We start from the raw sequence: 115,343 nt of genomic DNA, 5'->3' as shown, positions 1-115,343 counted from the left end.
TAATCTAACGAGAATGGTCGTTTTCCCCGCACTGCGACCATACCTACTAATCTATCCTCATCTAAACAAATTAAATATGTATTTTCATCATGAAAGCGATCTATACGAACACGCTCTTTCGTTTCTTCATGTTGCGGAATTTCTTCTACAAATGTTTTATAATTCAATTTATGTATACGTTCAAATTCCCGATCTTGATCAGCAACTTTATAAATTAACCCCATGGCTTATCTCCTTTATGTATTTAATAAAAATTATAAGTGGAGATTTACTCCACTTATTAAAATTTCGTTTCAGTCTCGATTTACATATAAAATAAGCACAATGATAAAAGCACTTAAAATAGTCGTAATAATAGAATAAGAATACAAAATCATGCAAACTGGTAAACAAGCAATTGTAATTAACCCTGGCTTAGTAAACCCTTTAAAAATTAAATAAAATATAATGAAAACAGCAACAAGAGTAAGCGCTATCAAATAATCAAATGCGATTAATCCTCCAATAAATGTTGATATGCCTTTTCCGCCCTTGCCTTTAAATACAATTGGATAAATATGTCCCAGTAAAACAGCTAGTAAAGCTAACATTACAAATGTAGAATGTCCAAAAAGGTATTTTGCAATAGAAACTACGATTGCCCCTTTAATTGCATCACCTAAAAATGTAGCGATGAAATATCCTTTTCCATATACACGCCCCATATTTCTTGCGCCGGGATTCCCACTTCCTTCATCTCGGATATCAACGTTATATCTCCATTTCGTTACTATATAAGCGGTCAATATGTTCCCAAATAAATAAGAAGCGACCAAATACAAAAACTGCATACTATTAATCATATAATCATTCACTTTCTACATGGAAGTACTTATACAATATTCATGAACTATGTATATTGTACTTTTTTATCCACTTCCCTTTATACATTTTAACATCATATATTTACAAATCATACAAAAATTCTCATACGCTATTTTTAAAAATATATATCCCTCATTAAATAATATGTTCCTTTCACTGCCATTTCTGCTTGTGATACGAATGTAATTTCTTTCATACTTTCTTCACAGCATTTCTTAAATACAGCAAATATTTCAGGAACTAAACGCAATATACTGCCACTTACTGCAATTGGCGTTGAGTGCTTAAAGTTCAACTTGTTATAAACATTTACTGTAATCCTTGCCAATTCTTTTCCAGCTTGCAAGATAATTTCACGTGCATCATCATTCCCATTTCTCGCTTCCTGAATAACTAATGGCGCGATTGCTGCAACTTTATCTTTTGAAGAACTATAAACTAGTCTTTTTATATGAGACGACGTCAAAAGTTGAAACTCATCTTGAATCCTTAAGCTTAATGGACAAAGTGCAACTCCTTGATCAAATTGATTGGCCATTCTTTTTAAACCTTGTAATGCAATCCAATATCCGCTTCCTTCATCTCCTAAAATATGTCCCCATCCACCACTATACTCGTACACTTCTCCTTTCTTTCCAAGACAAATTGCACCTGTGCCGCCAATTGTTAAAATTCCATCTTTTCCTTTTAAAACAGCTGCATGTGCAATCATCGCATCATTAAAAACTTCAATTGGTGTTCCATACTTCTTCTTTAGACGTAATGTTAATTCATTCGTATTTACTCCACTTACACCCGCTAATCCTAAACAAATACAAACGCAATGCCCATTTAATACACCTTTCTGGCATTGATCAATCACCTCCATAATATGCACAAGAACTTCTTCAAAATCTATTAATATATTTCCAAAACCACTTGTAGCTCTTACAAGTTCATTTCCGTCTTTATCAAATGCAATTGCTTCTGTCTTTGTTCCCCCGCCGTCTACTCCAATCATATATTTCATCTATTCGCCTCATTCATTTCAAATTGGAGGGAATGTTATATTCCCAAAAACTACAGATTCCTTTGCACCTGTTGCGCTCGGCACATTACTCGGATTACGATGATATGTTTCATTTGCTAAAATGGCAAAGGCGATTGCTTCCTTCGCTTCTGAAGAATAGCCTATATCTTCTTGAAGGAATAATGCACATTTTTCTTCTTTCAATCCATGCCGTATCATTTCTACAAGTGTATCATTATAACTTCCGCCACCACCTAGAATTACCTCATCGATTTCATAATACGGCAGAATAAACTCCTTATAATGATAAACAATTGAACTTGCTGTAAACCTTGTGACAGTCGTCAATATATTTTCTTTACTATGCTTTTCAAACCGCTTTAATAACTCACTGACAAATTCTTCTCCAAACTGTTCTCTACCAGTTGATTTCGGTGGATTCATTTTCAGAAATGGATGATTCATACAATATGTCAAAACCTCTTCTACAATTACCCCTGCAACATACATAACATGCATGACCTCCTATTTACTAAAAAACAATCATGTAAGTAACCAACGTACAACCAATCGAAAACAATATAAATCTAAAAAACAACTGAGCTTTCGATGCAAACGATCCATCAATGAAAGAAACAACTACCGTAAGCAAAACGCTTGCCGCAATACTTGTAACGAGCCAAATACTATGCATTTGTGATAAATTTAGCATGCCTAATAAAGGGACAAAAAGTAAATTTGCACAAATCACTCCAAATAGTAATAAAAACACACCTTTATAACTAAATTTTATATTCATTCTATTTCCCCCTTTCTAGTTTTAATGTGAAAGAAGTGATAGACAAAAAGTCTATCACTCAAAATAACAGCATGCAGATTAAGGATTAACCGACTCTCCGTCACCATTCTTTTCGATTTCAAGCATATTTTTGTCGTACATTTTAAAGAATGGTAAATAAATAAGAAACGATATTGCTATATTTATAAAAACTAATACAATCGCACGCCAATCTCCACCTGTTGCTAAATATGCACCAATTGGAGCAGGTAATGTCCATGGCGGCATAATATGCGTTGGTGTTACAAATCCCATTGCGGTTGCAGCATACGCTATAGTAGCTGTTACTAACGGGGTAATGACGAAAGGAATAATTAAAATTGGATTTAATACAATCGGCAAACCGAATATAACCGGTTCATTTATATTAAAAATCCCCGGAACAATACACGTTCTCGATAATGCTTTCGAATATTTTGATCGACCAAATACAATCATAGCTAACACAAGCCCTAACGTTGCGCCCGAACCACCAATCCAAATAAACCATTGATAAAACGGTTCTGGTGCAATAAACGGAAAATGACTCGCTCCACTTGCTACAGCTTCACCGTTCTTTCCTAAATACACATCCCAAAGTGGCCTTGCCACAGTACCTACAACTGATACTCCGTGTATCCCGAAAGACCAGAAAAACGTAATTAAAAATACAGGTATAATAACGCCAAAGTAACTATCACCAGCTTTTACTAACGGTGCGGCTAGTTTATCTACAACGTAATGTAAATCAACTTTAAAAACGACTGTAATAAGACTCATCATAATAATAACGAATGCTGCAGGTATAAGTGCTTCAAATGAACGTGATACTGACGGTGGTACTTGTTCTGGCATTTTTATCGTTACGTTATTCTTCTTACAAAACCTTAAAATCTCAACTGATAAAATAGAGACGATCATCGTCACAAATAATCCATGACCTCCAAGATTTGTCATCGGAAGCATGAATCCTTTTTTATCAATTAACTCAGGCGTTAATGTTAAAAGTAGTGAACATACCGCAAGCTGTGCTCCTGATAAAGCATCTAATTTATAACTTTTCGCTAAATTATATCCTATTCCAAATGCTATATATAAGGACATAATAAACATAGTTAAACGATATGGTATCAATATACTTGTTTGATTCTTTAATGCCCAAACCGATATGAAACTATCTTTCGGCAGTGGTGGAAATGCTACTATTAAAAAAAAGCTTCCTACTATAATAAATGGTAACGCCGAAATAACTCCATCACGGATTGCTTGTAGATGCCTCTGCTCAGAAAGCCTTGCCATCGGGCCAGATAAGTTTTTATCAAGAAACGTGACAAACTTATTCATAACGCTTCCTCCTAACTAATTAATTCATTTACAGTTTTTAATAAAGTCGGGCCTCCAAGTGGCGTGTATGCTTGCGGTGGAATGATGCCACACGGAATAGATTCCTCCTCTGCAAATTTTTTTACAGAGTCAAATCGGTGTCTTATTTGAGGTGCCACCATTACGACATCCCAGCCATTCTTTACTTCTTCCTCTACCTCATTCGTTCCAATTGCATGCACTTCCATGTTCACACCATTTTTCTCCGCTTCTTTTTTTAAAGCGTTTACAACAATTGCACTGGACATTCCTCCAGAACAGACGAACAAAACTTTCATTTATTAATCCTCCTATACTTATAATTTATTACCCTTCAAATGAAAGGAAGTTTCACTTTACTAACAAGCATATGAAGTAGTAAATGAATTTAGTTATAATGAAAGTAAATTTCATTAAAAATATTTTTCCTATTAAATTAATGTTTCAATATGCAATTTTCTCTATTGCAAAGTCAACCTCGCCTCCTATATTATTTTAAATAATCATATGATAGGGAGGCGTATAAATGATCGTTAAACGTTTATTAATGATATGTTGTATCGTCATCTTGTTCATCCCTTTCTCTTTCATTCCCCCTCACTCTACTTATGCTGAAGTAAATACTGCATACAAAAAACATGAATTACGTGCTGTATGGATTGCATCTGTTCTGAATATTGATTGGCCCTCAAAAACTGGCTTACCCATTGAAAAACAGAAACAAGAATTTATAAGATTATTAGACGATGTAAAAAGCACTGGTATGAATGCAGTTGTTGTACAAATTAAACCAACCGCTGATGCTTTCTATCCTTCAAATTACGGTCCTTGGTCTGAATACATTACAGGAACACAAGGAAAAGATCCTGGTTATGACCCGCTTGCATTTATGATTGAAGAAACTCATAAAAGAAATATAGAATTCCACGCTTGGATTAACCCATACCGAATAACGATGAATCACACCGATATAAATCGATTATCAAATAATCACCCTGCAAGGCAACATCCCAATTGGGTTGTCCCTTATGGCGGAAAGTTATATTACAATCCCGGTATTCCAGAAGTGAAAAAATTTATAACAGAAGGTGCTTTAGAAATCGTGCAAAATTACGATATTGATGCGCTGCATATGGATGATTATTTTTATCCATATAAAGTAGCCGGTGAAGAATTTCCAGATCAGAAAACGTACGAAACATATAATAACGGTAGATTTACAAATATAGAAGATTGGCGACGTAACAATGTAAATGAACTTGTAAAAGATTTAAATACTGCTATAAAACAAGAAAAATCATATGTAAAGTTTGGCATTAGTCCGTTCGGCGTATGGAGAAATATAGCTGACGATCCGACTGGCTCTAACACAACCGCAGGCCAAAGAAACTATGATGACCTTTATGCTGACACACGTGAGTGGATACAAAAAGGATATATTGACTACATTACACCGCAAATATATTGGAATATAGGTTTCACCCCAGCTGCATATGACATATTAGTAGATTGGTGGGTTAAAGAAACAAATAACAAACCGATTCACCTATACATCGGTCAAGCGGCCTATAAAATTAATAATAACTCCGTCCCTGCTTGGTCTGATCCAGAAGAATATCCAAGACAAATTGCATTAAACCGGCTATATCCTGAAATAAAAGGTAGTATGCATTTTAGCTTAAAAGATATTAATAACAATCCACTTGGAGCTAAAGATAGACTCTCAAAAGACATATATAAATATCCTGCATTAATTCCGCCTATGCCTTGGCTTGATCATGATCCACCAAAACAACCGACTTTAAAAGGTGCCATTCCAAGAGATGAAGGTATTGCAATCGGTATCATTGACAATAGAGATAATGATTCTACTTATTACGCTATTTACCGCGCGAATGGGAAAAATGAAGTGGATATACAAAATCCGAAAAATTTACTTACTACTGTAAGAAAAACAAAACTTGGAGAAATTTATGTAGATAAAACCGTTATTTCTGGAGAAACGTATACGTATGTCGTAACTGCAGTTGATCGATTGCATAATGAAAGTGTGGCTTCTAGTCATACTACCGTTAATGCAAAATAAAATCTCATAACAAAAAGCGCCCTAAAGCTGTGATACTTAGCTTTTAAGGCGCTTTTTGTTATTTATTCTTAAACTTCTCAGTCGCTGCTCTCATCTTCACATTTAAATCGTGATCAATTGAGTCGCGAATATCTCGCTCTACTACTTCCATTTCTTTTTGGAAATTTTCCAAGTAGATTTTCAGTTCTTCTTCTTTCTCTGGTCTTTGTGAAGGTGGTAATTGTACTACCAACGATAACATGGCCGTTAAATCTTTCATTAAGAACGTTTCAAGTTTATGTTGTTGTTCAAACATGCGTTGCTCTTGATAGTACGGAAGTGCATTCAATACTGAAATTGTAATATCATCAACCGTTCTTTGTAATGAAGGATTTATTGAGCGTTTATACGCTTGAATTGTATTTAATGCGTCTGGATAACGGTCATAAAAATACAATTTGTAAAATGATAAGTCTGTCGGTTTTACAGTTTGCTGTGTCTCTTGTCTTAAGAAATCTTTCACTTTCATCGCAGCTACATCAATATCTTCATTCGTAAGCTTTTTCGTAGTTTTTGCCATTACATGCACTTTTTTCTGCTTTTCTTTCGGTAACATCGAGAAGACTTGTTCTCTCGTACGTTGACCTGATGCACAAAATAGAGTATTTAATGTATTTTGTTCTTTCTTTCCTTCAGTGCGAATCCAGCGATAAAACAGTGGATGTTGTGTAAATTCTTGTAGAAACGGTATTGATTTGTTTGATAACTTGTCTAAAGAATCTTGCGCTCTTTTATATGGCTTCGTCCATGAAAAATACAGCTTCCGTCCGAAATATACGACTAAAACAACGACAGTAAATGCTATTAAAAGCAATGTACCGAGTAGTAATAATACTGTTTGAATGAAACTCATTTGTTCACCTCCTCTAATAATCCGTTATTTCCTTGGACGCTGAATGAGTTTCTGCTTCATCTCATCATTAAATGTGTCTAGTTCAATAACGAACTTCTTACTTGACTCGATAATACGTTCTGACGATTTTTCAGATGCTTCAATTGCAGCGAACACATTTTGGAATGATTCACGTAATTTATCCATGCTAATAGCAGGGTTTTCAAGCAATTTTGTCGTTTCTTCTGTATTTTGTTTTAACGCTTGAGAATTACTTAATACCATCGATTCAATTGCTTCATTTGTCGCATTCACTGCATCGATTGTTTTCCGTTGATTTGTTAACGCTAACTGAATAGCAGCTGAAACCGTTACAACGTTTTGCGTCATCGTAATTGCATTACGAATTGCCTCTGTTAACTTTTCATTATTTTTCTTAATAATGTCTACAGATGCGATAGATTGTAATAAAACACTTTTCGCTTGCTGCATATTACGTGTACGTACAAGTATCTTTTCTAACGCATCGTTAATTAATGGAATATCTCTTTGACGCTCTGGGTTTTGTTTCTCAGCTTCAAGCATGCCAGCAAGCTTTTTCCCTAAGTATACTTGTTTATCAAGCGCATGAATTTTATCGTGCGATTGTTCTTTAAGCATTTCAAGACCCACTGTATCCTCTTGTAAGTTATCACGGCCAATTAGAAGGGATCTAATGATTTCCTCGATTTGTTTATCTATAGATTGGTATTTATGCACGTATGTTTCAAGTGGATTTTTCTTGAATACTTTAAACATTATTTTCTTCATACCACTTGCTTTAAGTGAATTGGGATCAAGCTCTGATACCACTTTTCGTAATTCTAACAATGTATTTGGAATTTCTTCATTTTTCCCATTCATCATCGCTGTTACAGGACGTTTTAATGCTGACAACGTTTGTCCTGCTGCTTGTTGCTCTTTATCTCCTAAATCTCCTAGCTGAGACAATACTTTTGATAAATCTGTATTTTGCTCGCTATTTAACTTTTGTACATAAAGATCAGCTTCTTTATTCAGTTCCTCTAATTCTGCATCTTTTATAACTGTATCAACTACTACTTCTACATTATTATCTTTCATGATCGATACAGGTTCTTTTTTCTCGAGTTCAGTCAACAAAATCGCTCCTTTATTTATATGTGCGAATTTATATGCACTATATTTCATCTATTATATCGTATTTCATATACATTCTGATTGCTTGAAATCGATTTTTTTAGAAATGCCTGTTTATGCAGTCATTCCCTGTTTCTTACTATAAGTATACCTGTAAACAACATAATTTTCCTCAGACTTAAGACCTAGAGAACGACATGCTGAAGGCGGATTCTTCGTATGTTACGTATATAAATTATGTTCTTCTATCCTTCTGTACTCAATCTTTTGACATACACCCTTTTTCAATGTGATAATTATATTGCGCCCACTCCTATTTCTTCTTGCGCGCTACGAATGCTCCATTTTGAAATGCCAATAACACCGTTTCAAACATTTCATCTTCTTCTATCATTTTTTTAAACTCGGCTAATTCATTTGCATGAGAGGTTGCGTTATCAACAACAAGAAAACCCTTTGGTTGTAAAATGCGTTTTATATGCTCAAGCCACCACATGTATTGCGTACGCTCTGAATCTAGGAAAATAAAATCAAATGAATGATCTAATTGCGCATCTAAAAATGCCCCTGCTTCTTGATTATGAACATCAATCCTTTGTAAAAGGTTTGCCTTTTCAAAATTGACAAGTGCCTCTCCAACTCGTTCTGAAGAAAGCTCTACAGTTGTTACATTTCCATTTGTTTCTTCTACCGCATTAGCTAACCACAATGTAGAATAACCATTAGAAGTTCCGATTTCTAAAATGTTTTTTGCGCTACACCCTTTTACTAAAATTGATAAAAATTGCCCCATCTCACGAGTAATATTCCGTAATTTTTCTTCCCTTGTTTTTTTATTTCGATCATGCTCTTCTCCATATTGTTCAAGTTGAAATAATAATAAATCTAACGTATCCATTTTTTCCATCGCCTTTCCAAAGCAATATGATGAAAAAGCTCTTGCTGCCCGTCTACTTTCATTATATGCGAAACAAAAACCTTTTTCCTGTTATATGACAAAGATTTGAATTTTTTTATAGCATATTGTTTCGTTTTTTGGTAAAGTTAATTTCTACGTGCAATTATTCCATTCATATTATTTCATATTAAAATTGCAGTTATTAAATTATATAAACCCCATTTAAATGAATCGGTATTTCAAATTCAATTAAGCGCCCTTTTCGGACGCATTTTCTTTGTTTATATATTTCCAGAAGAAAGGATGCTTACAAATGAACGTGATTAGCTTAGATGCTGCTAGAAAACGAAAGCAGCATAAAAAATTAATGATTACTATACCGATTATTACACGTATTTATGAAGAAGACGGGGAAATTAAATTTGAGGTAGCTGGCGAAAAAGATGTACCTCTTGAAATGTTAGAAAAATAATAAAAAACGCATTTCTGAAGAAATGCGCTTTTTTATATTTTTACATTTAAATGCATAAGTTTTTCAGGGTTAACCATCATATAAATATTTGAAATTTTCTCATCCTCAAATACAAACGAAAGAACATAAGTTACTTTATTATTTATTGTAACTATAACTCCTGGTATACCATTGACCATTTTGAAATCAACAGTGTACTCTTCTGTCAATCGTTGTGCAATCCCAAAGAACAAACGTATAATTCGATCCGCAGAATAAATCGGGTTAATCGCAGTCGTAACTTTACCACCACCATCAGCTTTGAGTATAGCATCTGTTTTTAATACTTCTAACATACCTTCCGCATCCCCACACTGTAATGATGATACAAACTTTTCAACATAAGAAGCCATTTTCTCCGTGCTTAATTTTGATTGCTTCGGTTTCTCCAACATGCTTTTTCGAGCACGTTGAAAGATCTTCCTGCAGTTTACACTACTCTTATCAACAATTGAAGCTATTTCTTCGTATTCATAACTGAAAACTTCTCTTAATATGAAAACAATCCTTTCTACCTCAGATAATTGTTGTAAAAGTAATAAATATGCGGTGGAAAGGGATTCTTTCATTATAAATGACTTTGATGGCTCATCACTCTCTTCTACAATTGGCTCTGGCAACCACATCCCTACATACACGTTACGTTTATGCGCTGCCGATCGTAATTTATCAATTGAACGATTTGTCGCCATCTTACATAAATATGCTTTCATATTTTCTATAGATTGAGGATCTTCTATATTATTTAGCAAGATAAATACATCCTGAACGATATCCTCAGCATCCATAACACTCCCAAGGATTCTGTATGCTAACGAAAATAATAATGGTTGATACGCTTCATATAACTGCTCCGTTTCCATGATGAACTGCCTCACTTTCATATTGCTTTAAAATGTATAACGCTGCACGCTTCCCGCTTGCTACCGCAGCATCAGCTAATACTTCATCATGCCCTACCCAATCTCCTGCAACATAAACACCTGGCATTTCAGGTATATTAGGGCCCGCTTTTTCAACACGGTCAATATGAGGAAAATCATGTACTACTGTTATTTTCGGTAAATATTGCTGTGCAACAACTTCTCTTTTCCAATTTGGATGTAACAACTCCATCGTACTTTCCAACTGTTCTTTATCATCACGAATATGATTCATCTCGAGTACAGGATTATAGTACTTAATTAGACTCACTACAATTGATCCATCTTCACTTAATTTAGCTGCTCTCGATTGATTTGTGAAAAATATAGGTTGATCTAATCCTAATACAAATTGATGTGTAGGATTGGGTAATTGTCTCAAGCCAATATCTAATGCAGCAACAGTAACCGGTACAGATTGTTCACTCCATCTATGCAAACTTGTTCCTTCTGCACCTTTTATTATTTTACAAGCTTCTTTCGGCGGAGTCGTCACGATGACTGTGCCTACTTCAAAAACCTCATCATCAACACAATGTATTCTTTGTTTACCTTCGGAATGCTCAATTTCCACAACATGCTTTTTAGCCAAAAACTGCACCCCGATATCATTCGCTATAGCTCTTAATTTTGTTATTATCGTCTCCCAACCACCATCTACATAAAGCACTCCCTCTTTTATAGAAAGCTGTATTTGCTTTAGTACAGATGATGCTAATTGTATTGTAGGAGCAAACGTATATGTTGTTGTTCGGCATAGCGCATAAAATATATTGCGAACCATTGGATCTTTTATTTCATTTTCTGCCCATGTAGTTAGACTCATTTTCGGAACTTCTCCTACATCTAAATTTCCTAAACGAATCATAAGACGTGAGAATTGTACTTTTGCAGACCAAGAAAGTAGTGGTGTTGATAAAATTGAGTAAAAATCTGTTGGGATAGTGAATATATCCCCTTTCCATATTCCATGTGCTTTTGTAGATGGTATTCCACCTGGAAGAGTCATACCAAGCTCATTAAAAGTTATAAACGCTGCCCCGCCTCTATATAAAGCATGTGCACCAAGATTCATGCAGATTTCATTTTTATTTGTAGTCATCCCTCGGCCACCGAATTGACTGGACTTTTCTAATACAATCACTTTCCTTCCAGCTTTCGCTAAATATATAGATGCTGTTAATCCAGCAAGCCCACCGCCAACAATTGCTATATCAAATGTATTCATAATAAAATCCCTCCTTAATCGTTCTACATACAAGACGAACGATTAAGGAGGGATGTGACATAAAAATAAATTTTTATTATCCTACTTTATTTCATTACTTTTTAATTCGATCATATTGCATACGAAATAACTCAATTGCAAATGGAATATCCTCTTCACTCTTTAAATAATAACTAATCCATCCTGATTCAGGTAATACGTGATGTGGTTTTACCAAGCCTTGCTTCACTAATTCATCTCGCTTTAACTTTGGAAATGGTAAATCAGCTAATTTATCACCATGAAGATGGCCAAGTTCTTTCTTGCCATAATTTATTTCAATACCACCAAATCGATGCGGTTTTTCAGAAACACCCGCCCAGCTGAGTACTTCATTTCTAATCATTTCACTAAATGACATGAACATTCACTCCTTATAAATGATTGATGTAATTTTAAATTAACATTTTCATTACTTTTTTCCATCAATCCAAAGTATGAATGGGAATACGAATATAGTTTGGTCTTAACACCTTATTCTTTATGGAATAAGTGAATTTATTAAGCTACCGACAACAGCACAAAACAAAGACTAGACACATATCCTAATTTTGTAACCTAACTTACCTATAGAAAGGCGGGTAATACAATTGACTGCCAACATCGACTATACCTCCCCCTCAACCAATTTTACTTATGATGTAAATAAAAGTAATTTTTTTCGGAAAGATGCCCAAAATTATATAAATGTACTTGGTATTAAACAATTAAATACTTTAGAAAATACTTCTTTATTAGATATTTATTTAAGTACAGGAAATGTTGTAGAACCACATATTCATCAAAATGCAGCTGAACTTGTTTATTGTATTTCAGGGTCTGCTGTTGTTTCTTTACTTAATCCATTTACGAATCAAATATTAAACTTACCGATAAAACCCGGGCAAGTTGCCAACATTCCACAAGCGTGGTGGCATTATGAAATTGCTACAGCAAATAATACTCATTTATTAGCTATTTTCAATGCTCCAGCGCCAGAAGTTATTTTCGGTTCTGACATTTTAAGATTAACTCCTGCTCATATGATGGCACATACTTACTGCCTCAATGAACAACAATGGAAACAAGCGGTTTCCCCTATTCAATCAACTACTGTAATTGGTCCTCCGTCAAACTGCAATCAAAACCGTGAAATGAAAAATTATCCAACCCAGCCCCTCGCTCAACAACATAATCCGCATCACCAAGATTCTTATTACTTCCCTCTTTACTGGGGCTATTAATTTGTAAATTTTCAAAAGAATCATCATTTATCTCCTAGGAAAATACCAAGGAGATTTTTTTATTGTATCTTCTCTTCCTATTAAAAATAGTAACAATTGATAGTGGACATACATATAATATTTATATATTAAATTGGAGGTGATAGTACTATGAGTAATTATAACTATCGAAAAAACTACTCTTATAATAAAAATAGTAGTTCTTCAGCATCCTCTCAATCTTCCAATTCCCAATCGCAAAGAGACTTAGCGGAGCAAGGCTATGTAAAGAAAAAAGGATGTAACTGTAATAAAAATAAATAGTTTATCTTATGGATGAATTCTTTTTTAAAAGAATTCATCTTTTTTTACTGATCGGAAATTTTTAAAGTTACATAACTTATTACTTAAATGAGAAAGGGTAAATTATACTTTTTTATACGAACTTAACAAAGAGTAATTGTTCAATTAATTTATTACTTATTTTCCTAAAAAATATAGTCCTTCCTAAATTTATTAGGAAGGACTATATACAAACCCCTGTTTAATTTCCTACTAAACATTGTAACAAATTAAACGATATTAATACCTGCACTTACAAATCCAGCAACTGCAGCTATTGGACTTGCTGCTGTTAATGAAACATATAACAGTATTTTATCCCCAGCTGCTACTGGAATAGCTTCAGGTATGATTCCTGATGCTGTAGAACCAATCGCTATTGCGGCAAATGCTGGCGTTAATAATAGAGGTGCACCTTGTACTGTAAACGTATTGCTTGCTGCAGGTGCAGTTAATATTTGTATTTGCACTTGAACAGGTGATAATGGAGATAATGCAGCTGTTGCACTAAAGAAACCTGCTAATGACGTAATAGTTCCTGCGCGTGGTGCTACAAATGCATAATCACCTACACCTAATGCTAATGTGATACTTGTTCCACCCGTTAACGCTATACCAGGCTGACTAAATCCAAATCCGAGAAGAGTTCCTGTATTAGCTACTAACGCATTAACTAATGCTGCTGGTGTTGTACCTGAAGCAAACGGAATAATAGCTCCGCCACCAGTTGCACCTGTTGCTCCTGTTAAGCCTGTTGCACCAGTTAAACCTGTTGCCCCCGTTGGACCTGTTGCTCCTGTTGGACCTGTTGCTCCTGTTGGGCCTGTTGCTCCTGTTAAACCTGTTGCTCCTGTTAAACCTGTTGCTCCTGTTGGGCCTGTTGCTCCTGCTCCTGTTGCTCCTGTTGCTCCTGTTGGACCTGTTGCTCCTGTTGCTCCTGTTGCTCCTGTTGCTCCTGCTCCTGTTGGACCTGTTGCTCCTGTTGCTCCTGTCGCTCCTGTTGCTCCTGTTGCTCCTGTTAAACCTGTTGCTCCGCCTCCTGGACCTGTTGGACCTGTTGGGCCTGTTGGGCCTCCTCCTGGAGTAGCACCAATTAATTGAGTTAATAAATTTAATAAAAGTTGTAAACTTGCAGGGTCAATAATTAAAGAGAAAAAGAATGGTGCAAGAGCACTGTAGAATTGTTGTAATAAAGAAAGTAATTGACTTAGATTTGGGTTAGGAGATTGTAGTAAATTAATAATACTTTGAATTAATTGTTTTAAGAAATTCCCTTCTGGAGAAGGTGCTAATTCATTTAGTAAGTTCAATAGTTGAGTAAACAAATTGAGTAAAGCTAATCTGTTTGCATCACTTGGATTTGCAAAAAACGCTGCAATAGCCGAAATTAAAGAGTTTAGTAAAGTAATTAATCTACCTAATTGCTCACTAGTAATCGGAACTGTTTGTGGATTGTTACAACACTCTGGAGTGAAAACAATCGGATTATTGCAGTGGTTATGACCGAAACAATTATTACTTGTCATTTATGTCCTCCTTACTTGTTTTATATTTGAGTTTTTCCTATTATAAGGATCATAAAGTTGTAAAAGAGTATGTGTTATATATTGACTTAAAATAGGAAACATGAAATATAATTAAACTTGCAAACGCTATTTAATTATGTTCATGACTCACATATTAATTATATGTTTTTAATAATTGACTGCTTAGATTAAATACCTAAACTTAAGAGTTTATTTTATTTTTCCACGTTTATCTCTTAGGTTCAAAGACACATTTTAATTTGAATACAAAAACCGAATTTACGATTAACATATATTCCGCAAGTAACAACATCATTTTTTCATATAAATAAAGAACATTTCCTTACTAAAATTGGGCTCACCTTATAAAGGTGAAGCCGTTTCTATTATAAAAAACTCTCATACAATATAGTGGACAAGTTATTTTATACTTCGTTCTAATAAAATATTGTAAGGAGTGAAAATTAATTGCCTATCATTCAACCATTTATGGCATCTAGAAGATTTACATCCACACTAGGAGCCGGCACAGGTACAGGTGCAGCTTTTGCAATTGCTGCCACAGCTTGTTTAAACGATGCGGGTACTACTGCAACCGCTTTTCCGACTTTCACGTATTACAACTTATATGTGAACGGTATTCTTCAACCAAGCGTGAACTCCAGTGTTACTACTGGTCCTACTGGTGCTATTACAATTCCTGGTGGGGATGCATTAGACGGCGGAATTCCAATTACAATTGAATTTATCGTCACTTAATGTTAACGAATGTAATTCAGAACAAAAAAGACAGATTCCTTTTCATTAAGAATCTGTCTTTTTTAATTAATAATAATAAATTGTAAAATAATTGAAGCACCTTGCGATGGTGGTTGGTTATCCAATAAAGTTAGTTTACCAGTACTAACTTCATAGAATGGTTGTGGTTGCAAAATTCCATTGATAAACAAATTTATATACGAAACCTCAGTAGGTGATAGTATATTCGTTGTACCATATTGAGCTATGCCATCTGCATCTGTATATATAAGTTTCTCTCCATCTGAAAAAGTGTAAAATAACAAATTAGTTGTTGTTATAGGGCCAATCCCCCCAGTAGGACCTGTTGCTCCTGTTACACCCGTTGCTCCTGTTGCTCCCGTTACTCCCGTTGGTCCTGTTGCTCCCGTTGCTCCCGTTTCTCCCGTTACTCCCGTTGGTCCTGTTGCTCCTGTTTCTCCTGTTGCTCCCGTTTCTCCCGTTGCTCCCGTTTCTCCCGTTTCTCCCGTTATTCCTGTTATTCCTGTTGCTCCTGTTGGACCTGTTGCTCCTGTTACTCCCGTTGCTCCCGTTTCTCCTGTTGCTCCTGTTGCTCCTGTTGCTCCCGTTTCTCCTGTTGCTCCTGTTGCTCCTGTTGCTCCCGTTTCTCCTGTTGCTCCTGTTGGACCTGTTGCTCCTGTTGATCCTGTTGGGCCTGTTGATCCTGTTGATCCTGTTGGGCCTGTTGATCCTGTTGGGCCTGTTACTCCTGTTGCTCCTGTTGCTCCTGTTGCTCCTGTTGCTCCTGTTGCTCCTGTTGCTCCTGTTGCTCCTGTTGGAATATATATTGGTGGAAGAGCTGAAAATGTAGGTCCAATATTCTCAGGTTCTATCTTACCTTTATTTATTGATAATTTATCATTCCGCTTCAATTTAATTCCTCATTCCACATATTTTTAATTAACTTACATAAGTATGAGTCTATTATTAAGAAATGCTTTCATAACTATTCTTTTTTCCTTCCAAATGATTCATACATATATTAAACATTTTACCGTTGCTATAACTCCTATTAATATAATAAAATGATAGTTCCATTCCAAAAACACGAAACTTATTGCATTCTAATTTAAAAATGAGGTAATTTATACTCAAGATAAAAATGAAAAAAGAATAGAAAAACTAGTATCAACGACTCTTGAAATTATTCTTCCATACAGACTTACTGAACCTACCAGAAATACTGGGTCAATAGTTACAACAAACTCTATGTTCGCTAATAATACATTAGGTGATCCCATCACTGTGATATTAGGCGGAACTAATATTCCTCTTTCTAATAACCAAAGCCTCGGTAATTTTACAATTAACGCCTCAAACGATATATTTACAATTCCTGTAACCAGAAGATAGCATTTAACCTATCAAGTTAATACGACAACTGCTCTACTCGCTGGAACAAAACTACTATTAAACGCTTCTACTCCACTTCCTGGTTCTATTTTTTCTCCCGCTATATCAACTTCAAATTATAACAATAATTTAATTGCCGATACTACAATTTCACTTCAATTATTCGACGTATTATACATCGTTAATTTGGTTGGAGGTGGTTCAACAGGTGCCTCTCTAACAATTATACGAATCGATTTAAAAATGATTCATTCTTTTTCTAATAAACATTATTAAATACTAAGTCTGTCATGATAAGAACCTCCCAATTATTTCATAAAAGTGGTGGCGCATTAAAGAACAAATTGCACTATATTCATAGTAGAAACTATCTATACTAAATTTTCCGTATATATATTATCAATTTACACTGACTTCCACCGATGTTACATTAAATATGAAGACAGTTTCTTTTTTACGAACCATCTCAATACGTATTTGAGAAACGTACTCCAATCCTATACGCGAGAGCAATACTATGTTGACACTCAGATGAGTGTCTTTTTTTGTGAGTAATAAAAAATAAAAACCATCTCTTAAAGATGGTTTTATCTTTTGTTACTATAAATGTAAACTTATGCAGTTGGATAATAAATTGTCATGCTTAATCGAGTCAAAGATTCCCCTAAATTATAATAAGAGTGTGATCTATCGGCCTTAAAACGAATTGAATCTCCACTATTTAATTTATATTGACAGTTATTCAATTTTACTGTCAATTCACCTTCAAATACCGTTATAAATTCTTCTGCGCCTTCTTTATGCCCTTCTGAACTTAATTTCCCTTCTGTTTCTATTTCCACTGTATACATTTCAAAATGTCTATCATCTTGAAATGGAAAAGAAGGATACACTTTATATTTTCCATTGTCTTCAGACAATACTTGAATATCTTTTCTTAAAATCACTTTCGTATCAGGCTGAGGATTATTGATTAAAGAAGTAAAAGAAACTTTCAAGCCATTTGCAATTTTCCATATTGTTGTTAGTGTCGGACTTGATTCCCCTCTTTCAATTTGTCCAATCATTGTTTTACTTACACCTGTTAATTGAGAGACCTTTTCTAAACTTAATTTTTCTTTTTCACGTATTGATTTTAAATTTTTTGCCAGAATAAGTTGAATTTCTTCCATAAAAAACACTCCTACACCGCATACAATATAACGACCGTTATGTATAATAAAAAGCACACGTTATATTGTTCTTTTTGATCATTATAACATACAAAAATTGGGAGGTTTTGAAATGCCTATATTTTCTTTTTTGTTATTTGTATTTATAAGTAGCTTCACACCTGGTCCCAACAATTTCTTAGCTATGACATACGCAAATCAACATGGATTAAAGAGAAGCATAAACTTTTGCTTTGGAGTAGCATTCGGTTTTTTCATCCTCACTTCTTTATGCAGTTTCTTTAATATTGTTTTAATTAATATTATCCCTATAATTGAATTTCCTTTAAAAATTTTAGGTGTCGCGTATATGCTATATTTAGCCTTTAAAATAATTACTAGTAAAGGCGGTGCAGATCACAATGAAAAAAATAATAAAAACTTATTTACAGTGGGTATTTTCATTCAATTTGTTAATCCAAAAGGAATATTATTCGGGCTCACAGTAGTCTCTACTTTTATACTCCCCTACTACAATTCATATTCAAGTTTTCTGCTTTTCTCATTATTTCTAGGTATAGTCGGTTTACTAAGTACATTTAGTTGGAGTTTATTTGGTTCAATATTCCAAAAAATATTAGTAAAACATAACCAATTATTCAACATCATTATGGCTGTTTTATTAGTTTTCAGTGCCGTTTCAATCGTTATACACTAATTCGATGCTCATTTTAGATTTTGTACTTTTTAATACCACTCTTTATCAATCAGACTACTTTATATACTAATCCATCCACATACCCTATGTGGTTTAAAACTTTTAAGAGGAAACCTTCTAACAATAGGTTTCCTTCCATATCATATTAAATAAGAAGCAGGTTAAATACGGAGGTGATTTTGATTAAGACTACTTTAATTTCTCATTTTTACAATGAAGAATATTTACTTCCATGGTGGTTAATGCACCATACAAAGCTATTTGATCATGGCATTCTTATTAATCGTGGATCCACTGATCGTTCAGTTGAAATCTGTAAAACATTCGCTCCTAATTGGGAAATACGAAACTCAAAATCACTCGAATTTGATGCTTATTTAGTTGATCAAGAAGTTATGGAAATTGAAAGAGAAATTACAGGATGGAAAATGGTATTGAATACGACAGAATTCCTGTGCTGTTATAATAAAGAACAATTTTTCAAATTACTTAGCACTATGGGTGGCAATATGTTTTCAATAAGAATGATTATGATGATTGATGAACCAAGTTATGGCTACACTAATCCAAGATATAGCTCTCCGCTTGTTAAACAACGTTATCACGGCATAATAACTCAACCTAATCCAAACCAACTATATCTTAACGGTAGATTAATTCACAATAATTCGCACGGGAACTATAGAGTCGGGAGACATGGTTCGCATTATCCTTATAGCATTTACATGGAACCTGCTTTTATTTTTAAATTTTTTTATAGTCCATGGAACGATGCAATGAAAAAACGAAAATTACAAATTGGGCCGACTCTTTCTCAACATAGTGTACAGCGTGGACTAGGTTCACATCACTTAACAACAATTGAAAAATTAGAAACAAAATACAAATTCTATGCAACTTTAACTACGGACCTCCGGTTATTCCCAGAATACCAAATTATATTTCCTGACCTTTATCCTTAATGTCATGAATATTTAGTTTCCACATCCATCCGTTTTTTATTAACATATCAACTCCAACTAAATATTTTTCTCTAGTAGAAATCTGAGCTAGGACTCTTGCTGCGCGCAGATTCCTCTTATTTAATGTCGTATCACCAGCCTATAATCTTTCATACCATTTCATTGAGTACCTGATGTTGGATTAGAAATAAAAAATGGCAATTCATTTGGAAAATTTTCAATTTCAGATTATATACCTTCTAAAACAAAGTATTAAAACAATAGAACCTAAACTAATGTCTTAAGTTATGGCTTTATTTTTTTCTTATTATTCACTTTAAAATCTTTTTATAATAATATTGAAAAATACAGTATAATATAAATTACTGTTCTTTGGGAGGGTTATAATGTCTGATAAGTATAAAATTTTCATTCTTATTGTTACCGCATCTTTTTCTTTCTTTTCCTTAATAAAAGATTTCCGCAACACTTCAAAAAGTTTCTTTTGGGGTAGTTTTGTAATTCTTACAAGCTTCATAATACTTTTAACACTCGCTTTAGATTTAACTCAAATACTCCTATATTCAGCGCAAATTGCGCTTGAAATTATTACAATACCACATAAACTCTTTCTACCATCTGTCACTGAAGCCGCTATTATTTACTAAAAAAGTATTTTAATTTTCTTATGCATGCCAAAATATATTTTGGTAAATTTGACACACATTTATATCAAACAAGCATATTTTATTGTATGGTGACTATCTAATAATACAAATTTTTAATTTTCATAAGATCTTTTTATTTTTAATTAAAAATTTACAACATTCTAAAACAGTATGCACATAATATCCTCCATTCCCTTTTTCAACATGACACTTGTCTCAGAGCGCCTTTAAAAGCGCTCTTTATCTTTAATAAAGGTTTTATTAAAATTTAGGTTAAAAATTAATACCCTATAGTCATAATAGCTATTTACTGTTTCCAAAATAAGTTGCATTAATAATATAGAAATGAAATACCTATAAAAATTATTACTTTACTATTTCTTTAAACATGCTAGTGAGGTGATTTCGATAGATTATCAAAACAAAGATATGTTCATTAACTTTTCACTTTTAGATATTAACCGTATTATTCTCCCACATTCTCCTACTGGGGCTACCGGCTCTACTGGAGCTACTGGAGCTACCGGACCTACTGGAGCTACCGGTTCCACTGGACCTACTGGACCTACCGGTTCCACCGGACCTACTGGCTCTACTGGTTCCACTGGGACTACCGGGGCTACTGGAGCTACCGGGGCTACCGGGGCTACCGGGGCTACCGGTTCCACTGGGACTACTGGCTCTACCGGGGCTACTGGAGCTACTGGAGCTACCGGGGCTACCGGTTCCACTGGGACTACCGGGGCTACTGGGGCTACTGGAGCTACTGGTTCCACTGGGACCACTGGAGCTACCGGACCTACTGGAGCTACCGGTTCCATTGGACTTACTGGCTCTACTGGTTCCACTGGGACTACTGGAGCTACCGGTTCCACTGGACCTACTGGACCTACTGGATCTACCGGATCTACTGGCTCTACTGGAGCTACCGGTTCCACCGGACCTACTGGCTCTACTGGAGCTACCGGTTCCACCGGACCTACTGGCTCTACTGGTTCCACTGGGACTACCGGGGCTACCGGTTCCACTGGACCTACTGGGACTACCGGGGCTACTGGCTCTACCGGACCTACTGGACCTACCGGTTCCACTGGGACTACTGGGACTACCGGGGCTACTGGAGCTACCGGGGCTACTGGCTCTACTGGTTCCACTGGACCTACTGGAGCTACCGGTTCCACTGGACTTACTGGCTCCACTGGGACTACCGGGACTACTGGGACTACCGGGGCTACCGGTTCCACTGGACCTACTGGGACTACCGGTTCCACTGGACCTACCGGGGCTACTGGCTCTACCGGACCTGCTGGACCTACCGGGGCTACTGGCTCTACTGGTTCCACTGGACCTACTGGGACTACCGGTTCCACTGGAGCTACCGGGGCTACTGGCTCTACCGGACCTGCTGGACCTACCGGGGCTACTGGCTCTACTGGAGCTACTGGACCTACTGGTTCCACTGGGACTACCGGGGCTACTGGAGCTACTGGTTCCACTGGACTTACTGGCTCCACTGGGACTACCGGGGCTACTGGGGCTACCGGGGCTACCGGTTCCACTGGACTTACTGGCTCTACTGGTTCCACTGGGACTACCGGGGCTACTGGAGCTACCGGTTCCACTGGACCTACCGGGGCTACCGGTTCCACTGGACCTACCGGGGCTACTGGAGCTACTGGTTCCACTGGACTTACTGGCTCCACTGGGACTACCGGGGCTACTGGGGCTACTGGTTCCACTGGAGCTACCGGGGCTACCGGTTCCACTGGACCTACTGGACCTACCGGTTCCACTGGACCTACTGGAGCTACTGGGCCTACCGGGGCTACTGGAGCTACTGGACCTACTGGACCTACCGGGGCTACTGGCTCTACCGGACCTACTGGACCTACCGGGGCTACTGGCTCTACTGGTTCCACTGGACCTACTGGATCTACCGGTTCCACTGGACTTACTGGCTCCACTGGGACTACCGGGACTACTGGGACTACCGGGGCTACCGGTTCCACTGGACCTACTGGGACTACCGGTTCCACTGGAGCTACCGGGGCTACTGGAGCTACCGGACCTACTGGACCTACCGGTTCCACTGGAGCTACCGGGGCTACTGGAGCTACCGGACCTACTGGACCTACCGGGGCTACTGGAGCTACCGGGGCTACCGGTTCCACTGGACCTACTGGGACTACCGGGGCTACCGGTTCCACTGGACTTACTGGCTCTACTGGGGCTACTGGCTCTACTGGGACTACCGGGGCTACTGGAGCTACCGGGGCTACTGGAGCTACCGGGGCTACTGGAGCTACCGGGGCTACCGGGGCTACCGGGGCTACTGGAGCTACCGGGGCTACCGGGGCTACCGGGGCTACCGGGGCTACCGGGGCTACCGGGGCTACCGGGGCTACCGGGGCTACCGGGGCTACCGGTTCCACTGGACCTACTGGCTTCACTGGCTCCACTGGGCCTACCGGGGCGGCTAGTGTAGGATTAACAAACTATCTATATGTTTTTGATACTACTAACCAATCAATTGCAGTAGGAAGTAGTGTTACTTTTAACACAAATGGACCTATAACAGGAACTGCCCTTAGCCACATCACAGGTACTGGAAATATTATAATTAATACACTAGGAACATATGTAGCAGAGTTTCAATTACAAGCTTCTCGCGAAAACCAATTCTCCCTCGAACTAAATGGTACACCAATTCCAGGTGGGCGTTTTGGTACGGGGTCACCACATTCAATAAATCAAGGTACTGCTGCTTTTACCGTAACAGTTGTTCCTTCAACATTGACTTTAATAAATAACACCTCTTCAGCAGGTACTATCACTCTCTCAAATAGTGATGGTGGCTCTTTAACAAATGTATCTGCAAGTATAAGTATTTTTCAGGTCGGATAATTAATTTGGTTAGAAAAGTAATTCATAAAGTTTACAAATAAAAAAATGAGGCTTCTCTTTTCTAGAGAAACCTCATTTTTTTTATTAAATTTTAAACTGACTCGTATACAGATCAAAATAAAACCCTCTATCTTCCATAAGAGACTCATGATTCCCTCTTTCTAAAATTCTTCCATCCTTTATAACAAGGATTTGATCTGCTTTTTCAATTGTTTTAAGTCGGTGAGCGATTACAAAACTTGTGCGACCTCTCATTAAATTATTTAGTCCTGCTTGTATTTGTAATTCTGTTCTTGTGTCAATATTAGATGTCGCTTCATCGAGAATTAATATATCTGCATCTGCTAAAATTGCTCGTGCAATCGCAAGAAGTTGTTTTTGTCCTTGACTTAAATTCGATCCTTCTGAAGCAATTTCTGTTTCATATTGATTTGGCAAATGCTTAATAAAAGAATGTGCAGATGCTGCCTTAGCTGCAGTGATAACTTCTTCATCAGTAGCATCTAAGCGTCCATAACGGATATTATCCATAATCGAACCAGCAAATAAATACGTATCCTGTAAAACTACTCCTATTTTACTTCGTAAAGAATTAATATCATAATCTTTTATATCTTTTCCATCAATATGAATTTGTCCTTGCTGTATATCGTAAAAGCGAGTTAACAAATTAATGATTGTTGTTTTCCCTGATCCAGTCGGGCCAACTAAAGCAATTGTCTCTCCTGGCTGCGCTTTAAGACTCACTTCTTTTAAAATCGTTTTATTCTCTGCATAGCCAAATGAAACATTCTCAAGTGCAACATGCCCTTGTAAATTTTGTACAACAAATGCGTCTTTTTTATTTTGAATTTCTGGTACCTCATCCATAATCTCAAAAACACGTTCTCCACCAGCAACTGCCGCTTGAATTGTATTCATTAAAGTCGCAAATTGACTTAACGGTCTTGAGAATTGACGAGAATAATTAATAAAAGCCGCAATAACACCCACTGTTGTCATTCCGTTTAAGACCATAACTGATCCAGTCCCAATGACAAGCCCCATACCTAAGTTATTAATAAAGTTCATACTTGGAAAAATAAAAGCTGAAAATGTATCAGCCTTCGTAGCTGAAACTCTTAGCTGTTCATTAATTTTATTGAAATTTTGTACAGTTTCTTTTTCTTTTCCATACAACGTCGTAACATCCGCACCTGTAATTGCTTCCTCAATAAATCCATTTAATTCACCTAAATCTTTTTGACGCTTCGCAAAGTTTTTACCACTATATGCAACTAGTTTTTTTGTAACGTAAAACATAATAGGTACTGTAATTAAAGTTACAATTGCTAAAATCCAATTTAAGGCGAACATCGCAATCGTTACACCTATAAAAGTTAGCGCTGATGAAATAATTTGTACAACACTTTGTGTCAAAGCTTGGTTCAAATTATCTATATCATTTGTCACACGGCTCATTAAATCACCTTGAGAACGCACATCAAAGAACCGTAAAGAAAGCGTTTGGATTTTCTCAAAAATATCTTGTCGTATTTTTTGAATTGTTTTTAATGCAACGTTAATCATGACAAATGTTTGTAACCATGTTAAAAGTACAGTTACACCGTAAATCGCGATAAGTAACATACACATTCTTGCTGTACCACTTAAATCTTTCGGTACAATATATTGATCTATAATGACTCCCATAAAATAGGGACCTAATAATCCAAGTAAAGTAGTAACAACGACTAGAAATATAACAAACATTAGAGCAGCTTTTTGATAGCCCATATAGTTCCATATCCGCATTACAGTTCCTTGGGCATTTTTAGCTTTTCCCATCTTCGGTGTGTTTCGTCCACCTTTATTAGCAAATTGCCCTTGAAAATTACGCATGTTCTTCCCCACCTTCTTTATGCAAATTACCACCTTGGGAAAGATAAATTTCCTGATAAACCTCACTTCGTTCTAACAATTGTTCATGTGTACCATTGCCAACTAATTCACCATTATCTAATACAAGTATTTTATCCGCATCCATTATGGAAGAAATTTTGGACGCGATTAATAATGTCGTTGTGCCTTTATATTTTGTTTTTAAAGCTGTTTGAATAGTAGCCTCTGATTTTGCATCAACTGCTGATGTAGAATCATCTAATATGAGAATCGGTGGTTTTCTCACAAGTGCCCTTGCAATTGATACACGTTGTTTTTGTCCACCTGATAGATTTGTCGCACCTTGTGTTAAATTATATCGATAAGATTCTTCCAGCTTATTGATAAACTCAGTCGCACAAGCTGATGCAGCTGCTACTTCCAGCTCATCATGTGTTGCATTTTCTTTACCATAACGTAAATTCTCTTCTATACTACCTGAGAACAACAAAGCCTTCTGAGGTACAAACCCTATTGAAGCACGGAGTTTTTGCAAATCATATGTTTTAACATCTATTCCATCTATACATATTTCACCTTGATCCACATCATATAGACGTGGTAACAGTTTCGCTAAGGTAGATTTACCACTTCCAGTTGATCCAATAATCCCTACTTTTTCACCTTTTTGTATGCTAAACGAAATATCTTTTAAAACGTATTCATTATTTTTCGTATAGCTATAACTAACATTTTTAAATTCGATATTCCCCTCGATTTTCTCAGGTTCGATTGCATTAGCTGCGCTTATAATATCAACCTCGGTATTTAACACTTGCTGTACACGATCCGCAGATGGAAAAGCTCGCGCAATTTGAATAAATACCATGCTAATCGACATAAGTGACATTAAAATGATATTCAAGTAATTAATAAATGCCAAAATCGCTCCTACTTGAAGCGTTCCATTGAATACTTTTTCTCCACCAATCCATAATGTTGCGACAATCCCGCCACTTACAACTAGCATAATGATTGGCATCATTAAAGAAATAAGTTGCACAGCTCGAATATTTATCTTCGTTAAATTTGTATTTACACTTCCGAATTGAGCGATTTCATATTTTTGTCTTACATACGCTTTTATAACACGTACACCAGATAAATTTTCTTGTAACTTTGTATTCACTTTGTCCAATGCCTCTTGCACCTTTTTAAATGTACCACTTGCTTTACTTGCAATTAAAATAATCGCAAGTAATAAAATCGGAACAACTACAAGTAATATTGGAAATAACCCTCGCGCTGTTACAAAAACAATAATTATACTTCCCATAAATAACAGTGGACCACGAACGAGAACACGTAATGTCATCGTCATTGCCGATTGAATGGAAGTGATATCATTCGTCACGATCGTTAATAATTTACCTGTTCCAAATGAATCACGATTATTACTAGAAAATGTTTCTATTTTCGCAAACACATCTTTTCGTATGTCTGTAGCGAAATTAACAGCTGCTTTTGTAGAATACATCATACACCCAAGCCCTCCAACTAAACCGAGTGCTGCTGCTCCTATCATAAGAAGCCCCATTTTTATTACATAATTTAAATCCCGATTTGCAATCCCAACATCAATGATATGTTGCATAATAGTCGGTTGAATTAAGTCCATCGCAACCTCAAGTACCATAAATAGCGGTCCAATAATAGCGAAGAACATGTATGGTTTTAAATACTGTAATAACTTACGAAATGATTTCATACATAATCTCCTTTTCCCATGAAATTACCACTGAATAATTCATATCCCTCCTTATTTAATTGATATTTTTTGTAATTTCTTCATTACTTTTATTATATTATGCAAATTAATATTTAACATTATTAAATGATAAGTATTAATGACTTTCTGGTCAATAAATGTGCTTTATATTATGTAAATACAAAAACCGCATTCTTAATGAAAAGAATACGGTTTTTTCATCTATATTTCTTCAATTGTAAAATTTAAAAACTCAGTCTCAAATCCCTTATTTTTAGAAGGACTACACGTGTAAAAACCTATTTTAATAGGCTCATTCCCTATATCCTCCATTAAATGAGCGATTCTTATTTGTTCCCATTGATGGCTCTTTTTCACATATATTGTATAATCACCGCGTTTTCGAATAATTCGAAAACGAAGTTGTTGCTTAGCTGCTTCAGTTGGATAATCTTGCGTTGACCAGTCAGAATATCCATTATTCGTTACGACAGCTCCTAAATGAGAAGGGCCATCTGGAATATACTCTAATGAAGTTTTCAACCAACACTTTTCCGAAATCATAACAAAAAGACCTGCTTGATCGTATTTTGAATTTGGATTCATACACAATTGTACTTCAGCTTGAAAGTCTGTCATCATTTCATTATAAAATACATGACCATTCATGACTTCAAAACCATAATGTGTTTTAAGCCAAAAATCTGTTTCTGCTTTCGAACGGACAATAAACGCCTGCTTGTCATTAATTTTATAATATTCAGGGACATTCATTATAGTGAGCTGCTCAACATGTTTAGGTATATATGATATATTCATAGTTCCTCCATAATAAAACCTTTATACAAATATTTAAAACTCCGCTAATACTGGGAATTTATAACCTTTAAAATCTAACTCTTTATCACTTCGAACCATTAAATACTTGCTAGACTGTAATTCTGTAAACTGTACATCCTCAACCCCTAATTGATCCGGTGAAAAATAAAATTCGATTTCCGTAAACCTTTCATTGATTTCTCCACATAATTCATCTAAAACCGGAAGTACTGGCGCAAATACTCCAAATAATTTCAACTTTTCATTGTCTACTTCATAAACGATTAAAGCATCTAGTTTCTCTGAATAATACAATTTCTCATTCCATTCCGAATCATACATATTCAAATAAAATGAAGGATGGAAGTTTAAAGTTGAAAAACTATTTGAAAGTCTTTGGCTACTATCAATCGTTTCATGTATTAACTGTCTATTCTCTATATTATAGAAATCTAACTTTTTAAGTAGTGAATGGTTATTATTAATATTTTTATCATATGGTATAGTCATCAAATATTCCTGCACAACTTTAAATCCAAATGCTGTATATAGTTCAGGTTTTTCCGTAAACAATAATGCACATTCACATTTCTTATCAATTTCTTCTATCATTTTACTCATTAATTGTGTCATTAGCCCTTGTCTACGGAAATTAGGGTGTGTCATTACTGATTGAATACCCGCCGCATTTATTTTTTCACCATTAATTAATAATGGGAGTGAAAATGCCGCAACATTTGCAATCACTTTATCTTCTTGTAAAAATGATAAAGCTTTATATGTATCATCCCAATATCCTTTATCCGAAAAATCATTCAATGTTTGAGTTGTAATTCCAAACACTTCTTCAAATAAAGGAAATAACTGCTCTCTTTTCGGTTCTTCTATTAGAAGACTTGCCAATTTTTCAACATTCCCCATGTTGTACCTCCAAATGTTAAATTCCATTAAATTAGATATACTTATATGACCTACTCTTAAAAATAGAGGTCTTACCAATCAATATACTATCATAAAACATAAAAAAAAAGTCTAATTAATTTTATGTTTCGACTATTTGAAAATAAGTCGAATAAAAAAATATTAAGATTTTCGGATATTAATTAGTTTATTTTATAAAAATAGCGCTTTCTAATTAGCTTTTACTAATAGAAATACACTATTTATAATAAAATATTTTTATTCTTTTATCCCTTCAAGTCTTTCCTTCGTATTAATTTCTTCTCCACTTATACGCTTTTCAAAAGACTTTCTCCAACTATTTGAAAGTGCATTTACTTCTAATATCCTTTTTACCCCTTCAATATTTTGTTTTTCCTTATGCATAATACGGTTAGCGAATGCTACTGAAACACCTTTTGGATCAGACTGTAGTCTTTTTAAGGTGTCGACTGATGATACCCATCCTTCTTTTAATACACGAAAATAAAATCCTGTATATCCTGTTTCTTGAAAATATAGTGGTAACTTTGGAATATTATATTTTTTTGCTAATTTAAAACAAGGTTGCCTTGGTTGTGTTACCTGTACGATTGCCTGTCCTAGCTCAAATGTATCACCAATACAAACATCCTCTTCGCTCATACCACTAACTGTTATATTTTCTCCGAAAGCCCCATATACAAGATCTTGATTCAATTCTTTTTCCCAGTATGGATAGTGATCACCAGTATAAACACAAACTGCTTTATCTACTCCTCCATGATGAATTAAGTCAGCTTGTCCATCCCCATTAAATTTTACAAAGGATAAATATACCGGTTCCTTTACTTGTTTCTTATTTATGCCTGTATGAACTACCTTTCCACCGTATGTAACCTCTTTTGGTAATCCTATATTTAAAGATAATAATTGATATTCATTAGCCATTCTATTTCCTCCTTTAAAGGTGTTACATGTATTTTCTCTCAATTAATTTTTACAACCCTCTCTGCTATATAAAGATGATTATAAAACCTTTAAAATCATTGTTCAATTCAATTATTTATATAATAATGATAGGTATAACCTATTATTATACTTGAGGTGATTCCAATCGAATTACGACAACTTGAATACTTTTTAGCTGTTTCAAAAGAATTACATTTCACAAAAGCAGCTGAGAAATTAAATATTTCACAGCCTTCTCTAAGTCAACAAATACGTGCATTAGAGCATGAAGTAGGAATGCCACTTTTCGATCGAATTGGTAAAAAAATATCTTTAACTGAAGCAGGGAAGATTTTATTATCACATAGTAAAACCATTTTTCATGAAGTCGAACAAGCTCGTTCAGCTATTCAAGACCTAAACGGATTACAGCAAGGTTCCTTAACAATAGGGGCTTTGTTAACCGTCCTAAATTATTTACTACCACTAACTATTTTAAATTTCAATAATTTATATCCCAATATAGAGCTTTCTGTATTAGGGCTTCGCACAGGAGATATTCGTGAAAAATTATTACGAAACGAACTAGATATTGGAATTACATTTCTCCCGGTGCAAGATAAAGAGATTATCTCTATCCCTCTATACAAAAGCGATCTTACATTAGTCGTGCCAACTGGTCATCGATTAGCTGAACGTAATCATGTATCTATTGCTGAATTACAGAACTACCCTTTAATTCTTTTACCTAAAAATTTCTTTTTAACCGAACTAATTACATCTCATTGTCAAAAATTCAACTTTAAACCAAGACCAATTTTAGAAATTAGCACGATGGAATCTTTAATCCAAATGGTTTCCAAAGGAATGGGAATTACAGTGTTACCCAAACCATATATAGACTTTTTACAAAATAAAAACATTCAAGCTATTAAAATAGAAAACCCTACTCCAACAATTGAAATAGGGCTAATTTATAGAAAAGATAAATATATGTGTGCTGCAACTCGAGAATTTATTGAGCAACTAAAAAGTACAGTACGTTCTTTCCAAAACTAAACAAAAGAGATTATCCTATGAAACCGTTTCACAACGATCTAGTAGAATAATCTCTTTTCAAAACAAAGTAAACATTATATTAAACTCTTATAGATTTTAATGTACCTTTTTAGATATTGGAATATATTTAGTAAAATATGCACCAACTAGCAATAATACAATTGAAAATAACCAAGTAAAAGCACCGCCAAAGTGAAACCAATATGCAAACATATTTAAAATTGCGAGTGAAAAGAAGCAAATAGAAGTTAACGCACTTTTCAATCCTTTTATCCCAGATTTTTTTCTCTTTTGATAAGCAATATACATCGCAATAACAAGAAAAAAGATAAGAACAAATGGTAACATAACTTTTAGCATTGGTAATCCCTCCAGTGTAAATGCACTCTCTTCATTATCATCTTATCTCATTTATCTTTTAGGCATCAATTCATTCTTATCTTCCCTCCAAAAGTCAGTATAAGTTTTATTTTTAAAGTTCACGTTCACCTCAGAAAACGGCATACTTCCTCCAACTTTCAATGAGTACCAGTCGTTTAAAAGTGGTGATCCGAAACAAATCTTCATTGTACGATCATGTAAATCGAATAATACAGAATGTAAAGTTCCAAACCATTCTTCATAGTTATGTACAGTCAGTCCATCAGGATATTCTTCTTCTACTAACTTTTTTAAAGACTCTATGCTCACTTGTTCATATCCATTTAAATGCTCATGTAAAACATGATATCTCTTTGTAGATTGTTCTAATTTCCTATTATTTAATTTCTGAATTGATGAACTAACTGCATGGTTTGTTGATACAATAAAAGCTTGGTTGTCACCATCAATCGTTGTTGTGGATTTATGACCGTCAAATATTTCAATATGTGCTGCGTTTAAAGGATCAGCTACTATTAAATTAATATTACTAGCAATTGGTATTTCTTCTATTAGTGATTTAGCTTCCTGCACATTTTTACATTTCTCCAGCAACAATCGAATTACCGCAAAACACTGTAAACCATTTACCATTGGCTTTCTTAAACCTGCAATGTTTCCTACTGGTTGACCACATGCTGAAAATGTAACAGATAATCCATGTTCGTTAACCCCTTCTGTTCGACCAAAATATTGAGTAGAAAAGCCACTATGTGCATACGCACCTTCAACATACGTCGAGCAAAAACGCATATCATCTATTACTGGTGACAAATCATAATTTCTTAATACATAAGTGTGAGTTGAATCTGTCTTTTTAGGTAATACTGCACAATGACTACAACCTGCTTTCAATAGTGTTTGATAGTAATACATCATATTTTTTGAAGGAATTTTTAACACTTCACAAAAACCTTCAATTTCTTCATTAATTCCAGAACAATATTGATTTAATATATTTCTAGATTCTGTCCAATGGTTATGCGATATTAAGTTTTCTTGCTCTATAAATTGCGGAATAAGATAAGAATGTTGTTTCACAAATTCACCTTGTTGCTTACCAATTTCATAATGACTTCCTTTGAGCGATGAAAAATACCCCTTTACTTGATACATCAAATTCCCCCTCTTATTAAACATATCCATATCGTACCAAATGAATCCCATTCATTCTTGATGTTTTTTACTACCTTAACTCTATGCCACTTTAAAACCTCCACTAATAATTATTTACTAAATAATTATTTTTTTGTTAATATCGCTATAGAAGCTTTACTTCAAAATAAAATAGTTTAATATCAAATGAGCAAAATACTATATTGAACTTACTCGTAAGCAATCATCTAATTTTTGAGATTAAGAAACTTATTTATCAAAGCAAAAGGAGGATTTATGTATGAGCAATTGCAAACCAATTGATGAATTAACTATTGAAGACCTAAAACAAAACCCCATTTGGGAATGGACAATAGATGAAGAGGAAAACGAAGAACATGACGAAACATGGGTAAAACCAGCAGCAACTACTAATTTTACAGAGGAGCTAAACGGTTCAATCGTACTAGGCGAACTATTCTTACATAATGGTGAAAAATTCCCTATGATGTGTGAAATTGACATTGAAAATAACGAGACAGTAATTCGTTCTGTTGTTTATTATAACGAAGCAGAAAATGAGTATATTGCTATAGAAGATATTGTGAAAACGGTCGAAATGCCGTTATCGATTATTATTAACCTAACAATTCATGCAGAATCCAAAACCTTACGCTTCACTGCACATAAAGTAGATATTTATAAAAATTCAATAACGACTAATTTAAATTAAAGTTGGGCGAAATAAAGAAAACAATTATTAAATAAAGTGAAGCTTTAATCAGTGGGGGTCTTACTGCCCAGCAAATAGCGGGATAAAAACCGGAAAATGATTATCGATTCCCCGGTTTTTCAAACTAGATTAAAGTATTCCCTTTTCTACTAAAGTCTCTGCGATTTGAACTGAATTCCAAGCCGCACCTTTTAATAGGTTATCAGAAACAATCCAGAGGTGGAATCCGTTTGGCATATCAGGATCTTTACGTATTCTTCCGACAAATGTATCTATTTTCCCTTCTGCATATAATGGCATTGGATACAGCTGTTTACTAGGGTTATCCTGCAAAATAACACCTGGTGCATCCATTAATACTTCCTTAATTTCCGTAACGGTTGCTTCTTTTTCCAGTTCTATATAAACTGATTCTGAATGCCCTGATACAACTGGAACACGTACACAAGTAGCTGCCATTTTCAGGTTTTCATCTTCTAATATTTTCTTCGTTTCTTGAATCATTTTTACTTCTTCAAAAGTAAAATCATTGTCTGTAAATATATCTACTTGAGGCAGTACATTAAACGCTATTGGGTAATGTTTTTTATCTTTTTTCGCCGGTAATATATTACTTTTCACTTCTTCACCAGCAAGCATAGACTTAGCCTGCTCTTGTAATTCATGAATCGCATGAATGCCAGAACCCGATACGGCTTGATATGTTGAAACGATAATTCTTTCTAAACCGAATGATTTTCGAATCGGCTGAAGTGCTGTTACCATCTGTAATGCTGAACAATTTGGAACTGCAATGATACCTTTATGCTGCTTTAAAGTATGCGCATTCACTTCCGGAACAACGAGCGGTACACCTTGTGCCATTCGGTACTCACTTGTGTTATCAATTACAATCGCACCACTAGAAACTGCATGAGTTACAAATTGTCTAGATACTTCTCCCCCAGCGCTAAAAAAGGCAATATCTACACCTTCAAAGCTAGTTGTTTTTGCCTCTTTTATAATTATCTCTCGTCCTTTGAATCTTACTTTCTTACCAGCGGATCGTTTTGACGAAAGCAATGTGACTTCAACTATATTAAACTTCATTTCATTCTCTAACAGTTCAATAATTTTTTGCCCTACCGCACCTGTAGCCCCAACAACAGCTACATGATAGCCCTTTTTTTTCATCTTTTCTCCTCCAATATCACCTGTATGAATATTTCTACAATTTCATTTTATACAGAATTTAATCATTTGGAAAATTAAAATGCATGATATAATCATTCACAAATCATGATAATAAAAGAGGGATTGCTTATGGAAATGAGACATGTTAAAACATTTTGCGCCATTGTGAAGTATGGTAATTTTTCTAAGGCTGCGCATGCGCTAGGTTATGCGCAATCTACTGTTACAGCACATATGAAAGCTTTAGAGAACGATTTACATATTCCTCTTTTCGATCGGTTAGGGAAAAAAGTGCTACTTACAAAAGCAGGTCATCAATTTCATCCTTATGCATTAGAATTACTTTCAATATATGAAAAAGCGCAAGAAATCCCCCAAAATACAGATTATTTAGAAGGTACATTAAGTATTACATCTAATGAATCATTAGCGGTATACCGATTACCACAATTATTACGTACTTACAAACAGAAAAATCCGAAAGTAAATATCGTACTTGAAACAAACACAAATGAACAAGCATTACAAAAATTACGTGAAGGAGAAACAGACGTTATCTTCATAATTGGAGAAAGTATAGAACATAATGATTTTATTACGCGTACTTTTAGTAATGAAATATTTGGATGGATTTTACCAGATCATTCCGCTGCACATACAAATCCATTCCAGTTATTACAGGACACCCAGTTCATTTTTACAGAACAAAGCTGCGGCTATAGGCCAATGGTAGATCGTTTTTTATGTCAAAGTGGAAATATTCCAGCTAAAACATTTGAAACTTCCAATGTTGAAGTCATTAAACAATCCGTTATGTGTGAGTTAGGCATTTCAATTCTTCCTTATATCGTTGTACAAGAAAGTTGCCAAAAAGGACAACTATGTTTTCAACCTATCGAAACTCCAACAGTTATTCAAAGTTATGTAATCTATCATAAATCTAGATGGATTTCCCCGGTATTACAATCGTTCCTTTCCTTACTTGAACGAGACTAAAATATTAAGACGTACATAGAAAAAGAGTAATTGCCTAATAAGCAATTACTCTCTTTCATTAATTAGTATACTATTTATTAGTCTGTCCCCCACCTGCAATTAATTTACTACCTGAATATGTACCTTTGTTCATAAACACTTGATTAATTAATTCTTTTTGCTCAGCTTCCGACATTACTCCTTTTCCTTCTCCTAAATTCCCACTTTGTAATTTCCAAATCTTATTATGATCCCCATCAACCTTTTCATATTTTCCTTGTTTCCATCGTTCTAAAATTTCTACATATGTACTTCCCTGTACAAGATCATTACTCTTTACAATATCAATTAAGCTTTCAATCCGCTCTTGTGTAATAAAAATATAGCCCCACTTTTGATCAGCTTTCGCTTTTTGATGTGCCATTTCATGTAATGCTGTCTGTATATTCTCATCTGTCCATTTAAAATTTTTATTAAAACCACTATTCGGCAATGAATAATTTCCATTTTCTAAAAGCTTTGCATCTTCTGCTTTTACGTTACTATCAGCTAATACTTCTACTGCTGGAGCAGCTGGTGATGCCTTTTTCGCAGCTGGTTTACTATTATTTAAATAATGCAGCATACCATATGTTAAACCTACTCCAATTACCGCCATACCAGCTATAACACCTATTATTTTCAAAAATGTTTTCATCTCGCTTGTTTCCTCCCAAATATCTCCGTTCTGACTATCTAATTATTTCTTATATAAAAACTGTTACTTCATTCAAAATATCGCATCCCATCCCCTATCATATTATTTATATATACTTCCTCATATTGTATTTCTTTTTCTTTAAAATTGAAAGATTATTCTGTTAAATAATGAAAATATTCTACAAATTTTTCCTTTATATTTATAAAGAAACAAAAAACAACGAGGGCGTTCTACAACACTCGTTGTTTTTACTTTATGCACGATTTTCTTTTAACCACTTCGTAATAGCATCTAACTTCGAAACATCAAAACGTCTTTCTTCACACACGTTCAAATTTTGTGAGTTTCTCACTATTTCTAATTCATTATTTCTTACACTTTTTGCCTCAATTAATTTACAATACCCATCTGTAACAGTATTTAAATTTTCATAATAACGCTGAAACGATTTTGATATATGTAAATGTTTTTCAAAGTTTCTTCTTCTTTTCGTCTCATCAGATACTTTCCGCTTTCTAAGTTCTTCATCGTTCGTATATAAATAAAAATATTGATCCGGAAAGCCAATTTCCCTATTTATCATCTTTTCTTTATAAAAATTTTCTATTAAAGATAATGGCTGATTAAATATATCAAAATGAAAACACCAATTATAACTAAGTGGCTGATAAATATCGCCATCGAGTATTACTAATTCATATTGCTTTGACTTCTGAACAGCTATATTCCAGCGCTCAACTTGTTTTTCAAAATACCATGTTCTATGTTCATTTTTTGGCCTTTCAAATAAAGAATTCACTTCAGGTATTATATAAGCACCATAATTCTTTTCTAATTCACGGCACGTGGTACTTTTACCAACAGCGCTTGCTCCCTCAAATGCTATTATCCCCATAGTTTCTCCCTCTTTCATTAACTAAAATTTCGTTGTTTCGCTTTTCTTCCCCATAACTTTCTCCATAAAACAATTGAAGCGACAGTGAGCATGATTGTTGTAATGATACTACCTTCAATTCCGAACGCGCCTCCATGCAATGTTTCTGGTCCATTTGTTATAGACTTAAAAATTGGAGTAGAATATACAGTTGTGCCACTAACTGCAAAACCATATACATTATATTGAGCCCAGTTCCAAATTGAGTGCCATGCACATATTCCCCACAGACCGTCTTCTTTCAATACATATAAAGCTGCGAAAACACCCACTAATATTATATTCGATATAGATAATATTGTAATTCCTGGATTAAGTAGATGAAGAAATCCAAATAAAAATGAAGTTACAATTATTCCAACCCATATACGACTTCTAACAGAAAGAACCGGGAATAACCAACCTCGTACAATAATTTCTTCCGTTGCCCCTTGTATTAAAAATGCAACTAGAGATCCTGCTATTCCTACTATCACTGTTGAGGTAATATGTTGTACTTGCAATTTCACACTCCCCATTAATAATAGTAGAATAACTGGCGTTGAAATAAATAAAAACCCTATTAACGCACCTTTTAAATACTTTCTCATCCATTTCTCTTTCCAAAAGCCAATGGATGAAAAAGGTCTTTTTTCTACAAAACGAACCCATATAAATAAAATAAATATAGCTCCGCCAAACGTTAACACCATTCTAACATTGTCATAAATACCTTTCATGAATATCGTTTCAGCTTTCGGTAAAAATAACATAAATAACATAAAAAGTTCGCCTAAAGTCAAAAATATAATGGCTAATATTACAGCAAAGACTGGATGGACCTTTTTTCTCCCTGCTTTTGCTGCTTCAATTATTATAAATGAATTATTTTTCACTTTCTTTTCTCCTTTTATAATATTTAACTACCAACAGTAACCAACCATATTTTACCACGAAAAATATATTATTAATATTTACTCTAAGTTTTTCTTACATGATTTTGCATAAATCCCAATTAGGAATAATATATAAATAAAAGAGGTGCCTTTGTGCCTTTACTATTATCACCCAGATTACTCAGTGGTATTACCAGCACTTGCTATTTCCCACCATTTGTTGTAAGATAGTAATTAAGGTCAATTTAACACTATATTTTCTTTGCATATTATCAAGTATCAATCAGGGACAGTTTGTACTCCTTATGGGTTTTTGATAATATGTGAAATTTTATTTTCATTCAAATAAGGCCGATCATATTGTAATTTTTCTACTTTTAGGAGGCATTACCATGACATTAACAGGTAAAGTAAAATGGTTTAACAGCGAAAAAGGTTTCGGTTTCATCGAAGTTGCAGACGGTAACGATGTATTCGTTCACTTCTCAGCTATCACTGGCGACGGCTTCAAGTCTCTTGACGAAGGTCAAGAAGTTAGCTTTGAAGTTGAAGAAGGTAACCGCGGACCTCAAGCTAAAAACGTTGTAAAGCTATAATTCAAACAATAAAAAGGTTGTTACCAGCAAGGTTAACAACCTTTTTAATATATAACTAAAATTTTTTACATAAAAGGAGTGGTTACATGTATCGCAATCGAAAGAACGATGTAGCAGAAGTACCACCAGAACAAACCCCTGTTTGGGAATGTGAATCAGAGGATTGTTTAGGATGGATGAGAAAGAACTTTTCATTTGAAGAAGAGCCTAAATGCCCTTTATGTAAAAGTAGCATGAAAAGCGGAGAACGTTTATTACCTAAATTAGGTTAATTTATAATAAAAAAAACCTCTTTTAATTAAGAGGTTTTTTTTATTATAAATTTATGTCCTCAACATCAGTTCGCACTATAGAATACAACAATGCATCGTGTTGCTTATTTCCTTGATGAATATATCCGCGCAATAGCCCTTCCTTTTGGAAGCCAATTTTAGATAACATTCTACAAGAAGTAACATTTTCAGGATATGTAATAGCTCCAATTCTAAACAAACCTAAATCTTTAAATCCATAATTAATAATTTCTCCAGCTGCTTCTGAAGCATAACCATTTCCCCAATAGCGAGGATGCAGATCATATCCAATCTCAGATCGTTTACTCCATAATTGTAAATTGTTTAGTCCAATTGTTCCTATTAAAACGTTCGTTTCTTTTAACACAATTCCCCATCGTATTGCCTTTTTCTCAAAGTAATTTTTTGAAAAAGATTCGATCATACGTGAAGCTTGTCCAAACTCCGTAAAAGAATTCATACCGTAGTAACACGTCACTTCATCCAATGAAAAGATTTCATATATTTTTTGACAATAAGATTGTTCTATTTCAACTAAACGTAAGCGTTCTGTTTCTAGTATAGGAAATGCCATAGGATCACTCCTTTCTCTCTACTCATTCATTATATCAGAAAAAATATGTATAATTAGTAAAGTCCTTATTGTTCCATAAATCAAACATTTCTAATGGCACATTCTCTCTTAATTCTATATACACGAATTAGATACCTTCTGATTGCACCTCAAACATGACGCTATAATTTCCATAAATCGAATTTTAAATTATCAAGAACTGTAAAGAAATTGTTTCTTCATTTTCTCCTTCTAAACAACAAACCTACCCCTTACATTTATGGTAAAATATAGTTAATATATTATTTTATTGTGGAGGTGAAGATTTCCTATGTATATATTCATCGGCTTATCCCTCTTACTCATATTACTTATTTTTTTATTCGCAAAAAAATTCACACCAAACTCATTCATGATGACTAGCTTTAAAGGTAATAGCTTTAGGACATTTTCAATCGGTATTTTAATCGCTGCCATACTCTCACTTTCATATGGAACTTATCATGCGGTAACATATCAACCTAGTTATTTAGATATTAAATTAAAAAATCAAAACTATACTGTTTTCGGTAATATAGGCGAATTCGGTTATTTCTCCGAAGAATTATTAAAAAAAGATACAGAAGTACAACTATATTTCGTCTCTTGGAAAACAATACAGTTAAAAAATCCGGTAATACTTATAGAATATCCTTCAGGAAAACAAGAAACATGGAAGCCAAATATCGTATCAATACCGGTAAATAAATTACAAGAAAAACATGATATAAAAGATATTTATCAACTATCACCGTATTCATTTAAAGAGTCTGGAGAAATAACATTAACATTAAAAGAAAACAATATAAAAAACAATACAATTTCCATTCAAATAAAATAAATAAAAACTGTTCCTCCATTTTGCTGAAGGAACAGCTTTTATTTATTCTACAGTATTATTTATTTAATGTAGCCATTATTTCATTGGCTATATTTTTTCCATTTCCAATACACGCACCAATTCCGACACCATAATATGAGGCACCAGCTAAATATACATTTGGATAAAGATTCGTCATTTTTTCTTGCAATGCTTGAACCGCTTGATTATGTTCTAAATGATATTTCGGCATTAAATCTTTCCAATTTGTAACTTCGACTACTTCTGGTTCACCTTTAATTCCGAGACTCTTTTCAATATCATATAAAGCTACTCGTACTAATTCTTCTTCACTATAATTTTTGATTGTTTCATATACCGGATTGGTGCTCTTATAAAACATTCTTACTAATAATTTTTGTTTACCCGATGTATGTTTCCACTTTCGACTTGTCCATGTACAAGCATCACAATGTAAATCACTGTTTTCCGTTACAATAAACCCTGTGCCGTCAGCTGGTAGTTGTTCATCTAGTATGTCAAATCCTAAGTAAATACTTATAAGAGATGAGTTTTTAAATGTATTAAACTGCTCATTTAACTCATTAGACTGTAATAAAGTTTGTGCTATATCATGCGGAGCTGCTAAAACAACATAATCAGCTTGTATTGTTTCATGATTTACAAAAGAAATCTCATATCGATCTTCTTGTTTACTTACAGCCGTCGTTATAGCACCTTTTTTTACGACAGTTTCAGTGAGCACTTCTTCTAAGCGATTAATTATCGTAGATAGTCCACCTTTAAATGATACGAATTTTTTATTTCCTGCTGATTGAAATTGTTTTTTATTCTCTTCAAAACCTTTAATAATACTTCCATACTTATTTTTATAATCCAGTAAATACGGTAATGTAGATGCCATTGTAAGCTCATTCAATTTACCAGAATATACGCCTGAAAGTACAGGAGCAATTTGTCTTTCCACTAACTCTTTCCCTAAGAAACTTTCTAAAAATAGAGCAAGTGATGTATCTTTCGTAAACTCTTTATTTTTCGTTATGAAATCTTTTAAAGCTACGATTTTCCCTTTCGTTGAGACTAGCGTACTGCTAAACAAAGACTGGGCGCTCATCGGTATCCCAAATATAGTATCAGAAGGAATCGGATGTAACATGTTTTCAGAATATATGTAAGAAATACCCGTTTCATTATATACCATTTCATCTTCTAAATTTAAATCTTTTACAAGTGGCATAACATATTCATTACGAGCAACGATTGAATCCGCTCCTGACTCCATAATGAAATCCTTTTCTTCCACACTATGGATTTTACCACCTAAATACTCTGCTTTCTCAATAAGAATTAAATTTAAATCGATATTATAATCCTTTTTTAATTTTTCTAAATAAAACATAGTAGAAAGTCCCGTTATACCTCCACCGATAACAACAACTGTTTTCATATGTGCTGCGCTCCTAACCGATACAATTAATAATTCCTTTTTATTATAACCAAAAGTCCTTATATTCGACTAGCAAGTTGCGCATTCTGTAAAAAATTAGACAATATATTTGAATATATTTTCAAATTACCTAATAAAAAAGAACTATAACATATACAAACCACGTCATAGTTCTCTTTATTTTAAAAACATAAAGTAATTGATTAATTTGTCTAGTTCTTGACTCAATGCCAATACTTTTTCATGTTGAATTCCATAATCCGATACTAAATATAAAAGTTCTTCTTTTTTTATTTCAATTACTTTTTCCAATTTCGCTAGTTCCATGTCGTTTTACATCTCTCCAAAAATAAAATGTATGTATTTCAGTATAGCCTACTTACATAATTAGTAAAAGTAAAATACGCATGTAAAATCTTACATATTTGAAAAAATAATATACTACTAACAAAAAAAGAAACTAGATTAAGCTTCCTTTTACAGATTATTGACGTTCATTAAGAATGAATAACATACCGGAATTTTTCTAATGTTATATCTTTATAATTTGGAGCTCTCTTTATATGATTAAAATAACTAGCAATTGCAGCTGCTCCAAAATGCGCATGCCAAATATCATTTGTTTCTTTTTTACATTGAGAAATAATTGAAAGGCCGCCTTTTAAAATACTTTTGTTTTCCATTTTCTTTCTCCTCTAGTTAAAATCACTATATTTTCATCCTAAAGATGGTGTCAGTACAAATAAAATGTGATTCGATTCATCACTTTTATTCAAAAATCGATGCTTCACATTTGGTGGAATACGTACAACATCGCCTTCTTCTAAAAAATATTCTTTTCCCTCCAATTCTACATACACTTCCCCTTTCATAATAACAGCAATCTCTTCCTTATCTTCATGGGAATAATGACTTTCTGTTGTGTTTGCTTGTTTATTTAAATCCATCATTAACATTTCAATACGTGCTTTCATAAAATCAGGTGTTAATACATCATATACAATGTGATCATTGTTTTCCCGATATACTTTTTTTCGATCTTTTTTCTTAGAAATGAGCGAATCTGTATCGATATCATTAATAAAAAGTGTAAACAGCGGTACATTTAATGCTTTTGCAATTAACTCCAAAACATTTAAAGAAGGATTAGCATGTCCTCTTTCAATTTGGCTAATTAGTGACGTACTAATCCCTGCATAATCAGCGAATTCACGAATTGTCATATTATTTTTCTTACGATAACTTAATACTGTTTGTCCAAGCCTATCATGTATCATAGTAAAACTTCCTTTCGTCCATCATAATGCATATTTCATTGTCTTTGTGCTGACATACTAAACAAAGGCAAATAATCCTTTCCTATTATCTCCGGGACTTATATACTTACTTTTGTACATTATATCGCATTAAGTTTATTATAATAAACATTCTATCGGAGGGACAAACTTTGAAATCACCTATTCTTTCATATTTCATCTTATTTTTTGGTGTATTCGCCTTATCAACTTCAGCAATTTTTGTAAAATTGGCAGATGCTCCTGCGACAATCATTGCTTTTTACCGATTATTCTTTGCCACACTGATCCTGTTACCGTTATTACTATTTAATAAAAATAGTCGAAATGAGCTAAAAACTTTAACGAAAAAACAATGGACATTCGGATTCACATCTGGGCTATTTTTAGCTGCACATTATGTACTATGGTTTGAATCATTACAATATACTTCTGTAGCAAGCTCTACAGTTATCGTAACGTTACAACCTTTGTTCTCAATGATTGGTGGTTATTTTTTATTTAAGGAGAGATTTACGAAAGGAGCGGTTATTGGTTGCCTCATCGCTATTTCAGGTAGTATCATCATTGGCTGGCAAGATTTCAAAATTAGTGGAGAAGCTTTATATGGAGATATTTTAGCATTTATCGCTGCCGGTATCATTACTGCTTATTTTTTCATTAGCCAACACGTTCGTAAAGATTTGTCACTTATACCATATTCGGTAATTAGTTATGGAAGTAGTGCTGGCTTTCTTAGCATATTTGCTTTCATGCAACAAGAATCTTTCATCCATTACTCTACACAAACTTGGTTGTGCTTTATTGGATTAGCTTTCATTGCTACAATTTTAGGACAAACCATTTTTAATTGGTTATTAAAATGGATGAGTGCTACTGTAATTTCAATGAGTATTTTAGGTGAAACAATTGGCACTTGTATGCTAGCGTACTTTATATTACATGAGACTATTTCTTTACAACAAGGACTAGGAATTACCGTTATTTTTATTGGTTTAGTATTATTTTTATTACAGCCAAATTCTAATGAAAAAGCATGACAGTATACTGTCATGCTTTTAACTATTCATTATGTACAATTAAACCATTCGGTCTAAAACGACTCATCATAATTTCATTAATAAATTTTCCGTGAGCTTTCAAATTCCCTATCTTTACTCCCTCTTCTACAAATCCAAATTTTTCATATAAAGCTTTTGCTTTTGGATTCGTTTCTAACACACCTAGTTCTACTCTCTCTAACATTAACCAATTATCAGCCAGATCAAGCATCTTCATAAGAAGTGCTTTCCCAATTCCTTTATTATGATATTCACTGTCTACCCCAATGAATAAATCGCCTGAATGAGATCTTCGGCCCGGACTTTGTGTTAAACCTACAAATCCAACAACTTCTCCATCATATTCTGCAACAAATTCAAATTGATTTGGTGCTAAATTTCGAATTCTATTTTCCATAGCTTCTACACGCATGCTAGGTAAGAAAACCATATACGGTAAAACGTCATCCTGTATACATATACGATGAATTGCTCTAGCATCTTGTATTTCTACTGCTCTAACGTTGATCCCCATCTTTCTCTCCTCCATATAAATAACAATATATTTGTTTGTGTGTAATTCTAGAAACGTGTATGAATGACCTTCTCACTCGTATTTCTTTATGTCATTTTTACATAATTATTTCGATATAATACTTAATTTCCAAAAAGATTAACAACTATATGGATTTGGTTAACTTTTCGCCTCGTTATATAAATTAAGCAAATTTTCAATTGGAATACCATTTAGTTTCATGCCGACTATATTACAATTTTCTATTTCAATATTTTTCAGATTACTATTACTTATAGTGCTGCCTTCCAAATCACATTTATCGAATACAATAGGTTCCTTCTCATCTCCGAGACTTGTATTTTTAAATTGCACTCCACCTAAAGTCACCAAATTAAATTTACTGCCAGAAAGATTTAAATCTGCATATGATGACCATCTAAAATTTATATTTCTAAACTTTGATTGACTTACATTACAATTACTCATATTCATATTTATTATATTGCTACCAACAAATGAACTGTTTTTTAAATTCACTTGATAATACCCTGTATTCGCTAAATTACAGTTTTCGTATTGACTATTTTTCATATCTTTATTTGTAACTACACTCTCTTTGTTTGAGCTTGTTTTTATTCTTTTCACGTAACAATACTCATCTTCCGATTCAAAAATCATTTGGTAGCCCATCTTTTTATAAAAGTGATGATTATTAATTTGTCTACTAGATGTTTCGAGATCCCAAATCTTTATGTTTGGATATTCCTTTTCTATTAATTTCATAACATGTGATCCAATTCCTTTTCCTTGATAAACAGGATCTACAAAAATACGATCAATTCGACCGTACGACTTACCAGAAATCGTAACTATTATCCCTCCAATTATTTCTTTATCCATTACAACTTTGAAAGAATCCAATTCTTCAATGGAATATTCCATCATTTCAACTGAAGAGTACCCTGGCGGTTGAATGTTATAATCAATGACATCATCTTGGCCGTATAGCCATTGTTTTGCTTCTGCATCAAATGTTCTTTTCATTATTTCTGTTAATTTCTCAGCATCTAAAATTGTAGCTTTTTCTATAGATATTCTCGTCATTTTCGTTTTCCCCTTCATTATTACAAACCAACCATTTTGTGAATGCCATAATTATCAATTCACTTTTATTTTTAATACTTTTCCCATTATTACATATGGAACATCATTTTTACTTGGATGAAATGGCTCTAAAACATTTACCCAATCTAATCTTTCATATAACGAACGTGCTTTTTCATTGTTTATTTGTGTTGTTAAAACACTCGTTCTATTTGAAAGCCCTTCTAGTAATTCATTATGTAATTTCGTTCCAAGACCTTTATTTTGATATTGTGGGTGAACTGCTAACTCTACAAATTCAAAACAATCTTGCAACCATTCGTCTACTTGCTCTAGATGTAACGCTTCTCTCATTAATTGATTATAGTACTGTCCCTCGATTGAGCGATAACCATAAGTAAAGCCAACTACTTCATTTTCATCATTTATTGCTACTATACCTTTAAAACCTGTATATTCTATATGCCTATTCATTCGCTCGATCATTTCATTGAAATTTATTTTCTCAAATACTTTACAATACAATTTTGCCATATCCTCAATTAAGATTTCATCTTTTTCAATGCTTACGAATTTCACTTTATTCCCCCCTGTTAAACATTTACATACTTAAAATTTTAAAAACAAAGAAAATTAATACTAATCACTCTCTTTACTATTAAACTACAAATCATCCTATATTTTCCACAATTACTTAGTATTAATGAATAAAAGAAGAGACCATGTAATATCAACATGGTCTCTTCTTTTATTCATTTTCAATTTTATTCCGCTATTTGCCGGGCAGTAAGACCCCCATCTCAAAATTCAGCGAAAGCAAAGAAGTTAGGTGGGGGTCGGGCTAATAATCAGCGGGGGCTGACACCCCACTGATTAAAGTTTCACTTTATATAATTAAAAATTAGATATTACTTAAGCCAATCGTTGCAAGTGTTACTTAACTGCTGTAAATCTTCTATAAATTGACTCGCATCATATCCATCACAAACCGAATGATGTACTTGCAATGAAACTGGTAGCATAACCTTATTTCCTTCGTTAAAATATTTCCCACAAGTTATAATTGGCAATAGAAAATTTTCATCATTATTAATATTAAGATTAAATCCAGTAAAACTAGTCCAAGGTATGCTAGAAATCGGAAATACATTAGGAGGAATATTTTCTTTCGTGAAAAGACCATGAACACTAGCATAGCATCTCATATCGTCTTCATAATTTTTATAGAAAGTGCGGAAATCACTTGAATAATCCGTCCATATACTTGAAAAAGACTTATCATCTTTATGAAAGATTGTATAACTCGGTATCATTTCCTCCCAATAGCCTAAAACTCCTTCATCGTTAAAACATGTTCGAAATTTTTTATGATTATTTACTACTCTAGAAATTAAATATATAAAAACGGGATAAAATTTTATTCCCTTTTGATATACTTTCTCTAATAACATCGTGATATCAACATTAACAGTCATACTAAATGTACATTTCAACTTTAAATAATGCTCAAAATACTGCTCTCTATTCCAATCTTCTCTATCAATTACATGAAACTTCATTCTAATAGCCTCCTAAAATTTTCTTTTTATTTTAGAAGGCTATTTCCCTTGCTTCACCATAATTGTTCACTCCTAACAGTTTACATTTCACCCTAATTATTTATTTAATTATATAACATATGTAAGAATCAATTCACATATTTCTTGAAATCCATCCACATACTATAGATAAATCAAATGAAATTTGGAGGATACATACATGAATAACAAAAATATGAATAAAAAAGAAAATGTTACTGAAAATACTACATCTATTCAAAATAATAATACTGCAAACCTTACTATTGAAGAACAAGCAATGAACGGCTTATACGGAATGCCCGAAACAACAATTGAAGATGCTGATCACGCTGCAGCTGATGATTTGACTTCAAAAAATTAATTAACTACATTGAAAAAAGCCAAGGAAAATACCCTTGGCTTTTTTAACTATGCATCCACCTTTTGTATTTCTTCACTCTTTCTTGAAAGTTTACCTGGCCAAAAAGCAAATCGGCCTAACACAACTGTAATTGCGGGTACAAGTAACGGTCTTACGATAAACGTATCTAGTAATACGCCAATTGCAGTTACAATACCAAATTGAACTAATACTTGAATTGGAAGTGTACCTAACACTGCAAAAGTTCCTGCTAAAATTAAACCTGCCGATGTAATAACACTACCTGTTTGTATTACACCATTTTTTACTGCATCCAAGTGATTTTGTGTCTTTCTGTTTTTCCATATTTCTGAAACCATAAAGATATTATAATCTTCACCTAAAGCAACTAAAAATACGAATGCGTACAACGGTATCGCACCTTGAATGGCCGGCGCTCCCATACCGTAATGAAGCAATATCCATCCTGCTCCTAACGCTGAGAAGAATGATAAAACGACAGTTACAATTAAATAAATCATCGCAACAACCGATCGTAAGTAGACAAGTAATAGTAAAGCGATAATGCTAATCATTACTGGAATAATTACTGATTCATCACGTTCAGTAATTTGCTTTGTATCATATAATGAAGCTGTTTCTCCACCAATCCACAATTGCTCTTCAGCATTACTAATCCCAGCATCTTTTAATACTTTTTCTACATTACTTTTCAATTTAGGAATTTGATCTAACGCTTCAATTGAGTATGGATTTTCCGCTAAAGAAACTTCATACATTTGTATTTGCTTATTTTCTTTTCCCTCTTTTGGCTCTTTCACTGTATTTATGAAAGAAAATTTCTCTAGTTCTTGTTTAATAGGAAGCTCTTTTCCTTTCGTATCAACAACCACTTTTACTGGTGCTAGTTCACCAGCTGAGAAATGATCACTAATTAACGTAAACCCTTCACGAGAAGGCATATCCTTTGGAAACGATTCTAATAAGTCATATGTGTATTGAATACGTGGTACGAACGAAGCCAATCCACCTAATACAAACACAGTTAGCATAATTATTGTCCACGGTCTTCGTACTACTACATCTCCAAGTTTTTTACTAAAGGAGCCTTTTGATTTTTCAACTTTTACAGCCCTCTTTTTCTTTCTTGCAAACTCCTCATTCATTGAAGTTGTTCTCGGTATAAACGGGAAAAATGCAATCCTACCGAAAATTAATAATAGTGCTGGTAAAATCGTTAAAGCCGCGATTCCCATTATAAATACAGCAACACTAAATGGTACTGCAAATCGATGAAAGGCACCATAATGAGCAAGTAATAATGTCCCTAATCCAAGTACAACAGTTAACGCACTCATTATTATTGCACCGCCAGAAGCTTTAATCGCAAGTTGTAATGCTTTATATTTACTTTCTTCTTCTAACAAGTACTCTCTATATCTCGAAATTAAAAATAGACAATAGTCCGTTCCAGCACCAAACAATAATACTGTCATAATTGATATCGCTTGGGCATCTACTTTAATCCATCCGTGATCAGCTAAAAAACCGAGTGTAGGACTAATGATACCGTATGCAAAGCCAACAACAAGTATAGGTAAAATTGCTAAAATTGGCGAACGGTAAAGCAAAATTAATAGGACCAAGACTAATAATACAGTAGCCACTAACAATTTCACATCTGCTTGACTAAATAAACTAACTGCATCCGTTTGAATACCTACAGGCCCAGATAATCGAACATGTAAACCAGATTCACTTATTTTTTGTTTAAATGGATCTTCATCCACCTTACTATTCACTATTTTTCTAAACTCTTCCAGATTTCCTTTTAATATATCCGTACCAGCAGATTTATTAAAGAATACTGGTGTAACAAATGATGTACCATCTTTTGATGCACTTTTTGATAATACTTGCTCTGGAATTGTATCAAATGGCGGTAACGTTGATTGTTCTTTTAAAGGACTAGCTTTTAACTCTTTATAAACGTCTTGTATGAGTTTATAATCCTGTGACTGTAATCCACCATCTCTATACCATACTACTAACAACGGATTCCCTGCATTATTCGGAAACTCTTTTTTCATAAGCGCTTCCGCTTGCTGTGACATAGCTGTTTCAGGTAAATTTTTTGGATTCGGTTCTTTCGTACTGTTTACTTGTGGTAACGTAAATGAAAGTAATAATGTAATAAGAACCCACACCGATAAAGTGATCCATTGCATATTTTTCCCTGCTACAAGCCTCCCTAACATATGTAACGGGTGCTTTTTCATAAAAACCCACCTTCCTTTTTTCCTCCATTATTAATTATATATACTGGTCGGTTAATTAATCAAGAATGATTGAAAATTATGTTATAATTATCTCAATCATAAATGTCAGGAGCGAATGTATTTGGAACAAAAACAACGTCCTCTCGGAAGGCCGCGTCAAAATAAAAATACAAAATCTACAAAAGAAACCATTTTAGAAGTAGCAACCCGCTTATTTCTTACACAAAATTATCAAGTCGTTTCTATGGATGAGGTTGCAAAAGTTTGTGGTGTTACGAAAGCAACTGTCTACTATTACTATTCAACAAAAGCCGATTTATTTACCGCTACTATGATCGAAATGATGGTACGTATACGTGAGAATATGTCTCAAATACTCTCTACAAACAAAACTTTAGAAGAAAGATTATTAGACTTCGCTAAAGTTTACTTACACGCAACGATGGATATTGATATGAAAAATTTTATGAAAGATGCAAAACTGTCGTTATCTGAAGAACAATTGAAACAATTAAAAAATGCTGAAGATAATATGTATGAAGTACTAGAAAAAGCACTCGATAATGCGATGCACATCGGAGAAATTCCGAAAGGAAACGCTAAATTTGCGGCTCATGCTTTCGTATCTTTATTATCAATTGGGAATTTTAAAGATGAAAATCACAATCCTATTCTGGCAAATATAGATGAATTAGCACAAGAAATCGTTTCTTTTTATTGGAATGGGTTAGGTCATTCATATTAAACTGATTTACTTTAATAAAAGAGCATATTTAATTTTTTCAAACATGCTCTTTTATAATTTATTTATATACTAATAATCAGATTATACTTCAACGTCACTTAACAAAAAACTCCATTTTAACTTTACAAATTTTGAAGTTGAACATTTATATTCTCCTTACTTAATCCCCCATGGTAACAAACTACAGATTCAATATGTAAATTTAAATACTTCTTCAAAGACTGCTTTGCTTCCTTAATATTTATAGTTGTTGGGGCGTGAATTCCTCCTAACATCCCATTCACACTATACATAGAGTCTCCTGCAATAAGAATTTTGCTTTGTTTCAAATATAAACTAATATGACCCGGAGTATGCCCTGGAGTATGAAGAATTAGTATTCCACCACAATACGGAAGTTCTTGCCCGTCAATCACAGTATCACTCACTTTTCCTTTTGGGCGGTTCTCTACATTTCCGTCCTTCAATAAAGGTAAATCCCCCTCGATATATGGCTTATCTAGTTCGTGCGCATAAACTTTAATATTACTTCGACAGCGCTGCAACAATTCTGGCAGACTACCTATATGATCAATATCCTGATGCGTCAAAATCACGACTTTTAACTTATCAAATGATACCCCAACCTTTTCCATCTTTACTTGTATATCTTCAATTTGTCCTGGGAAACCCGTATCTATTAATACTGCCATTTCATCATTCCATAAAAGAATTGGATGAATAACAAATTCTTGAAATTCAAGTTGTAACATTTCTACTCCTTTAGCAATCTCCATACAGCCATTCTCCTTTATGTTGAAGTTTGAAAATATGTACAAGTAAACTGAAAATATAAAGTGAAACTTTAATCCGTGGGGTTTTACTACCCGACAAATAGCAGGATAAAGCACCTCTATCTTATAATATGTTTTGTCATCCCAATAGAGAATGCTTCAAACCCTATAGATTCATAGTAAGATTGCAATTTTTCTACACACATAAGTTGTGGAATAACCTTGTTTTGTTCACAGTGCTGGATTAATCGTTTCACTATTTCTTTTCCGATGCCACTAGACTGATATTTTGGCAATACACCAACTCCACAAATAATGCCTGTTATGACTCCATCTGATATGACACGCCCCATCCCTACTAACCTCTTATCATCAAAAACATAAATTGCATACCAACTTTGCTTACACATTCGTTCTAACTCGTTAACCGTTAATTTAAGAGAATTCCATCCTAAAGATTCGTATAAGGATAATAATCCATTAAAATCTGTAGGGTGTTCACTTGTGTAGCGTATACTATTTTCCATGTAAACACTCCCTATTCTCTAGCTTGTTTATATTTCATAAAATTCCCTTTACACAAATCTGATCGATGTAAAAATAACTAGAACAAACTTCAATAAGAAAGATAGAATTCCTTCTCAATATAAAATAAAAAGAAGTTATCTCACTTAAGATAACTTCTTTTATATAAGACTCTCATTATATTATCAACCAAAAATTATACAACTACATACGATAAGCACAAACAAAACTAATAAACCATTTGAGAAATAACCCATTAAATACTACCCCTTTATTAAATTATGTAAAAGATTTTATCATAAAATGATTTACAACTTAATAACTGAAAAAGACATTGTATTCATTAGTTATATACGTTTAGTAATATTTTATATTCGGTTATATTCTCGTTCCCTAAAACCACTTCTCGCATCCTCATAATTCAGTCCACATAAATTCAAAAAACAGTTATTAGTAAACATTCATTTACTATAAAGAGTAATTTTAATTGATTTATATTGAATTTAGTAATAAAATAATAACTAAACTCATAAAGGAATCAAAAACAATGAACCAAAACGAATTATTAAACGAATACATGAATTTATTATTAAATATGTCAGGTACTTTTAAATTACTATCGGAGAAATCCTCAGAATTTACACATTTAGAACAACATGTAGTAGAGTATATCGCCCAGCAAAAGGTGCCTGTAAATTTAAAAATGATTGCTAGTTATTTAAACATCCCTAAACAACAATTAAGTGTAACAGTACGTAACTTAGAACAAAACGGATACATCATAAAAAAGAAAGATATGGTAGACAAAAGAGCTATATTAATCTCTCTGACAGAAAAAGCTGAAAAAGTACATTATGAGAGATGGAAACAAATATATAATAATTTCACAGTAAACCTCGAAAAGTTATCTGAAGAAGATAGGCGGGATTTAACTTATGGACTATATAAAACAAATACAATGCTCTCAAAAATGTTAAATAACGACTAAATATATTGTTTATTACTAAACGGAGGATGTTTCATGGCTAAAGAATTAGATTTACAATCCGTGCAAGGTACGATGCTTATTCCCTTATGGGGAAGAGCATATGGCAGTGAGAAAAATAAGGATATTTTAGATGATATAGAGGCTATTCGAATTATTAAAGAATGTAATTTTGACTTCTCAACAATAGCAAATATATTTGGCGAATACGGATGTATCACATACATTACCCGTGCACGAAAAATTGACGATACGATAAAACAATTTATAATAAAACACCCGAATGCTACTATTGTAAACATCGGTTCCGGACTAGACACTACTTTTTCAAGAATCGATAACGGTACAATACATTGGTACAACCTTGATTTGCCCGATGCAATCTCTTTTCGCAAAACTTTAATTGAAGATACGCCTAGAAATATTAGCATTGCTAAATCACTATTTGATACTTCTTGGTTTGACGATATAAAATATAATTCAAACGACGGTATTCTTTTTATATCAGCAGGTGTGTTTTATTACTTTAAAGAAGAAGATTTAAAAAAGATCGTAGTCGCTATGTCAAAACGTTTCCCTGGAGGAGAATTATATTTTGACGCTGAATCAAAGTTCGCACTGAATCTTTCGAATGCTACTGTAAAGAAATCCGGTAATAATGGTGCTATGATGTATTTTTACGTAAACAATCCAAAATTAATAGAAAAATGGTCCTCTACAATAAAAGTATTAAGCTGCTCCCCTTTCTTTAAAGATATACCTACAAATAAAGATTGGGACGGTAGTACGCGTATAATGATGAGAATTGTAAACTTAATAAAAATGTTGAAGTTTGTTCATTTACGGTTCAAAAAATAATAAGTAAAGAAGAGCTCAATACATTTATACTTAGGTTATAAATGTTAATTTCAATAAAATCAAAGGCAGAAACATAATTGTGAAGTGAAAATTTAATCAGTGGGGGCTTTGCTCATCCCCCACTGATTATTAGCCCTCACCAATCGAGCTTTTACGGCAGCCCGAACCCCACCTAACTTCTTTGCTTTCGCTGAATTTTGAGGTAGGGGTCTTACTGCCCGACAAATAGCGGGATAAAATCTTGCATGCACTTTACGTAGGAGCTAAAATGTTGAATCTCACCGATTTCCAAATCATGTACACCATCTTGCAACATTAACTGATTCATTTATCCTCTCTCCTCATCGCTCACTTATTACTATCTAAATGTATAAGTTCTGACCATTCACACTTTTCCCCTTTATATCCTTTAGACACTATCCTCATTTATATGAATAGCTTTCTTATTCAAAAATAGATTTTTAAAAATTCCTACTCCCACAATTAATAAACCTATACCAACTAATTTATTTATTTGTAATGGAATGCTCTCCATTCCAAATAATCCAAATGTATCAATGCATAACGCAACAACCAATTGAGTAATAAGACTAATTAGCACCGTATATGCTGGACCTAGACTCTTTATTGCACCCATTATACAAATAATTAACCCGATACCAAACAGTCCACTTACATAAAACAAATAATTTGCAGTATACACTTTAATGCTAATACTGTTTTCTGTAATGATATAAAATAGAATAGAGCTAATGAGACCTATCCCAAGGACACATGTAGTTATTAACCACTGTCCTACATTTTCATTTACTTTTGCATTAAAAACAGATTGTACGCTAATTAATATTCCTGCTAATATAGCTAAACTAAATCCAATCAAAATCTTCCTCTCCCTTTCATTGCTCATATATATTATCTTTAGCGACTTCCTTCATTCTAGAAAAATCTTTAATTACAATAACTCCATTACTCTTTTTAATTAGTTTTTCATTATAAAATCTTTGTAATACCCGAATTACGTGCCTATAACTTACCCCTATAAAATCTGCAATACTCGTTACTGAAGTTGCATCCAAATCCCCTTTATACATATTCCCGTTACTATCTGTTGAAATTGAAAGCAAATAACTAGCTACACGTACTTCTACAGGATAAAGTAAATTAAGAGCAGTAAAACGAGTCGATATTTTTAACGTGTTCGCAATGTTTTCAAGCAAGAACTTCATAAATATAGGATCATGTAATAACTTGTTTCTAATAACCGTATTAGAAATAGAGATTGCTACAACATCTGAACAAGCCTCAACGATATTATGTGCTTTGCTATTTTGAATTAATTCAATATCACCAACAATGGCCAATGGATTGATAAAGCGAAGGATTAGTTTCTTCCCTTCAGGTGTAATCGTGTAAACTTTTACTTTACCTTTAACAACAAAATATAAACGATCCATTTCGTCATCTATATTGCAAATAAGCTCGCCTTTTTCAAAGTGATTTAATTGAAAATAAGCTGTATCTATTTCTGAAAAAATCTCGAGCGTTTTATTGGTTTTCAAATAATGCGTAATTAAACCTGATCTATCCTCCATATTCATTTCTCCTTTCATTTACATATTAAATACAACAATACCTATAATCATTATTATTGTTCCCACAATATGATATCTCTCCATCTGTATCTTTTTTATATGAAATAGTCCTTTCATTTCAATAACTGTTGCCGTTAACAATTGAGCAACCATAAGTGTGCCAGCTGTCAATGTAACTCCTAGTGCATATATCGCCATAGTTTCTGCACAAATAATGAATCCACCAAATGCACCCGCTGCTAAATATATTTTTTTCACACTCTTTAAATTCGTTATTTTCTCTTCTTTCTTTAACAAAAATACAGTTGTTACAATAATGAATCCAATTAAATGGGTTATAATACTCGTCGACCATATACCGATATGTGAACTAAGTTTCGCATTAAAGGTTCCTTGAAGTGTTATAAATATCCCCGCAAAAACAGCAAATATAATACCTTTCAAAAAATCATCTCCTCATCCTTTATTTCTGACTTAATTAAAAACCATCATCCTATAATGGCAAAAGGACAAATGTCACATCACTATGAAAACAACTTGGAATGAACAAAAAAACACACCTCAAAAATGCGGGGTGTGTTTATGTTTATTATTTATATATAAAGTTTTATAAATTTAAATTACGCTACATTAAAATATTTCTTTTTCATAACAAACTTTGTAAATAAGAAACGTACAAGCGGTCCCATAATAATTAATTGTAATGGATATGCCATTATGAAATTTTTAATAAAAATCGAAAAATAAATGGAAACAAATGAATCTCCTTGTAGTCCACCATGTAAATACATCATAGCCATACCGAAAAATGACATAAAGAACACCATTCCAATTACCATAGTTGTCGCCATTGCAACGATAATATTTATTTTTTTAGATTTATCAAATGGCAATATGAATACAATTTTTTTCGCACAAGGTCCAACGATACATATTTCAATTAATAGTGCAATAATAAAGCCAATTAATAGTTCTAATGCAATCTCTTTAATATAAATTGGTCCTCCTGTTTCATTCATTAGTAAATTGTAAAACGTCATTACGATAACCATCCCAAGGCACATCATCATGCCAAATTGGAGTTTTTCCTTTCTTGTTGTTGGCAAATTTCATCATCCTTTCTCTTTGAGTCTTTGTCATTATATCGACATTGGAAACCTCTTCGTAAGTGAACATTTTGTGAACAAATTTAAAACGTTTTCATTTTTTCCTTTCTACTCAAATTCTCACTTTTACTTATAGAGGTTATATATATCGCAATGTTGAATTACTAAATTTAACATTGCATTACACTATTACTAGGAGGATAACCATGAATGAAGCAGAATTTTACGCATATCACATCGTAACAAGGAAAAAAATGCATATCGGACAAATCATTCTTTTTAACAAAAATCAACACAATACTCTATATCACTTCTTTTTTGAAAGAGAACAATTAAATGCTAGTGGTGAAGATGGCATACAAATTTTAAATAAACACTATAAAAATAACGAATTACATATAAATAATGAAAATACTAAAGTAGTTATGAGTTATATGGATCAAACAATTAGAGCAGTTAGAGAAACAATTGTAGAAATGGTTAGACTACAAGAATTCCCTGAATACCCTTCCAGGTTATCTTGTTTATACGCTTCAAAAAGCTATGAAGATGCTTTAAAATGGAAAACATTATTTGATTCTTACAATCGAGAAGTTTTACAGATTGTTAAACTACGAGTGATTGGAAATTCTTTTGAAGGTGACGGGAATCTTTTACCGAAAGAAGATGGAATTCCTTTTTCTCAAAAAATCGAACAAGCTAGAGAGTATTGGAAAGGAAATATTAGAAATGATCTTCCTGAGCTACTGATTAATGGAGAAATTGAAGTGGTGGAAATTATTGATGACTTTTCCTCAATTCATATTTAATTTCTAACTAAATCATATAGGATGGAGATTACAATGAAGAAAAAAGTGTACTTCAATCATGATGGCGGCGTAGATGATTTAATTTCATTATTTTTATTACTTCAAATGGAAAACATTGAACTTACGGGGGTATCTGTTATCCCAGCAGACTGCTATTTAGAACCCGCAATGTCTGCCAGTCGTAAAATTATCGATCGCTTCGGCAAAGGTAATATTGCCGTAGCCGCTTCAAACTCTCGCGGGCAAAACCCGTTTCCGAAAGACTGGCGGATGCATGCATTTTATGTAGATGCTCTACCAATTTTAAATGAGTCTGGAAAAGTTGTAACACCCGTGGTGGCAAAACCCGCGCATCATCATTTAATAGAAACGCTTCTACAAACGGAAGGAAAAACAACTTTATTATTTACTGGGCCCCTAACTGACCTTGCTCGTGCATTATATGAAGCTCCCATAATCGAAGATAAAATTGAACGCCTCGTTTGGATGGGTGGTACATTTCTTAAAGCTGGCAATGTACATGAACCAGAGCATGATGGAACAGCTGAGTGGAATTCGTTTTGGGATCCTGAAGCAGTAGCTCGTGTATGGGATGCAAAAATTAAAATCGACTTAGTGACACTAGAAAGTACAAACCAAGTTCCGTTAACTATAAACATACGTGAACAGTGGGCAAAAGAGCGAAAGTATATTGGTATGGATTTCCTTGGTCAATGCTATGCAATGGTCCCTCCTCTCGTTCACTTCTCAACGAACTCTACTTACTATTTATGGGATGTACTAACTACCGCTTTTGTCGGAAACACTAGCCTTGCAAAAACTGAAACGATTAATAGTATCGTTCATACATACGGACCAAGCCAAGGACGTACAGAAGAAACTACTGATGGACGACCTGTAAATGTCGTTTATGATGTAAAACATGATGTTTTCTTTGAATATATTACTGAATTAGCAAAGAAAGCTGCTACTTAAAACCTCAATAACACGAAAAAATTTATTAAGAATGATATACTTTAATTAATATAACATGAGGTGATAAGATGGATTATGAGTTACTAAAAGAACGAATAGAAATTATAACTTCTAGAATTAAATACATAGGTGGTGAAGTTCAAGAAGTTTGTATAGATGAACCATCTTCCCTTGAACAAATAATCCAAGTAGAAGAAAAACTGGGTATTAAACTACCAAATAGCTTCAAAAAAGTACTTTTAGAGTTCTCAGGAAATTTTAGCTTACGCTGGTTTTTACCTGATGATGTAGAGCTACCAAATGAATTTACTGATATTTTTTGCGGAACACCCCACTGGAGTTTAGAAAGTCTTTCTGAATTCGAAAAAGAACGTAAAGACTTGGTTGACGAGTTTTTTTCAAATCTAGATGATGAATATGATGTAGTTTGGCACAACAAATTAGCATTTTGTGAAGTGGGAAATGGAGATTATTTAGCATTTGATATGAAAGATGATATAGATGCTCCGATAATTTACCTAAGCCACGACGATGGAGAAGGACATGGGTATAAGATTGCGAATAATTTCATTGAATTCATTGAGAATTGGTCAAGGGTAGCTTTTGTAGGATGCGAAGATTGGCAGTGGTTACCTTTCACTACCAGTTTTGAAAGTGGTGTAAATCCAGATGATGAACCAGCCAAAAAATTTAGAAATTGCTTGGAACTTAATATTTAAAAGAGTATTGAATTAAATTTCAATACTCTTTTTGTGCAATTTAATTATATTTGATTAATGTAGTGTCTTACAGATTATTCATTTCATAACCATTGACAAAATACGTTATTGTTTCTAACTCATCTGCATTTAATTCTCTATCTAGCTCTTGTTTATACGCTGCCTTTATCTTCTCTTCATCGCCTTTATGAGCTTCTGTATATGTTCCTACTGTTTTTAGCAAATGAATTTCTTGTAAAAACTCGTCTCGATTTATAGCTGCCCCATGAGAAAGAATATATGTCTCAGCATCAAATTTCTCTAATTCATCTATCAATTTAAACGTTCTTTTCGTCGTATAGTTCCACTTTGAAGAAAAAATATCTGCATATATACAATCTCCTACAAACAATATCTTTTCTTCTTTTATATACATAACAACTGAATCATGCGCATGATCTCCGCCCACATGTTTTAACACGCATGTCACTTCACCAAGGTCTAATTCCATTTGATCCTGGAACGTTAAGGTTGGAGGAATAATGTTAATATTTCTCGCTTTTTCTTCAAACTCTTTCTTAATACAATCCGCACAAAATGCAATTTCAGTACCCTCTTTTACGCGTGCGTCCAACGCTTCATCTGTCCATTCATAAGATACTATTGCCTGCATTTCTTTTTTCGTTTCAGCCTGCGAAATAGTTAATGCATTCTGTAATACAGATAATCCAAAAATATGATCCCAATGCCAATGCGTTAATGCTACAAAATCAGGATTCGATACATTTTGTTCTTTTAACATTTCTAAAAATAATTGTGCATGTTCTTCTGAATTTCCTGCATCAATCATTAACGTTTTTTCTTGTCCAACGACCATTCCTAAGATAGGTCTATCTGTTTCAGAAACAGGTGTCATATACCAAAATGAGTTTCCTATTTTTTTAATTTGTTGCATAACCAATTCCCCTTTTCATTTTCTCACTTAAAATTAATATATAAATTATAACGAATCACTACTTTTTTCTCTATAATCAAACACAATTACTTGGACTAATCTAACTTTCCTTTTCGTAAGCTAAAAATAAGGGAATAGAATCGGAGTGTGATACTATGGAACGTTTATGGATTCCAATGATTGTAACATTTTTTTCGTTCGGTGGATTACTATTAGGAGGTGCTGTTGGAGTAGCAACACGCCAACTTATTGAAGAAAAGATGCATCGTTTATACGCATTATGTGGTGGTATTTTACTTGGGCTTTTATCCCTTGAAATTATTCCTGAAACATTTTCAAGCTACGAAATGGTTGGGCCTATACTTGGTATAGCTATCGGTATTTTAGTTATGAGCTTATTAGATAACTATTGTCACCATCCAATGATACATAAAAAAGATCAACAAGCATGGCAAACCTTCCTTTTTCTCTCTTTCGCTATATTTATTCATAATATACCGAGTGGATTTGCGTTAGGTACAGCTTTTATAAATCATAATGACTCTGCCATTCCCTTTTTAATAGCAATCGTCGTTCACCATATTCCAGAAGGATTAGCTTTAATTATTCCATTTCTTTTTACAAAACATAAATATATTTCCTTTTTATTAACGACTTTATTACTTTCTCTTATTCTCGGTACTGGCACAGTTTTTGGCATTTTGATGGAAGGAAAAGCTCTTCACCTGCAAGGCCTCATTATGGGAAGTGCTATCGGTTCACTTGGATATGTCACAATTCATGAAATGCTTTGGAAAGCTAAGAAACAGCTCTCTTTCCTTACATTTCTAATGTGGGCAACTAGTGGTTTTTTACTAATAACAGTGTTCACTTTATTCGCTGGTCATCATTAAAGTTGCTAAAGTGAAACTTTTGTTCCTCCCACACTGATTCTTGGATTACAAATAACTAGATAAATTTCTTACTTGTATATTTTTCCTTTTTATTCAAAACATAATGTTATCTACCTATTATAAGGAGGAACAATTATGTTTGGGAAAACAGCAGGTGAAGCATTAGTTGATTTATTAATTGATTGGGGAGTAGAGCACATATACGGTATGCCTGGAGATTCCATTAATTCTATCATTGAAGCTTTAAGAAAAAAACAAGATAAAATTAAATTTATTCAAGTTCGCCATGAAGAAGCTGGTGCATTAGCAGCGGCTGCCTATGCGAAATTAACAGGAAAACTTGGCGTTTGTATGGCAATTGCAGGACCTGGTGCTATTCATTTATTAAATGGTTTATATGATGCGAAACTCGATAAAGCCCCTGTTCTAGCAATTTCAGGTCAAGTAGAAACCGATTTACTTGGAACGGACTTTTTCCAAGAAGTAAATTTAGAAAGAATGTTTGATGATGTTGCGGTTTATAACCAGCGTATTATGTCAGCAGAGCAACTACCTGCCGTAGTGAATCAAGCAATTCGAATGGCTTATACGAAAAAAGGTGTATCCGTTCTTACTATTCCAGATGATGTTCCGAAATTTGAAGTGAAAAATGGTGCCCGTGTTACAAATACTTCTTTTACTTTGCCTGAGTTGTTTCCACAAAAAGAAGATTTAGATGCAGCGAAACTCGCAATAAATGAAGCGAAAAAGCCTGTGATTTTAGCTGGAAAAGGAACAAAACATGCGAGAGAATCTTTACTTGCATTGGCAGAACAAATTGGTGCTCCAATCGTACTTACATTACCAGCTAAAGGAATTATTCCTGATGAACACCCTCTTTGTATTGGTGGATTGGGATTAATTGGAACGAAACCTTCTTATGAAGCAATGAAGCATGCAGATACTTTAATTATGGTCGGTACTTCTTATCCGTTCACCGGCTTCTTACCTGAAAAAGCAAAAACAATTCATATCGATACAGATCCTGCCCAAATCGGGAAACGTTATGCGACAGATATTGGTTTAGCTGGTGATGCTGATAAAACATTACGATGGTTAATTGAAAATGTTGAAGAACACACAGACCATTCCTTCTTAGAACAGCACCAAGAAATGATGAAAAAGTGGGAAGAAAAATTACACGAGCAAGAAGAAGACTCTTCCATTCCAATTAAACCACAACGCGTTATGCATGCTCTGCAGCAAGTAGCACATGATGACGCAATTCTATCAGTTGATGTCGGAAATGTAACAGTATGGACCGCAAGACACTTCCGTATGACAAACCAGCAATTTGTCATTTCTAGCTGGCTCGCAACACTTGGTTGCGGTTTACCTGGTGCTCTTGCTGGAAAAATTGCATTCCCAGATAAACAAGTATTTGCAGTTTGTGGTGATGGCGGATTTGGAATGACGATGAATGACTTCGTAACAGCTGTAAAATATAAATTACCAATCGTTGTCGTCGTATTAAACAATAATAAAATTGCGATGATTAAATTCGAGCAAGAAGTCATGGGTAATATCGAATTCGAAACAGATTTAACGAACCCTGATTTTGCAAAATATGCAGAGGCGTGTGGAGGTATTGGATACCGTGTTGAGAATTTAGATGAACTCCTTCCCGCTTTCGAAAATGCAGTAAAACAAAATAAACCGTGTATTATTGATGTAGTTGTAGATGCTAACGAAGCACCAATGCCAGCAAAAATCACATTTGGTCAAGCCGCTGGTTATACGAAGCATATGATAAAAGAATTATTTGAAGAAGGTAAGATTGATTTACCTCCACTTTAAACGAAAAAAGATAGCTGAAAACAATTTGTCTTCAGCTATCTTTTTTTATTTTTGTATCTCTTTATAAAAAGAAAAGTCATTCATAGTTGGTTGTACTTAAGACTCTTATTTTTTATCAAGAGTCTTTTTATTTAATTTCGCTTCAGTTAATACTATGTAATACTATGCATCTAAAAATCTTTATACATCTCGCTAACTATTTCAATTCTCTAAAGTTCGGATATACTTTATTTTATGAATGTATCGCACATCCACTTATAGAATTTTTCTTTCTCTTCAAATTGTGGATAATGAGCTGATTTCTCAAAAGTAATAAATTGTTTTTGATCTGCTTCTATCTTATCAAAATATGTTTTTGCTGCATGGAATGAAGCTTAGTAGGCAATGGATTTTTTAAATCCTTTTCTAATAAGACAGTTTGAGAATGTGATAATCCAACGTTATAACGAATTACGTCTAACAAGTTATATTCATTACAGAAAGATTTGAAAACATCTCGCATACACATTTTTATAAAAACACATAGAAAAGAGCCCTTGCTTTCAACACAAGGACTCTTTTCATAAACTATTTAGCTACCTCTTCTTTCGGCATTACCATACCTTTATAAAGTTGAACAGTTATCCAGTAATAAATGAAATAAATGACAAAGAAGATTCCTATTGGCACCCATACTTTTACAAACGGGTCAACTAATATAAAGCTGAATAAGTTAAGCCCTACTAATACGTGGGAAATGCCAATGATCGCTGGGAAGATAAATAAATATGAAATTTCTTTATATATACTTTTCGTTAACATACTGCGTCTCACACCAATTTTTCGTAACATTTCATAACGGCGTACGTCGCGAGAAGCACCTGTTAATATTTTGAACATAAGGGAACTTGCCATCATTGCTAAAAAGGCAATTCCGAGGAAAAATCCCATAAACATTGTTCCGCTCATGAAGCTGTTCATAAACTGATAAATTGTCATTTTCGTAAATAAGTCTACCTTTTCACCTGTTGCTTTTTCAATTTGTTCTTTTTGTCTCTTGTCTATTTCGATCAATAACGGTTTATATTTTTTCATATCATCTACTTTTGCTAATGTTACAGTATGTTCTGTTCCTTGAATCCCTTTATAATGCTCTTCGTCTGCAATCCTTACTGGTTTTCCGCTAAATTGATTATGCGTAATTTGTATCTCTCTTACAACTGCGTCTTCCCAATCCTTTGGCATTTGAGGGAATTTTGCTAATTCAGGAGCCTCTAAAGCTGAATATACAGGTTCAGTTAAAGGTTCAGTCACACGTTTACGAATAGGCTCTTTTAAAGTTTTTGTATCAAAATGGTCTGAAACAAGTGGTGGTTTCGCAGTTAAGTCGTTACGTAAATAATAAACCGCTTCTCCATCTACTTTATATTTGTACTTGCTTTCTTCAACAATTTCCATTTCTTTTAAGGCAGCTTTATCTTGATCATTCGGATCATGAATTACAACATCATATACACGAGAAAAGTCTGTCATAATACCTACATTTTTTTGGAACGCCATACCTGCCGTCATCGCACCTGCGCCTAATGCAATTAACATTGCTACAGTACCTAATACTCTCGATAAACTATTTACTCGAAAGCGTAGCTGTGCATATGTAAAACTATTTAGACCAGTTTCATTTCGTTTTTTATTCCCCTTAATTTTCATCACAAAAAATGGGAGTAATGAACTAAAGATAAAATATGTTCCAAGTGTTGTAACGATGGTTGCTATAATAAAACCTAATTCAGCATAAATTTTTACATTGATCATAAAATAGTACCCTGTACTTACTAGTAATACACCAAGTACTGTCATTATAATAATGCGAGTTTTACTTTTCTTCACTTCATCTAGTGTTTCATCTTCACGAATTAACTCTAGTTCAGTTTTTCGTAACAATCGGACACTGTTCATTATGCCAGTAATGAAAAATAATATTAAGAAGAAAATAGCTGTAACTAAAATTGCTGGTGTGTATACAGATGCGTAACTACCTTTTGCTGAAATTTCCATTCCATTCATTAAAAAGTTCCCTGCTACACTTGCGAGTAACATCCCTACTAAAATACCGATAATAATACTGACAATACCCATACCGAATGTTTCAATAAATAATAACTGTGCTACTTTTTTCTTTTTTGCACCAAGCATCATGTACATACCGAGTTCTTTTCTTCTTAATGTGAGCAAGAAAGAGTTGGCATATATAATATAAAATACAGTAATGAAGGATAATAGTATTGCACCTACCCAGAAGACGAGCCTTATACTACTAATTAGACTATTATCTTTTGTAAATTCACTATTCATCGCCATCGTTTGGAACATGTAGAAAATACTAATACTAATAACGAGGCCAATAAGTAAAACCATATAATCTTTTAACATCTTTTTCATACTATGACGTGATAATTTAAATAACATAGTTTCACCCCCTACTTAGACTCAGCAGCTGAGCCCATATGAGCGAGCACACCTAAAATGTCTTGATAGAAATTCTCTCGAGTACCTTGACGGTTTAATTCTTTATAAAGAAGACCATCTTGAATAAATAAAATACGCTCACAATAACTTGCACTAAATGCATCGTGTGTAACCATCAAAATACTTACATTGTGATTTTCATGTAAATCTTGCATCGCTTCTAATAAACTTTTTGCGTTTTTACTATCAAGCGCACCTGTCGGTTCATCTGCTAATACAATTGCTGGATTATGTACTAAAGCTCTTGCCGCCGCTGTTCTTTGCTTTTGTCCTCCAGAAACAGCCGTCGGATATTTTGTTAAAATTTCGGTGATGCCTAATTTCTTCGCAACGTCATTTACCTTTCCAGTAATCTCACTTGACGGTACGCCTTGCAAAGAAAGTGGTAAAGCTATATTTTCATAAATTGATAAGTTTTCTAGAAGATTAAAATCTTGAAAAATGAAACCTAATTTTTGAGAGCGAAAATCAGATAATGCATTGCCCTTCATAGAAGTAATATTTGTACCAGCTATCGTCACACTACCACCTGTCGCTTGGTCAAGTGTACTTATCACATTAAGTAAAGTCGTTTTTCCAGACCCAGAAGGTCCCATGATCCCGACAAATTCTCCTTCTTTAATACTTAACGATACACCCCTTAATGCTTTTGACTGATTCTCATTTCTTTTCCCATACGTTTTTTCTACACTTTCTACAGTAACTACATTTGTTGACATCTCTTTCACTCCATCCCTTTTGTATAAAATTAATTTCTCACATATTTCTTATTATTTTGTCATGTGAATTCTTAAGAATTTTTTAATTATTCATTCAAGAAGAGTTACACCTGTAACATGAACCTTTTTCCTACTTCATATTCTCATTTTTCTACAACTCGTTCCCTCGATTTCGCTTACATTTACCTTACATTTTTGTAAGATAAAAAAGAAAACACACTAATTGCTAATAGTGTGTTTTCTTTACAATCAATATTTTCTATTCTTTATTTCCTCTTCAATAGTTGCCACAAATACATCTAGCGCAATAACTTCTGACTTCTCTTCCCCATATTTACGTACATTTACAGCTCCGTTTTCCATTTCCTTATCACCAATAACAAGAACATACGGTACTTTTTGCATTTGTGCTTCTCTTATTTTATATCCTAATTTTTCATCTCGTGCATCTTGTTCAACACGAACTCCAGCTTGTGCTAATTTATGTGCAATCTCATTGGCATATTGTTCATGTACTGCATTTGAAACTGGAATTACTTTCACTTGAACTGGTGCCACCCATGCTGGGAACGCACCTCCAAAGTGCTCAATTAATATTGCTAAGAAGCGATCTAATGACCCTAAAACTGCCCTGTGAATAACAACTGGTCTTTTCTTTTCATTATTTTCATCTATATAATTTAAATCAAATTTCTCTGGCATTTGGAAATCAAGCTGGATTGTTCCGCACTGGTGGCTTCTATTTAAAGCATCTTTAATATGAAAATCAATTTTCGGCCCGTAAAATGCACCGTCACCTTCATTTAGTCTATATTTATAATTTAGCGATTGTAATACATTTTCTAATGCCGCTTCTGCTTGCTCCCATAATTTATCATCACCCATTGAATCTTCTGGACGAGTAGAAAGCTCTACTTCATATTCGAATCCAAAAGTTTTATATACGTAATCAATTTGCGCCATTACTGATTTAATTTCATCTTCAATTTGTTTTGGAGTTACAAATAAATGTGCATCATCTTGGCAGAAAGTACGTACTCTTAATAATCCGTTTAACGCACCGCTAAATTCATGACGATGTACTTGACCAAATTCACACATACGAATCGGTAATTCACGATAAGAATGCAATTTATTTTTAAACATAAGCATGTGCCCTGGGCAGTTCATCGGTTTTAATGCAAAACTTTTATTATCTACTTCAGAGAAATACATATTATCTTTATAATGTCCCCAGTGCCCTGATCTCTCCCATACTTCTTGGTTCATCATGAACGGAGTGCGTACTTCTTGATACTTATACTCTTTTTGAATTTCTCTTAAAAATGCTTCCAATTCGTTACGAATCATTTGTCCTTTCGGTAAATAAAACGGCATTCCCGGAGCCTCTTCAGAAAACATAAATAACTCAAGCTCACTGCCTAACTTACGATGATTTCTTTTTGCTGCTTCTTCAACGAAATGTAAATACTCTTCTAATTCTTTTTGAGAAGAGAATGCAACACCATATATGCGCTGAAGCACTTGGTTATTACTATCACCTCGCCAATATGCACCGGAAACGTGAGTTAATTGAAATGCTTTCAAATAACCTGTAGATGGTAAATGTGGTCCTCTACATAAATCTACAAATTCACCTTGTTTATATAGTGTTACACTTTCCCCACTAGGAATTGCTTCTAAAAGTTCTAATTTCAAGCGGTCGTTCATTTCTTGAAACAGTTTAGCTGCTTCTTCTCGAGAAACCTCAACTCGTTCTATCTTTATATTTTCATTTATGATCTTTTTCATTTCTTTTTCGATTTTTCGTAAATCTTCTATGTTTACACTACTTGGAAGATCCATATCATAATAAAATCCATTTTCAATAACAGGTCCTACTCCAAGATTTATATCACCATACAATCTTTTTACAGCTTGCGCTAAAATATGTGCCGCGGAGTGTCTTGCAATTTCTACCCCTTCATTTGAATCTATAGTAATGATTTCCACTTCCGCATTTTCTTCAATATTTCGGCGTAAATCATATAATCCATCATTTACTTTCCCCGCAACTGCTTTCTTTTTCAAACTACTGCTAATGGATCCAGCAATTTCTTCTAAAGTAACTCCATTTACAAATTCTTTAACGCTACCATCTGGAAATTTAATTTCAATCATTTGTTCTTTCATTTTTCATCTCTCCATTTCATAATAAAAAGCACACTCATCCCTAAAATAGGGACGAGCGTGCTTTTACCCGTGGTTCCACCCAGATTCCCATTGTAAACAAACAATGGCTTCTTTTACGGTAACGTCGTTTATACGGCACTAGATACTTAATTTCCCCAGTGCAGCTCTAAGGTGGTAAGTTATTTTTCTGCGTTAGGAAGTTCTCAGCTTTCCTTCCTTCTCTGTATAACCGGGTAAAATAACTCGTGTCCTTTTCTTCGCTTATTATGAAATTGAATGCAAAAAAGCATATTCATCCCTAAATATAGGGACGAATATGCTTATATCCGTGGTTCCACCCAGATTCCCATCACAAAAAAACATAATGGCTTCTTTTGCGATAACGTCGCATACACGGCACTAGATACTTAATTTCCCTAGTGCAGCTCTAAGGTGGTAAGTTATTTTTCTGCGTTAGGAAGTTCTCAGCTTTCCTTCCTTCTCTGTATAACCGGGTAAAATAACTCGTGTCCTTTTCTTTGCTTTTTATAAAACATCCATTTATTGTTATTTAATATATCTTATTCATTTTATTTTTGCAAGTGTTTAAAAAAATTATTTATTTAATTTAAAAAAGTGAAACCAAATTTTTTTGGTTTCACTTCACAATTTTACCAATCTTGTGGTTCGTAATTTAAGTCTGCAAATAGACGTCTTTTCTCTTTCTTCGTTAAATCTCTCCACTGCCCAACTGGTAAATTATTCAATTCAATATTCATAATTCTCGTACGTTTTAACGTGTATACTTGATAACCTAAAGCTTCACACATACGGCGAATTTGACGATTTAGCCCTTGTGTTAAAATAATTTGGAACTCATATTTTGATAACTGTGTAATCTCACAAGGAAGCGTTTTTGTTCCTAAAATTTTAACACCCGCTGCCATTTTCTCTAAGAAATCAGGTGTAATTGGCTTATCTACTGAAACGATATATTCTTTCTCATGTTTGTTTTCAGCACGTAAAATCTCATTAACAATATCGCCATCATTCGTTAACAAAATTAAACCGTCAGAGTCTTTATCAAGACGTCCAATGTGACTAATTCGTAAAGGATGATTCACTAAATCAATAATATTACCTTTTACTGATTTTTCACTCGTACATGTAATACCTACTGGTTTATTTAAAGCGATATATACGTGATCTCGAGCAATTCGAAGCTGCTCTCCATTTACTCGTACATCATCACCTGGGTTCACTTGGTCACCAATTTTTGCAACCTTACCGTTAATAATTACTCTTCTCTCATTAATTAGTTTATCCGCTCCACGTCGAGACGCTTTTCCAGCTTCACTAATAAATTTATTGATACGCAAATTAGGCACATCCTTTTCTAAAAAAATTTCAAGCTCACACTGCTTCTACCGTACAATACAAAAGGGTAAGCCTCCTATTATAACTTAAATATATTAACATGAAAGGGTATATAACGTCTTCTATTAATTACTTGTTTATAAGAAAATATCTTTATTATACATTCATTTATGCACTTTTTCAGCGTTTAATATACAAGCCATTCTTCCTTACATACAGCTTGTTTTCCTTTTATCTCTTCTATCTCTTCATGAATATTAGCTAATTTATATAAACCTGGGAAAATCTCTTCCACATAATGTTGATGCGTCTTTTCATCTTTCCAATACGTTAACACTATGTAACGATTTTTATTTTTTAAAGACTTCCCAACTACTCCACCTAACATTCCTTTTGCTTTTTCCATTCCTTTATTCCAAATTGTTTCTTGCTTATGTAAAAAATGATTTTCCTTTTCCATCTTTACATCACATATAGCAACTCTTACGAATGATCCTTCTGTAACAACGTCTTTCAAATGCGTATCAGTTATATCATACAACGTTTGAAATAATTCAATTTCACATGAAAGAAACGTATCCTCTTGATTACTATTTAAATAAATTGTATCGTGAGCACCATTCATAAATGATTGATATGCACTTCTATCTTCCCATAAAGTAAATACACATGCCTCATCTTCATACCATCCACCAAATTGTCCATGAAACCCATCTAGGTGCCGTATATCACGCCATTTTCCTTGCGCATTTGAAAACAATTCCTTTTTCTCTTCTTCCACCTTACAGTAGATTGTTTTTAGTAGCATTTTTAATTCCCCCTTTAGCATATAATTTATCTTCTTCTCACAATAATTAGTTCACATAATATTTTTATAATCACCCTAATACTCTTTATAGACATATAGAACTAATCATATTTATCACTACATCTATCGAATTTAATTTCAAATGATTCAGAATAAAAAAAGATGTAACTCTTAATGAATTACATCTTTAGCTAATCTCCCTTATTCATCTTTTTCTCAAATAAATAATACGTAATGTCTCCTGGATAATGTACTACTGTTACCTTCCGCTCCCCTTTTTTAAAACTAACAGTATGCCCGTTTTCCCCTAAGTTCTCCCATCCACTCGCCTTTGTAATCGGCATTACACTTATATATTGATAGTCCTCTTCCTTATCATCGTTAATATGAATTGCTGACATTGGTACTGGAAAACCTTTAATTTTAGATTCTTTATTCATAAATATGAATGCAATTACACCAACTAATAACATAGCCATTGAAATACTTGAAACTAGTTTTCTTCTATTCATTTTCACTAAAAACCCTCTTTTCTCACATATAACTTTCATCATTTTACTAACTTTAATTATTTATGTATAGAGAAGAAATAATTTTAATTATTTCTAACCTATTTTCTCTACTTAAAACAACATTATTATTATATATTATAATTATAAGTTTTTAAATTTTGGAGGCGTTACATATTGCAGAAATTACTTTTTACTAAATGGACAGTTGTTATTTCTATTTTCATCATTTTTGGTACAATTTTCTACGTTACTAATGTTAAAAATAACCACGAAAAAGCAACTGTAGAAACAGCGGAGACAAAAACTTTCAAAACTAAATTACAACCTAAAATTAATGAATTGACTACTCATTATAATGACATCATCGAAAAAGATTGGTTACCTGCCTGGGAAGAGATTAACACGAATGGAGATTCAGTAGATCGAAATAAACTATTAGTTACAATGAGTGCTGTTTCCAAGCAGTACGAAACAATTATGAACGAAATAGACACGCTTAAAATTGAAGAAAACATAACAGATATAGATATACAAAAACAACTACTTCAGTTCACAACTCAGTTTAAATCCGCATCAAATTTCATGAAAAATGCAGCAAATTTAATTATAGACGGAGCAAATAACTCTACTCCAACCGATGAAACTATTGAAAAAACAAAACAAGCTTTAGGACTTGCGGATCAACATATTGTCATCGCTTTATCTACTTTAAATGAAGTTGAAGATAAATTAGGACTTACAAAAAAATAAAACTATTTACTATTTTAAAATAAAAAATGATTGCAATTCACAATTTGTATGTCTATAATATTTTTATTGATTTACAATCAATGTGTTTATAAATTTTATAATTCGGATGAACCATTCAGGAGAAGGTCTATTGATCTACCGACGGGGCAAAAAGTTGTTATACCAGCTTTGAAACTCTCAGGTCTTGGTTACAAGTAGAACTGCATGGGGACGAATCTCTGGAGAGACTCCCTCTCGCTTTCATAGAGCGCGGAGGAAAACGAGCACCGAAGGAGCAAATCCGCTACTATAGCGGATAATCTCTCAGGTAAAAGGACAGAGACAAGCGAAAGAAAATGCCGATTTGTATCGGTTTATTTTTCTATCCCTTGTTTCTCCAGAGACCATTTCATTTACTTGAAGTGGTTTTTATTTTTTCTAAATAAAGGAGAATAAAGATGGAGACAGTAAGTAAAGTATTAGAACAAATGAATCAATACGTGTGGGGATTACCAACTTTGTTGCTACTCGTTGGAACAGGTATCATTCTCACAGTGCGTTTAAAAGGTTTACAGTTTAGTAAACTATTATACGCTCACAAACTAGCATTTAAAAAATCAGAAGATACCTCTTCTTCTGGAGATATTAGTCACTTCCAAGCACTTATGACAGCTATGGCCGCAACGATTGGTATGGGAAATATAGCCGGTGTTGCAACAGCGGTTACAATTGGTGGTCCTGGTGCAATATTTTGGATGTGGATTACCGCTTTATTCGGTATGGCAACAAAGTATGCCGAGGCAATACTTGCAGTAAAATACCGTGTTAGTAATGAAAATGGTGAATATTCAGGTGGACCAATGTATTATTTAGAGCGTGGTTTAGGTAAGAAATGGCTGGCAGTATTATTCGCTATATTCGGCTCAACTGCTTCTTTCGGTATTGGTAATATGGTGCAATCTAACTCAGTTGCAGAGGCAATGCGAATTAATTTCTCTTTCCCTCCTGCTTTAACTGGTATAGTAATGTCATTTTTAATCGCAATTGTTATTTTAGGCGGTGTAAAAAAAATTGGGAAAGTGACGGGATATGTCGTTCCTATTAAAGCTTTCTTTTATATAATTGCTGGTCTTATAATTATTTTCTATCACTACGACCAAATTCCAGAAGCATTTTCACTTATTTTTTTTGGTGCATTTAATGGTACAGCAGCTGCTGGTGGTTTTATTGGGGCAACAGTTGCATCAGCTATTCAAATCGGAATGGCGCGTGGTGTATTTGCGAACGAAGCTGGTTTAGGGAGTGCCCCTATTGCCGCGGCGGCGGCAAAAACTGATTCGCCTGCAAAGCAAGCTTTAGTTTCAATGACTGGTACTTTTCTAGATACGTTTATTGTATGTACAATTACAGGACTAGTATTAATTACTACAGGTGCTTGGAGATCTGGTAAAACTGGCGTTGAAGCTACAACACTTGCATTCCAATCTGTATTTGGTACTGCTGGTAGTATGATTCTCGGTATCGCAATTATTTTATTTGCCTACTCTACTATTTTAGGCTGGTCGTATTATGGAGAAAAATGTGTAGCTTATTTATTCGGAGAAAGTGCAGTTAAATATTATAAAGCAATCTTTATTGTTATGATTGCAATTGGTGCTAATTTAAAGCTAGGAATCGTATGGACATTTGCTGATATTGCAAATGGACTTATGGCAATTCCAAACTTGATTGGTCTAATTGGATTAAGTAGTATTGTTGTTGCTGAAACGAATCGCTTTTTACAAGCAGAGAAATTGAAAGAAAATAATAAAAAACAGGCAAGTTAATCTATGAAAAAAGGAATGACTCATACATGATGAGCGTTCCTTTTTTCATCCCCTCTTTTACTTAATTACTATCATTAAAAATATATTTATATCAATATTTACTCCTTTTTATTCCTTCAAAAGTTTTTCACATAAATGTCATAAATCGTATGGTTTAACTATATAGTTGAAAAGGAATGCGACATTAAGGTGTCACTGAAAAACTCATCCAAGAAAAGGGAGGAAAAATCTTTTGAAAAACAAAATCATCGTTTTCCTATCTGTTTTGTCATTTATTATTGGTGGTTTCTTCTTTAACACGAATACTTCAAGCGCTGAAACATCATCTACTGATTACGTTCCTAACCAATTAATCGTTAAGTTCAAACAAAATGCATCTTTAAGTAATGTGCAATCTTTTCATAAATCTGTCGGAGCTAATGTCTTATCTAAAGATGATAAGTTAGGTTTTGAAGTCGTACAATTTTCAAAAGGTACTGTAAAAGAAAAAATAAAGAGCTATAAAAATAATCCAGATGTGGAATATGCAGAACCGAATTATTACGTTCACGCCTTTTGGACTCCAAACGACCCATATTTTAATAATCAATACGGGTTACAAAAGATTCAAGCTCCACAAGCTTGGGATAGCCAACGAAGTGATCCTGGTGTAAAAGTAGCTATTATTGATACAGGAGTTCAAGGCTCACACCCTGATCTGGCTTCGAAAGTAATTTACGGGCATGATTATGTTGATAACGACAATACATCTGATGATGGTAATGGTCATGGTACACATTGCGCTGGAATTACTGGAGCACTTACGAATAACAGCGTCGGAATTGCTGGTGTTGCCCCACAAACTTCAATTTATGCTGTCCGCGTATTAGATAATCAAGGAAGTGGTACTCTTGATGCTGTAGCGCAAGGTATTCGAGAAGCTGCTGATTCGGGTGCAAAAGTAATTAGTTTAAGTTTAGGAGCTCCAAATGGTGGTACTGCATTACAACAAGCCGTTCAATATGCATGGAATAAAGGCTCTGTTATAGTTGCAGCTGCTGGAAATGCTGGAAATACAAAAGCTAATTACCCTGCTTATTACAGCGAAGTAATTGCAGTTGCTTCTACAGATCAATCAGATAGAAAATCTTCATTCTCTACTTATGGTAGCTGGGTAGATGTTGCAGCACCAGGTTCAAATATATATTCAACATATAAAGGAAGCACGTATCAATCATTAAGTGGTACATCTATGGCAACACCTCATGTTGCAGGAGTCGCAGCTCTTTTAGCAAATCAAGGATATAGCAATACACAAATCCGCCAAATTATTGAGTCTACTACTGATAAAATTAGTGGTACAGGTACGTACTGGAAAAACGGTAGAGTCAATGCATATAAGGCTGTACAATACGCTAAGCAATTACAAGAAAATAAAGCTTCTTAAGAAAACTTTAATCAGTCGATCTACCATGAATGCAGAATAAAATAGAAGGAGAGACTTCTATAATTAAAGCCTCTCCTTCTTACAAACTATATTACTCTCCCTGCTTTTTAACCATATGTAAATACAGTACAAAATCCATCATTGTCGATGAATGACCAAGTTGACGAATCATCGCTGTTATATTTCCTCTATGATATGTACCATGATTTACGACATGTTGCACTAATTCTAAAATCGAAGTTTCTAATTTCCCTACGTATGGATTCTCAATAACAAATACAGCATTCACATCTTGTATTGTAATTAAAAACTCTTTATATTGATTTGCCATGTTTTCAAACATTTTTTCTAATTCATGTAACGATTTAGTTTCAATTTGTTTTCGTAAATCTTCTCGGTCTTGTATTGCTTCATTCATACTTTTACCATGCAATATATGTAACCACACTTGATCTGTAATATAAATATGCACAAAAGTATCCTTAATGGATGGGAATACACTCTGTATCTGCTCATTAAAAATTGTCTCATAGTTTGGTAACTCTTTTAATCGATTGAATAATCTAGTATTAGCCCAAGCATGATAATCACACTGTTTTAATATATACTCTTTCAATTTATATTACCTCCTTATTGTATGAAACGAATGGTTTGTTTCTTCATTTCTGATTCTCTATCAGCCTTTGCAATCCCTTTTTCTTTCATTTCATGCTTATTTATCGTTTTATATTTTACATACGTATAAAATTCCGTTTGAAATGGAAATGGTGTAATCCGAATTGTTTCCTCGTCCACCCATTGAGCTTGAATAAGTTTCTCCTCTTTACTATTAAACATTTCTGTTCCTTCAAAACCATCTTTAAATAAGTCAATTTCATCTTTCTTTTTGACACCAGGCTTATTCATACATACGTATAAAGAAAGTTCATCACAAAACTTTAATAATCTATAATGCTTATCGAACATCGCAAACTGTTCCTTTGTTAACGTTTTCAAAATTCTTTTTTGTCGTTCTAATTCATGTTTATAAAATGACATCATCTCTTCATCTTCCTCGTTTAGTGGGAATGATAAAAAATGTTTACTACAAAGCAATGCCCCGTATGGATTAGAATTTTCAATTTCATTCAATCCAATCGTATAAAAAGCAAAACGTAATGGGCTTGGACAATCCATAAATGTATATGGAATATTTTTAGCATCATTCAAAATTGGTACTTTATCAAGCTCTATCCATCCTCTGTCATGCTCATATATTGCATCAACTGTTTCTTTTAAATATGTTTTATCTTCAAAAAAGTCTTCTTTTATATGCTTTGCAATCTCTCCAGCTAAAAAACCATGATCATGTTGACGAATTAAAATACTTTCCTTCTCATTTTTTTCACGAAAAATCATTCGTATACTCCCCCTCATCCTCATATTAAAGCTTTTTATATGCATCGATTCTTAATTAATCCCTAAATAATAGAAGGGATTCAGTCTCTTGCAACGAAATTAACATAATTATATAGTATTCTTTCTAATCATAGTGATAGCTTTATCTTTACTATCTATTATACTAAAACATTCATTCCAAAAATTTTTTTATGAGGTGAAAACATGAACAAAACAGAATTAATTAAAAACGTAGCTCAATCAGCTGATATTTCTCAAAAGGACGCTTCTGCAGCTGTACAATCCGTATTTGACACAATTGCTAATGCATTACAATCTGGAGATAAAGTTCAACTAATCGGGTTTGGAACTTTTGAAGTACGCGAAAGATCTGCTCGTACAGGACGTAATCCGCAAACTGGCGAAGAAATTCAAATCGCCGCTGGTAAAGTTCCTGCATTTAAAGCAGGTAAAGAATTAAAAGAAGCTGTTAAATAAAAACAAGAAACCAGCCATTTTATAGGCTGGTTTCTTGTTTTTATTTAAGTAATTGCTTTATATTCTCTGCATGATACACTTCACAAATATAAAATACACATTTGCAGTTACTTACAATTTGATACTTTCTAGTTGGATACACATTCGCTGTAACAGAACATCCATCAAACAATTCAATAATATTTCCAGATGGCTGATATCCTTCATATAATACGTTTCTTCTTACTTCCATCTTTTCTATAAGCTTTTCAACAGGAATATTTCCACTCTCTAATTCACTCTTTATTGCGTCCGGTAAAAACGAAGTGTCTGCAAAAATTAGATTTTCAGATAACACCTTTCCTTTATAACTAACATTAGATACACGGTAAAGAAATGTTCCATCTTTATCAAAAAAATTCTTTGCTTCTTTCGGAATGTACTGTCTACCAAGTGCCTCTTGTTCAAGAACATCAAACTGAACTGTATCATTTAAAAGCTTTTCTAAAGCATGAATGGATGATGTATCTCCAGAAAATAAAATATTTTTAATTGCTTGTACATTATAAGTGAATTCATTCTTTCTATTTTCCGCTACTAACATGAGGAACACCTCTTCTGTAATTTTTTTATTTAAGATTTAAAAGTGCTGCCGCGTCTAATTGCGTAATTTCAGTCACTTCCTTACTGAATATTGCAACAGAAGCCCTATAATCTAAACTAGGCCTTACATCTTCCATCATTGTATTACTTGCTAACTCTTGTCTATCCTTAAAAACCAACAAGTTTGGAGGATCATTTGGAGCTGATACTGTAATATGTACTGGTGGAATCATTAGTCCTTCACCTGTCGCTTTCAGCACCGCTTCTTTTCGAGTCCAATATGTTAAAAAACCTTCTATTTTCTGTTCATTTGGCAGTTTCATAACTTGCGCTATTTCAATGTCTGTTAATACACCTTCTGCCATTTTCATAACATCTATACTTGGATTCATTTGTTCTACATCTATGCCAACAGGTGCAGATTTTGTAAATGCAACGACAACCCACTCACCTGAATGCGAAACGGATAATTGCGGCATACCTTCTGGTAATTGTGGTCTTCCATGCTGCAATTTACATACTGAGCACATTCGATCAATTGGTACTTGGACTGGTGACATAGAAAGTATCTTGCCGAGAACTAATCTACTTATTACGCAACCTATTATAAAACGAGCTCGATCTGCCGAATGATGATACGAATTTGCTTTCTCTCGCTCTATATCATTTAGTAAATTGTAATGCCATGATTGTAAATCCGAAATTCTTGCCCACCATATTTGACAATCATTCTCATTCAAAGTTGGAATAGAATCTACAACTTTACTTTCTATCATGTAAACTCTCCTTTATTCAACGAATATCAATTTTCATAAAAAAGCATACGTATATTGTTATTCATTGACAAGTACTTTCTCTTTTTCTGATACAGATAATGTTTTTTCTTTCTTCTTTGACATTACCTCTTTATCGGAAATACGTAAAGAAAATAGTAGTGCTATGAGCAAAAATATTGCTGACCCAATTAATGCTGCTTGATATGGTAAAAAATCGGATTGAACGTTATTACCTCCAAAAACAGCTAGTATACTAGCTAAAAACGCTACTCCTATTGCTGAACCTAGTCGATTTTGCACATTGAATATAGTAGTCGCTCTCCCCATAGAAGGCGGCGTGATATTGTTAAAGGCAGAAAATTGAACCGCACCGACAGATTGACCTAAGAAAATACCGATACCAAACAATAATGCCCGGATTTGCCACGGATTCGTATCGTGATTTACAAAACTCAATAAAACAAATATAACCGCCGTACATATTAATCCAATAGAAATTACCTTTCGAGCTCCTAATTTCTTATATGACCATGGTACAATTTGTGAAGAAATCATTAATCCAATCGCCTCTGGAAATGTCGTAAGTCCTGATTCCAGTGCAGAAACTCCTATCACATTTTGATACATAAGAGGAAAAACAAATAACATTCCTAATAAACCAGCTGATGAAAATAATGATATAATGCTCATCTTTCTAAAGACTGGTTCTTTTAATAAGCGTAAATCTAACATCGGTTGCTTTACTTTCAGTTCTACAATTATAAACAATGTAATGAATACAACCCCAGCTATCCCAGTACTCATAATTTCTGGAGAAATCCACCCTTTTGATGGTCCCTGACTGAGTGCATATATGAGCATCGCAAATCCTGGTGCTGATAAAATAAAGCCGAGCGAATCAAAGCGACCAGCTGATTTTTCAACATGTTCTGCTAAAAATAGAAGTCCAAATAGCAATGCAACGATTCCAAACGGTAGATTAATATAAAATGCCCAACGCCAAGACATTTGATCTACAAAGAAACCACCGATGATAGGACCAATTGCTGGTGCTACAGCAATTGGAAGTATAATGAACCGGGAAATCTTCGGTCTTTCCTCGGGTGAAAATGTTCGAAATAACATCGCCATTCCAACCGGTGTTAAAAGCCCTCCGCCAGCACCTTGAATAATACGGAAAATATTCAATGAAGTAATATCGTTAGCCATTCCGCATAAAGCAGATGCAATTGTAAATACGAAAAGAGCAATTAAAAATACTCTTTTCGTACCAAAACGATCTCCTAACCAACCAGAAATCGGAAGGAAAACAGCTAAACTAACTAAATACCCAACATTCACCGTCCCCATTGCAGATGGAGGTACTTGTAGTTCTCTACTTATCGTTTGCAGTGCTACATTTACAATCGTTGCGTCCATCGCAGCCATAAACATCGCAGTTATATAAACGATACTTACAACTACTTTTGGATTTAGTTTTTCTTTCATTATCGTTTTCCTACTAATGTTTTTTCGCGAACTTGATTACCTTGTGGATTCAAATCTTTCCAGTTATATTCAACATATTCTAAGCAACTCTGCCTACTAGCTTCTTCATATACGACATTCCAGCCAATAGGTACATCGAGAAAAGCAGGCCAGAGAGAATACTGGCCCTCCTCATTTATTAATACTTTATATGTGTAATTATCATTTTCAAATGGATTCGTCATACTCTACTTACCCCTTTCTTATTCTGCAAATATTTCGCTAATACTTGTCCAATTTCCGTAAGTGGACCTGGCTGACATAGATCTTTATGTCTACAATCAACATCGTGCTGCACAATTTGCCCATCTAAATAATTTAACCACGTATTTGGAGAAATAGGATCAAACCAGTCTGGTATAACAGTAGATCTAAAGAATAAGATATCTCCGTTATAAACTTTCGGTACATATTTCCCTAACAACCCTACTGAATTTACATATGTTTCTTTCAAGTTCAATATAGTCTCTTCTTCAAGACTTGCTAATGCACTTCCATCTTTACGAAGGATTTCAACTGCACTTTCCATTGTAAGTGGTTTACCATCCATGTTATCTGGGTCATATCCGCCTAAAGCAAGTAATGCGATTAACGCTTCCTCTTCAGTAGGCGCTTCCGTATTCGGTAAGAAGTGTCCAGGATAAGAATCAAGCATAACGAGTAATTCTACTTCTTCCCCTTCATTTTGTAATTGCGCTGCCATTGCATGCACAACATTTCCTCCAAGCGACCAACCTAATAAACGATATGGTCCATGAGGCTGTACTTCACGAACGTGTTTCAAGTAATCCGCCGCCATCTCCTCTAAACTTTTTGGAAGTTCTTCATTTTTAGCGATACCACGTGCTTGTACACCATAGATTGGATAATCTGTTCCTAAAGATTTCATAAGTCCTGCATAGCACCAACTTAATCCACCTGCTGGATGTACACAAAATAGTGGTAATTGATCCCCGCTTGCTCGTAATGGAAGCAACACATCAAGTGCACTTTGACCATTCCCCATCTCAAGTCTTTCAGCTAACCCTGCAACAGTCGGTGCTGCAAATAAAGTGCCAATATTTAGTTCCACTCCAAGCGCCTCTTTCATGCGGCTCATAAGCTGCACTGCAAGGAGTGAATGGCCACCAAGATCAAAGAATCCGTCATCAATTCCAATTTGAGGTACACTTAGCACTTCTGTAAACAAGTCACATAACATTTCTTCTTGCGGTGTTCTTGGACCACGACTAGAAGATGATGCGATAAATTCTGGAGCTGGCAATACCTTTCTATCTAATTTACCGTTTGGAGTTAAAGGTAACTCATTTACTACTACAAAAGCGTATGGAACCATATAATCTGGTAAACTACCACTAGCAAACTGACGCATTTCATTCGTATCAATCGCTTCATTATTTGATGCAACGATATAAGAAACTAACCGTTTATCCCCTGGTTGATCTTCCCGTACAATAACGGCTACTTGCTCAACTTTAGGGTGCTTCATTATGACTGCTTCTATTTCTCCTAATTCAATTCGGAACCCACGAATTTTGATTTGATGATCTGCACGTCCTATATAATCTAGCGTCCCATCTTTACGCCAGCGAGCTAAGTCTCCTGTACGATACATTCTTGTACCTGGCTTGCCAAATGGATCTGCGATAAAGCGTTCAGCCGTTAATCCTGCTCTTCCTAAATATCCACGCGCAAGCCCTGCACCTGCAACATACATTTCTCCAACTACTCCAGGTGGCACTGGTTGTAAATAGTTGTCTAACACATACACTTTAAGGTCAGGTATACTGCACCCAATTAAACTATTTGCTCGTAAAGAGACGATAGTTTCATCTAATTCAATATAACTAACATGTACTGTCGTCTCCGTAATACCGTACATATTAATAAGCTTTGGTGCGTTATGAGGATGTCGACTATACCAATCTTCTAAGCGACTTAGCTCAAGTGCTTCTCCTCCAAAAACAACATATCGTAAAGATAATTTTTGGCCAATCTCTTCATTTTCACGATCTGCTTGCATCAATTGATAGAACGCTGATGGAGTTTGGTTTAAAACCGTAACCTTTTCTTTAACAAGAAGCTGTAAAAATTCTTTCGGTGAGCGACTTACAGTATGTGGCACTACAACTAAACGCCCTCCGTATAATAAAGGTCCCCAAATTTCCCAAACAGAGAAATCAAAAGCGTATGAATGGAACATCGTCCAAACATCGTTTCCGTCAAACTGGAACCAATGATCAGTTGCTCCTAAAAGTCTTACTACATTTTGATGAGGTATCATAACGCCTTTCGGTCTACCCGTTGAGCCTGACGTATAAATAACGTAAGCAATATGTGATGGAGATAATGGCTTAATGCGTTCTACTTCATCAATATTTTCTTCACTATATTTCTCAACTTCTGCTATTACTTTTACATCATCAACTAAAACTTTTAGTGCCTCATCACATTCAAATTCCACTTCTGAATTCGTTAAAACACATGTTGGTTTCGCATCGTGTAGCATAAATGAAATGCGGTCTGCTGGGTAATCTGGATCTAACGGAAGGTATCCAGCACCAGCTTTAAGAACAGCTAATAAGCTTACAACCATGTTTAATGATCTTGGCATCGCTAAAGCAACGAGTTGATCAGGACCAATCCCTTTTGCTATTAGGAATCGAGCTATTTTATTTGCTTTTCTATTTAACTCTTTATAAGTTAATTTCTTATCTTCAAAGACAACAGCAATAGAATTTGGATTTATATGAACCTGCTTTTCAAACAATTGTGGCAATGTCATTTCTGGTGCAATTTGAAAACCACCATTCCACTTTTCTAACACTGTATTTTTCTCTGCTACAGTTAATATTTCTAATCTGCCAATTGATTGATCCGGATTTGTAGCTGCATCATCTAATAACAAAATGAATCGTTCTATTAGTTTTTGAACCGTTTCACGTTTATATAAATCGGTACTAAACTCTAGTAATCCATGTAAACCGTTCGGAGTACCATCAACCCCGTTACTCTCACTAATTTCAAATGTTAAATCAAATTTTGCAGAACCGACGCTTTGAATTTCAAGGCTCGCTTCTAAACCTGGTACATGAAACGTTGCTTCTGGTGTATTTTGAAAAGCTAACATAACTTGAAACAACGGGTGGCTGTTTCGAGTACGTACTGGATTTAACACTTCAACAAGCCTTTCAAATGGAACATCTTGATTTTCATAAGCTGCAAGATTTACCTGCTTCACTCTATTTAATAATTCTTTAAAACTTGGATCTCCTGACGTATTTGTACGTAACACTAATGTATTTACAAATAAACCAACAATATCTGAAAGTACATCATCATTTCTTCCAGCAATCGGACTTCCAATTGGTATATCAGTGCCTGCACCTAATCTTGTAAATAGTGCACTAAGCCCTGCTTGCAATACCATAAACAAACTAACTCCATTTTTACGTGCAAGCTCTACTAACCTACTATGCATACCTTCATCTATATGAAAATGAATTGTTTCCCCGCGGTAACTCGTCTCAATTGGACGCTGGAAATCTGTAGGTAACTCCATTTGGTCTGGTAAACCTTTAAGTTCTTCTTTCCAAAAATCTAATTGTGTTGAAATAAGACTCTCTGGTGTCGTTTCATCACCTAGCAATTGCTGTTGCCAAAGTGCATAATCTGCGTATTGAACTGGTAGTGTCTCCAGCTGAACTCTGTCACCTTGACATCGCGCTTTATACGACGCTGCAAAGTCTCTCGTTAACGGCTGTAATGACCAGCCATCACCTACAATATGATGTAATAAAATTAATAATACATGTTCGTTTTCACTCACTGTAAAAAGTTGTAAACGAACTGCCGGCTCAAAATCGAGGTTAAAGCTATATCTTACCGCCTCTGAAAGTACACTTTCTAATTCATCTTTACATGTATTAGTTATAACCATTTCTAGATTTAAGTTTTCCATATCTAAAATTCTCTGATAGGAACTACCTAATACGTTAGGGAAAATTGTTCTAAGTGTTTCATGTTTCTCAACTACATCATAAAAAGCACCTTGTAATGCTTCCCGATTCAATATTCCATTCATACGAATGACTAGCGGAATATTATAAGTAGGACTTGGACCTTCTAAACAATTTAAGAACCATAACCTGCGCTGTGCAAATGAAAGTGGAACTTCATTTGGCCTACTTGCTTTCTGAATAGCTGGTCTTGCACTTTTTGCATCGTTTAATTGTTTCGCCAGTTCGGCAACAGTTGGTGATTCAAATAGTTTCCCGATTCCTAATTCCACACTTAACGTTTCACGAATCCTTGCCATTAAACGAGATGCGAGAAGTGAATGTCCACCCATTTCAAAGAAATTATCATCAATGCTAATTCGAGAAACACCAAGTACTTCTGCAAATAAATCACATAATATTTCTTCTTTCGGATTTCTAGCAACTCTCTCATTGTGCATTCCATTAAAATCAGGAGCAGGTAATTTCTTTCTGTCAACCTTACCATTTGGCGTTAATGGTAATTCTTCTAGCACAACAAATGCCGATGGTATCATATAATTCGCTAAACTTTCTGAAACATAAGAACGAATTTCTGAAAGATTAATCGGTTCCTTTTCTTCTGCAACGATATACGCAATGATGCGTTTATCATTTGGACGATCTTCTCGTACCATTACTACCGCTTGTTGAATATTTTCATGTCGTTGTAATACCGTTTCAATTTCAGCTAATTCAATTCGGAATCCACGAATTTTAATTTGATGATCTGCGCGACTAATGTACTCTAACGCACCATCACTACGCCATTTCACAAGATCTCCTGTACGGTACATGCGCTTCCCTGATTCTCCATAAGGATTTGCAATAAACCGTTCAGCTGTTAACTCAGGTTTTCCTAAATATCCGCTTGCAAGTCCCTCCCCTGCAATATATAATTCCCCAATAACTCCAGGTGGAACTGGTTGTAACCCTGCATCCAATACATACACTTCTGTATTGCAAATTGGCTTTCCAATAGGAGGTATACCCTTTTCACCTTCATCAATGTTCATAAAAGTAGACCAAATCGTCGTTTCAGTTGGTCCATATAAATTAGTTATTGAGCAACCTAATTCTTTTAATTTATTTGCTAAATGCGCTGGAAGAGCTTCACCACCAACTAGTATATTTAGCCCTTGTAGCTTCTCTGGATAATCAGTTACTAACGCCTGCCAAAGCGTCGGTGTAGCCTGCATAATGGTCACTCTTTCTTCTTGTAAAAGTGTCGTTAATGCTGATGGCTCTTGTATGTCTTCTTTTTGCGCAATTGTTAAACTTGCACCACTAATAAGAGGTAAATAAATTTCTAGAGCAGAAATATCAAACGCAAACGTTGTAACTGCTAATAAATGATCATTTTCATTTAATGAAAACTTTTGTTGCATAGCCATTAAAAAGTTACTTAAACCTCTCATAGGAACAATTACACCTTTTGGGTTTCCTGTTGAGCCTGAAGTATATATTGTATAGGCTGGGTTTAAAAGTGATACATCATTCTTACATGCTATATTCATACGAGAATATGTATGTAACGCTAGTTTCGTTTCTTCTTCATCTAATACAATTTTTTTCATATCATTTTCTATAACTAACTTAGATGAAACAGATGAATATGTTATGATACAAACTGGTTTTGCATCATTTACTATATAATTAATTCTTTCTGCTGGGTATTCTGGATCTATTGGTAAATACGCTGCACCAGCCTTTAAGACTGCTAGCATACTAACTACCATTTCTATTGATCTAGGGAATACTAAAGCTACAAATTGGTTTGGTCGTATTCCTTCTTCTACTAAATAATGTGCTAGTTCATTCGCTCGTTCATTTAGCTCTTTATACGTAAGGTTTACACCGTCACAAGTAATGGCTAGTTTATTGGGATTTTTTTGCACTTGTTTTTCAAATGATATAGGCAGACTGATTAACTCATCGTCTTCCTTCGTTTCATTCCATTCCAATAAAACTTTATGATTTTCTTCAGGCAGAGTAATGTTTATTTTTCCAATCGACTCGTTTTTCTCATAATTATTTACTACTAATTCAAATAGACTCATAAATCTTTCTTTATGCAATGCTAGCTCCGCGCCATTATATACTTCAGGATTTGCATCAAAATGAATCATTAGCTCATTTTGATCAAAACGTTTATATACATTTATTGATAAATCATCGACAGGTCCTGCTGATAAATTATGCGTAATACCACGATTCCCAGCAAAATTTAGCCCGTAATCAAAAGGTATAACATTCACTAACGGTCCAAACAACCTTTGATTTTCACCTAGTAACTTTAAGTCTCTTCTTAATTCCTCATGACGGTATTTATAATGGCGACGTACATCTCGGATTTCTTTAGAAACTTGCTGCAATAATTCCGCAAGAGTTATATTTGGAGTTACTGTAATACGAAGTGGCACTAAATTCATTACCATACTTGGTGTATGAATAGATACCGAACCTAGACGTCCCATCATCGGTAAACCTAAAACAATATCATTTGCACCTGTTAACTTATGCATATAAATACTTGTTACAGCGACAATGAATTCCGGCCAACTTGTTAACGAAATATTGATATCTTCTAATAAAGTTTTCGTGCTAGAACTAGATAAATAAGCTGTTTCTCGTGAAAATCCATTTGATGTTCTCGGTGCTCGCTCTGCCAAGCTTACAACTTCTGGTTCATCCGCAAATTTTTCTAACCAAAAAGTACGATCTTCCTGAAATTTTTTAGACTCACGATACTCAATATCTTCTTGCACGACTTTTGTAAGAGAACCAAACGGCTTTTCATTCTTGTTTGTTTCTTCTATAAGTGATGTATACTCATTCGCCACTTTTTGGCTAAGAAGTGAAAATCCATAGCCATCCATCACAATGTGATGGATGCGCTGATACCAAAAGAAACGATTATTTTCAACTTGAATAAGTGCTTCAGTAAATAATGTATCTTTTTTCAAATCGACTGGCATAGATAAATCATTTTTCATCCATACTTTAGCAGCTTCTTCAGGATTTTCTTCTTTACGAACGTCAATAAAATGCATATGAAACTGTGATTCTTCAATAACTTGCCATGCGCCAATTTCATCCTCCTCGAAGCGAACATGAAGTGCTTCTGCTTCCATTACAACTTTACGTACAGCTAATTCGAAAATTTCTTGATGAATATTTCCGTTTATTTCTACATATTCCCCAGTATTGTAAATTGGATTAAGCGGATCTAATTGTTGCGCAAACCACATACCAGACTGCGCAGATGATAACGAATGACGAATCTTTTGACTGTTAGGCATTCTTTACTACCCCTTTATTATGTAGTCTATTTGTTACAGCACCTGTGCTGTTTGTGAAGATAGTAAACTGTACCAACCTGCAACAGTTGGACGTTCTGCTAAATGTGCAAAAGTGATTTCTTTCCCTTCACGACGCCACTTCTCTACTAAACTCATAATTCTGACCGAATCAAGCCCTCTATTTAATAAGTCCTCATCAATATCAATACTCTCTACTGGCTCACGAAGTAGTTGTGCAACTAGTTCATGCACTTCCTGTATAGTGATTCCTTCACTCTCATCATCTTTTACACTTTGTAAATCGTTTAACAGTAGGTTTGTTGATGTCGTTACTGCACATCTATTAGATGCATACTTCAATGCTTGTTTATGATGCTCTAGTGAAAAATCAGCAACTGCATCTGCTACAAAGAACGGCTCTATACCATCCATAAATGCTTCACAAGCTGTTAAAAGACAGCCAATATGCGCATAAATACCGCAAATAATGAGTTGATCTTTTCCTTGTTCATTTAAAATTTCTAATAGATTTGTCTTTTTAAATGCACTATATCTCCATTTTGTGAGGAATATATCATCCTCATCAGGAGTAAGTTCATCAACAATTTTCTTTTTATCTGGTCCAGCAGGTATACCGTCACCCCAAAAGTCTTGTAATAAACCTCGTTGTTCTAACGTTTGCCCACCAGGTTGTGCTGTATAAACAACTGGTATACCAAGTTCCTTACATTTTTCTCTTATCATTTTTATATTTGAAATAAGTTCTACTTTTGGTGATTCTTTATCGCTATATGCATCAAGAAAATATTCTTGCATGTCATGAATTAAAAGTACTGCACGTTTCGGATCTGGCGTCCAATTCACTTTATTTTTTGGTAGTTCTGATTCAATTGGCATTTTATATACTGAAATAGATGGGATAGCCATCTAATCACTTCCTTCCGGTTTTTATTATTGTTTTACTGTAATAAGCTTTTCAGCAATGACTTTACGTAGTTCTTTTTTGCTGACTTTTCCGACTCCTGTTTGCGGGAATGCTTCAATAAATTCAATTCGATCTGGAATTTTATAAGCCGCTATACCACGTTCTCTTAAAAACATTTTTAATTCACTTACTGCTGGAACTTGTCCGCGAGCTATAACAAAAGCACAGGTGCGTTCACCTAAATAATCGTCAGGCATAGATACAATTGCTACGTCATGGACCGCATCGTGTGCTAATAGATGATTTTCAACTTCTTCCGCAGCAACTTTCTCACCACCGCGGTTAATTTGATCTTTATCTCTTCCTTCTACAATGATGTATCCTTGTTCATTTACTTTTACAAGATCACCTGTGCGATAAAATCCATCCTTTGTAAATGATCGTGCATTATGCTCTTCGGCTTTATAGTAACCACGAATTGTATATGGACCTCTTGTTAATAAACTACCTACTTCGCCAGGTTGTACATCGTTGTCATTTTCATCAACAACTCGTACTTCATCGAGTGCAGACATTGGTCTACCTTGTGTATAAATAATAAATTCTTCCGGATCATCTAATCTTGTATAGTTCACTAATCCTTCCGCCATACCGAACACTTGCTGTAACGTACATCCAAATGTAGGACGTATACGTTTTGCAACCTCAGCGCTAAACTTAGCACCACCTACTTGAATAATCTCTAGGCTTGATAAATCGGCATTACGAGAAGATGCAGCATCAAGCCAAATCATTGCTAATGGCGGAACGAGCGCTGTAATTGTAACTTTTTCTTTTTCGATAAGAGCAAAGGCCTCATCTGGACTACCACCAGTTGCCAATACCACTTTTCCACCCGCATAGAAAGTTCCAAATGTCCCTGGAGAACTCATTGGGTAATTGTGTGCTACTGGAAGAACTGCCATATAGACGCTTTCTGCATTCAAATTACAAATTTCAGCGCTAACACGTAAACTATAAATATAGTCATCATGTGTTCTAGGAATTAATTTAGAAAGACCTGTTGTGCCTCCTGATAATTGGAGAAATGCAACATCACTTGGCTGAACTTCTGGTAATGAGACGGGATCCATATACAGATCATTTATGTTCACAAACTCTTCTTCTTCTCCCACTACAATTACATGTTGTAAAGTTGGCACTTTCTCTTTCACTTCTCTTGCTAATTTTCGATAATCAAAACCGAGAGCCTTATCTGAAATAACGTAAGCGCTCGCCTCGCCAAACTCACAAAAATAACTAATTTCACTGCTTCGATGTGAAGGTAGTGCAAAGACAGGAAGCGCTCCAATTCGAAATAGTGCAAAACATATTTCGAAAAACTCGATAATGTTAGGTAACTGGATTACAACTCTGTCCTCTTTCTTTATTCCTAAATTCAGTAAACCTGCTGCTAAACGATCTACCTTTTTATTAAGTTCACTATATGTTATATGCTTCTTACCACTTACAACCGCGATTCGATCTCCATATTTCTCAGCCCGCTCTCTTAACACTCCTCCAAATGTTTCACCAAGCCAACATCCTGCTTCTCGGTAACGATCGGCAAATTCTTTTGGCCATTCTGTATAACCTACTAGCATTCTTTCTTCCCCCTATTTTTCATTAAGTGAACTATCTCTTAACCCTAAAGCTTTTAGCATTGTTTGGAACTTAGCTGATGTTTCTGCTAACTCATCTTCTGGTTTTGACTCAGCAACAACTCCAGCTCCTGCATATAAACGAAGTGTATTTTCTTGTACTTCAGCACAACGAATTGTAACAATCCATTCTCCATCTCCATTTAAATCGCTCCATCCTAGCATTCCTGTAAAGAACTCGCGGTCAAATGGCTCAATATGCTGTATAGCTTCTCTTGCTTTTTCCATCGGAGTTCCGCAAACTGCTGGCGTAGGATGAAGGGCAATTGCTAATTGTAAAGAAGAAGTATTTGGATCCTTAAGTTCACCTTTCACTTCTGTAGACAAATGCCACATCGCTTCACTATGAATAACTGATGGCTTTTCTGGAACATGTAATGTATGACAATACGGACGAAGTGCAGCGGCAACCGCTTCAACTACTACCGCATGTTCATGTAAATCTTTTGGCGAAGAAAGTAATTCCTCTGCTCTTCTTTTATCTTCTACTGGGTCCTCACTACGTGGCCTTGAACCAGCTAACGGGTTAGAAATAACTTGCATACCATTACGTGAAACAAGTAATTCAGGGCTTGCTCCAATTAGCGTCTTACTGTTCTCTTTTTCATCTTTCGGTAAATTTACAGAAAATGTATAACCATGCTTATTATGCTCTGCTAATTCTCGCAGAAGTTTTTGCTTATCAATCTTTTCGGAAGATTTAACATCTAACGATCTGGATAGAACGATTTTCTTTAAATCACCGTCCTGTATTTTTTCAATTCCTTGCTTCACACCATTCATATATACTTCAGGGTCTGGCACTGGTGTCATTTCAAATGTTACATTCTCATTTGTTTCAAGCTGATTTGTTGTATCCAATTGTAAACGCTCAGAAATTCTGCTATATTCTGGTACGATGAGTTGGACTTCTTTTCTACGATCAAATGGCAAAGCACCCACAACGATAGGATTTGGATTTCCAGCTTGTTTCGCATTACTTAATTTCGCTTGAACAAGCTCTGGGAAACTTTCAATTTCACGATGCTTTACTGTAGTAAACTCTCCTTCTGCTAATATCGTTCGAGTTGGTGAAGCGAAAAAGAATGAAGATTCAGTCTTATAATCTTCTAAAAGTTTTTCTGACAATTCCTTTACAGCTATATGTTCATTCATAATATAATAACCTCCTGAATTTTTATTAAACTCCTAACGTAGCACCGCCATCAACACATAAATTGTGCATTGTAATATGACTTGCTCTATCTGAGGCTAAAAATAACACTGCTTCAGCAACTTCTGAAGGTTGTGCAATTTTTTGTAATGGAATTCCGAGTCTATATGTATTTTGAGAACCAGCAATTATATTTTTAGCTCCATTCTCATCAGCCCATAGTAATCTTTGCATCTCAGTTTCAGTAGAACCTGGAGAAACTAAGTTGCAGCGTATATTGTATGCCGCAAGCTCTAGTCCTAAACATTTCATAAACATCGTCGTTGCGGCCTTTGACGCAGCATACGCAGCCATCTCCATTCTTGGCGTATTTGCCGCATTTGAACCGACTGTAACAATTGCCCCCGATTTTCTTAACATCATATTTTTACTTACCGCTCGGGACATATTGAAAACCCCTGTCGTATTTACAGAGAATGTTTTATTCCAATCTTCATCACTTAACGAATGAATTGGTCCCATACGTAAAACCCCTGCAACATTTATTAAAATATCTATTGGCGCTATTTCATTTGCAATATGATTTACCATGTCTTCAGCAGCGGCGCTATCACTCACATCTAAACGAAACGTTTTCATACGTGTATTGTTTAATTCATTTTGATTTAAGAGTACATTTAACCCCTCTTCATTTTGATCAACCGCAATAACTGTGGCTCCTCTTTCTAAAAACATTTTGGCAACGACACTGCCTATGCCTTGTGCTGCACCTGTTACTAAAACTGTTTTCCCATCAAATTCCCCTAAGTTCATTTTCTCTATCCTTTCACATAAACATTAATTTCATTAAGTAACACCGATGATATTGATTTTCATTATCAGTTGTGTTGTAAAAAATAATACACTTACTAAACTAATTGGTCAAGTGCGCATTACTTTAAAATCCATTTTATTGATAATGTTTTTCATTTACCATCTTACACCGAAATGATAATGTTTCTCAATAAACTTGTCAATCTTTTTTTATTTTTCAGATAAACCATTTTAATGCTTCTTAATAAAATCATATGTAAACGCATTAAAAGTACTTATATTATAAATAAAATTCAAAGTCCTCTTTTTAAAATTGAAGAAACTAAACTAGAGATACGTTCATTTACAATGCTTTATGAAAAACTCAAGTATATATTTTCTCAATATTTTTCTGAAAATATATCTTACAAATACTAATGAATGTCTTTTTTGTCATTTAAGATTTAATATATATTTCGAATACGATGTATCAATTTATTGTATTTCAATATAATCCAAATAGGCATTTCACTCACTTTTACATCTATGAAAATCATAAAAGTAATTTAACCTTGTTAAAATAACTCATAAAAAAAGCATCCTAATTAATAGAATAGGATGCTTTTTCGTAATCATATTGTTATAGAAGATTTATATACTTATGCTACGCTGCGATACTCTTCTTCTTTTTCTTTTTTCTGCTTAGGTGCTTGAATTAAAATTGCGATAATGAATGACACGACACATAATACACCTATTACCATGAACGTTGGTTTGAATCCACCTAGAAGTGCACCGATAAAGGAACCTGCAAGCGCCCCAAATCCAAATCCTTGATACACAATTCCGTAGTTCTTACTATGGTTTTTCATACCGAAGAAATCACCAACAATAGCTGGGAAAATAGTGATATTTCCACCAAAGCAAAACGCTACACTTGCTACACATACGAAGTAAATACCATAATTTAAATCTACAAAACTTAGAACTAAGACTGAACTCGCCATAACAACAAAAGTACCAGTAACGATTTTTAAACGCCCAATTTTATCCGATAACGGTCCTAAAATGATACGACCTAACGTATTGAAGATTGCAACCATAGCCACCGCATTAGCTGCTGTTGCTGCGCTAAGTCCTACAAGTTGAACACCAATGTCTTTTACCATACCAATTAAGTATAAGCCACTCATACATGATGTAAATAACATGATAAATAATAAGTATACTTGTTTTGTGCCTAACATTTCTTTCGTTGTGTATTCCTCAGTTTTTGTTTCATGAACTGCTCCTTGATCTGCAGCTTGATGGATTAAACAAGCACCAATTACAATCATAGCTGTAACAATTAAACCCCAGTATATAAATGCTTGGGATACACCAACTGATTCAATCAACTGTGCGTTAACGTATTTAAAGATTAAGCTACCTGAACCATATGCAGAGACAGAAATACCAGCAATTAAACCTTTACGCTCTGGAAACCACTTTATTAAATTTGATAGTGAAGTGATATATGCTGTACCATCTGCATAACCTACAACAACTCCCGCTAGTACATAAAGTAATATTAGTGAGGATGCTTGTGAACTAAGTATTAATCCTAGTCCTAATGCTAATCCAGCTATCATAATAAGTTTACGAAGTCCCCATTTTTCTTGCAATTTACTCGCAAATAAAGTTGAAAATGCTAAAGAAAGACTAGTAATTGAGAAAGTTATCGCAACAGCGTTAAGACTCCAACCATATTTACTAACTAAAGGCTGATTGAATAAACTCCATGTATATATCGTCCCAAGCCCCATTTGTACTATAACTGTGCCAAGGACAACAAGCCATGGATTAACAGTTGATTTTTTCATACCTTTCCGCCTCCTCTTTCTATTTCAATGCTATTCGCTAAATTTACTTTTTTTATGTTCATTTTGGTCACCTCTTTTGATTTGACACCTTCATTGTATAAGATGTTTTTGTTTATGTAAGCACTTACAAGATAGAGCGTCAAAAACATGGAATCAGTTACAAAAAACGAAGGATGAAATACAAAAAACTACTGATTAAATACAATAGAAAAATTTTTTATACTTCAATCCACCTTATTTTTTATAAAATCACAAATTTTTTTCCAATAAATAAAACTAAATATTCACTAATATATCTATCCGTGGTTTAATATATATAATAAAAAAATATTTCTGTCTTTAATGAGGAGGTACTATGAAAGCAAACGTAGGGGATACTATACTTTTTCAACGAAATAATTTAAAGATTACAGGATCTGTATTAAAACTTTATACTGAATCGGTCTTAGTTGAAATTACAAATGTAAGCGGTGGTACTTTTGAATTTGATCGAACAATTGTAAATCATAAAAACTATAAAGTTTTAAATACAAATACATAAAACAACACAAAATAGCCCCTGCTCAACAGCAGGGGCTATTTTATATAAAAATATTTCACTAGTTTATATACCCTAAAACATTAACAATCTTACTCGCTTTTAAATTGTTAATATGATAATAAATTTCTAAACCTCTTCTCTCTGCTCGTAACACTTTACCCTTCATTTTTGATAAATGTTGTGAAACAGTAGATTGCGGAATATTCAGTAACTCTGTTAATTGTGTTACATTACAAGTTTTTCTCGTACTTAATTCATTTACAATTTGCAGTCGGATTGGATGCGCCATAATTTTTAAAATATCTACATCTTCTTCTGAAACTAAAGTTTTTCTCATTTCACTCGTATATGTTGTCATAAGACATTCCCCTTTTATATGAATTCCATATTCATAAGATCTATTTCCAAATTTTTTAAAACCCTTGATTAAAACTTTCATATAGAAATAAAAGGATTTTAAATTTTTGAAAACAGAACTTACATTCACTTTATTTATTTATTTGGTACATATACATAATACAATGTTAATATGTGCTCTATGTGAAGTTCACATAAATTTATGATGAAGATTTACTTAGCCACTCGCATCCTACTCATCTAATTACCCACTGCATAAAATCATCAGTTATTTTAACACATTTTAGGCGTTTGTATATACTATTTATAAAACAACTTTTATAAAGGGGGGATTCATATGCCTACAGCGTTACAAGAAGAAGTCGAAGAAGCACGGGAAACATATGTCAGTCGTATCATCTTAGTTGGAGGATCCGCTTTATTTTTAGTAGGCGGGGTTATCTCAGCAATTTCAGCCTTTAAAACTTATAATCGTTTGGAGAATACGCCGCCTTCTACAGATAATTCATAGATATTTTATAAAATAAAACGTCGCCTCCAATATGAAGAGACGACGTTTTATTATTCATACATATGACACTAAAAGTATCGGTAGATTCCCTACTCCATTTTCTAAGCTTACTTCACCACAAACCTAGTCTGACTACACCCATCCTTTTGCTTCGTTACTTCTAATACAGCTGGCATTGCGTTTTTCAGCTCTTGAACGTGTGAGATGACACCGATAAATCGGCCTGATTTTTGTAAGTCAATTAAGGCATCTACTGCTTTCGTTAATGATTCTTCATCTAATGAACCGAACCCTTCATCGATGAACATCGTTTCGATAGTAATACCACCTTCATATGCTTGAATGACATCTGCCATTCCTAGCGCTAGGCAAAGTGATGCGTTAAATTTCTCTCCACCGGATAGTGTTTTTACATCGCGTGTTTGGCCAGTGTATGCATCGTACACATCTAAACCTAATCCACTTTGACGGTTTCTTTTTTCAACTCGCTCACTTCGTTTTAAATAAAATTGTCCATTTGATAATTTACGTAGTCGTTCGTTTGCGATTTGAACAATTTGTTCTAAATACTCAATTAAGATGTAACGTTCAAATGATATACGACTTTCGTTATCACCTTTCATTACTTCATATAAATCAACAAGTTCTTGGAAGGCTTTTTCTTCCTCGTGAATTTGTTCGTCAATACGTCTAATGTTTTCATGTAAATCAGAAATATATGTTACCGCATTTTGCGCACGTTGACGTTTTTCTTTAATTATATCAAGATTAATTTCTAGATCTTTTATGTGTTCACCTAAAGATGTAATATCCATATACTCTTTATCTTTTAATTCTGCGTTTAACTCTTCAATTTGTTTTGCAAGTACTTCAAGCGATGAATAATAACCTTGAATTTCTTTTTGTAACATCTCCATCTCGGCATCGCTTAATTTGGCTTCTTTATACGTGAATTGATCTGTAAACCCACTTTGTTCTAGCTCTTTCATAAAGCGTGCAAAAGTCTCTTCTTTCTTTAATTTTGCACTTTCAAATTGATTAGAAGCACCTTTTTGTTCAGCTTGAATACGTATATTTTCATTTTGCCAATGCTGATACGCTTCCTGCACTTTCTTCCATTCGTCCTCCATTAACCTAAGTTCCTGCATAGCTTGATTAAACTGCGCTTCCCAAGCTTGTACTGTTTGTAAGCTTTCTGGAATATTTCGTTTATCATGTTCATATGACGTACGAAGTTGCATACACTCCATTTCTGTACGGTGCTGCATTGTTTCCACTTCTCGTTTTTGTTTCTGAAGTTCTTCTATTTTTTCTTCTACGCTTTTCATGTTCGCAGCAATCTGCTTACGTGTTTCTTCACTTGCTTTTAACGTATTAACGTCTGCTGCTAATTGTTTTCCTTTTTGAACAAGTGCACTATATGTTTCAACTAATTTTTCGGAGTTGTAGCCGCGCTTCACAACTTCTTCTATCACTTGTTCATATTGTAGTTGATAGAAATTCCATTTCTCCTCTACTTGCACATGTAATTTTTCAGCAATGTTCTTCTTATCTCTTAAATCGTTTAACTCTTTTTCATCGATCGCATTACTTTGCTCTGTAGCTTTTTGTGGATGATTCGTACTACCACATACCGGACAAGATTCACCGTCATGTAAATGAAGAGCTAATATACCAGCTTGTTCACTTAACCAGCGGCGCTCCATGTTTTCATATGCACGAACTGCCACTTGCATTTTATTATTTACCGCTTCTTTTTCTTGCTCGAATTTTTGTTTTTCTTGCCAAACATCATATGCTTGTTTTAAAACTTTTGCATCTTCTCGCATATTCGTTAGTTCTTCCACTTTAGCTACATATTGCTCAAGTGCTTGTTCTAATTGCTGCAATTCATCACACATTCTCTGTTTTTGGTTTGTATGCTCTTCTAGTTGTTGATCTAACTTTTGCATACTTTCTTTTAATTTCCCTATTTGAATTTCGGCATTTTGTAAATTCAGCTTTCTCTCAGCTAATGATTCAATGATCGCTTGTAACTCTTCTAATCTTTGAACAAGTTTTTTAGCCTCTTCTCGTTCAGCTTCTTTATTCTTTACTACTTCATACTTCTCCTGAGCAAGTTCAAAGCTATTCATTATCTGTTCTTGTTTGACGATTATCTGTTTTAACAAACTTTCAGCTTTCTGCTCATTTTCCATCGCTTCTTCATACCATTGTTCAAATGGTAATAAGCGCTTTGCTTGTTCCGCACGTTTAAAGAATTTTTCTTTCCTTTCAATTGCTGCACGGTTCTCTTGTAAAGTGTTATATTTCTCATTCTTTTGTTGTAAATCTATAAATTTCTCATTTACAGATTTTGCTGCATGAAAACGTGTTTCTGCATCCTTTAATTGCTTCGTTTGAACATCTTGTTCTACTTGTAATTGCTCAACCTCTGCCTTATACACGGTTGTTTCTTGTTCTAACGCTTCTACTACTTGATGCGTATTTACATGTTCTTGTGCCACTAATGTCTCTAATAATGCTCCATCACGGATTGGTAATTTAAAAACATTACGGAAATAGAGCTCTCTCTCTTTTTGTTTTTCTTGTAAGACGTCTTTCCATTGTTTTCTCTTTTGATCAAGTAACTCACGCATTAATTTATAACGATCCGTTTTAAAAATACGACGTAAAATCTCTTCTTTGTTTTCCGTCTCAGATGTTAATAGTTTTCGGAATTCCCCTTGGGGTAACATAACAATTTGGCTAAATTGATGTTTACTTAACCCAATTAAATCTTCCACTTTTTTGTTTACGTCTGTTACATGAAAACGATCGACGGCTGGAACGTTTTCTCCATCAATAACTTCATATAATTCTACTGCATGTCCTGTAATAGTCTTATTCCCTTGTTTTTTATGTCCAAGTTGTCGTTTTATTTCATAGCGTTTCCCTTTTAACTGAAAGGTTAATTCAACACTTGTATAAACATTATCATCAGCAAATTGACTTCGAAGCATGCTCGTATCACTACGTTCTTCTCCACTAGCCTCACCATATAACACATAACAAATCGCATCAAAAATCGTTGTTTTTCCAGCTCCTGTATTCCCAGAAATAGCGAAAATACGATGTTCTCCAAGATCTTCAAAATCGATTATTTCTTTCTGTTTATATGGCCCGAATGCTGTCATAATAAGCTGAATCGGTCTCATCCTCGTTCACCTTCCCATTCTTGCACTGTTTGTAATACATCTATAAATAGGCGTTCTTTCTCTTCTGATAAATCTAACCCCTTCATTTCTTTATAGAAAGCCTTTAAAAGAGATAAATCATCCGTTTTATGTCTTGAAACAGTTACTTCATTTGTATCTGTGAGTTCTCGTCTTTGCATCGCTCTTTCAACGTGCATTGCATTTGGATATACAGATCGTATTTTCTCCATTGGCTGTAAGACAGGGTTTTCGTCTAATAATTTTACAAATACGTAATCTTCACTTGCTGGGTGCTGTAATAATTCATCTATTTTTGCTTCTACTGTTCGCATTTTACGACGTGGTGAAAGTAACCTTTTTTCAATTGCTACTTCACCAGTTTCATTCAGTTCTACAATGTAATAACCTTTTTTATGTTTCTCTTCAGAAATTGAATAGGCAAGTGGTGAACCTGAATATCGAATCGTCTCATTACGTACGAAATGCGCTTGATGTAAATGTCCAAGCGCTGTGTAATGAAACTTATCAAAATAATGACTATTTACATATTCAGCACCACCAATTGAAAGTGGTCTTTCTGCATCACTTGTATTCTCCTCCGCTTCTCCTGAAGAAGTTACAAATGCATGTCCAACAAATACATGTCTAGCTTCTTTATCCATCGTTTCAGAGAGCTCATTCATAAAAATGCGCATCGCATCATCATGAGAACGTACGTCTTCATTTTTCAACACGTGCCTTACTATGCTTGGGTCTGCATACGGTATTAGATGGAAGTGAACCTCTCCATATTCATCATTTAGTACGACAGGTTCATACGGGAATTGAAATTGACCTGCAATATGTAATCCTTGTTTTTTCATTAAACTACTTCCAAAATGGATACGATCCGGACTATCATGATTACCAGCTACCGCAATAACTGGTGTTTGTAAATCAATAACTATTTTTTGCAGCACATCATTTAATAAGTCTACTGCTTCTGTAGGTGGAATTGCTCGGTCATATAAATCCCCTGCAATAATTACAGCATCTGGTTTTTCTTCTTCAACAGCCTGTACAAACTGATCTAATACAATCTTTTGGTCTTCAGTCATATACACGCCATGAACAAGCTTACCTAAATGCCAATCCGCTGTATGAAATAACTTCATATTTTTCTACTCCTTTTAATTTACTGATTTTAGTGAAACGAGTTGATAGTTTATTGTAGTTTTTCCGTTCTCCCACTCTAGCTTCAATATCGTTGCACTTCCAATTCTTTCTTCATTTGATTTATATAAAGGCAATATTTCTTGAACTGTAAATAAGTGATAACCATCCAATATTAATTGAAATATATTTTCTTCAATATGTAATCTTACTTCTTTTTCATTTGAAATAATTTTTGTGTGCATCTCAAATTTCATGATAGATACAACCCCTTTTTATAATCTCTACATTTTAATAGTATAGTGGCTATGCAAGATTGACAAGTACATACACAGCAAAGTACACACTTTTCTATTGTTATATACTTCATGTATTTTATATAAAATACGGTATGTGAAATTTTATATTTTCTCCAAAATAAAAATGCCTATTATGACACCTTTATTTTTGTATAAAGTCTTTCATTACATAATATAAAACGGTAATTAAAACGATTGCGACGAAAAATGAGAACACTGCGACAATGTAGCCATCTTTATTTAATAAAATACAGAATGAAATAGATATTATAAAAATCGGAAATACGAGACGTACTTTATCCTTCACTTCTTCTGTCGTATCTGTATGATGAAAATACTGCGTTATTCCTATCATTAAAAAAGACAAAATAATAACCGACAATAGTAAAGGTCCTGGCATTCCGATTTCTCCTTTCTCTATTTCTAATTCAGTGTAAAATTTTTTATTACAATTGTACGATTTATTTTTTCTTCAAACACACTTTTAGAATTGATAATGAACATTTCACACCTATATAATAGCGCTTTTATCATTATAACTTCAAATAATTACACTTACAGTAATGTTGTAATATTCCCCCTCAGTCTCTGAAATCCTGCAAAGATAACTCGTCAAAATATGCAGTGACCAAATTAATATTTACCGTCAACTTTTGACAAAATTTATAAAGGACATTTCAGTACATATCAAGAATTAAGAATAAGAAGATATGTAAGGGAGGATGCATTATGACTGAACAAGTTTTATTTTCTGTTAGTGAAAACGGCGTTGCGACAATTACTTTAAACCGTCCAAAAGCACTTAATTCTTTATCTTATGACATGTTACAACCTATCGGACAAAAACTTAAAGAGTGGGAACACGATGAGCGTATTGCACTTATCGTGTTAAAAGGAGCTGGCACAAAAGGTTTTTGTGCAGGCGGCGACATTAAAACTCTTTATGAAGCGCGTTCCAATGAAGTGGCATTGCAACATGCAGAACGTTTTTTTGAAGAAGAGTATGAAATTGATACATATATTTATCAATATACAAAACCGATTATTGCTTGTTTAGATGGAATTGTAATGGGCGGTGGTGTCGGTCTTACAAATGGTGCGAAGTATCGCATTGTAACTGAGCGTACGAAATGGGCAATGCCAGAGATGAATATTGGCTTCTTCCCAGACGTCGGAGCTGCACATTTCTTAAATAAAGCGCCTGGATATACAGGACGATTCGTTGCTTTAACAGCATCTATTTTAAAAGCTTCTGACGTATTATTTATTAATGCTGCTGATTACTTTATGACATCTGATTCATTACCAGAGTTTCTTACTGAACTTGAAAGTGTAAATTGGCATAAAGAAGATGATGTACATACTAATTTAAAAGAAGTTATTCGTACATTTGCAACTGCTCCAAACTTAGAAAGCGAGCTTGCTCCTTCATTAGAAGTAATCAATTCACATTTTGCTTTCGATACAATGGAAGAAATCATCCATTCATTGGAGAAAGATGAAAGTTCCTTTGCTCTAAAAACGAAAGAAACACTGTTATCAAAATCCCCTATTTCACTAAAAGTAACATTAAAACAGTTTATTGATGGAAAAGATAAATCCGTTGAAGAATGTTTCGCTACGGACCTTATACTTGCTAAAAATTTCATGAGACATGAAGATTTCTTTGAGGGAGTACGCTCCGTTGTCGTTGATAAAGATCAAAATCCGAATTATAAATATAAACAGTTAAGTGACGTTTCAGAAGAAGATGTGAATCGTTTCTTTAACTTACTTAATGCATAAAATGAAATTGTCATGAGGGGATGTTTTGTTCATCCCCTACCTAACTTCTTTGCTTCAGCTAAATCTTGTGCGGTGAAAATCTTACTACCCGCAAATAGCGGTATAAAATCGAAGCTATATAGTAGTGTAATTACAGCTACTATATAGCCTTTTTTATTTAATTATTTTTAACAAAATTTAATTTTATTAAATCCATTTTTGTGCTACACTGATTTTAATCAAATATTCTAAAAATAAAAAGGAGGGGCGGCTATGATAGAAAATTATCTTCTTTTCATCATTATGTCTATTTGCCTTATCATTTTACCTGGTCCAGATACAGCAATGGCTACGAAAAATACATTGGTTGCTGGTAAAGTCGGTGGAGTGAAAACAGTGTTTGGTACATGTATTGCACTATTAATTCATACTTTAGCTGCTGTAATTGGTCTTTCTGCACTTATTGTAAAGTCAGCTCTTTTATTTTCTATTTTCAAGTACGTTGGGGCTCTATATTTAATTTATATTGGTATTAAAGCCCTTTTAGCAGTAAGAAATAAAGAAGGCATTGATACGAACGATATATCTTTGAATAATGAAGATGAACACACCTCTTGCTTTCGACAAGGGTTTCTTACGAATTTATTAAACCCTAAAGTTGCAGTATTCTTTTTAACGTTTTTACCGCAATTTTTAAATCCAAATCATAATACGTTTATCCAACTACTCGTAATGGGCCTTACTTACCTCGTTTTAACAGCCATTTGGTTCGCTTTTTATATATTTTTAATTGATAAAATTAGTGCTTTTATGAAAAAACCGAAGACGCAACGTTATATTCAAGGGCTAACAGGAGTCTTCTTAATTGGTTTTGGTATTAAACTTGCTTTTGAAAAAAGTAATTAACAAGATGAAAACCACCACTATTAATAGTGGTGGTTTTCATTTAATAACTAATTTGGCTGTTTATTTTATATTAAAACCAGCGCTCAGTTACAACTTTTTTACGTGTATAGAATTGAACGCCATCTGTGCCATTTGTACCTAAATCACCAAAGAATGACGCTTTATTTCCTGCAAATGCGAAGAATGCCATTGGTGCTGGAACATTTACGTTTACACCGATCATACCAGCATCGATATTATCACGGAACGTTTGTGCATGTTTACCGTTTGATGTATAAATAACTGCACCATTTGCAAATTTAGATTGATTTGTTAGTTTAATACCTTCTTCTAAATCTTTAACTCGTACAATGCTTAATACTGGAGCAAAAATCTCATCTTGCCAAATTTTCATTTCTTGATTCACGCCATCAAAGATTGTCGCACCTACAAAGTAACCTTCTCCAACTTCTTCATTAATTTTACGGCCATCTACTAATAAAGTTGCCCCATCTGCTACACCGCTATTAATGTAGCCTAAAACGCGCTCTTTATGAGATTCACGGATTAATGGTCCAACATAGTTCTCTTCGTTAAAGCCATCGCCTACTTTTAATTTTTTCGTTTCTGCTACTAATACATCAATGAATTCATCAGCAATTTCATCCACTACTGCTACTACTGAGCATGCCATGCAGCGCTCTCCACTACTTGCAAATGCAGATCCAATTACACCTTGTACTGTTTTCTCAAGATTGCAATCTGGCATTACAATCGCATGGTTTTTCGCACCTGCTAACGCTTGTACACGTTTTCCGTGTTTCGTACCTGTTTCATATACGTAACGAGCTACCGGCTCAGAGCCAACGAACGAAACAGCCTGAATATCTTTATTTTCTAAAATGCTATTTACAACATCTTTTCCGCCTTGTACTAAATTTAATACGCCTTTTGGGAAACCTGCTTCATAGAATAATTCTACAAGTCGCTCCGCTAAAAGTGGCGTTCTTTCAGATGTTTTTAATACGAATGTATTACCGCAAGCAATTGCAAGTGGGAACATCCATAACGGAATCATCATCGGGAAGTTAAATGGCGTAATACCAGCAACAACTCCGATTGGGTAGCGCCAAATCGATCCATCAATTCCGCTAGCGATATTCGGAAGTGCTTGACCCATCATTAAATTTGGCGTAGATGTTGCAAGTTCTACCGCTTCAATACCACGTTGCACTTCACCTGTTGCATCCGTTAGCGTCTTACCATTTTCTAGCGTAATGATTTTTGCAAGCTCATCTTTATTTTCTTGTAATAGCTGTAAATATTTATATAAATTTCTTGAACGATTTGGAACTGGTACTTTAGACCATGTTTCGAATGCTGCTTTTGCCGCTTCAACAGCTTTTTCAACATCTTCTTTTGGAGATAGTGGAACGTAAGCGATAATTTTTCCAGTCGCTGGATTTGGAACTGCTTCTACTTCCGTACCTGTCGATTCAACCCACTCACCGTTAATGTGATTTTTTACTCGTTTAATTTCAGTTGTAATCATTGTATTCTCTCCTTTGTATAATTTATTTTTGATTAGAAATTAATTGCTCGCTAACTTTCTTATATAAAGCAGCCATATCGTTTTCACCATATCCAGCTTGACTCGCTTCGTCATATACGTTTAATAACATTTCGCTTACCGGTAAATGGAGTTCGCTTTCCTTAGCTAAGTCAACTGCAAATCCTAAATCTTTTTTCAATAAGTTCACAGTAAATCCTGGCTCGTAGTTTTCAGGCGCTATAAAACTTTTATAATTACGTTCATAAATTCTACTTTGACCGTAACTTACATTTAAAATATCAAACATTTTATCTAAATCCATATTGTTCTTTTTCGCTAATGTTAAAGCTTCACTCACACCAGCTGTATAAAAACCAATTAATAAGTTATTAATTAACTTAACAGTTGTACCACTATCAATCTGCTCACTAACGTGGAAAATGTTCGCGCCTAGTACGCCCATGATAGATTCCGTTTTCTCATATACCTCTTTTGATCCACCAACCATAAACGTTAATGTACGGTTTTCGGCTCCGATTACACCACCGCTCACAGGTGCTGCTAAAAAGTCTACTTTCTTTTCCTTTGCAGCTTCCTCTAACTGTTTGTTTAACTGCGGCGATACCGTACTTGTATCAATGAAAACTACATTCGAGTGACCATTTTCAAATAATCCTTCTGCTCCAAAATATACCGCTTCAACAGCGCGAGGTGAAGGTAAACTTGTAAAAACTACATCACATGTTTCTGCTAGTTTTGAGATTGATAGACCGATAATTCCGCCTTCTTTTTCAAAGGACGCTTCCGCCTCTTTATTTAAGTCCACGCCATATACTGTGTAACCTGATTTAACTAGATTTTTTGACATTGGAAGGCCCATGTTACCTAAACCGATAAAACCAATCTTTTTCATATCGCTTTCCTCCTATTTACACAATATATTTCCCGCGATTTATAATAGCTTTCGCAATTTCTCTCTTCTTCGTAAATACGTTCGTGTATAAAGGCACTAATAATTGACGGATTTCAGCTAAAATCACATGTCTATCTTGTTCTTTTGTGACAGCTGCTGAAAGTACAGAAATCGCCGCTTCTTCTACTTTACGGTATCCTTCTTCACAAATAACATCCGTTATGAGTTGCTTCGTACGTTCTTTTTCCTCTCCATTTTTACGTACTGCTTTTCTCGTACGTAAAAACGCTGATTCCATGATGTACACGTCCGTCAACATATTTGATATTACACGTGAATATTCTTGTTCTTGGTCAATTTTTAGACCTGGAGTTTTAGAGAGCGTTTTCAAAGATTGTTTCAACAATTTTTTCGCTAATAAAATGTAACGATGGTTTCTTTCTACATTTGCTACATTACTTTCTACTTCAGTGTCTTCTAATTGTTCGATTTGCTTCATTAACATTTTAGCAACTGTTAATCTATTAATTTCGTTCGTTCCTTCAAAAATACGACTAATTCTTGCATCACGATATAATCGTTCTACCTCATACTCTTGCATATAACCGTAACCACCATGAATTTGTACAGCTTCATCTACGATATAAGCAAGTGTTTCAGAAGCATTTACTTTATTCAGTGCACATTCAATTGCAAATTGGGACATTTTCTTCATAAGATCTTCATCGCTCTCATGAATTGCTTCATCGATTACACCTGCTGTACGATAAGCTGCACTTTCGGCTCCATATGTAGCAATAATCATATTTGCAATTTTCTCTTGAATCATCGTAAAGTCTACTAATTCCGTTTGGAACTGTTTTCGCTCTTTTCCATATTGAACCGACAAACCAATTGCTTGTTTTGCTGTTCCAATATTTCCAAAAGCAAGTTTAAGTCTAGCAAAGTTAAGAATATTAAGGGCTACGTGATGCCCTTTCCCAACTTCCCCTAAAACATTTTCAGCAGGGATGACAACATCTTCTAAAATAAGAGTCGCTGTTGAAGAACCTTTAATCCCCATTTTCTTTTCTTCTAATCCAATAGATACACCTTCACATGTTCTTTCGACAATAAACGCTGTCATTCCTTTATTTGTCTTCGCAAAAACAACGTATACATCTGCCATATGAGCATTTGTAATCCATTGCTTCTCACCATTTAACTTCCAAGCTGTTCCCTCTTCATTCAATACGGCGCTTGTTTTTGCACTTAATGCATCCGAACCAGCATTTGGCTCCGTTAAAGCATAAGCCCCAATCCATTCTCCCGATGCGATTTTCGGTAAATATTTTTCTTTTTGCTCTTTCGTTCCATAATATATGTAAGGCAATGTACCGACACCAGCGTGTATATTAAAAGAAACGCTAAACGCACCAGCGTACCCCATTTTCTCTGCTACAAGACCTGAGACAGCCTTTCCTAACTCGAACCCGCCATAATCTTCTGGTACCTCAATGCCTAATAATCCAAGTTCCCCAGCTTTCTCAAATAATTGACGAGAAACTTTATAGTTATGTTGTTCAATATTCTCCATTTGTGGAACAATTTCTTGTTTAACGAATTGTTCTGTCGTTTTTGCGATTAAATCTTCATCACCTGAAAAATCTTCTGGTGTAAAGTAAGTATGATTTATATCTTTATTAAGTGAAAAAAATTCATCCCATGGTAACTTCGTTTTCTCCATATGTATCCCCCTATCATTCGGCTTTCATAGCTTTTTGCTTATGCTCGTCTACGATGAGTGGAATATCTTTTTTGAAAATAGAAGGCGATGATTTTTCACATCAAGCATTTTATTTTGCCAAAGATGTATTTTCATCGCCTTCGCTGCTTTATCTATTGATCTTCTGATAATACTGTTTTTGCAATACCAGTATCTAACTCTTCAAAGTCATGATATGAAATTGTTTCGTATAATTCACTTCTCGTTTGCATATTAGAAAGTGCATCTTTTTGAGAGCCTGTTTCTTTAATTAAAGTAAACACATTTTCATACGCTTTCGCTGCAACGCGAAGTGAAGTTACAGGATAAATAACCATTTGGAAGCCCATATTCGCAAATTCCTCTGCACTATAATATGGAGTTTTTCCAAATTCAGTCATATTCGCAAGCAAAGGTGCATTTACCTTACTATTAAATAGACGGAATTCTTCCTCTGATTGAAGCGCTTCAGGGAAAATTGCATCTGCACCTGCTTTTACATATGCATTTGCTCTTTCAATTGCTTCATCTAATCCTTCAACGCCGCGAGCATCAGTACGTGCTACAATGTATAAGCTCGGTGCAACTTCTTTAATCGCTTTAATTTTTTGAACCAATTCTTCTGTAGTAACAAGTTTCTTACCATTTAAATGTCCACATTTTTTTGGTAATTGCTGATCTTCAATTTGGACAGCTGCTACTTTCGCTTCCACCATTTCTACAGCTGTTCTCGCCACATTTAGTACACCACCAAATCCTGTATCAATGTCAACAAGAACAGGTAAGTCTGTAGCTCTTACTAAATCTCTTGCTCTCTCAGCCACTTCAGTAGACGTCACGATACCTAAATCTGGTAAGCCTTTACTTGCAGTATAAGCAGCTCCTGATAAATAAAGAGCTGAAAAACCTGTATTTTTTGCAACTAAAGCCGCCATTGCGTCATGAGCACCTGGAATTTGCAAAATTTCATTTGCTTCTACTAAAGCTCGGAATCGATTCGCAAGCTCCTCTTGTGTTGACTGCTTTTTCACAACCCAAGCCATTCTAAATTCCCCCTATTATTAAATTAAGAATAGATCTACAAATTCGTTTACATTCATATTTTCTAGTTTTTCTTCATTTAAACAAACTTCATGAATTTGTTCTTGTTGCTTACTAGAATAATGACCTGCCATATTTGCAGTGAATTTTTGAACAACTTTTGGAATTGCTTCGTCTCTACGGAAGCGGTGACCAAGTGGATATTCACATTCCACATTTTCTGTTACTGTGCCATCTTTAAAGTGAACTTGAACAGCGTTGGCGATTGAGCGCTTGTTCGGGTCAAGGTAATCTAAACTGTACTGTTTGTTTTCAACAACAACCATCTTATTACGTAATTCATCTACACGTGGATCGTTTGCTACTGCATCTTCATAATCGTCTGCAACGATATCTCCTTTTAATAAACCAATTGCCGTAATGTATTGTAAGCAATGATCACGATCAGCTGGGTTATTTAATGGACCTTCTTTATCAATAATACGAATTGCTGATTCATGAGTTGTAATTGTAATACGGTCAATTTCATCTAATCTCTCTTTAATTTCCGGATGCAACTTCACTGCACATTCTGCAGCCGTTTGTGCATGGAATTCTGCTGGATATGACACTTTAAATAATACATTTTCCATTACATATGACTCTAGTGGTCTTGCTAATTTTAATTCTTGTTTATTGAATAATACATCTTGGAATCCCCATCCTGGCGCAGATAATGCTGTTGGATAACCCATTTCACCTTTTAGAGCAGTCATTGCAAGATGAACACCGCGGCTCGTTGCGTCACCTGCAGCCCATGATTTACGTGAGCCCGTATTTGGAGCATGACGATATGTACGAAGACTAGAATTATCAATCCACGCATGTGATAATGCATTAAAGATTTCTTCACGTGTTCCGCCAAGCATTTTCGCAACTACTGCAGTTGTTGCTACTTTTACATATAATACATGGTCAAGACCAACTCTGTTTAAGCTGTTTTCTAAAGCAAGCACGCCTTGAATTTCATGTGCTTTAATCATCATTTCTAATACTTCACGTACTTTTAAAGCTTCTTTTCCTTCTGAAATACGAACACGGCTAATATAATCTGCAACTGCTAAAATTCCGCCTAGGTTATCAGATGGATGTCCCCACTCTGCTGCAAGCCAAGTATCGTTATAGTCTAACCAACGGATCATACATCCGATATTAAATGCACCTTTTACTGGATCTAGTACATAAGACGTACCTGGTACACGTGTACCATTTGGCACGATTGTTCCTGGCACAACTGGTCCTAGTAATTTCGTACATTCTGGATATTGCAGTGCTAAAATTCCACATCCAAGTGTATCAAGTAATACGTAACGAGCTGTACTGAATGCTTCTGCACTAGTAACCTCTTTATTTAATACATAATCGGTAATCTCTTCTAATAATGCATCTTTTTGCTTAATTTCATTTGTTTTAATCATGCTATTCTTTCCTTTCTGTCGAAAATTCGTTATTATTAATGATGGGTGTCGGTCAAACACCCATCTGGCGGGCGGCGCTAACAACTCCCCAGTTGTTCTTATTTACTAAGTACATGTCGCTCGCCAATATAATTTACACGTGGACGGAACAAACGATTATTTGCATGTTGCTCAATAACGTGCGCACATAACCCCACTGTTCTAGAGCTAAAGAAGATTGGTGTGTAAAGTTGAATTGGAATACCTAGCATCCAATATACTGGAGCTGCATAATAATCAAGATTTGGATAAATTCCTTTTTCTTTTTCCATAATCTTTTCTCCAGCTTCACACATTTCATATAGTGTATAATCACCTTTTACATCACATAACTGTTTTAAAGCTTCCTTCATCATAAGTGCTCTTGGATCCATCTTCTTCATATAAACACGGTGTCCAAAGCCCATAATTTTTTCTTTGTTATATAGTTTCTTCTGTAATAACTCTTCAAATTTCTCAACATTACCAGCTTCTAAAAGCATGTACATAACCGCTTCATTTGCACCGCCATGTAAACTTCCTTTTAAAGATGCAACTGCACCTGTTAGAGCGCCGTATAAATCTGATTGTGTTGATGCAATAACGCGAGCTGTAAATGTAGAGTTTGGCATTTCATGCTCACTATATAAAACAAGGGAACGATCAAAGATCTTTTCCTCAAGTTCAGTTGGTTTTTTACCAGTTAACATATAGAAGAAATTCGCACTATAAGATAATTCTTTAAGAGGTTCAATTGGCTCCTCATTATTTAAAATATGATAGCTATTTGCTACAATGTTTGGCACTTTACTTAACAGCTTGTACCCTCGGCTTTTATTCACTTCTAACGAGCGGTTTTCGATATCATTATCGTAACCAGCTAACGCTGACACACCTGTACGTAATCCATCCATGGGATGCGTCTCTTTAGGCAATGCCTTTAGTACGTTGAATACACCTTCTGGTACTGCATATTCTTCTTTTAATTTCTTTTCAAGTGTTGCTTTTTCATCTTCATTCGGTAGATGTTCCTCCAATAAAAGGTGCACAATGTCTAAATACTCTTTTGTTTTTGAGAGTTCGATTAAGTCATACCCTTGAATTACAATTTCACCTTTTACTGTGTCAAGAAACGAGATTTTCGTCTCCGCTGCCACTATACCATCTAATCCCGGGGAAAATTTCTCTTCAGCTTTCATCATTATTTCCTCCAATCCTAATAGATCTTCGTGCACATAACTGTAAGCCTTTACAATATTGTGAAACTACATTTCTATTTCAATGTATCAGAGTTTTTAGAAGATTTCAATTTATTTTATAATGATAAGTTTCCTACACTTTTCTTAATGTAACAATACAATTTTTTGAAAATAATTCTTATATTTTATAAAGAAAGGATAGACTTCTTTGCGTATTTTCAAAAACAAAATATAAAGATTTTTCATATAACACCGCCAAATATACAATTATTCTAATTTTATTTGAGAAATAGAAAAAACGAGCTGTACATAAATACAGCTCGTTACTATATGATATTTATTTCACTATCTCTTAAATATAATTTTTATATAAAACTTATTCATTTTTAATAAAGTTATTATTTTACATAATTAAATTGAATTTCTTCCATTTCCTCATGATAACTTACAAATAAATCATAGTTTTGAAAATACCAAAGATCATCACAATCTACAAAAAATATAATACCTTCCTTCTCAACTGACACTATTTCGCCATCGGGTCTCTCAGCAACAACCCCTAAAGAATATCCGGGCTGAATTGAACTATCCCCTCCGTACCTTACAGTAAAACGTACAGATTCACCGTGCTTTATACGTAATTCTTCCTGGAACCATTGCAGAGCTTTACGATCAATTGAAATTCTCATCTTTATTCCTCCAGTTTATGCAAACTCTTTTTTTCCTAATCGTTGTTTTACAAAAAAGACGAAAATAATTAAGGCTATCAATGCTGAAATTGCACTCCCTGAAAATAAAATACGATAACCAAACATTTGTGAAACAACTCCAAGTAAAATAGCACCTAACCCGATTCCTAAATCAAACGCTGTAAAAAATGAAGCATTTGCAACTCCTCTTTTACTCGGATCGACAATTGTAAGCATTGCCGCTTGCAAAGCTGGCTGCGCTGAACCAAATCCAATACCGTATAATGTTGCTGCGATAATTACACCTATCAAACCATTTGAAATAGTTAAAACAACTATAGCTAAAATAGTAATACATAATGCTGGAAGTATGATGAATACTTCTCCATACTTATCTAATAGTTTCCCTGAAATTGGTCTTACAATTGTTAATGCAATTGCATATACAAGAAAGAAAGTTCCCGGATTCACATGAATTGATGATGCAAATAACGGTAAAAAGGTTGTTATTCCTCCATATGCAAACGATAAAAAGAATACTACAATCGTGATTGTTAATACAGATTTCTCAAATAGCTGCATCTTCCCTTTTTCTTTTTGTGGTGTAAATGGCATCTTCGTTATTAATGATAATACGACTGCCATAAAAGATAACAACGTCGCTAATAAAAATAGACCATCAAATGAATAATTTTGCACAACCCATAGTCCAATCATAGGTCCGATCGCCATTGCAATTGTCATCGCCATCCCGTACCAACCCATACCTTCACCGCGGCGTGAATCTGGAATAATATCCGTTATTGCTGTTCCAACAGCTGTTGTAGAAACAGCCCATGTTACTCCGTGAATAACACGTAAAACAGCTAAAAGGACAATAGTCGATGCTATATTATAGGAATACATCGTTAAGCCAAAAAAGATGAGTCCGAAAATAATAAAGGATCTTCTACCATATTGATCTAACATTCCTCCAATAATCGGTCGTATTACAACAGCAGCTATTGTAAACATCCCCATCATAAGTCCAACTTGCGATTCATTGCCACCTATCTCTTTAATAAAGAGCGGGAGCGTTGGAACAAGTAAATAAAATCCTGTAAATAAAAATAACATTGCGAAAGTCATTTGAATAAATGATTTCGTCCATAATCGTTCCATAAAAATACCTCCATACACTCGTAAAATATTACGATTAACACCTTCATTGTATATTTTTTTTATCTCTTTTCCCTCCGCAAATAGACGTATCTTTTCATATTAAATAGTCCACCATCAGCTTACATTAGTCTTAAGACTTTGTACGCATGTTTTAAACAAAAGTCCTATATAATATGTACCTTTATATGTGTGAAAAGAATATACTAATTTATTAACTCAACTTAGGAGTGAATATTTCATGTGGGTATTATTAAGAGTAACTGCCGTAGTTCCTTCGACTCCTGGGATACATGTTCCTGCAGTTCATACAGCTAGCTCCGATGTAGGAATTGAACTTCCCGCAACTTGGCAGCAATATCAAATTCCCGGTCAAGTTACCCCATCATTTTGGCATCATGGTACACACCCCAGTAGTACTCCCATTCATAGCCATAGTTATCCTCCACTACCTCCGACTCAAGTCTTTTATCATTTCCCATCAATTTATTTTCAAAATTTTTATGGTACGTTTAACATTTAAAACAGATCCTTTCATAGCTACTACATTTAAACGAAAAAAGCACTTAAGATTGTAAATTTCACAAATCTTAAGTGCTTTTTAATATTTTTTATAAATTTTTCTTATTGCCCATTATTAGCAGGTGCCTCTCCTGCATTACCACCGGTCGCTGGTGGAGTTGTATTTCCTTGACCTCCTCCGTTATTTGCTGGAGGTGTCGTATTTCCTTGACCTCCTCCGTTATTTGCTGGAGGTGTTGTATTTCCTTGACCTCCTCCATTATTTGCTGGAGGTGTCGTATTTCCTTGACCTCCTCCGTTATTTGCTGGAGGTGTCGTATTTCCTTGACCTCCTCCATTATTTGCTGGAGGTGTCGTTCCTTGGCCATTTCCATTATTTTGCTCATCTTGTTTCTTTTGCTCTTCTAGTTTCTTTTGTTCTTCTTGCTTCTTAAGTTCCTCTTGTTTCTTTTGTTCTTCTTGTTTTTTCAGTTCTTCTTGTTTCTTTAATTCTTCTTGCTTTTTCTCTTCTTCAGTTTTTTGCTGTTGATCTTGTTTTGGTTGCTCCGTTGTATCCGGTACGCTAGTATTTGGCGATGAATCACGTTTTTCACCTTTTATACGTAGCTCACTACCTTCTTGAATAACGCTACTTGGCATTTTAAAGCGTGATTTATCTGTAGCCATTTCGCTCATCATTTCTTTAAAGATTAACTGTGCAATTTTCGTGTTTTTACTACTAATATACTCGTCTTTACCATCTTTCATATACCCAGTCCATACTGCCATCGTATATTGCGGTGTATATCCAGCAAACCAACTATCACGAGTTGCACTTTCTGGAATTTTATATTGAGCTAATTGCTTTGATGAATAGTTTGTCGTACCCGTTTTACCAGCTACATCTAAAGAGCCTACATTTGCCGATGTACCAGTACCCGATGTAACTACAGAACGAAGCATATCAGTAATCATGTATGCGGTAGAATCTGTCATAACTTGTTTTGGTTTTTGTCCAAAACTTTGTGACTTACCGTCTGGATAAACAACTTTCTTAACAAAATGCGGTTTCGTATATTTACCTTCATTACCAAATGCCGCATAAGCACCCGCTATTTCAGTTGGCGATACTTCATTTGTACCAATAGCTGTCGATTCTGTCGGTGCTGTATTAAATGTAATACCTAGTTTCTCAGAGAATTCTTTTGATTTACTAATCCCTACTTCTTTTGCAGTTTTAATTGCAGGAATATTACGCGACATTTTTAATGCTTCACGCATTGTAATTGGACCCATATAACTTCTATCTGCATTTCGAACTTCTTGACCCGTTGAATACTTAAATGGAGAGTCATCGATTTGATGATACGTAGCCCATTTTAAATATTCAATTGCAGGAGCATAGTCGAAAATCGGCTTCATCGTTGAACCAGCTGCACGATCTAATTCAATTGCCATATTATGCCCTTTAAATACAGCTTTATTTTCTCCACGGCCACTACCTATAGCACGAACTTCTCCTGTTTTCGTATCCATAAATGTGAATGCACCTTGGAATTTATCGTTTGGATAATCAATGATATTATTATTTAAAATATTATCAGCAAGTTTCTGTGCTTTCGGATCTAACGTTGTATAAATTTCTAAACCGTCAGAACCAATATTAGCATCTGGCAATTCTTTTTCTACTTCTTTCACAACTGCATCCATAAATGCAGGGTATGGCATTGTTTGTAGTTGAGCTGCAGGCTTAAGCCCCTTTTCTACGTCAACTTTTGATGCTTCTTCCATTTCCTGTTTTGTTATATATCCATGTCGGTTCATTAAACTTAGAACAACATTTCTTCTTTCTGTTGCTTTTTGAACATTTTCTTTTTTCGTTGGATCATAGTTATTCGGTGCTTTCGGTAAACCTGCAAGCATCGCAACTTCTGGTAATGTTAAGTCCTTCAATTCTTTACCATAGTAGTTTTGTGCTGCTGTTGCGATACCATATGAACGATTACCTAAGTTAATTTTATTTAAGTACATCTCTAATATTTCATGTTTTGAATACTGTTGTTCTAGCTTATAAGCTAAATATATTTCTTGCGCCTTACGCTTTGGTGTTTTATCCATAGATAAGAAGTAGTTTTTAATAACTTGCTGCGTTATCGTACTTCCACCTTGAGAGCCATAATCTCCTTTAAGACTCACTAAAACAGCACGGGCAGTACCTTTAAAGTCTACTCCGCTATGCTCATAAAAACGTGAATCTTCTGTCGCTAAAAATGCATTTTCTACTAATTTAGGTATTTGATCATACGTAACATTCGTCCTTTTTTCTTTTCCATATTCATATACCAAATCCCCGTTTTTATCATAAATTTTTGAGGATAACGGATTAACAAGTTTTGCTTTTTCCAGTTTTGGTGCGTCCTTAATCATTACGAAAAAGGTAGCAACCCCCGCCACTAAACCTACAATACCAAGTAATAAACAAGTAATTAAAAACTTGCGGAAAAATGATGTTTTACCTTTTGGTTTTTGTGTTTTAGAAGCTGGTTGTTTTTTCTTTTTAACTTGTCGTCGCTCCTCGCGAGAACGATAATTTTCTGACATGTTACTTTCTCCTGCCTTTCAATTCTCCCGTTGATTTAATTAAAAATATTGAGGTCACTTTCGTAAATACGTTTAGGCAAGAAAGTGTATTGACCTGGAGCATTCAATATTTTCCCAATTCACAGATTACAAATTTTAAAATGGCTCTTATACATACTATTTTCACTTCTAATTTTCTAATAATGCTGCCCCTTTTAGCATAATAATGAAAGAAGTGAATTTTTATTACCTCGTATAAATAATATACCTTTTTTTCAAATGGTCAATATTTTCTTATTAATAAATCAAAGGTGAAATAAAAATAGCATATCAATATGAACTTCGTGTGAACTTACTTATAATTACGTATAACCAATATTAAATATATTGAATATAGGTATAATACCTCTTTAATTATAAAGATTTCAACACCACAATACCGTTACCTACAAAGAATTATTAAAAATGAAAAATAAGGAGTTGCATAATAATGAAGCTATCTCCGGTTACCTCAAAAAATATAGTTGCTGTTGGTTATAATCCTTTTTCTATGATTTTGCGAATCCAATTAAAGCATGGTATGTATGATTTCTTTAATGTACCAGAAAGCATTTATACTGGCCTATTACATGCACAATCTAAAAGTTATTATCATAATACTTACATTAAAAATTCTTTCCGCCACACAAAAATTTAAACTTAACACCCACTAAAAAAGAAAGGAGGTGAATCCTCCTTTCTTTTAAAAACATTTTACAGATGAATTATCTTCGGTTCCTCTTATTAATTTCATCATATGCTTGAATTTGTTTTTTCAAACGCCGATCAGCTTTTTTATCATGCACTACAAGAAT

The 115,343-nt window shown here is 34.4% G+C and carries 111 protein-coding genes, 3 pseudogenes, 1 riboswitch and 2 other annotated features (2 of these 117 running past the window's edge); of the genes and pseudogenes, 36 read left to right on the top strand and 78 right to left on the bottom strand.

All coding sequences use genetic code 11. The features are described 5' to 3' along the window. The 7 genes and pseudogenes from ACXKY9_RS11595 to ACXKY9_RS11565 all read right to left on the bottom strand — a co-directional run. Window positions 1-224 carry the 5' end (the start) of an aminotransferase class V-fold PLP-dependent enzyme gene (locus ACXKY9_RS11595; RefSeq protein ID WP_000523029.1) on the bottom strand. The gene continues 1,360 nt to the left of window position 1, outside the view, so only the first 224 of its 1,584 coding nucleotides appear in the window; the start codon lies at window positions 222-224; the stop codon falls past the left edge of the window. A gap of 69 nt (window positions 225-293) precedes the next feature. Further along, window positions 294-842 (bottom strand): glycerol-3-phosphate 1-O-acyltransferase PlsY, encoded by a 549-nt coding sequence (gene plsY, locus ACXKY9_RS11590; protein ID WP_000610865.1) that lies wholly within the window; start codon window positions 840-842, stop codon window positions 294-296. Window positions 843-979: 137 nt separating this feature from the next. Next, window positions 980-1,873, bottom strand: coding sequence for a BadF/BadG/BcrA/BcrD ATPase family protein (locus tag ACXKY9_RS11585; RefSeq protein WP_000876593.1), 894 nt, complete (start codon window positions 1,871-1,873; stop codon window positions 980-982). Window positions 1,874-1,891: 18 nt separating this feature from the next. After that, window positions 1,892-2,371, bottom strand: a pseudogene (locus tag ACXKY9_RS11580) (anhydro-N-acetylmuramic acid kinase); the annotation flags it as partial. A 34-nt stretch (window positions 2,372-2,405) separates the two neighbouring features. Continuing rightward, window positions 2,406-2,672: a hypothetical protein gene (locus tag ACXKY9_RS11575; RefSeq protein WP_001021966.1), complete on the bottom strand. Its 267-nt coding sequence runs from the start codon at window positions 2,670-2,672 to the stop codon at window positions 2,406-2,408. 78 nt (window positions 2,673-2,750) lie between these two features. Then, window positions 2,751-4,034, bottom strand: a complete 1,284-nt coding sequence (locus ACXKY9_RS11570) for a PTS sugar transporter subunit IIC (protein WP_001032295.1) — start codon at window positions 4,032-4,034, stop codon at window positions 2,751-2,753. A gap of 11 nt (window positions 4,035-4,045) precedes the next feature. Beyond that, window positions 4,046-4,351, bottom strand: coding sequence for a PTS sugar transporter subunit IIB (locus ACXKY9_RS11565; protein ID WP_000865907.1), 306 nt, complete (start codon window positions 4,349-4,351; stop codon window positions 4,046-4,048). Between the two features lie 227 nt (window positions 4,352-4,578). Here ACXKY9_RS11565 and ACXKY9_RS11560 point away from each other — a divergent pair, with 227 nt between their 5' ends. Then, window positions 4,579-6,138, top strand: a complete 1,560-nt coding sequence (locus ACXKY9_RS11560; RefSeq protein WP_000636005.1) for a glycoside hydrolase family 10-like protein — start codon at window positions 4,579-4,581, stop codon at window positions 6,136-6,138. Between the two features lie 58 nt (window positions 6,139-6,196). Here ACXKY9_RS11560 and ACXKY9_RS11555 read toward each other — a convergent pair whose 3' ends face one another. The 3 genes from ACXKY9_RS11555 to ACXKY9_RS11545 all read right to left on the bottom strand — a co-directional run bounded on the left by ACXKY9_RS11555 (window position 6,197) and on the right by ACXKY9_RS11545 (window position 9,074). Continuing rightward, window positions 6,197-7,030, bottom strand: a complete 834-nt coding sequence (locus ACXKY9_RS11555; protein ID WP_000008378.1) for a DUF3974 domain-containing protein — start codon at window positions 7,028-7,030, stop codon at window positions 6,197-6,199. Between the two features lie 24 nt (window positions 7,031-7,054). Further along, window positions 7,055-8,167: a toxic anion resistance protein gene (locus tag ACXKY9_RS11550; RefSeq protein ID WP_000137392.1), complete on the bottom strand. Its 1,113-nt coding sequence runs from the start codon at window positions 8,165-8,167 to the stop codon at window positions 7,055-7,057. A gap of 313 nt (window positions 8,168-8,480) precedes the next feature. Further along, the gene (locus ACXKY9_RS11545) at window positions 8,481-9,074 is read right to left on the bottom strand and encodes an O-methyltransferase (RefSeq protein WP_002100984.1); all 594 of its coding nucleotides are present in this window, start codon (window positions 9,072-9,074) and stop codon (window positions 8,481-8,483) included. Between the two features lie 304 nt (window positions 9,075-9,378). Between ACXKY9_RS11545 and ACXKY9_RS11540 the strand changes: the two genes are divergently transcribed. Beyond that, window positions 9,379-9,537, top strand: coding sequence for a hypothetical protein (locus tag ACXKY9_RS11540; RefSeq protein WP_001100984.1), 159 nt, complete (start codon window positions 9,379-9,381; stop codon window positions 9,535-9,537). A gap of 32 nt (window positions 9,538-9,569) precedes the next feature. Here ACXKY9_RS11540 and ACXKY9_RS11535 read toward each other — a convergent pair whose 3' ends face one another. The 3 genes from ACXKY9_RS11535 to ACXKY9_RS11525 all read right to left on the bottom strand — a co-directional run bounded on the left by ACXKY9_RS11535 (window position 9,570) and on the right by ACXKY9_RS11525 (window position 12,127). Continuing rightward, window positions 9,570-10,439, bottom strand: a complete 870-nt coding sequence (locus tag ACXKY9_RS11535) for a sigma-70 family RNA polymerase sigma factor (RefSeq protein WP_000447132.1) — start codon at window positions 10,437-10,439, stop codon at window positions 9,570-9,572. Continuing rightward, window positions 10,417-11,727, bottom strand: coding sequence for a phytoene desaturase family protein (locus ACXKY9_RS11530; RefSeq protein WP_001091195.1), 1,311 nt, complete (start codon window positions 11,725-11,727; stop codon window positions 10,417-10,419). The genes ACXKY9_RS11535 and ACXKY9_RS11530 overlap by 23 nt, the downstream gene beginning before the upstream one ends. A 94-nt stretch (window positions 11,728-11,821) precedes the next feature. Next, entirely contained in the window at window positions 11,822-12,127 is a 306-nt protein-coding gene (locus ACXKY9_RS11525) for a luciferase domain-containing protein (RefSeq protein WP_000010319.1), read from the bottom strand. A gap of 229 nt (window positions 12,128-12,356) precedes the next feature. On the opposite strand from ACXKY9_RS11525, the gene ACXKY9_RS11520 reads away from it, so the two are divergent. Continuing rightward, window positions 12,357-12,989 carry a cupin domain-containing protein gene (locus ACXKY9_RS11520; protein WP_000126329.1) on the top strand — a complete coding sequence of 211 codons (633 nt, stop codon included), beginning with the start codon at window positions 12,357-12,359 and terminating at the stop codon, window positions 12,987-12,989. A gap of 150 nt (window positions 12,990-13,139) precedes the next feature. Further along, window positions 13,140-13,292, top strand: a complete 153-nt coding sequence (locus ACXKY9_RS11515) for a hypothetical protein (protein ID WP_002100980.1) — start codon at window positions 13,140-13,142, stop codon at window positions 13,290-13,292. Between the two features lie 248 nt (window positions 13,293-13,540). Here ACXKY9_RS11515 and ACXKY9_RS11510 read toward each other — a convergent pair whose 3' ends face one another. Beyond that, window positions 13,541-14,836, bottom strand: coding sequence for an exosporium glycoprotein BclB-related protein (locus ACXKY9_RS11510; protein WP_000203329.1), 1,296 nt, complete (start codon window positions 14,834-14,836; stop codon window positions 13,541-13,543). 468 nt (window positions 14,837-15,304) lie between these two features. Here ACXKY9_RS11510 and ACXKY9_RS11505 point away from each other — a divergent pair, with 468 nt between their 5' ends. Next, window positions 15,305-15,595, top strand: coding sequence for a DUF4183 domain-containing protein (locus ACXKY9_RS11505; protein ID WP_001121647.1), 291 nt, complete (start codon window positions 15,305-15,307; stop codon window positions 15,593-15,595). Window positions 15,596-15,657: 62 nt separating this feature from the next. Here the strand turns inward: ACXKY9_RS11505 and ACXKY9_RS11500 are convergent, their stop codons facing one another. Beyond that, window positions 15,658-16,506, bottom strand: a complete 849-nt coding sequence (locus tag ACXKY9_RS11500; RefSeq protein ID WP_000827702.1) for a DUF4183 domain-containing protein — start codon at window positions 16,504-16,506, stop codon at window positions 15,658-15,660. A gap of 211 nt (window positions 16,507-16,717) precedes the next feature. Here ACXKY9_RS11500 and ACXKY9_RS11495 point away from each other — a divergent pair. After that, a pseudogene (locus ACXKY9_RS11495) lies at window positions 16,718-17,263 on the top strand (BclA C-terminal domain-containing protein). A 338-nt stretch (window positions 17,264-17,601) separates the two neighbouring features. Here ACXKY9_RS11495 and ACXKY9_RS11490 read toward each other — a convergent pair. Further along, entirely contained in the window at window positions 17,602-18,159 is a 558-nt protein-coding gene (locus ACXKY9_RS11490) for a helix-turn-helix domain-containing protein (protein ID WP_000391298.1), read from the bottom strand. 112 nt (window positions 18,160-18,271) lie between these two features. On the opposite strand from ACXKY9_RS11490, the gene ACXKY9_RS11485 reads away from it, so the two are divergent. The 4 genes from ACXKY9_RS11485 (at window position 18,272) to ACXKY9_RS11470 (ending at window position 23,369) form a co-directional block, all read left to right on the top strand. Then, window positions 18,272-18,856, top strand: coding sequence for a LysE family translocator (locus tag ACXKY9_RS11485; RefSeq protein ID WP_001121272.1), 585 nt, complete (start codon window positions 18,272-18,274; stop codon window positions 18,854-18,856). A 179-nt stretch (window positions 18,857-19,035) separates the two neighbouring features. Next, the gene (locus tag ACXKY9_RS11480; RefSeq protein WP_000598283.1) at window positions 19,036-19,818 is read left to right on the top strand and encodes a glycosyltransferase family 2 protein; all 783 of its coding nucleotides are present in this window, start codon (window positions 19,036-19,038) and stop codon (window positions 19,816-19,818) included. Between the two features lie 386 nt (window positions 19,819-20,204). After that, entirely contained in the window at window positions 20,205-20,465 is a 261-nt protein-coding gene (locus ACXKY9_RS11475; protein ID WP_001281135.1) for a hypothetical protein, read from the top strand. 429 nt (window positions 20,466-20,894) lie between these two features. Then, window positions 20,895-23,369 (top strand): collagen-like triple helix repeat-containing protein, encoded by a 2,475-nt coding sequence (locus ACXKY9_RS11470; RefSeq protein ID WP_103656507.1) that lies wholly within the window; start codon window positions 20,895-20,897, stop codon window positions 23,367-23,369. Between the two features lie 84 nt (window positions 23,370-23,453). Here ACXKY9_RS11470 and ACXKY9_RS11465 read toward each other — a convergent pair whose 3' ends face one another. The 5 genes from ACXKY9_RS11465 to ACXKY9_RS11445 form a co-directional block, all read right to left on the bottom strand. After that, a complete protein-coding gene (locus tag ACXKY9_RS11465) occupies window positions 23,454-25,250 on the bottom strand; it encodes an ABC transporter ATP-binding protein (protein WP_001243556.1) in 1,797 nt (598 codons plus the stop codon). After that, window positions 25,243-26,997 carry an ABC transporter ATP-binding protein gene (locus ACXKY9_RS11460; protein ID WP_000834793.1) on the bottom strand — a complete coding sequence of 585 codons (1,755 nt, stop codon included), beginning with the start codon at window positions 26,995-26,997 and terminating at the stop codon, window positions 25,243-25,245. Before ACXKY9_RS11460 ends, ACXKY9_RS11465 begins: the two co-directional genes overlap by 8 nt. Before the next feature lie 222 nt (window positions 26,998-27,219). Further along, entirely contained in the window at window positions 27,220-27,816 is a 597-nt protein-coding gene (locus ACXKY9_RS11455; RefSeq protein WP_001027686.1) for a DUF1349 domain-containing protein, read from the bottom strand. A 33-nt stretch (window positions 27,817-27,849) separates the two neighbouring features. After that, entirely contained in the window at window positions 27,850-28,737 is an 888-nt protein-coding gene (locus ACXKY9_RS11450; protein WP_000528676.1) for a GNAT family N-acetyltransferase, read from the bottom strand. Window positions 28,738-28,995: 258 nt separating this feature from the next. Further along, window positions 28,996-29,685, bottom strand: a complete 690-nt coding sequence (locus tag ACXKY9_RS11445) for an MOSC domain-containing protein (protein WP_001263002.1) — start codon at window positions 29,683-29,685, stop codon at window positions 28,996-28,998. A 156-nt stretch (window positions 29,686-29,841) separates the two neighbouring features. On the opposite strand from ACXKY9_RS11445, the gene ACXKY9_RS11440 reads away from it, so the two are divergent. After that, window positions 29,842-30,744 carry a LysR family transcriptional regulator gene (locus ACXKY9_RS11440; protein ID WP_000612234.1) on the top strand — a complete coding sequence of 301 codons (903 nt, stop codon included), beginning with the start codon at window positions 29,842-29,844 and terminating at the stop codon, window positions 30,742-30,744. Window positions 30,745-30,840: 96 nt separating this feature from the next. Here ACXKY9_RS11440 and ACXKY9_RS11435 read toward each other — a convergent pair whose 3' ends face one another. After that, window positions 30,841-31,104, bottom strand: coding sequence for a hypothetical protein (locus ACXKY9_RS11435; protein ID WP_000921858.1), 264 nt, complete (start codon window positions 31,102-31,104; stop codon window positions 30,841-30,843). 51 nt (window positions 31,105-31,155) lie between these two features. Further along, window positions 31,156-32,280 (bottom strand): C45 family autoproteolytic acyltransferase/hydrolase, encoded by a 1,125-nt coding sequence (locus ACXKY9_RS11430; protein ID WP_000285222.1) that lies wholly within the window; start codon window positions 32,278-32,280, stop codon window positions 31,156-31,158. 280 nt (window positions 32,281-32,560) lie between these two features. Here ACXKY9_RS11430 and ACXKY9_RS11425 point away from each other — a divergent pair, with 280 nt between their 5' ends. Continuing rightward, window positions 32,561-32,992: a hypothetical protein gene (locus tag ACXKY9_RS11425; RefSeq protein ID WP_000063768.1), complete on the top strand. Its 432-nt coding sequence runs from the start codon at window positions 32,561-32,563 to the stop codon at window positions 32,990-32,992. A 129-nt stretch (window positions 32,993-33,121) separates the two neighbouring features. Here the strand turns inward: ACXKY9_RS11425 and ACXKY9_RS11420 are convergent, their stop codons facing one another. After that, window positions 33,122-34,165, bottom strand: coding sequence for an aspartate-semialdehyde dehydrogenase (locus tag ACXKY9_RS11420; RefSeq protein WP_000726549.1), 1,044 nt, complete (start codon window positions 34,163-34,165; stop codon window positions 33,122-33,124). 129 nt (window positions 34,166-34,294) lie between these two features. Between ACXKY9_RS11420 and ACXKY9_RS11415 the strand changes: the two genes are divergently transcribed. Next, window positions 34,295-35,161: a LysR family transcriptional regulator gene (locus ACXKY9_RS11415; RefSeq protein WP_000425893.1), complete on the top strand. Its 867-nt coding sequence runs from the start codon at window positions 34,295-34,297 to the stop codon at window positions 35,159-35,161. A 70-nt stretch (window positions 35,162-35,231) separates the two neighbouring features. Here ACXKY9_RS11415 and ACXKY9_RS11410 read toward each other — a convergent pair whose 3' ends face one another. From ACXKY9_RS11410 to ACXKY9_RS11400, 3 genes are all read right to left on the bottom strand, one after another. Next, window positions 35,232-35,837, bottom strand: a complete 606-nt coding sequence (locus ACXKY9_RS11410) for a PRK06770 family protein (RefSeq protein WP_000846982.1) — start codon at window positions 35,835-35,837, stop codon at window positions 35,232-35,234. Window positions 35,838-36,093: 256 nt separating this feature from the next. Next, window positions 36,094-36,753, bottom strand: coding sequence for a nucleoside/nucleotide kinase family protein (locus ACXKY9_RS11405; protein WP_002005064.1), 660 nt, complete (start codon window positions 36,751-36,753; stop codon window positions 36,094-36,096). Further along, window positions 36,753-37,649, bottom strand: coding sequence for a CPBP family intramembrane glutamic endopeptidase (locus ACXKY9_RS11400; protein WP_000794815.1), 897 nt, complete (start codon window positions 37,647-37,649; stop codon window positions 36,753-36,755). Before ACXKY9_RS11400 ends, ACXKY9_RS11405 begins: the two co-directional genes overlap by 1 nt. A gap of 392 nt (window positions 37,650-38,041) precedes the next feature. Between ACXKY9_RS11400 and cspD the strand changes: the two genes are divergently transcribed. Beyond that, entirely contained in the window at window positions 38,042-38,245 is a 204-nt protein-coding gene (gene cspD, locus ACXKY9_RS11395) for a cold-shock protein CspD (protein WP_000176366.1), read from the top strand. Between the two features lie 86 nt (window positions 38,246-38,331). Then, the gene (locus ACXKY9_RS11390; protein ID WP_000286203.1) at window positions 38,332-38,517 is read left to right on the top strand and encodes a cold-shock protein; all 186 of its coding nucleotides are present in this window, start codon (window positions 38,332-38,334) and stop codon (window positions 38,515-38,517) included. 43 nt (window positions 38,518-38,560) lie between these two features. Here ACXKY9_RS11390 and ACXKY9_RS11385 read toward each other — a convergent pair whose 3' ends face one another. Further along, window positions 38,561-39,112: a GNAT family N-acetyltransferase gene (locus ACXKY9_RS11385; protein ID WP_000885392.1), complete on the bottom strand. Its 552-nt coding sequence runs from the start codon at window positions 39,110-39,112 to the stop codon at window positions 38,561-38,563. A gap of 310 nt (window positions 39,113-39,422) precedes the next feature. Here ACXKY9_RS11385 and ACXKY9_RS11380 point away from each other — a divergent pair, with 310 nt between their 5' ends. Then, window positions 39,423-39,971: a hypothetical protein gene (locus ACXKY9_RS11380; RefSeq protein ID WP_000275248.1), complete on the top strand. Its 549-nt coding sequence runs from the start codon at window positions 39,423-39,425 to the stop codon at window positions 39,969-39,971. Window positions 39,972-40,026: 55 nt separating this feature from the next. Here the strand turns inward: ACXKY9_RS11380 and ACXKY9_RS11375 are convergent, their stop codons facing one another. The 4 genes from ACXKY9_RS11375 to ACXKY9_RS11360 form a co-directional block, all read right to left on the bottom strand. Continuing rightward, a complete protein-coding gene (locus tag ACXKY9_RS11375) occupies window positions 40,027-41,418 on the bottom strand; it encodes a protoporphyrinogen oxidase (protein WP_000860345.1) in 1,392 nt (463 codons plus the stop codon). 177 nt (window positions 41,419-41,595) lie between these two features. Next, window positions 41,596-41,745, bottom strand: a complete 150-nt coding sequence (locus ACXKY9_RS11370) for an aspartyl-phosphate phosphatase Spo0E family protein (protein ID WP_000417698.1) — start codon at window positions 41,743-41,745, stop codon at window positions 41,596-41,598. 170 nt (window positions 41,746-41,915) lie between these two features. After that, entirely contained in the window at window positions 41,916-42,101 is a 186-nt protein-coding gene (locus tag ACXKY9_RS11365) for a hypothetical protein (protein ID WP_000428904.1), read from the bottom strand. A 33-nt stretch (window positions 42,102-42,134) separates the two neighbouring features. Beyond that, the gene (locus ACXKY9_RS11360) at window positions 42,135-42,695 is read right to left on the bottom strand and encodes a helix-turn-helix domain-containing protein (RefSeq protein WP_000581029.1); all 561 of its coding nucleotides are present in this window, start codon (window positions 42,693-42,695) and stop codon (window positions 42,135-42,137) included. 170 nt (window positions 42,696-42,865) lie between these two features. Between ACXKY9_RS11360 and ACXKY9_RS11355 the strand changes: the two genes are divergently transcribed. Continuing rightward, window positions 42,866-43,753 (top strand): DMT family transporter, encoded by an 888-nt coding sequence (locus tag ACXKY9_RS11355; RefSeq protein WP_000841812.1) that lies wholly within the window; start codon window positions 42,866-42,868, stop codon window positions 43,751-43,753. Between the two features lie 22 nt (window positions 43,754-43,775). Here ACXKY9_RS11355 and ACXKY9_RS11350 read toward each other — a convergent pair whose 3' ends face one another. The 4 genes from ACXKY9_RS11350 to catA form a co-directional block, all read right to left on the bottom strand. Beyond that, entirely contained in the window at window positions 43,776-44,288 is a 513-nt protein-coding gene (locus ACXKY9_RS11350; protein ID WP_000512617.1) for a GNAT family N-acetyltransferase, read from the bottom strand. Between the two features lie 159 nt (window positions 44,289-44,447). Continuing rightward, window positions 44,448-45,392, bottom strand: a complete 945-nt coding sequence (locus tag ACXKY9_RS11345; protein ID WP_002061342.1) for a GNAT family N-acetyltransferase — start codon at window positions 45,390-45,392, stop codon at window positions 44,448-44,450. 36 nt (window positions 45,393-45,428) lie between these two features. Continuing rightward, complete coding sequence (locus ACXKY9_RS11340) at window positions 45,429-45,953, bottom strand: GNAT family N-acetyltransferase (RefSeq protein WP_000673961.1); 525 nt, start codon at window positions 45,951-45,953, stop codon at window positions 45,429-45,431. Between the two features lie 329 nt (window positions 45,954-46,282). Further along, entirely contained in the window at window positions 46,283-46,933 is a 651-nt protein-coding gene (catA, locus tag ACXKY9_RS11335; RefSeq protein WP_000668535.1) for a type A chloramphenicol O-acetyltransferase, read from the bottom strand. A gap of 199 nt (window positions 46,934-47,132) precedes the next feature. On the opposite strand from catA, the gene ACXKY9_RS11330 reads away from it, so the two are divergent. Then, window positions 47,133-47,315, top strand: coding sequence for a DUF4021 domain-containing protein (locus tag ACXKY9_RS11330; RefSeq protein ID WP_001060657.1), 183 nt, complete (start codon window positions 47,133-47,135; stop codon window positions 47,313-47,315). A gap of 47 nt (window positions 47,316-47,362) precedes the next feature. On the opposite strand, the gene ACXKY9_RS11325 is transcribed toward ACXKY9_RS11330, so the two are convergent. Then, entirely contained in the window at window positions 47,363-49,594 is a 2,232-nt protein-coding gene (locus ACXKY9_RS11325; RefSeq protein ID WP_000716542.1) for an MMPL family transporter, read from the bottom strand. A gap of 121 nt (window positions 49,595-49,715) precedes the next feature. Here ACXKY9_RS11325 and ACXKY9_RS11320 point away from each other — a divergent pair, with 121 nt between their 5' ends. Continuing rightward, window positions 49,716-50,339: a TetR/AcrR family transcriptional regulator gene (locus ACXKY9_RS11320; protein ID WP_000436025.1), complete on the top strand. Its 624-nt coding sequence runs from the start codon at window positions 49,716-49,718 to the stop codon at window positions 50,337-50,339. Window positions 50,340-50,461: 122 nt separating this feature from the next. On the opposite strand, the gene ACXKY9_RS11315 is transcribed toward ACXKY9_RS11320, so the two are convergent. Continuing rightward, window positions 50,462-51,115, bottom strand: a complete 654-nt coding sequence (locus ACXKY9_RS11315; protein ID WP_000401504.1) for an MBL fold metallo-hydrolase — start codon at window positions 51,113-51,115, stop codon at window positions 50,462-50,464. A gap of 116 nt (window positions 51,116-51,231) precedes the next feature. Beyond that, entirely contained in the window at window positions 51,232-51,639 is a 408-nt protein-coding gene (locus tag ACXKY9_RS11310; RefSeq protein WP_000431735.1) for a GNAT family N-acetyltransferase, read from the bottom strand. 545 nt (window positions 51,640-52,184) lie between these two features. Between ACXKY9_RS11310 and ACXKY9_RS11305 the strand changes: the two genes are divergently transcribed. Then, entirely contained in the window at window positions 52,185-52,625 is a 441-nt protein-coding gene (locus ACXKY9_RS11305; RefSeq protein WP_001072998.1) for a MarR family winged helix-turn-helix transcriptional regulator, read from the top strand. 33 nt (window positions 52,626-52,658) lie between these two features. Further along, complete coding sequence (locus ACXKY9_RS11300; RefSeq protein WP_001040747.1) at window positions 52,659-53,480, top strand: class I SAM-dependent methyltransferase; 822 nt, start codon at window positions 52,659-52,661, stop codon at window positions 53,478-53,480. Between the two features lie 409 nt (window positions 53,481-53,889). Here ACXKY9_RS11300 and ACXKY9_RS11295 read toward each other — a convergent pair whose 3' ends face one another. The 4 genes from ACXKY9_RS11295 to ACXKY9_RS11280 all read right to left on the bottom strand — a co-directional run bounded on the left by ACXKY9_RS11295 (window position 53,890) and on the right by ACXKY9_RS11280 (window position 56,178). Beyond that, entirely contained in the window at window positions 53,890-54,360 is a 471-nt protein-coding gene (locus ACXKY9_RS11295) for a DMT family transporter (RefSeq protein ID WP_000579021.1), read from the bottom strand. A 16-nt stretch (window positions 54,361-54,376) separates the two neighbouring features. Continuing rightward, a complete protein-coding gene (locus ACXKY9_RS11290) occupies window positions 54,377-55,072 on the bottom strand; it encodes a Crp/Fnr family transcriptional regulator (RefSeq protein ID WP_000390194.1) in 696 nt (231 codons plus the stop codon). An 18-nt stretch (window positions 55,073-55,090) separates the two neighbouring features. Beyond that, a complete protein-coding gene (locus tag ACXKY9_RS11285) occupies window positions 55,091-55,516 on the bottom strand; it encodes a DMT family transporter (RefSeq protein WP_000676018.1) in 426 nt (141 codons plus the stop codon). 176 nt (window positions 55,517-55,692) lie between these two features. Continuing rightward, window positions 55,693-56,178: a DUF2798 domain-containing protein gene (locus ACXKY9_RS11280; RefSeq protein ID WP_001143394.1), complete on the bottom strand. Its 486-nt coding sequence runs from the start codon at window positions 56,176-56,178 to the stop codon at window positions 55,693-55,695. A gap of 206 nt (window positions 56,179-56,384) precedes the next feature. On the opposite strand from ACXKY9_RS11280, the gene ACXKY9_RS11275 reads away from it, so the two are divergent. From ACXKY9_RS11275 to ACXKY9_RS11265, 3 genes are all read left to right on the top strand, one after another. Next, the gene (locus tag ACXKY9_RS11275) at window positions 56,385-56,987 is read left to right on the top strand and encodes a DUF2441 domain-containing protein (protein WP_001001044.1); all 603 of its coding nucleotides are present in this window, start codon (window positions 56,385-56,387) and stop codon (window positions 56,985-56,987) included. Between the two features lie 21 nt (window positions 56,988-57,008). Next, window positions 57,009-57,962: a nucleoside hydrolase gene (locus ACXKY9_RS11270; RefSeq protein ID WP_003284231.1), complete on the top strand. Its 954-nt coding sequence runs from the start codon at window positions 57,009-57,011 to the stop codon at window positions 57,960-57,962. Window positions 57,963-58,030: 68 nt separating this feature from the next. Next, entirely contained in the window at window positions 58,031-58,681 is a 651-nt protein-coding gene (locus tag ACXKY9_RS11265; protein WP_000384350.1) for an SMI1/KNR4 family protein, read from the top strand. Between the two features lie 67 nt (window positions 58,682-58,748). Here ACXKY9_RS11265 and ACXKY9_RS11260 read toward each other — a convergent pair whose 3' ends face one another. After that, on the bottom strand, window positions 58,749-59,615 hold the full coding sequence (locus ACXKY9_RS11260; RefSeq protein WP_001186121.1) for an MBL fold metallo-hydrolase: 867 nt from the start codon (window positions 59,613-59,615) through the stop codon (window positions 58,749-58,751). 155 nt (window positions 59,616-59,770) lie between these two features. On the opposite strand from ACXKY9_RS11260, the gene ACXKY9_RS11255 reads away from it, so the two are divergent. Both ACXKY9_RS11255 and ACXKY9_RS11250 read left to right on the top strand, forming a co-directional pair. Beyond that, complete coding sequence (locus tag ACXKY9_RS11255) at window positions 59,771-60,508, top strand: ZIP family metal transporter (RefSeq protein WP_000440632.1); 738 nt, start codon at window positions 59,771-59,773, stop codon at window positions 60,506-60,508. A 135-nt stretch (window positions 60,509-60,643) separates the two neighbouring features. After that, window positions 60,644-62,344, top strand: a complete 1,701-nt coding sequence (locus ACXKY9_RS11250) for a pyruvate oxidase (RefSeq protein WP_000467240.1) — start codon at window positions 60,644-60,646, stop codon at window positions 62,342-62,344. A 227-nt stretch (window positions 62,345-62,571) separates the two neighbouring features. Here the strand turns inward: ACXKY9_RS11250 and ACXKY9_RS11245 are convergent. The 7 genes and pseudogenes from ACXKY9_RS11245 to ACXKY9_RS11215 all read right to left on the bottom strand — a co-directional run. Next, window positions 62,572-62,819: pseudogene (locus ACXKY9_RS11245) on the bottom strand (hypothetical protein); the annotation flags it as partial. Between the two features lie 92 nt (window positions 62,820-62,911). Next, window positions 62,912-64,792 carry an FtsX-like permease family protein gene (locus ACXKY9_RS11240; RefSeq protein ID WP_000897847.1) on the bottom strand — a complete coding sequence of 627 codons (1,881 nt, stop codon included), beginning with the start codon at window positions 64,790-64,792 and terminating at the stop codon, window positions 62,912-62,914. Window positions 64,793-64,803: 11 nt separating this feature from the next. Further along, on the bottom strand, window positions 64,804-65,571 hold the full coding sequence (locus tag ACXKY9_RS11235; RefSeq protein WP_000106426.1) for an ABC transporter ATP-binding protein: 768 nt from the start codon (window positions 65,569-65,571) through the stop codon (window positions 64,804-64,806). A gap of 249 nt (window positions 65,572-65,820) precedes the next feature. Further along, the gene (thrS, locus tag ACXKY9_RS11230; protein WP_000663093.1) at window positions 65,821-67,743 is read right to left on the bottom strand and encodes a threonine--tRNA ligase; all 1,923 of its coding nucleotides are present in this window, start codon (window positions 67,741-67,743) and stop codon (window positions 65,821-65,823) included. A gap of 44 nt (window positions 67,744-67,787) precedes the next feature. Continuing rightward, window positions 67,788-68,010, bottom strand: a binding site (T-box leader). Window positions 68,011-68,046: 36 nt separating this feature from the next. After that, window positions 68,047-68,271 (bottom strand) — a binding site (T-box leader). 122 nt (window positions 68,272-68,393) lie between these two features. Then, window positions 68,394-69,101, bottom strand: coding sequence for a 23S rRNA pseudouridine(2604) synthase RluF (gene rluF / locus ACXKY9_RS11225; protein WP_001222170.1), 708 nt, complete (start codon window positions 69,099-69,101; stop codon window positions 68,394-68,396). A gap of 185 nt (window positions 69,102-69,286) precedes the next feature. After that, window positions 69,287-69,907 carry a YdbC family protein gene (locus ACXKY9_RS11220; RefSeq protein ID WP_000925166.1) on the bottom strand — a complete coding sequence of 207 codons (621 nt, stop codon included), beginning with the start codon at window positions 69,905-69,907 and terminating at the stop codon, window positions 69,287-69,289. A 191-nt stretch (window positions 69,908-70,098) separates the two neighbouring features. Next, window positions 70,099-70,461, bottom strand: coding sequence for a hypothetical protein (locus ACXKY9_RS11215; RefSeq protein WP_002061304.1), 363 nt, complete (start codon window positions 70,459-70,461; stop codon window positions 70,099-70,101). A gap of 132 nt (window positions 70,462-70,593) precedes the next feature. On the opposite strand from ACXKY9_RS11215, the gene ACXKY9_RS11210 reads away from it, so the two are divergent. The 3 genes from ACXKY9_RS11210 to ACXKY9_RS11200 all read left to right on the top strand — a co-directional run bounded on the left by ACXKY9_RS11210 (window position 70,594) and on the right by ACXKY9_RS11200 (window position 74,400). Beyond that, window positions 70,594-71,169, top strand: coding sequence for a hypothetical protein (locus ACXKY9_RS11210; RefSeq protein ID WP_001170884.1), 576 nt, complete (start codon window positions 70,594-70,596; stop codon window positions 71,167-71,169). Between the two features lie 208 nt (window positions 71,170-71,377). After that, window positions 71,378-71,498: riboswitch (glycine riboswitch) on the top strand. Between the two features lie 108 nt (window positions 71,499-71,606). After that, on the top strand, window positions 71,607-72,974 hold the full coding sequence (locus ACXKY9_RS11205; protein ID WP_000451047.1) for an alanine/glycine:cation symporter family protein: 1,368 nt from the start codon (window positions 71,607-71,609) through the stop codon (window positions 72,972-72,974). 232 nt (window positions 72,975-73,206) lie between these two features. After that, window positions 73,207-74,400, top strand: coding sequence for a S8 family peptidase (locus ACXKY9_RS11200; RefSeq protein WP_000790937.1), 1,194 nt, complete (start codon window positions 73,207-73,209; stop codon window positions 74,398-74,400). Between the two features lie 91 nt (window positions 74,401-74,491). Here the strand turns inward: ACXKY9_RS11200 and ACXKY9_RS11195 are convergent, their stop codons facing one another. Together ACXKY9_RS11195 and ACXKY9_RS11190 are read right to left on the bottom strand one after the other, a co-directional pair. Next, window positions 74,492-75,016, bottom strand: coding sequence for a DinB family protein (locus ACXKY9_RS11195; RefSeq protein ID WP_000666155.1), 525 nt, complete (start codon window positions 75,014-75,016; stop codon window positions 74,492-74,494). Between the two features lie 14 nt (window positions 75,017-75,030). Continuing rightward, window positions 75,031-75,798: a DUF3891 family protein gene (locus tag ACXKY9_RS11190; protein WP_000577279.1), complete on the bottom strand. Its 768-nt coding sequence runs from the start codon at window positions 75,796-75,798 to the stop codon at window positions 75,031-75,033. A gap of 204 nt (window positions 75,799-76,002) precedes the next feature. Between ACXKY9_RS11190 and ACXKY9_RS11185 the strand changes: the two genes are divergently transcribed. Beyond that, the gene (locus ACXKY9_RS11185; protein ID WP_001043905.1) at window positions 76,003-76,275 is read left to right on the top strand and encodes an HU family DNA-binding protein; all 273 of its coding nucleotides are present in this window, start codon (window positions 76,003-76,005) and stop codon (window positions 76,273-76,275) included. A gap of 40 nt (window positions 76,276-76,315) precedes the next feature. On the opposite strand, the gene ACXKY9_RS11180 is transcribed toward ACXKY9_RS11185, so the two are convergent. From ACXKY9_RS11180 to ACXKY9_RS11135, 10 genes are all read right to left on the bottom strand, one after another. Then, a complete protein-coding gene (locus tag ACXKY9_RS11180) occupies window positions 76,316-76,858 on the bottom strand; it encodes a hypothetical protein (protein WP_000959126.1) in 543 nt (180 codons plus the stop codon). A gap of 25 nt (window positions 76,859-76,883) precedes the next feature. Beyond that, window positions 76,884-77,633 (bottom strand): 4'-phosphopantetheinyl transferase Sfp, encoded by a 750-nt coding sequence (gene sfp / locus ACXKY9_RS11175; RefSeq protein WP_000572999.1) that lies wholly within the window; start codon window positions 77,631-77,633, stop codon window positions 76,884-76,886. Window positions 77,634-77,690: 57 nt separating this feature from the next. Further along, a complete protein-coding gene (locus ACXKY9_RS11170; RefSeq protein WP_000660199.1) occupies window positions 77,691-79,121 on the bottom strand; it encodes an MDR family MFS transporter in 1,431 nt (476 codons plus the stop codon). After that, window positions 79,121-79,345: an MbtH family protein gene (locus tag ACXKY9_RS11165; RefSeq protein ID WP_000184059.1), complete on the bottom strand. Its 225-nt coding sequence runs from the start codon at window positions 79,343-79,345 to the stop codon at window positions 79,121-79,123. Before ACXKY9_RS11165 ends, ACXKY9_RS11170 begins: the two co-directional genes overlap by 1 nt. Beyond that, a complete protein-coding gene (locus ACXKY9_RS11160; protein ID WP_001133923.1) occupies window positions 79,342-86,499 on the bottom strand; it encodes an amino acid adenylation domain-containing protein in 7,158 nt (2,385 codons plus the stop codon). The genes ACXKY9_RS11165 and ACXKY9_RS11160 overlap by 4 nt, the downstream gene beginning before the upstream one ends. Before the next feature lie 33 nt (window positions 86,500-86,532). After that, window positions 86,533-87,426, bottom strand: coding sequence for an isochorismatase family protein (locus ACXKY9_RS11155; protein ID WP_001007254.1), 894 nt, complete (start codon window positions 87,424-87,426; stop codon window positions 86,533-86,535). Window positions 87,427-87,450: 24 nt separating this feature from the next. After that, on the bottom strand, window positions 87,451-89,067 hold the full coding sequence (locus ACXKY9_RS11150) for a (2,3-dihydroxybenzoyl)adenylate synthase (RefSeq protein WP_000960118.1): 1,617 nt from the start codon (window positions 89,065-89,067) through the stop codon (window positions 87,451-87,453). 12 nt (window positions 89,068-89,079) lie between these two features. After that, a complete protein-coding gene (dhbC, locus tag ACXKY9_RS11145) occupies window positions 89,080-90,279 on the bottom strand; it encodes an isochorismate synthase DhbC (RefSeq protein WP_001002073.1) in 1,200 nt (399 codons plus the stop codon). A 25-nt stretch (window positions 90,280-90,304) separates the two neighbouring features. Continuing rightward, complete coding sequence (gene dhbA / locus ACXKY9_RS11140; RefSeq protein WP_001048428.1) at window positions 90,305-91,090, bottom strand: 2,3-dihydro-2,3-dihydroxybenzoate dehydrogenase; 786 nt, start codon at window positions 91,088-91,090, stop codon at window positions 90,305-90,307. A gap of 638 nt (window positions 91,091-91,728) precedes the next feature. Then, window positions 91,729-92,931: an L-lactate MFS transporter gene (locus ACXKY9_RS11135; RefSeq protein WP_000750126.1), complete on the bottom strand. Its 1,203-nt coding sequence runs from the start codon at window positions 92,929-92,931 to the stop codon at window positions 91,729-91,731. Between the two features lie 355 nt (window positions 92,932-93,286). Here ACXKY9_RS11135 and ACXKY9_RS11130 point away from each other — a divergent pair, with 355 nt between their 5' ends. Next, the gene (locus ACXKY9_RS11130; protein WP_000646793.1) at window positions 93,287-93,472 is read left to right on the top strand and encodes a YkvS family protein; all 186 of its coding nucleotides are present in this window, start codon (window positions 93,287-93,289) and stop codon (window positions 93,470-93,472) included. 58 nt (window positions 93,473-93,530) lie between these two features. Here ACXKY9_RS11130 and ACXKY9_RS11125 read toward each other — a convergent pair whose 3' ends face one another. Further along, window positions 93,531-93,830: an ArsR/SmtB family transcription factor gene (locus tag ACXKY9_RS11125; RefSeq protein ID WP_000214801.1), complete on the bottom strand. Its 300-nt coding sequence runs from the start codon at window positions 93,828-93,830 to the stop codon at window positions 93,531-93,533. A 336-nt stretch (window positions 93,831-94,166) separates the two neighbouring features. Here ACXKY9_RS11125 and ACXKY9_RS11120 point away from each other — a divergent pair, with 336 nt between their 5' ends. Next, window positions 94,167-94,340: a hypothetical protein gene (locus tag ACXKY9_RS11120; protein WP_001141667.1), complete on the top strand. Its 174-nt coding sequence runs from the start codon at window positions 94,167-94,169 to the stop codon at window positions 94,338-94,340. A 107-nt stretch (window positions 94,341-94,447) separates the two neighbouring features. Here the strand turns inward: ACXKY9_RS11120 and ACXKY9_RS11115 are convergent, their stop codons facing one another. The 4 genes from ACXKY9_RS11115 to ACXKY9_RS11100 form a co-directional block, all read right to left on the bottom strand. Next, window positions 94,448-97,537, bottom strand: a complete 3,090-nt coding sequence (locus tag ACXKY9_RS11115; protein ID WP_001247417.1) for an AAA family ATPase — start codon at window positions 97,535-97,537, stop codon at window positions 94,448-94,450. Beyond that, the gene (locus tag ACXKY9_RS11110; protein WP_000765148.1) at window positions 97,534-98,691 is read right to left on the bottom strand and encodes an exonuclease SbcCD subunit D; all 1,158 of its coding nucleotides are present in this window, start codon (window positions 98,689-98,691) and stop codon (window positions 97,534-97,536) included. Before ACXKY9_RS11110 ends, ACXKY9_RS11115 begins: the two co-directional genes overlap by 4 nt. A gap of 15 nt (window positions 98,692-98,706) precedes the next feature. Beyond that, window positions 98,707-98,946 carry a DUF2584 family protein gene (locus ACXKY9_RS11105; RefSeq protein ID WP_000667346.1) on the bottom strand — a complete coding sequence of 80 codons (240 nt, stop codon included), beginning with the start codon at window positions 98,944-98,946 and terminating at the stop codon, window positions 98,707-98,709. Between the two features lie 184 nt (window positions 98,947-99,130). Then, entirely contained in the window at window positions 99,131-99,388 is a 258-nt protein-coding gene (locus tag ACXKY9_RS11100; RefSeq protein ID WP_001119404.1) for a hypothetical protein, read from the bottom strand. 329 nt (window positions 99,389-99,717) lie between these two features. Between ACXKY9_RS11100 and ACXKY9_RS11095 the strand changes: the two genes are divergently transcribed. Together ACXKY9_RS11095 and ACXKY9_RS11090 are read left to right on the top strand one after the other, a co-directional pair. Further along, a complete protein-coding gene (locus ACXKY9_RS11095) occupies window positions 99,718-100,773 on the top strand; it encodes an enoyl-CoA hydratase/isomerase family protein (RefSeq protein WP_000139774.1) in 1,056 nt (351 codons plus the stop codon). A gap of 252 nt (window positions 100,774-101,025) precedes the next feature. Next, complete coding sequence (locus ACXKY9_RS11090) at window positions 101,026-101,658, top strand: LysE family translocator (protein ID WP_000572356.1); 633 nt, start codon at window positions 101,026-101,028, stop codon at window positions 101,656-101,658. Between the two features lie 70 nt (window positions 101,659-101,728). On the opposite strand, the gene ACXKY9_RS11085 is transcribed toward ACXKY9_RS11090, so the two are convergent. The 8 genes from ACXKY9_RS11085 to ACXKY9_RS11050 form a co-directional block, all read right to left on the bottom strand. Beyond that, the gene (locus ACXKY9_RS11085; RefSeq protein ID WP_000633347.1) at window positions 101,729-103,189 is read right to left on the bottom strand and encodes a CoA-acylating methylmalonate-semialdehyde dehydrogenase; all 1,461 of its coding nucleotides are present in this window, start codon (window positions 103,187-103,189) and stop codon (window positions 101,729-101,731) included. A gap of 22 nt (window positions 103,190-103,211) precedes the next feature. Then, a complete protein-coding gene (locus ACXKY9_RS11080) occupies window positions 103,212-104,102 on the bottom strand; it encodes an NAD(P)-dependent oxidoreductase (protein ID WP_000719411.1) in 891 nt (296 codons plus the stop codon). A 16-nt stretch (window positions 104,103-104,118) separates the two neighbouring features. Continuing rightward, window positions 104,119-105,828 (bottom strand): acyl-CoA dehydrogenase FadE, encoded by a 1,710-nt coding sequence (locus tag ACXKY9_RS11075; protein WP_000415997.1) that lies wholly within the window; start codon window positions 105,826-105,828, stop codon window positions 104,119-104,121. Window positions 105,829-105,980: 152 nt separating this feature from the next. Further along, window positions 105,981-106,889, bottom strand: a complete 909-nt coding sequence (gene prpB / locus ACXKY9_RS11070; protein ID WP_000312640.1) for a methylisocitrate lyase — start codon at window positions 106,887-106,889, stop codon at window positions 105,981-105,983. Between the two features lie 18 nt (window positions 106,890-106,907). Further along, the gene (gene prpD, locus ACXKY9_RS11065) at window positions 106,908-108,344 is read right to left on the bottom strand and encodes a 2-methylcitrate dehydratase (protein WP_000598123.1); all 1,437 of its coding nucleotides are present in this window, start codon (window positions 108,342-108,344) and stop codon (window positions 106,908-106,910) included. Window positions 108,345-108,442: 98 nt separating this feature from the next. After that, entirely contained in the window at window positions 108,443-109,564 is a 1,122-nt protein-coding gene (gene mmgD / locus ACXKY9_RS11060) for a citrate synthase (RefSeq protein ID WP_001987369.1), read from the bottom strand. A 395-nt stretch (window positions 109,565-109,959) separates the two neighbouring features. Beyond that, on the bottom strand, window positions 109,960-110,250 hold the full coding sequence (locus ACXKY9_RS11055) for a HesB/YadR/YfhF family protein (RefSeq protein ID WP_001222844.1): 291 nt from the start codon (window positions 110,248-110,250) through the stop codon (window positions 109,960-109,962). A 15-nt stretch (window positions 110,251-110,265) separates the two neighbouring features. Next, window positions 110,266-111,411, bottom strand: a complete 1,146-nt coding sequence (locus tag ACXKY9_RS11050) for an MFS transporter (RefSeq protein WP_000440665.1) — start codon at window positions 111,409-111,411, stop codon at window positions 110,266-110,268. A gap of 238 nt (window positions 111,412-111,649) precedes the next feature. Between ACXKY9_RS11050 and ACXKY9_RS11045 the strand changes: the two genes are divergently transcribed. Beyond that, window positions 111,650-111,931: a hypothetical protein gene (locus ACXKY9_RS11045; protein WP_000270090.1), complete on the top strand. Its 282-nt coding sequence runs from the start codon at window positions 111,650-111,652 to the stop codon at window positions 111,929-111,931. Between the two features lie 101 nt (window positions 111,932-112,032). On the opposite strand, the gene ACXKY9_RS11040 is transcribed toward ACXKY9_RS11045, so the two are convergent. Continuing rightward, window positions 112,033-114,510: a PBP1A family penicillin-binding protein gene (locus ACXKY9_RS11040; protein ID WP_015382306.1), complete on the bottom strand. Its 2,478-nt coding sequence runs from the start codon at window positions 114,508-114,510 to the stop codon at window positions 112,033-112,035. Window positions 114,511-114,979: 469 nt separating this feature from the next. On the opposite strand from ACXKY9_RS11040, the gene ACXKY9_RS11035 reads away from it, so the two are divergent. After that, window positions 114,980-115,186, top strand: a complete 207-nt coding sequence (locus ACXKY9_RS11035) for a KTSC domain-containing protein (protein WP_000777843.1) — start codon at window positions 114,980-114,982, stop codon at window positions 115,184-115,186. A 67-nt stretch (window positions 115,187-115,253) separates the two neighbouring features. Here ACXKY9_RS11035 and ACXKY9_RS11030 read toward each other — a convergent pair whose 3' ends face one another. Further along, window positions 115,254-115,343, bottom strand: partial view of a YqaE/Pmp3 family membrane protein gene (locus tag ACXKY9_RS11030; protein ID WP_000990215.1) — the final stretch only. The gene runs 123 nt beyond the window's last position; 90 of the gene's 213 nt are visible here — the last part of the coding sequence; the start codon falls outside the window, past its right edge — the gene reads right to left on this strand; its stop codon occupies window positions 115,254-115,256.

The sequence above is a fragment of the Bacillus sp. 2175 genome, from assembly GCF_057812155.1.
The sequence above is the reverse complement of the archived record's forward strand: the minus strand, read 5'-3'. Positions and strand labels throughout refer to the sequence as shown.

Coding starts and splice junctions, on each gene's coding strand:
- ACXKY9_RS11510 (WP_000203329.1), bottom strand. CDS start 14,836: ATGACAAGTAATAATTGTTTCGGTCATAACCACTGCAATAATCCGATT.
- ACXKY9_RS11420 (WP_000726549.1), bottom strand. CDS start 34,165: ATGAAAAAAAAGGGCTATCATGTAGCTGTTGTTGGGGCTACAGGTGCG.
- ACXKY9_RS11365 (WP_000428904.1), bottom strand. CDS start 42,101: ATGGAAAACAAAAGTATTTTAAAAGGCGGCCTTTCAATTATTTCTCAA.
- ACXKY9_RS11035 (WP_000777843.1), top strand. CDS start 114,980: ATGAAGCTATCTCCGGTTACCTCAAAAAATATAGTTGCTGTTGGTTAT.
- ACXKY9_RS11570 (WP_001032295.1), bottom strand. CDS start 4,034: ATGAATAAGTTTGTCACGTTTCTTGATAAAAACTTATCTGGCCCGATG.
- ACXKY9_RS11385 (WP_000885392.1), bottom strand. CDS start 39,112: ATGGCATTTCCTATACTAGAAACAGAACGCTTACGTTTAGTTGAAATA.
- ACXKY9_RS11300 (WP_001040747.1), top strand. CDS start 52,659: ATGGCTAAAGAATTAGATTTACAATCCGTGCAAGGTACGATGCTTATT.
- ACXKY9_RS11220 (WP_000925166.1), bottom strand. CDS start 69,907: ATGCTACTAAAAACAATCTACTGTAAGGTGGAAGAAGAGAAAAAGGAA.
- ACXKY9_RS11575 (WP_001021966.1), bottom strand. CDS start 2,672: ATGAATATAAAATTTAGTTATAAAGGTGTGTTTTTATTACTATTTGGA.
- ACXKY9_RS11265 (WP_000384350.1), top strand. CDS start 58,031: ATGGATTATGAGTTACTAAAAGAACGAATAGAAATTATAACTTCTAGA.
- ACXKY9_RS11525 (WP_000010319.1), bottom strand. CDS start 12,127: ATGTCATTTAGTGAAATGATTAGAAATGAAGTACTCAGCTGGGCGGGT.
- plsY (WP_000610865.1), bottom strand. CDS start 842: ATGATTAATAGTATGCAGTTTTTGTATTTGGTCGCTTCTTATTTATTT.
- dhbC (WP_001002073.1), bottom strand. CDS start 90,279: ATGAATGAACATATAGCTGTAAAGGAATTGTCAGAAAAACTTTTAGAA.
- ACXKY9_RS11085 (WP_000633347.1), bottom strand. CDS start 103,189: ATGATTACAACTGAAATTAAACGAGTAAAAAATCACATTAACGGTGAG.
- sfp (WP_000572999.1), bottom strand. CDS start 77,633: ATGATAGAAAGTAAAGTTGTAGATTCTATTCCAACTTTGAATGAGAAT.
- ACXKY9_RS11045 (WP_000270090.1), top strand. CDS start 111,650: ATGTGGGTATTATTAAGAGTAACTGCCGTAGTTCCTTCGACTCCTGGG.
- ACXKY9_RS11415 (WP_000425893.1), top strand. CDS start 34,295: ATGGAAATGAGACATGTTAAAACATTTTGCGCCATTGTGAAGTATGGT.
- ACXKY9_RS11155 (WP_001007254.1), bottom strand. CDS start 87,426: ATGGCTATCCCATCTATTTCAGTATATAAAATGCCAATTGAATCAGAA.
- ACXKY9_RS11050 (WP_000440665.1), bottom strand. CDS start 111,411: ATGGAACGATTATGGACGAAATCATTTATTCAAATGACTTTCGCAATG.
- ACXKY9_RS11375 (WP_000860345.1), bottom strand. CDS start 41,418: ATGAAAACAGTTGTTGTTATCGGTGGAGGTATAACGGGACTTTCTACT.
- ACXKY9_RS11425 (WP_000063768.1), top strand. CDS start 32,561: ATGAGCAATTGCAAACCAATTGATGAATTAACTATTGAAGACCTAAAA.
- ACXKY9_RS11110 (WP_000765148.1), bottom strand. CDS start 98,691: ATGAAGTTATTTCATACAGCGGATTGGCATTTAGGTAAGCTTGTTCAT.
- ACXKY9_RS11325 (WP_000716542.1), bottom strand. CDS start 49,594: ATGAAAAAGCACCCGTTACATATGTTAGGGAGGCTTGTAGCAGGGAAA.
- ACXKY9_RS11405 (WP_002005064.1), bottom strand. CDS start 36,753: ATGAAAGAGGGAGAAACTATGGGGATAATAGCATTTGAGGGAGCAAGC.
- ACXKY9_RS11535 (WP_000447132.1), bottom strand. CDS start 10,439: ATGGAAACGGAGCAGTTATATGAAGCGTATCAACCATTATTATTTTCG.
- ACXKY9_RS11135 (WP_000750126.1), bottom strand. CDS start 92,931: ATGAAAAAATCAACTGTTAATCCATGGCTTGTTGTCCTTGGCACAGTT.
- ACXKY9_RS11180 (WP_000959126.1), bottom strand. CDS start 76,858: ATGTTAGTAGCGGAAAATAGAAAGAATGAATTCACTTATAATGTACAA.
- ACXKY9_RS11310 (WP_000431735.1), bottom strand. CDS start 51,639: ATGGAAAATAGTATACGCTACACAAGTGAACACCCTACAGATTTTAAT.
- ACXKY9_RS11215 (WP_002061304.1), bottom strand. CDS start 70,461: ATGATGAAAGTTATATGTGAGAAAAGAGGGTTTTTAGTGAAAATGAAT.
- ACXKY9_RS11075 (WP_000415997.1), bottom strand. CDS start 105,828: ATGGAGAAAACGAAGTTACCATGGGATGAATTTTTTTCACTTAATAAA.
- ACXKY9_RS11150 (WP_000960118.1), bottom strand. CDS start 89,067: ATGCTAGTAGGTTATACAGAATGGCCAAAAGAATTTGCCGATCGTTAC.
- ACXKY9_RS11120 (WP_001141667.1), top strand. CDS start 94,167: ATGCCTACAGCGTTACAAGAAGAAGTCGAAGAAGCACGGGAAACATAT.
- ACXKY9_RS11095 (WP_000139774.1), top strand. CDS start 99,718: ATGACTGAACAAGTTTTATTTTCTGTTAGTGAAAACGGCGTTGCGACA.
- ACXKY9_RS11565 (WP_000865907.1), bottom strand. CDS start 4,351: ATGAAAGTTTTGTTCGTCTGTTCTGGAGGAATGTCCAGTGCAATTGTT.
- ACXKY9_RS11290 (WP_000390194.1), bottom strand. CDS start 55,072: ATGGAGGATAGATCAGGTTTAATTACGCATTATTTGAAAACCAATAAA.
- ACXKY9_RS11165 (WP_000184059.1), bottom strand. CDS start 79,345: ATGACGAATCCATTTGAAAATGATAATTACACATATAAAGTATTAATA.
- ACXKY9_RS11360 (WP_000581029.1), bottom strand. CDS start 42,695: ATGATACATGATAGGCTTGGACAAACAGTATTAAGTTATCGTAAGAAA.
- ACXKY9_RS11205 (WP_000451047.1), top strand. CDS start 71,607: ATGGAGACAGTAAGTAAAGTATTAGAACAAATGAATCAATACGTGTGG.
- ACXKY9_RS11160 (WP_001133923.1), bottom strand. CDS start 86,499: ATGCCTAACAGTCAAAAGATTCGTCATTCGTTATCATCTGCGCAGTCT.
- ACXKY9_RS11390 (WP_000286203.1), top strand. CDS start 38,332: ATGTATCGCAATCGAAAGAACGATGTAGCAGAAGTACCACCAGAACAA.
- ACXKY9_RS11485 (WP_001121272.1), top strand. CDS start 18,272: ATGCCTATATTTTCTTTTTTGTTATTTGTATTTATAAGTAGCTTCACA.
- ACXKY9_RS11170 (WP_000660199.1), bottom strand. CDS start 79,121: ATGAAAGAAAAACTAAATCCAAAAGTAGTTGTAAGTATCGTTTATATA.
- ACXKY9_RS11305 (WP_001072998.1), top strand. CDS start 52,185: ATGAACCAAAACGAATTATTAAACGAATACATGAATTTATTATTAAAT.
- ACXKY9_RS11315 (WP_000401504.1), bottom strand. CDS start 51,115: ATGGAGATTGCTAAAGGAGTAGAAATGTTACAACTTGAATTTCAAGAA.
- ACXKY9_RS11105 (WP_000667346.1), bottom strand. CDS start 98,946: ATGAAATTTGAGATGCACACAAAAATTATTTCAAATGAAAAAGAAGTA.
- ACXKY9_RS11055 (WP_001222844.1), bottom strand. CDS start 110,250: ATGAGAATTTCAATTGATCGTAAAGCTCTGCAATGGTTCCAGGAAGAA.
- ACXKY9_RS11240 (WP_000897847.1), bottom strand. CDS start 64,792: ATGTTATTTAAATTATCACGTCATAGTATGAAAAAGATGTTAAAAGAT.
- dhbA (WP_001048428.1), bottom strand. CDS start 91,090: ATGAACTTAGGGGAATTTGATGGGAAAACAGTTTTAGTAACAGGTGCA.
- ACXKY9_RS11350 (WP_000512617.1), bottom strand. CDS start 44,288: ATGGGGATCAACGTTAGAGCAGTAGAAATACAAGATGCTAGAGCAATT.
- ACXKY9_RS11040 (WP_015382306.1), bottom strand. CDS start 114,510: ATGTCAGAAAATTATCGTTCTCGCGAGGAGCGACGACAAGTTAAAAAG.
- ACXKY9_RS11430 (WP_000285222.1), bottom strand. CDS start 32,280: ATGTATCAAGTAAAGGGGTATTTTTCATCGCTCAAAGGAAGTCATTAT.
- ACXKY9_RS11080 (WP_000719411.1), bottom strand. CDS start 104,102: ATGAAAAAGATTGGTTTTATCGGTTTAGGTAACATGGGCCTTCCAATG.
- ACXKY9_RS11460 (WP_000834793.1), bottom strand. CDS start 26,997: ATGAAATCATTTCGTAAGTTATTACAGTATTTAAAACCATACATGTTC.
- ACXKY9_RS11185 (WP_001043905.1), top strand. CDS start 76,003: ATGAACAAAACAGAATTAATTAAAAACGTAGCTCAATCAGCTGATATT.
- mmgD (WP_001987369.1), bottom strand. CDS start 109,564: ATGATGAAAGCTGAAGAGAAATTTTCCCCGGGATTAGATGGTATAGTG.
- catA (WP_000668535.1), bottom strand. CDS start 46,933: ATGAAGTTTCATGTAATTGATAGAGAAGATTGGAATAGAGAGCAGTAT.
- ACXKY9_RS11090 (WP_000572356.1), top strand. CDS start 101,026: ATGATAGAAAATTATCTTCTTTTCATCATTATGTCTATTTGCCTTATC.
- ACXKY9_RS11115 (WP_001247417.1), bottom strand. CDS start 97,537: ATGAGACCGATTCAGCTTATTATGACAGCATTCGGGCCATATAAACAG.
- ACXKY9_RS11490 (WP_000391298.1), bottom strand. CDS start 18,159: ATGGAAGAAATTCAACTTATTCTGGCAAAAAATTTAAAATCAATACGT.
- ACXKY9_RS11235 (WP_000106426.1), bottom strand. CDS start 65,571: ATGTCAACAAATGTAGTTACTGTAGAAAGTGTAGAAAAAACGTATGGG.
- ACXKY9_RS11560 (WP_000636005.1), top strand. CDS start 4,579: ATGATCGTTAAACGTTTATTAATGATATGTTGTATCGTCATCTTGTTC.
- prpD (WP_000598123.1), bottom strand. CDS start 108,344: ATGATTAAAACAAATGAAATTAAGCAAAAAGATGCATTATTAGAAGAG.
- ACXKY9_RS11380 (WP_000275248.1), top strand. CDS start 39,423: ATGTATATATTCATCGGCTTATCCCTCTTACTCATATTACTTATTTTT.
- ACXKY9_RS11125 (WP_000214801.1), bottom strand. CDS start 93,830: ATGACAACATATACGAGTGAAATGAGAAAAACTTTAGTTTCAGAAGAA.
- ACXKY9_RS11255 (WP_000440632.1), top strand. CDS start 59,771: ATGGAACGTTTATGGATTCCAATGATTGTAACATTTTTTTCGTTCGGT.
- ACXKY9_RS11555 (WP_000008378.1), bottom strand. CDS start 7,030: ATGAGTTTCATTCAAACAGTATTATTACTACTCGGTACATTGCTTTTA.
- ACXKY9_RS11190 (WP_000577279.1), bottom strand. CDS start 75,798: ATGATTTTTCGTGAAAAAAATGAGAAGGAAAGTATTTTAATTCGTCAA.
- ACXKY9_RS11470 (WP_103656507.1), top strand. CDS start 20,895: ATGTTCATTAACTTTTCACTTTTAGATATTAACCGTATTATTCTCCCA.
- cspD (WP_000176366.1), top strand. CDS start 38,042: ATGACATTAACAGGTAAAGTAAAATGGTTTAACAGCGAAAAAGGTTTC.
- ACXKY9_RS11370 (WP_000417698.1), bottom strand. CDS start 41,745: ATGGAACTAGCGAAATTGGAAAAAGTAATTGAAATAAAAAAAGAAGAA.
- ACXKY9_RS11130 (WP_000646793.1), top strand. CDS start 93,287: ATGAAAGCAAACGTAGGGGATACTATACTTTTTCAACGAAATAATTTA.
- ACXKY9_RS11260 (WP_001186121.1), bottom strand. CDS start 59,615: ATGCAACAAATTAAAAAAATAGGAAACTCATTTTGGTATATGACACCT.
- ACXKY9_RS11330 (WP_001060657.1), top strand. CDS start 47,133: ATGAATAACAAAAATATGAATAAAAAAGAAAATGTTACTGAAAATACT.
- ACXKY9_RS11465 (WP_001243556.1), bottom strand. CDS start 25,250: ATGCGTAATTTTCAAGGGCAATTTGCTAATAAAGGTGGACGAAACACA.
- ACXKY9_RS11270 (WP_003284231.1), top strand. CDS start 57,009: ATGGAGATTACAATGAAGAAAAAAGTGTACTTCAATCATGATGGCGGC.
- ACXKY9_RS11345 (WP_002061342.1), bottom strand. CDS start 45,392: ATGAAGGGGAAAACGAAAATGACGAGAATATCTATAGAAAAAGCTACA.
- ACXKY9_RS11545 (WP_002100984.1), bottom strand. CDS start 9,074: ATGGAAAAAATGGATACGTTAGATTTATTATTATTTCAACTTGAACAA.
- ACXKY9_RS11450 (WP_000528676.1), bottom strand. CDS start 28,737: ATGGGGAATGTTGAAAAATTGGCAAGTCTTCTAATAGAAGAACCGAAA.
- ACXKY9_RS11515 (WP_002100980.1), top strand. CDS start 13,140: ATGAGTAATTATAACTATCGAAAAAACTACTCTTATAATAAAAATAGT.
- ACXKY9_RS11275 (WP_001001044.1), top strand. CDS start 56,385: ATGAATGAAGCAGAATTTTACGCATATCACATCGTAACAAGGAAAAAA.
- ACXKY9_RS11410 (WP_000846982.1), bottom strand. CDS start 35,837: ATGAAAACATTTTTGAAAATAATAGGTGTTATAGCTGGTATGGCGGTA.
- ACXKY9_RS11455 (WP_001027686.1), bottom strand. CDS start 27,816: ATGAATATATCATATATACCTAAACATGTTGAGCAGCTCACTATAATG.
- ACXKY9_RS11100 (WP_001119404.1), bottom strand. CDS start 99,388: ATGCCAGGACCTTTACTATTGTCGGTTATTATTTTGTCTTTTTTAATG.
- ACXKY9_RS11445 (WP_001263002.1), bottom strand. CDS start 29,685: ATGGCTAATGAATATCAATTATTATCTTTAAATATAGGATTACCAAAA.
- ACXKY9_RS11250 (WP_000467240.1), top strand. CDS start 60,644: ATGTTTGGGAAAACAGCAGGTGAAGCATTAGTTGATTTATTAATTGAT.
- prpB (WP_000312640.1), bottom strand. CDS start 106,889: ATGGCTTGGGTTGTGAAAAAGCAGTCAACACAAGAGGAGCTTGCGAAT.
- thrS (WP_000663093.1), bottom strand. CDS start 67,743: ATGAAAGAACAAATGATTGAAATTAAATTTCCAGATGGTAGCGTTAAA.
- ACXKY9_RS11475 (WP_001281135.1), top strand. CDS start 20,205: ATGTCTGATAAGTATAAAATTTTCATTCTTATTGTTACCGCATCTTTT.
- ACXKY9_RS11435 (WP_000921858.1), bottom strand. CDS start 31,104: ATGCTAAAAGTTATGTTACCATTTGTTCTTATCTTTTTTCTTGTTATT.
- ACXKY9_RS11530 (WP_001091195.1), bottom strand. CDS start 11,727: ATGAATACATTTGATATAGCAATTGTTGGCGGTGGGCTTGCTGGATTA.
- ACXKY9_RS11585 (WP_000876593.1), bottom strand. CDS start 1,873: ATGAAATATATGATTGGAGTAGACGGCGGGGGAACAAAGACAGAAGCA.
- ACXKY9_RS11540 (WP_001100984.1), top strand. CDS start 9,379: ATGAACGTGATTAGCTTAGATGCTGCTAGAAAACGAAAGCAGCATAAA.